At 43.2% G+C, this 115,343-nt stretch carries 109 protein-coding genes (2 of these 109 cut by a window edge); 54 read left to right on the top strand and 55 right to left on the bottom strand.

Annotated features, from left to right (window positions below; translation table 11 throughout):
• Positions 1 to 1,656: the 3' portion of an efflux RND transporter permease subunit gene (locus J0654_RS07490; protein ID WP_207027267.1), read on the top strand. 1,344 nt of this gene lie to the left of the window's left edge; 1,656 of the gene's 3,000 nt are visible here — the last part of the coding sequence; its start codon lies beyond the left edge, outside the window; it ends in the stop codon at positions 1,654 to 1,656.
• 12 nt (positions 1,657 to 1,668) lie between these two features.
• The gene (locus tag J0654_RS07485; protein ID WP_207027265.1) at positions 1,669 to 2,439 is read left to right on the top strand and encodes a patatin-like phospholipase family protein; all 771 of its coding nucleotides are present in this window, start codon (positions 1,669 to 1,671) and stop codon (positions 2,437 to 2,439) included.
• Positions 2,440 to 2,442: 3 nt separating this feature from the next.
• Here the strand turns inward: J0654_RS07485 and J0654_RS07480 are convergent, their stop codons facing one another.
• From J0654_RS07480 to J0654_RS07370, 23 genes are all read right to left on the bottom strand, one after another.
• Complete coding sequence (locus tag J0654_RS07480) at positions 2,443 to 2,835, bottom strand: DUF1003 domain-containing protein (protein ID WP_207027263.1); 393 nt, start codon at positions 2,833 to 2,835, stop codon at positions 2,443 to 2,445.
• Complete coding sequence (locus J0654_RS07475; protein WP_207027260.1) at positions 2,835 to 3,698, bottom strand: mechanosensitive ion channel family protein; 864 nt, start codon at positions 3,696 to 3,698, stop codon at positions 2,835 to 2,837. Before J0654_RS07475 ends, J0654_RS07480 begins: the two co-directional genes overlap by 1 nt.
• Positions 3,699 to 3,924: 226 nt before the next feature.
• Positions 3,925 to 5,994, bottom strand: a complete 2,070-nt coding sequence (locus tag J0654_RS07470; protein ID WP_207027258.1) for a copper-translocating P-type ATPase — start codon at positions 5,992 to 5,994, stop codon at positions 3,925 to 3,927.
• 19 nt (positions 5,995 to 6,013) lie between these two features.
• A complete protein-coding gene (locus J0654_RS07465) occupies positions 6,014 to 6,307 on the bottom strand; it encodes a phosphoribosylpyrophosphate synthetase (RefSeq protein ID WP_090294862.1) in 294 nt (97 codons plus the stop codon).
• Positions 6,308 to 6,313: 6 nt separating this feature from the next.
• On the bottom strand, positions 6,314 to 6,964 hold the full coding sequence (locus J0654_RS07460) for a hypothetical protein (RefSeq protein ID WP_207027257.1): 651 nt from the start codon (positions 6,962 to 6,964) through the stop codon (positions 6,314 to 6,316).
• Positions 6,961 to 7,854: a ribose-phosphate pyrophosphokinase gene (locus J0654_RS07455; protein ID WP_207027255.1), complete on the bottom strand. Its 894-nt coding sequence runs from the start codon at positions 7,852 to 7,854 to the stop codon at positions 6,961 to 6,963. Before J0654_RS07455 ends, J0654_RS07460 begins: the two co-directional genes overlap by 4 nt.
• 16 nt (positions 7,855 to 7,870) lie before the next feature.
• Positions 7,871 to 9,373 carry a thymidine phosphorylase family protein gene (locus J0654_RS07450; protein WP_207027253.1) on the bottom strand — a complete coding sequence of 501 codons (1,503 nt, stop codon included), beginning with the start codon at positions 9,371 to 9,373 and terminating at the stop codon, positions 7,871 to 7,873.
• A gap of 3 nt (positions 9,374 to 9,376) precedes the next feature.
• Positions 9,377 to 10,753, bottom strand: coding sequence for an MBL fold metallo-hydrolase RNA specificity domain-containing protein (locus J0654_RS07445; RefSeq protein ID WP_207027250.1), 1,377 nt, complete (start codon positions 10,751 to 10,753; stop codon positions 9,377 to 9,379).
• On the bottom strand, positions 10,740 to 11,597 hold the full coding sequence (locus J0654_RS07440; protein ID WP_207027248.1) for an ATP cone domain-containing protein: 858 nt from the start codon (positions 11,595 to 11,597) through the stop codon (positions 10,740 to 10,742). The genes J0654_RS07445 and J0654_RS07440 overlap by 14 nt, the downstream gene beginning before the upstream one ends.
• A 3-nt stretch (positions 11,598 to 11,600) precedes the next feature.
• Complete coding sequence (locus J0654_RS07435) at positions 11,601 to 12,431, bottom strand: universal stress protein (protein WP_207027246.1); 831 nt, start codon at positions 12,429 to 12,431, stop codon at positions 11,601 to 11,603.
• Positions 12,428 to 12,598 (bottom strand): hypothetical protein, encoded by a 171-nt coding sequence (locus J0654_RS07430; protein WP_207027244.1) that lies wholly within the window; start codon positions 12,596 to 12,598, stop codon positions 12,428 to 12,430. The genes J0654_RS07435 and J0654_RS07430 overlap by 4 nt, the downstream gene beginning before the upstream one ends.
• Positions 12,595 to 13,962, bottom strand: coding sequence for an NAD(P)/FAD-dependent oxidoreductase (locus J0654_RS07425; RefSeq protein ID WP_207027242.1), 1,368 nt, complete (start codon positions 13,960 to 13,962; stop codon positions 12,595 to 12,597). Before J0654_RS07425 ends, J0654_RS07430 begins: the two co-directional genes overlap by 4 nt.
• 2 nt (positions 13,963 to 13,964) lie before the next feature.
• Positions 13,965 to 14,687, bottom strand: a complete 723-nt coding sequence (locus tag J0654_RS07420; RefSeq protein WP_207027240.1) for a lycopene cyclase domain-containing protein — start codon at positions 14,685 to 14,687, stop codon at positions 13,965 to 13,967.
• Positions 14,688 to 14,705: 18 nt separating this feature from the next.
• Positions 14,706 to 14,984 (bottom strand): DUF5676 family membrane protein, encoded by a 279-nt coding sequence (locus J0654_RS07415; protein ID WP_090294883.1) that lies wholly within the window; start codon positions 14,982 to 14,984, stop codon positions 14,706 to 14,708.
• Entirely contained in the window at positions 14,981 to 15,220 is a 240-nt protein-coding gene (locus J0654_RS07410; protein ID WP_207027238.1) for an SHOCT domain-containing protein, read from the bottom strand. The genes J0654_RS07415 and J0654_RS07410 overlap by 4 nt, the downstream gene beginning before the upstream one ends.
• A gap of 66 nt (positions 15,221 to 15,286) precedes the next feature.
• A complete protein-coding gene (locus J0654_RS07405; protein ID WP_207027236.1) occupies positions 15,287 to 15,493 on the bottom strand; it encodes a hypothetical protein in 207 nt (68 codons plus the stop codon).
• A 62-nt stretch (positions 15,494 to 15,555) separates the two neighbouring features.
• Positions 15,556 to 16,008 carry a hypothetical protein gene (locus tag J0654_RS07400; RefSeq protein WP_207027234.1) on the bottom strand — a complete coding sequence of 151 codons (453 nt, stop codon included), beginning with the start codon at positions 16,006 to 16,008 and terminating at the stop codon, positions 15,556 to 15,558.
• Positions 16,009 to 16,032: 24 nt separating this feature from the next.
• Positions 16,033 to 16,350, bottom strand: a complete 318-nt coding sequence (locus J0654_RS07395) for a hypothetical protein (RefSeq protein WP_139150385.1) — start codon at positions 16,348 to 16,350, stop codon at positions 16,033 to 16,035.
• A gap of 20 nt (positions 16,351 to 16,370) precedes the next feature.
• A complete protein-coding gene (locus J0654_RS07390) occupies positions 16,371 to 17,528 on the bottom strand; it encodes a hypothetical protein (RefSeq protein ID WP_207027233.1) in 1,158 nt (385 codons plus the stop codon).
• Positions 17,525 to 17,899, bottom strand: a complete 375-nt coding sequence (locus J0654_RS07385; protein ID WP_226789941.1) for a c-type cytochrome — start codon at positions 17,897 to 17,899, stop codon at positions 17,525 to 17,527. The genes J0654_RS07390 and J0654_RS07385 overlap by 4 nt, the downstream gene beginning before the upstream one ends.
• A gap of 108 nt (positions 17,900 to 18,007) precedes the next feature.
• Positions 18,008 to 18,589, bottom strand: a complete 582-nt coding sequence (locus tag J0654_RS07380; RefSeq protein ID WP_207027231.1) for a helix-turn-helix domain-containing protein — start codon at positions 18,587 to 18,589, stop codon at positions 18,008 to 18,010.
• A 172-nt stretch (positions 18,590 to 18,761) separates the two neighbouring features.
• Entirely contained in the window at positions 18,762 to 19,181 is a 420-nt protein-coding gene (locus tag J0654_RS07375) for an HYC_CC_PP family protein (protein ID WP_207027229.1), read from the bottom strand.
• Positions 19,182 to 19,454: 273 nt separating this feature from the next.
• A complete protein-coding gene (locus J0654_RS07370) occupies positions 19,455 to 19,643 on the bottom strand; it encodes a hypothetical protein (protein ID WP_207027227.1) in 189 nt (62 codons plus the stop codon).
• 100 nt (positions 19,644 to 19,743) lie between these two features.
• Here J0654_RS07370 and J0654_RS07365 point away from each other — a divergent pair, with 100 nt between their 5' ends.
• The 15 genes from J0654_RS07365 (at position 19,744) to J0654_RS07295 (ending at position 38,478) form a co-directional block, all read left to right on the top strand.
• Positions 19,744 to 20,160, top strand: a complete 417-nt coding sequence (locus J0654_RS07365; protein ID WP_417948735.1) for an HYC_CC_PP family protein — start codon at positions 19,744 to 19,746, stop codon at positions 20,158 to 20,160.
• Between the two features lie 104 nt (positions 20,161 to 20,264).
• Positions 20,265 to 24,101 (top strand): efflux RND transporter permease subunit, encoded by a 3,837-nt coding sequence (locus J0654_RS07360; protein WP_207027223.1) that lies wholly within the window; start codon positions 20,265 to 20,267, stop codon positions 24,099 to 24,101.
• A gap of 1 nt (position 24,102) precedes the next feature.
• Positions 24,103 to 25,326, top strand: a complete 1,224-nt coding sequence (locus J0654_RS07355) for a TolC family protein (RefSeq protein WP_237685904.1) — start codon at positions 24,103 to 24,105, stop codon at positions 25,324 to 25,326.
• A 4-nt stretch (positions 25,327 to 25,330) separates the two neighbouring features.
• On the top strand, positions 25,331 to 27,172 hold the full coding sequence (locus J0654_RS07350) for an efflux RND transporter periplasmic adaptor subunit (RefSeq protein WP_207027221.1): 1,842 nt from the start codon (positions 25,331 to 25,333) through the stop codon (positions 27,170 to 27,172).
• A gap of 25 nt (positions 27,173 to 27,197) precedes the next feature.
• A complete protein-coding gene (locus J0654_RS07345; RefSeq protein WP_207028028.1) occupies positions 27,198 to 29,654 on the top strand; it encodes a multicopper oxidase domain-containing protein in 2,457 nt (818 codons plus the stop codon).
• Positions 29,655 to 30,962 (top strand): APC family permease, encoded by a 1,308-nt coding sequence (locus tag J0654_RS07340; protein ID WP_207027219.1) that lies wholly within the window; start codon positions 29,655 to 29,657, stop codon positions 30,960 to 30,962.
• 131 nt (positions 30,963 to 31,093) lie between these two features.
• Positions 31,094 to 31,723 (top strand): DUF3347 domain-containing protein, encoded by a 630-nt coding sequence (locus tag J0654_RS07335; protein ID WP_072882340.1) that lies wholly within the window; start codon positions 31,094 to 31,096, stop codon positions 31,721 to 31,723.
• Positions 31,724 to 32,182: a heme-binding domain-containing protein gene (locus J0654_RS07330; RefSeq protein WP_207027217.1), complete on the top strand. Its 459-nt coding sequence runs from the start codon at positions 31,724 to 31,726 to the stop codon at positions 32,180 to 32,182.
• 339 nt (positions 32,183 to 32,521) lie between these two features.
• Complete coding sequence (locus J0654_RS07325) at positions 32,522 to 33,019, top strand: YybH family protein (protein ID WP_207027215.1); 498 nt, start codon at positions 32,522 to 32,524, stop codon at positions 33,017 to 33,019.
• A complete protein-coding gene (locus J0654_RS07320; protein WP_036385860.1) occupies positions 33,019 to 33,720 on the top strand; it encodes a PepSY domain-containing protein in 702 nt (233 codons plus the stop codon). Before J0654_RS07325 ends, J0654_RS07320 begins: the two co-directional genes overlap by 1 nt.
• 302 nt (positions 33,721 to 34,022) lie before the next feature.
• Positions 34,023 to 34,580 (top strand): helix-turn-helix domain-containing protein, encoded by a 558-nt coding sequence (locus J0654_RS07315; RefSeq protein WP_470299793.1) that lies wholly within the window; start codon positions 34,023 to 34,025, stop codon positions 34,578 to 34,580.
• Between the two features lie 205 nt (positions 34,581 to 34,785).
• Positions 34,786 to 35,010, top strand: coding sequence for a heavy-metal-associated domain-containing protein (locus J0654_RS07310; protein WP_161594393.1), 225 nt, complete (start codon positions 34,786 to 34,788; stop codon positions 35,008 to 35,010).
• A 336-nt stretch (positions 35,011 to 35,346) separates the two neighbouring features.
• Positions 35,347 to 35,685 carry a DUF305 domain-containing protein gene (locus tag J0654_RS18275; RefSeq protein WP_234414759.1) on the top strand — a complete coding sequence of 113 codons (339 nt, stop codon included), beginning with the start codon at positions 35,347 to 35,349 and terminating at the stop codon, positions 35,683 to 35,685.
• 297 nt (positions 35,686 to 35,982) lie between these two features.
• Complete coding sequence (locus J0654_RS07300; RefSeq protein ID WP_207027214.1) at positions 35,983 to 38,241, top strand: heavy metal translocating P-type ATPase; 2,259 nt, start codon at positions 35,983 to 35,985, stop codon at positions 38,239 to 38,241.
• 27 nt (positions 38,242 to 38,268) lie between these two features.
• On the top strand, positions 38,269 to 38,478 hold the full coding sequence (locus tag J0654_RS07295; protein WP_051947607.1) for a heavy-metal-associated domain-containing protein: 210 nt from the start codon (positions 38,269 to 38,271) through the stop codon (positions 38,476 to 38,478).
• A 164-nt stretch (positions 38,479 to 38,642) separates the two neighbouring features.
• Here J0654_RS07295 and J0654_RS07290 read toward each other — a convergent pair whose 3' ends face one another.
• Positions 38,643 to 40,157, bottom strand: a complete 1,515-nt coding sequence (locus tag J0654_RS07290; RefSeq protein WP_207027212.1) for an MFS transporter — start codon at positions 40,155 to 40,157, stop codon at positions 38,643 to 38,645.
• Positions 40,158 to 40,542: 385 nt separating this feature from the next.
• Positions 40,543 to 40,683, bottom strand: a complete 141-nt coding sequence (locus J0654_RS07285) for a hypothetical protein (RefSeq protein WP_207027211.1) — start codon at positions 40,681 to 40,683, stop codon at positions 40,543 to 40,545.
• Positions 40,684 to 41,649: 966 nt separating this feature from the next.
• Between J0654_RS07285 and J0654_RS07280 the strand changes: the two genes are divergently transcribed.
• Both J0654_RS07280 and J0654_RS07275 read left to right on the top strand, forming a co-directional pair.
• Positions 41,650 to 44,808, top strand: a complete 3,159-nt coding sequence (locus tag J0654_RS07280) for a PAS domain S-box protein (protein WP_207027209.1) — start codon at positions 41,650 to 41,652, stop codon at positions 44,806 to 44,808.
• Positions 44,783 to 45,166 carry a response regulator gene (locus tag J0654_RS07275; protein ID WP_207027207.1) on the top strand — a complete coding sequence of 128 codons (384 nt, stop codon included), beginning with the start codon at positions 44,783 to 44,785 and terminating at the stop codon, positions 45,164 to 45,166. Before J0654_RS07280 ends, J0654_RS07275 begins: the two co-directional genes overlap by 26 nt.
• Before the next feature lie 432 nt (positions 45,167 to 45,598).
• Here the strand turns inward: J0654_RS07275 and J0654_RS07270 are convergent, their stop codons facing one another.
• Entirely contained in the window at positions 45,599 to 46,510 is a 912-nt protein-coding gene (locus J0654_RS07270; protein ID WP_207027205.1) for a helix-turn-helix domain-containing protein, read from the bottom strand.
• A gap of 169 nt (positions 46,511 to 46,679) precedes the next feature.
• Here J0654_RS07270 and J0654_RS07265 point away from each other — a divergent pair, with 169 nt between their 5' ends.
• From J0654_RS07265 to trxB, 15 genes are all read left to right on the top strand, one after another.
• Complete coding sequence (locus J0654_RS07265; protein WP_237685903.1) at positions 46,680 to 48,881, top strand: DUF5916 domain-containing protein; 2,202 nt, start codon at positions 46,680 to 46,682, stop codon at positions 48,879 to 48,881.
• Between the two features lie 109 nt (positions 48,882 to 48,990).
• A complete protein-coding gene (locus J0654_RS07260) occupies positions 48,991 to 49,449 on the top strand; it encodes a (2Fe-2S)-binding protein (RefSeq protein ID WP_207027203.1) in 459 nt (152 codons plus the stop codon).
• A gap of 33 nt (positions 49,450 to 49,482) precedes the next feature.
• Complete coding sequence (locus J0654_RS07255; protein WP_207027201.1) at positions 49,483 to 51,753, top strand: xanthine dehydrogenase family protein molybdopterin-binding subunit; 2,271 nt, start codon at positions 49,483 to 49,485, stop codon at positions 51,751 to 51,753.
• Between the two features lie 178 nt (positions 51,754 to 51,931).
• Entirely contained in the window at positions 51,932 to 54,949 is a 3,018-nt protein-coding gene (locus J0654_RS07250) for a WD40/YVTN/BNR-like repeat-containing protein (protein ID WP_207027199.1), read from the top strand.
• Between the two features lie 2 nt (positions 54,950 to 54,951).
• Entirely contained in the window at positions 54,952 to 55,563 is a 612-nt protein-coding gene (locus tag J0654_RS07245; protein WP_207027197.1) for an alpha-ketoglutarate-dependent dioxygenase AlkB family protein, read from the top strand.
• A 154-nt stretch (positions 55,564 to 55,717) separates the two neighbouring features.
• Positions 55,718 to 56,485 (top strand): endonuclease/exonuclease/phosphatase family protein, encoded by a 768-nt coding sequence (locus J0654_RS07240; RefSeq protein ID WP_313783539.1) that lies wholly within the window; start codon positions 55,718 to 55,720, stop codon positions 56,483 to 56,485.
• Between the two features lie 182 nt (positions 56,486 to 56,667).
• The gene (locus J0654_RS07235) at positions 56,668 to 57,123 is read left to right on the top strand and encodes a (2Fe-2S)-binding protein (RefSeq protein ID WP_207027195.1); all 456 of its coding nucleotides are present in this window, start codon (positions 56,668 to 56,670) and stop codon (positions 57,121 to 57,123) included.
• Positions 57,124 to 57,140: 17 nt separating this feature from the next.
• A complete protein-coding gene (locus J0654_RS07230; protein WP_207027194.1) occupies positions 57,141 to 59,342 on the top strand; it encodes a xanthine dehydrogenase family protein molybdopterin-binding subunit in 2,202 nt (733 codons plus the stop codon).
• A 465-nt stretch (positions 59,343 to 59,807) separates the two neighbouring features.
• Complete coding sequence (locus tag J0654_RS07225) at positions 59,808 to 61,262, top strand: arginine decarboxylase (RefSeq protein WP_207027192.1); 1,455 nt, start codon at positions 59,808 to 59,810, stop codon at positions 61,260 to 61,262.
• 20 nt (positions 61,263 to 61,282) lie between these two features.
• Positions 61,283 to 62,221, top strand: coding sequence for an agmatinase (speB, locus tag J0654_RS07220; protein WP_207027190.1), 939 nt, complete (start codon positions 61,283 to 61,285; stop codon positions 62,219 to 62,221).
• Positions 62,214 to 63,188, top strand: coding sequence for a deoxyhypusine synthase family protein (locus J0654_RS07215; protein WP_207028015.1), 975 nt, complete (start codon positions 62,214 to 62,216; stop codon positions 63,186 to 63,188). The genes speB and J0654_RS07215 overlap by 8 nt, the downstream gene beginning before the upstream one ends.
• Before the next feature lie 2 nt (positions 63,189 to 63,190).
• The gene (locus J0654_RS07210) at positions 63,191 to 63,499 is read left to right on the top strand and encodes a hypothetical protein (RefSeq protein ID WP_207027188.1); all 309 of its coding nucleotides are present in this window, start codon (positions 63,191 to 63,193) and stop codon (positions 63,497 to 63,499) included.
• Positions 63,500 to 63,521: 22 nt separating this feature from the next.
• Positions 63,522 to 64,307, top strand: coding sequence for an RMD1 family protein (locus tag J0654_RS07205; RefSeq protein ID WP_207027185.1), 786 nt, complete (start codon positions 63,522 to 63,524; stop codon positions 64,305 to 64,307).
• Between the two features lie 13 nt (positions 64,308 to 64,320).
• Entirely contained in the window at positions 64,321 to 65,694 is a 1,374-nt protein-coding gene (gene rimK / locus J0654_RS07200; RefSeq protein ID WP_207027183.1) for a 30S ribosomal protein S6--L-glutamate ligase, read from the top strand.
• A 542-nt stretch (positions 65,695 to 66,236) separates the two neighbouring features.
• The gene (gene trxB / locus J0654_RS07195; protein ID WP_207027181.1) at positions 66,237 to 67,205 is read left to right on the top strand and encodes a thioredoxin-disulfide reductase; all 969 of its coding nucleotides are present in this window, start codon (positions 66,237 to 66,239) and stop codon (positions 67,203 to 67,205) included.
• Positions 67,206 to 67,270: 65 nt separating this feature from the next.
• On the opposite strand, the gene J0654_RS07190 is transcribed toward trxB, so the two are convergent.
• The 7 genes from J0654_RS07190 to J0654_RS07160 form a co-directional block, all read right to left on the bottom strand.
• Positions 67,271 to 67,714: a hypothetical protein gene (locus tag J0654_RS07190; protein WP_207027179.1), complete on the bottom strand. Its 444-nt coding sequence runs from the start codon at positions 67,712 to 67,714 to the stop codon at positions 67,271 to 67,273.
• A gap of 188 nt (positions 67,715 to 67,902) precedes the next feature.
• A complete protein-coding gene (locus J0654_RS07185; protein ID WP_207027177.1) occupies positions 67,903 to 68,943 on the bottom strand; it encodes a pyridoxal phosphate-dependent aminotransferase family protein in 1,041 nt (346 codons plus the stop codon).
• The gene (locus tag J0654_RS07180) at positions 68,943 to 69,953 is read right to left on the bottom strand and encodes a dipeptide epimerase (protein WP_207027175.1); all 1,011 of its coding nucleotides are present in this window, start codon (positions 69,951 to 69,953) and stop codon (positions 68,943 to 68,945) included. Before J0654_RS07180 ends, J0654_RS07185 begins: the two co-directional genes overlap by 1 nt.
• 108 nt (positions 69,954 to 70,061) lie before the next feature.
• Positions 70,062 to 70,784 (bottom strand): head GIN domain-containing protein, encoded by a 723-nt coding sequence (locus J0654_RS07175; RefSeq protein WP_207027173.1) that lies wholly within the window; start codon positions 70,782 to 70,784, stop codon positions 70,062 to 70,064.
• 267 nt (positions 70,785 to 71,051) lie between these two features.
• Entirely contained in the window at positions 71,052 to 72,650 is a 1,599-nt protein-coding gene (locus J0654_RS07170) for a PspC domain-containing protein (protein WP_313783414.1), read from the bottom strand.
• A 9-nt stretch (positions 72,651 to 72,659) separates the two neighbouring features.
• Entirely contained in the window at positions 72,660 to 72,989 is a 330-nt protein-coding gene (locus J0654_RS07165) for a PadR family transcriptional regulator (RefSeq protein ID WP_014031488.1), read from the bottom strand.
• 210 nt (positions 72,990 to 73,199) lie between these two features.
• Complete coding sequence (locus J0654_RS07160) at positions 73,200 to 73,682, bottom strand: DUF4870 domain-containing protein (RefSeq protein ID WP_127141525.1); 483 nt, start codon at positions 73,680 to 73,682, stop codon at positions 73,200 to 73,202.
• A 169-nt stretch (positions 73,683 to 73,851) separates the two neighbouring features.
• On the opposite strand from J0654_RS07160, the gene J0654_RS07155 reads away from it, so the two are divergent.
• The 3 genes from J0654_RS07155 to J0654_RS07145 all read left to right on the top strand — a co-directional run bounded on the left by J0654_RS07155 (position 73,852) and on the right by J0654_RS07145 (position 76,157).
• The gene (locus J0654_RS07155; RefSeq protein WP_207027171.1) at positions 73,852 to 74,307 is read left to right on the top strand and encodes a DUF4442 domain-containing protein; all 456 of its coding nucleotides are present in this window, start codon (positions 73,852 to 73,854) and stop codon (positions 74,305 to 74,307) included.
• A 112-nt stretch (positions 74,308 to 74,419) separates the two neighbouring features.
• Positions 74,420 to 75,220 carry a TIGR00266 family protein gene (locus tag J0654_RS07150; protein WP_207027170.1) on the top strand — a complete coding sequence of 267 codons (801 nt, stop codon included), beginning with the start codon at positions 74,420 to 74,422 and terminating at the stop codon, positions 75,218 to 75,220.
• Positions 75,221 to 75,503: 283 nt separating this feature from the next.
• Positions 75,504 to 76,157 carry a DUF2461 domain-containing protein gene (locus J0654_RS07145; protein WP_207027168.1) on the top strand — a complete coding sequence of 218 codons (654 nt, stop codon included), beginning with the start codon at positions 75,504 to 75,506 and terminating at the stop codon, positions 76,155 to 76,157.
• Here J0654_RS07145 and J0654_RS07140 read toward each other — a convergent pair.
• A complete protein-coding gene (locus J0654_RS07140; protein ID WP_207027166.1) occupies positions 76,154 to 77,710 on the bottom strand; it encodes a M81 family metallopeptidase in 1,557 nt (518 codons plus the stop codon). The two genes, J0654_RS07145 and J0654_RS07140, sit on opposite strands and share 4 nt — an antisense overlap.
• 124 nt (positions 77,711 to 77,834) lie before the next feature.
• Here J0654_RS07140 and J0654_RS07135 point away from each other — a divergent pair, with 124 nt between their 5' ends.
• Positions 77,835 to 78,422 (top strand): NUDIX domain-containing protein, encoded by a 588-nt coding sequence (locus J0654_RS07135; protein WP_237685902.1) that lies wholly within the window; start codon positions 77,835 to 77,837, stop codon positions 78,420 to 78,422.
• On the opposite strand, the gene J0654_RS07130 is transcribed toward J0654_RS07135, so the two are convergent.
• Positions 78,416 to 79,606, bottom strand: a complete 1,191-nt coding sequence (locus J0654_RS07130) for a D-alanyl-D-alanine carboxypeptidase (protein WP_237685901.1) — start codon at positions 79,604 to 79,606, stop codon at positions 78,416 to 78,418. The two genes, J0654_RS07135 and J0654_RS07130, sit on opposite strands and share 7 nt — an antisense overlap.
• A 212-nt stretch (positions 79,607 to 79,818) precedes the next feature.
• Between J0654_RS07130 and J0654_RS07125 the strand changes: the two genes are divergently transcribed.
• Positions 79,819 to 80,016 (top strand): hypothetical protein, encoded by a 198-nt coding sequence (locus J0654_RS07125; protein WP_207027162.1) that lies wholly within the window; start codon positions 79,819 to 79,821, stop codon positions 80,014 to 80,016.
• 33 nt (positions 80,017 to 80,049) lie between these two features.
• Here J0654_RS07125 and J0654_RS07120 read toward each other — a convergent pair whose 3' ends face one another.
• Both J0654_RS07120 and J0654_RS07115 read right to left on the bottom strand, forming a co-directional pair.
• Complete coding sequence (locus J0654_RS07120; protein WP_207027160.1) at positions 80,050 to 80,991, bottom strand: LysR substrate-binding domain-containing protein; 942 nt, start codon at positions 80,989 to 80,991, stop codon at positions 80,050 to 80,052.
• Between the two features lie 140 nt (positions 80,992 to 81,131).
• Complete coding sequence (locus tag J0654_RS07115) at positions 81,132 to 81,551, bottom strand: DUF2141 domain-containing protein (protein ID WP_207027158.1); 420 nt, start codon at positions 81,549 to 81,551, stop codon at positions 81,132 to 81,134.
• A 212-nt stretch (positions 81,552 to 81,763) separates the two neighbouring features.
• On the opposite strand from J0654_RS07115, the gene J0654_RS07110 reads away from it, so the two are divergent.
• Positions 81,764 to 83,926 (top strand): TonB-dependent receptor, encoded by a 2,163-nt coding sequence (locus tag J0654_RS07110; RefSeq protein WP_207027156.1) that lies wholly within the window; start codon positions 81,764 to 81,766, stop codon positions 83,924 to 83,926.
• Between the two features lies 1 nt (position 83,927).
• Here the strand turns inward: J0654_RS07110 and J0654_RS07105 are convergent, their stop codons facing one another.
• Together J0654_RS07105 and J0654_RS07100 are read right to left on the bottom strand one after the other, a co-directional pair.
• The gene (locus tag J0654_RS07105; RefSeq protein ID WP_207027154.1) at positions 83,928 to 84,350 is read right to left on the bottom strand and encodes a DoxX family protein; all 423 of its coding nucleotides are present in this window, start codon (positions 84,348 to 84,350) and stop codon (positions 83,928 to 83,930) included.
• 120 nt (positions 84,351 to 84,470) lie between these two features.
• Positions 84,471 to 84,950: a GNAT family N-acetyltransferase gene (locus tag J0654_RS07100; protein WP_207027152.1), complete on the bottom strand. Its 480-nt coding sequence runs from the start codon at positions 84,948 to 84,950 to the stop codon at positions 84,471 to 84,473.
• 274 nt (positions 84,951 to 85,224) lie between these two features.
• Here J0654_RS07100 and J0654_RS07095 point away from each other — a divergent pair, with 274 nt between their 5' ends.
• Complete coding sequence (locus J0654_RS07095; protein ID WP_207027150.1) at positions 85,225 to 87,012, top strand: PorP/SprF family type IX secretion system membrane protein; 1,788 nt, start codon at positions 85,225 to 85,227, stop codon at positions 87,010 to 87,012.
• 4 nt (positions 87,013 to 87,016) lie between these two features.
• Here the strand turns inward: J0654_RS07095 and J0654_RS07090 are convergent, their stop codons facing one another.
• Both J0654_RS07090 and J0654_RS07085 read right to left on the bottom strand, forming a co-directional pair.
• On the bottom strand, positions 87,017 to 87,628 hold the full coding sequence (locus J0654_RS07090; protein ID WP_207027148.1) for an FMN-binding negative transcriptional regulator: 612 nt from the start codon (positions 87,626 to 87,628) through the stop codon (positions 87,017 to 87,019).
• 157 nt (positions 87,629 to 87,785) lie between these two features.
• Entirely contained in the window at positions 87,786 to 88,307 is a 522-nt protein-coding gene (locus tag J0654_RS07085; RefSeq protein WP_207027147.1) for a nuclear transport factor 2 family protein, read from the bottom strand.
• Between the two features lie 610 nt (positions 88,308 to 88,917).
• On the opposite strand from J0654_RS07085, the gene J0654_RS07080 reads away from it, so the two are divergent.
• The 7 genes from J0654_RS07080 (at position 88,918) to J0654_RS07050 (ending at position 93,184) form a co-directional block, all read left to right on the top strand.
• Entirely contained in the window at positions 88,918 to 89,541 is a 624-nt protein-coding gene (locus J0654_RS07080; RefSeq protein ID WP_207027145.1) for a tetratricopeptide repeat protein, read from the top strand.
• A gap of 6 nt (positions 89,542 to 89,547) precedes the next feature.
• The gene (locus tag J0654_RS07075) at positions 89,548 to 90,876 is read left to right on the top strand and encodes a 2TM domain-containing protein (RefSeq protein ID WP_207027143.1); all 1,329 of its coding nucleotides are present in this window, start codon (positions 89,548 to 89,550) and stop codon (positions 90,874 to 90,876) included.
• Between the two features lie 217 nt (positions 90,877 to 91,093).
• A complete protein-coding gene (locus J0654_RS07070) occupies positions 91,094 to 91,372 on the top strand; it encodes a 2TM domain-containing protein (protein ID WP_207027141.1) in 279 nt (92 codons plus the stop codon).
• Positions 91,373 to 91,416: 44 nt separating this feature from the next.
• On the top strand, positions 91,417 to 91,719 hold the full coding sequence (locus J0654_RS07065; RefSeq protein WP_237685900.1) for a 2TM domain-containing protein: 303 nt from the start codon (positions 91,417 to 91,419) through the stop codon (positions 91,717 to 91,719).
• Between the two features lie 2 nt (positions 91,720 to 91,721).
• A complete protein-coding gene (locus tag J0654_RS07060; RefSeq protein WP_207027137.1) occupies positions 91,722 to 92,042 on the top strand; it encodes a 2TM domain-containing protein in 321 nt (106 codons plus the stop codon).
• Complete coding sequence (locus J0654_RS07055; RefSeq protein WP_207027134.1) at positions 92,029 to 92,364, top strand: 2TM domain-containing protein; 336 nt, start codon at positions 92,029 to 92,031, stop codon at positions 92,362 to 92,364. The genes J0654_RS07060 and J0654_RS07055 overlap by 14 nt, the downstream gene beginning before the upstream one ends.
• 64 nt (positions 92,365 to 92,428) lie before the next feature.
• Complete coding sequence (locus tag J0654_RS07050; RefSeq protein WP_207027132.1) at positions 92,429 to 93,184, top strand: LytR/AlgR family response regulator transcription factor; 756 nt, start codon at positions 92,429 to 92,431, stop codon at positions 93,182 to 93,184.
• Between the two features lie 89 nt (positions 93,185 to 93,273).
• Here J0654_RS07050 and J0654_RS07045 read toward each other — a convergent pair whose 3' ends face one another.
• On the bottom strand, positions 93,274 to 94,464 hold the full coding sequence (locus tag J0654_RS07045; RefSeq protein WP_207027130.1) for an LETM1-related biofilm-associated protein: 1,191 nt from the start codon (positions 94,462 to 94,464) through the stop codon (positions 93,274 to 93,276).
• Between the two features lie 166 nt (positions 94,465 to 94,630).
• On the opposite strand from J0654_RS07045, the gene J0654_RS07040 reads away from it, so the two are divergent.
• The 3 genes from J0654_RS07040 (at position 94,631) to J0654_RS07030 (ending at position 97,431) form a co-directional block, all read left to right on the top strand.
• On the top strand, positions 94,631 to 95,323 hold the full coding sequence (locus tag J0654_RS07040; protein WP_207027128.1) for a DUF4331 family protein: 693 nt from the start codon (positions 94,631 to 94,633) through the stop codon (positions 95,321 to 95,323).
• A gap of 19 nt (positions 95,324 to 95,342) precedes the next feature.
• Positions 95,343 to 96,071, top strand: coding sequence for a DUF4331 family protein (locus tag J0654_RS07035; protein WP_207027127.1), 729 nt, complete (start codon positions 95,343 to 95,345; stop codon positions 96,069 to 96,071).
• 70 nt (positions 96,072 to 96,141) lie between these two features.
• Positions 96,142 to 97,431, top strand: coding sequence for a tetratricopeptide repeat protein (locus J0654_RS07030; protein ID WP_207027125.1), 1,290 nt, complete (start codon positions 96,142 to 96,144; stop codon positions 97,429 to 97,431).
• A gap of 90 nt (positions 97,432 to 97,521) precedes the next feature.
• Here J0654_RS07030 and J0654_RS07025 read toward each other — a convergent pair whose 3' ends face one another.
• Entirely contained in the window at positions 97,522 to 98,061 is a 540-nt protein-coding gene (locus J0654_RS07025) for a mechanosensitive ion channel family protein (protein WP_207027123.1), read from the bottom strand.
• Between the two features lie 70 nt (positions 98,062 to 98,131).
• Here J0654_RS07025 and J0654_RS07020 point away from each other — a divergent pair, with 70 nt between their 5' ends.
• A complete protein-coding gene (locus J0654_RS07020; RefSeq protein ID WP_207027121.1) occupies positions 98,132 to 99,112 on the top strand; it encodes a CorA family divalent cation transporter in 981 nt (326 codons plus the stop codon).
• A 133-nt stretch (positions 99,113 to 99,245) separates the two neighbouring features.
• Positions 99,246 to 99,893, top strand: coding sequence for an OmpW/AlkL family protein (locus tag J0654_RS07015; RefSeq protein WP_237685899.1), 648 nt, complete (start codon positions 99,246 to 99,248; stop codon positions 99,891 to 99,893).
• A 77-nt stretch (positions 99,894 to 99,970) separates the two neighbouring features.
• On the opposite strand, the gene J0654_RS07010 is transcribed toward J0654_RS07015, so the two are convergent.
• From J0654_RS07010 to J0654_RS06970, 9 genes are all read right to left on the bottom strand, one after another.
• Entirely contained in the window at positions 99,971 to 100,768 is a 798-nt protein-coding gene (locus tag J0654_RS07010; protein ID WP_207028009.1) for an anti-sigma factor, read from the bottom strand.
• A gap of 2 nt (positions 100,769 to 100,770) precedes the next feature.
• Positions 100,771 to 101,298 carry an RNA polymerase sigma factor gene (locus tag J0654_RS07005; protein WP_207027119.1) on the bottom strand — a complete coding sequence of 176 codons (528 nt, stop codon included), beginning with the start codon at positions 101,296 to 101,298 and terminating at the stop codon, positions 100,771 to 100,773.
• A 75-nt stretch (positions 101,299 to 101,373) separates the two neighbouring features.
• Complete coding sequence (locus J0654_RS07000) at positions 101,374 to 102,000, bottom strand: hypothetical protein (protein WP_207027117.1); 627 nt, start codon at positions 101,998 to 102,000, stop codon at positions 101,374 to 101,376.
• Between the two features lie 102 nt (positions 102,001 to 102,102).
• Positions 102,103 to 102,690, bottom strand: a complete 588-nt coding sequence (locus tag J0654_RS06995; RefSeq protein WP_207027116.1) for a superoxide dismutase family protein — start codon at positions 102,688 to 102,690, stop codon at positions 102,103 to 102,105.
• 78 nt (positions 102,691 to 102,768) lie between these two features.
• Entirely contained in the window at positions 102,769 to 103,461 is a 693-nt protein-coding gene (locus tag J0654_RS06990; RefSeq protein WP_207027114.1) for a DUF2490 domain-containing protein, read from the bottom strand.
• A complete protein-coding gene (locus tag J0654_RS06985) occupies positions 103,458 to 105,377 on the bottom strand; it encodes a S9 family peptidase (RefSeq protein WP_207027112.1) in 1,920 nt (639 codons plus the stop codon). Before J0654_RS06985 ends, J0654_RS06990 begins: the two co-directional genes overlap by 4 nt.
• A 6-nt stretch (positions 105,378 to 105,383) precedes the next feature.
• Positions 105,384 to 108,593 carry a WD40/YVTN/BNR-like repeat-containing protein gene (locus J0654_RS06980; protein ID WP_207027110.1) on the bottom strand — a complete coding sequence of 1,070 codons (3,210 nt, stop codon included), beginning with the start codon at positions 108,591 to 108,593 and terminating at the stop codon, positions 105,384 to 105,386.
• Positions 108,594 to 108,722: 129 nt separating this feature from the next.
• Positions 108,723 to 109,979, bottom strand: coding sequence for a metal-dependent hydrolase family protein (locus J0654_RS06975; protein WP_237685897.1), 1,257 nt, complete (start codon positions 109,977 to 109,979; stop codon positions 108,723 to 108,725).
• Between the two features lie 18 nt (positions 109,980 to 109,997).
• Positions 109,998 to 111,404, bottom strand: coding sequence for an amidohydrolase family protein (locus J0654_RS06970; RefSeq protein ID WP_207027107.1), 1,407 nt, complete (start codon positions 111,402 to 111,404; stop codon positions 109,998 to 110,000).
• Between the two features lie 99 nt (positions 111,405 to 111,503).
• On the opposite strand from J0654_RS06970, the gene J0654_RS06965 reads away from it, so the two are divergent.
• The gene (locus tag J0654_RS06965) at positions 111,504 to 112,760 is read left to right on the top strand and encodes an MFS transporter (RefSeq protein ID WP_207027100.1); all 1,257 of its coding nucleotides are present in this window, start codon (positions 111,504 to 111,506) and stop codon (positions 112,758 to 112,760) included.
• Position 112,761: 1 nt separating this feature from the next.
• Here J0654_RS06965 and J0654_RS06960 read toward each other — a convergent pair whose 3' ends face one another.
• The 3 genes in view from J0654_RS06960 to J0654_RS06950 are tightly spaced (at most 13 nt apart) and all read right to left on the bottom strand, a layout consistent with a single transcriptional unit that may run on beyond the window.
• A complete protein-coding gene (locus J0654_RS06960) occupies positions 112,762 to 113,334 on the bottom strand; it encodes a YdeI/OmpD-associated family protein (protein WP_207027098.1) in 573 nt (190 codons plus the stop codon).
• A gap of 1 nt (position 113,335) precedes the next feature.
• Complete coding sequence (locus tag J0654_RS06955) at positions 113,336 to 114,949, bottom strand: M1 family metallopeptidase (protein ID WP_207027095.1); 1,614 nt, start codon at positions 114,947 to 114,949, stop codon at positions 113,336 to 113,338.
• 13 nt (positions 114,950 to 114,962) lie between these two features.
• A protein-coding gene (locus J0654_RS06950; protein WP_207027093.1) for a M28 family metallopeptidase crosses the window boundary here: on the bottom strand, positions 114,963 to 115,343 show its final stretch. It continues 954 nt past the right edge of the window; 381 of the gene's 1,335 nt are visible here — the last part of the coding sequence; its start codon lies off the right edge, out of view — the gene reads right to left on this strand; it ends in the stop codon at positions 114,963 to 114,965.

Raw genomic sequence — 115,343 nt, 5'->3', positions numbered from 1 at the left:
TTGATGACAGGGGTGGCAGGGGCCTATTTCAAGGTGATGGCGTTTAGTATGATCATTGCGTTGGCCTGTTCCTTTTTGGTGACATGGCTTGTGGTGCCGGTGCTTTCGATGCTGTTTGCCTCGAAAAAGAAAATCACAAAAAAACTTCATACAAATACCCAATGGATCCATACGGTTCTGACCAGACCAATGATTGGGGTTCTTTTTGCCCTCGGATGTTTGGCCATCATTTGGCTGGTTCCCTCGAAATTGGCATCCGGATTTTTGCCGGAAATGGATGAAGGCAGCATTGTTTTGGACTATTACAGTCCTGCGGGGACCACTTTGGAGGAGACCGATCGGATGTTACAGGTGGTCAACCGGATTTTGGACGGGCAACCGGAAGTGGAGGCCTATTCGGCACGCTTGGGTACGCAAATGGGATTTTTTATAACCGAACAGAACCGAGGGGATTATCTAATAAAACTAAAGGATAAACGGAAAAAGACTACAACCGAGGTCTCCGATGAGATCAGGGGACGAATTGAAGCGGCGGTGCCACCGCTGACGGTAGATTTTGGTCAGGTGATCGGTGATATGTTGGGAGATCTTATGAGTTCTGTACAACCTATTGAGATTAAAGTATTCGGTGACGACATCGGAAAATTGGAGGATTTTTCCAGGCAAATCGCAACATTGGTGGAGCAGGTAAATGGTACGGCCGATGTGAGCGACGGAATCATTGTGGCGGGCCCCGAGGTGCTCATTCAGCCCAACGTTCCCATTTTGGCACAACTGGGATTGACGCCGTCCGACTTTCAAACGCAACTGGAAACCCAGATCCAAGGGGTGGTCATCAGTAGTATCATTGAAAGGGAGCAGGTAGTGAACATCCGGTTGGTATTTCCCGGCACCAACACCAATTCGGTTTCCGATATCCAACAAATGACCCTGCAATTGCCCAGTGGGGATATTGTACCCCTACAAAAGGTGGCTAAAATTGAAATAGGGAAGGGAGTGGCAGAGATCAATCGGGAAAACCAAAAATCCATGGGAGTCGTTACGGCTCGCTTGAACAACAGGGACCTGGGGTCGACCTTGACCGATATCCGAAACAATCTGTCCACGAAGATCAGCCTTCCCCCGGGGTATCATATTGAATATGGAGGGGAATACCAGCAACAACAACAGGCTTTTAAGGAATTGATGCTCATTTTGATTGCCGCGGTACTGTTGGTCTTTACCGTCATATTGTTTCTGTTCAGAAGGATCAAGATTGCTCTTGCCATCATATTCATTGCCATTTTAGGGGTTGCAGGTTGTCTGTTGAGTCTATTATTGACAGGAACACCTTTGAACGTAGGGAGTTACACTGGTATCATTATGATAGTCGGGATTATCGGGGAGAATGCCATTTTTACCTATCGACAGTACCAAGAATGTGATGTTTCGTTATCACATCTTCAAAAGATCGAATATTCCATAGCCCAACGATTGCGGCCCAAGTTAATGACAGCCACTGCGGCAATCATGGCCTTGATTCCCTTGGCCCTGGGTATTGGAGCAGGGGCCCAGTTGCACCAACCTTTGGCTATTGCCGTCATCGGAGGGTTGGTCTTCGCATTGCCATTGTTATTGGTGGTACTTCCAATAATGCTTAAATTGTTGAAAACGTAGAAACAATAAAGAATGCGATTGATTGGAATTGCTTTGTCCGGAGGTGGTGCCAGGGCAGTAGCCCACATAGGGGTCCTTCAGGCCCTTAACGAGCACGGGATATTTCTGGAACATGTTTCCGGTTCCAGTGCAGGAAGTATCATCGCGGCATTGTACTGTTTTGGATATACCCCGATGGAGATTCTTGACCTTTCACACGAAAAAGAGTTTTTAAATATCTTTAAATTGGGAATCTTCAATAAGGGAGTTACCGAGCTTACCTTTTTGAAGAAGTTTCTCGAAGCCCATATCCATGTGACTGGGCACCAGAATCCCAAGAACGGACTTCATGTCTGTGTGTCCAATATCAATTCAGGGAAGTTTGAAATTGCCTCGGAAGGTAACTTTATTATTCCCTTGATGGCCTCTTGTGCCCTTCCGCTACTATTTAAACCCATTGTTCTCAATGGAAACACCTATGTAGATGGAGGGTTGTTGAACAATTTACCCATTGAGCCCCTGATGGCCAGCTGTGATACTGTTATCGGTTCCAGTGTCTGTCCCCATGAGGAACGATATGATATCCAGGGAAGACGGAATGTTGGCTCACGTTGTTTTCAATTGGCCATTTGGAACACGGTCTATCCGCGTCTCAAGCAATGCGATTTGGCCTTGGAAATTGAGGACAGCTATCGGTTCAATATGTTTGACATCAAGGAATCCAAAACACTTTTTGAAATCGGTTACGAGTCCACCTTGAAGAAAATACCAAAGCTTATGGAAATCCTTGAAGAAAACAGGTAGGGTTTACTTTGATGATTTTTCCGAAAGCATTTTTTTCAATTCCTTGATTTCTTGCATCAAAAGCGCTATTTCCTTTTCCGCCTTGATGTTGACGTTATAGTCATTTTCAGCCCTTATCTCCGCTCTTTTGGCCTGAAGGTTTTGCCCCACCATCAACAAGGGCATCAGAAATATCTGGATCATGTTGGAAATGAACAACCAAAGTACAAAAGCGGGGTAGGGGTCGAAACGTAAATGAACGGGCGCGAACATGTTCCATCCTAGCCAAAATATGGTCCATGTTAGGATAAGAATAAAAAAACCGATGGTTCCGATCCGATCCGTGATCCATATGGCGAAACGTTCCGATGGTTTTAAATTGTTTTTATAGACGTGGTTGGTGTTCTTGATTTCCATTAGATTTCATTTTTGTCCATGGTATTGGGGAATGTAACGGTGCGTTGGGGGAATGGGATTTCGATACCTGCATCATCAAACCTTTTCTTGATATTCTGTAAAAGGTCGCATTGAAGGACAAAGGCATCCGCTGAGTTGGCCGCCCAGGCCCATACCCGTAGGTTTACGGATGAATCGTTAAGGGCCGTTACCCTGGCAATCACAGGAGGAACTTTGTTCTCCAAATCCTCCTTGTTTCTGGGATCGATATGCAGTGGGTGTTTCGCTACTTCTTCCTTCATGATATCCAAGGCTTGTTCCACATTCGAGGAATAGCCTATACCAATGTCAATCATTTTGCAACACTTGGTATCCCCCAAATGGGCGTTGATGATCAAATCGGAACTTATCACTGAATTGGGGACTATGATCCTATTGTTCTCAAAGTCACGAATCACGACTTGGCGTAAATTTATGTCTTCAACAATTCCAGTAAAACTTTCACGGATGGTAATCTTGTCATTCACACGGAAAGGTTTAAAGATGACAATCAAGATGCCGCTCATGATATTGCTCAGTGCCTGTTGGGATGCCAGACCGGCAATCAGGGAAACAACACCGGCACCTGCCAAAAGGGAATGACCGACAATTTTGAATTCAGGAATCTGTACCAAGGCACATGCAATGCCCACCACATAGATCAGTGCAGTAGAAATATGTTTGATGAAGAGAAACCCGGTCAAATCCTTGTGATGGTTCAGCAAGGATTTTTTGATAAAACGGTTTAGGAACCAGTTAAAGGCCAAAGCAATTGTAATCGTGAGAAGTATGATAATTACAATCAACGTCAATGTCCTGAATTCTGTAAAAAGCGTTTTGATCATTTTAAATTATGATGATTTGTTGATTAAAGGTAAAGTTTAAAGTTATTGGATTTATTTCTTAAGAATGAAGTTTTTAGACATAATCCATCAGTCGAGTGATGATTCGAGTGCGGATATGCAAGAGCCCCACCTTTTCCTTGAAGTGGCCTAACAGGGTTTCGGAATCACTGAAAATGGGGATGCCCTAATATGTACTAAATTGCTCTAATTGCCTATCATCCTTCGATTACCTTCCTATCTTACGTCTTAACAGCTGCGCATTGATGGCCACAATGATGGTGCTCAGGCTCATGAACACCGCACCAACGGCAGGGCCCATGACAAACCCTGAGGAATACAGTACACCGGCGGCCAACGGAATGGCGACTACATTGTAGGCCGTTGCCCAAATCAGGTTCTGGATCATTTTGTTGTAGGTGGCCTTGCCGAACAGGATGAGATTGGCAATATCCTTGGGGTTACTGTTGACCAAGATGATGTCGGCGGTTTCCGCCGCAACGTCCGTACCGGAACCAACGGCAATGCCCACATTGGCCTTTGCAAGGGCCGGGGCATCGTTCACACCGTCCCCGGTCATGGCCACGAACTCGCCCTTACGTTGGAGTTCTTCCACTATTTCCACTTTTTGGTGGGGCAACACTTCGGCATAATAGCCATCCAAACCGAGTTTTTCGCTAACGGCCCTGGCCGTTTTTTCATTGTCCCCAGTGGCCATCAATACCTTGATGTCGTTCTTCTTGAATACCTGGATGGCCTCTTGGGATTCCGATCGTATCTCATCGGCCAGTGCAATGTATCCGGCCAGTTTTTCCTCGATCAACACAAATACCACGGTTTCGGCGGCATCGCTATAGGCGTCTTTGGGAATGAGAATGTTGTTGTCCCTTAAAAAACCGGGACTGACCACTTTTACCGGTTTGTCCTCCACGGTTGCCTCGACCCCTTTTCCAGTGATCGCATGAAAGTTCAAGGGATTGGGAATGGTGACCTTTTCCTCTTGGGCCCTTTTGATGATACCCACGGCAATGGGGTGTTCCGAGCTTTGTTCCAAGGCACTTGCCAGGCGAAGGACTTCATCCTGGGAATAGTTGTCATCGACCGATTGGATTCGGGTAACGCCAAAATCACCTTTGGTCAGGGTCCCCGTTTTATCAAATAACAAGGCCGATATCTTCCGGGATTCCTCAAAGGCGGTCCTGTTGCGGATCAATAGGCCGTTTTGGGCGGATACCGCGGTGGAAATGGCCACCACCAAAGGGATGGCAAGACCCAGGGCATGGGGACAGGCAATGACCATAACGGTCACCATGCGTTCCAGGGCATAGACAAAGGGGAAACCCAGGGCCAACCATACCGCCAGGGTCCCAAAACCAATGGCCAAGGCGATATAGGTCAACCATTTGGCGGCCCTATCGGAAAGGTTCTGCATTTTGGACTTGGTCTTTTGGGCCTCTTCCACCATCGTGATTACTTTGTTGAGGTAACTATCCTTGCCCGTGTGCTCCACTTTGACCTTTAAGGTACTGTTGCCATTGACGGAACCGCCGATCACCTTGTCCTTTTCCTCTTTCTTTACAGGTTTCGATTCCCCCGTGAGCATGGATTCGTTCAGGTAACTGCTGCCTTCGACGATGGTACCGTCGGCTGGGACCTTTTCCCCCGGCTTGACCAGTATGATGTCATCTTTCAATACCGCTTCCAACGGTATGTCCTCTATGGTTTCCCCTTTGACACGGTGTGCATCGGCGGGCATCATGCTGACCAACAACTGTAAGGCTTTTGAGGCACCAAGGACACTCTTCATCTCTATCCAATGCCCGAGCAGCATGATGGCGATAAGGGTGGACAGCTCCCAGAAAAAGTCTTGGCCCTTCAGTCCGAATACGGTGGCCGTACTATAGAAATAGGCTACGGAAATGGCCATGGAGATCAAGGTCATCATTCCCGGTGCCCCCTGTTTTATTTCTGACCAAAAACCTTTCAAAAAAGGCCATCCCCCATAGAAATATACAATGGTGGAAAGCCCGAAAAGAAAGTAAGGGTTACCGGGAAGCAGGAATTCATACCCAAAAAAATCCTGGATCATGGGTGATAGGAACAAAATGGGTATGGTGAGTACTAGTGTTGTCCAAAATCGCTTTCGAAAGTCGGCGATCATCATTTTGTGGTGGTCGTGGCCCATTTGGCCATGTGCGGGGTTGTGCCCCGAATGGTCCCCGGGACCATGGTCCATTTTGGAGTGGTCGGTCTTATCGTGGTTCATCTGTGAATGGTCGTGGTGTTGGTGCTTTTCCATGATTGGTCCTTTTTTTGGGTTATCGTAATTTTTTTCTCATTTTTTCAGAAATGTTTTCGGCATAGACGCCATAGGCATCCACCAGGATGCCCCTGATGCCATCCTTGGAGGATATGGCGTACAGCACGCTGTTGTCATCGGTGCTGCTCATCCCCTCAAAACGATGGGTCTGGTCGACCTTAAAGTCCTCCGGTCGAATTTCGATTTTAAGGGAAGCGCATTCCAGGCAATGGGGCTTGAGGTTAAAATCATAGGTATAGCCCTTTGCCTGTAAATCGGATATGGCTTCTGAAAGGGTATCGTAATTTTTCATGGGCTTTCAATTATAGGTCATCGTGAAATAACTTTGGTCCTCTTCGGTAAATTTCTGAAATTTCAATAAACCGTCCTCGTTCAATTCCTCCTTGACGGTATAGTGGAGTTGTTTTATCCGTATGCCCAGGGCATAGGCCTTGATCTCGATTTTTGAATCAAGTTCATTTTGCCCGTTGTCCCAAGTCCTCCCGTAGATCCGTATCAGGCTCTTGGATCCAAAAAAGTTCAAAAGGCCCGAATCAAAGGTCAACTTCATCTCAATGTCCCTAAGGTGATCCAAGTCATACAGCCCCTTGAATCCCGTGGATGAGGCGTTGATCTCGGTCTCCTTTGAACCTGGGTCGGAAAACGGGAAGGCCATGACCATCATACTGGCCTGATCGGGCTTGCAGCTATAGAGGGTGGAGTAGGTGTCGGTCGGTTTGTTGTCCCTATCGAACATTTGTGCGACCACATTAATGGCATAATTGCCATTTTTCTCCATGATCTCGCCGACTTTGAACGTTTGTTTGTTGAGCAATGTTCCTTGGCCATCAAAATTTTCCCGTACGATGGATCGGCCTGAAATTTGGCCTATGAGCATGTCCGTCTGTCCGTTCGCGGTGAGAGCGAACATCAGGAATGGGAACAATAACAAAAAACCTTGTTTTTTCATAAGTGATGCATCATTTTTTGTACTTCACTTGCCAATATACCACTCAAATCGATGGCATTCGATGGGTGGGGGATGGTATTGCAGGTCACCACATTCCCGACCCCGGCGGCCAATAGGTCACGATAGGCATTGCCCGAGAATACCGCGTGGACCCCGATACAAACAGGTGGTTTCATGCCCGCATTTTTAAGATGGCCGACAGTCTCGATCATGGTTCGTGCCGTGGATATGATATCATCCACCAAGATCGGGGTGGCATCCCTGTAGGTATCTATTTCGGGGACCGAAACTTCCACCTCCCGATCGCCATGGCGAATCTTTTGCAATACGGTAAATGGGGCACCGGCATTCTTGGCGACCTCCGAGACCCACTGCTCACTTTCTGAATCGGGGCCGATCAATACCGGATCTTTGATATGTTCCGTTATCCACTTGGATATGTTGTCGGCAGCAGGGATGACCTTGTTGGGAATGGTATAGACCTTGCCCAAGGAGGTGATCCTGTGCAGGTGGGGATCCACCGTGACCATGCTATCGGCAAAGCCCGAAACCAACTTTCCGAAAAATGCAGCGCTCACACCTTCCCCTTCCTGAAAGATCGTATCCTGTCGCATATAGGCGAGATAGGGGGCCACCAAACAGGTACACTTTGCCCCGAGTGCCTTGGCGGTGTGGCTTAAAAAATAGAGGGGCAACAGTTTCTCATCCGGTTCGTGAAGGGTACAGACCAGGACAACACACTTGCCTTCCACCTTTGAAAGGATGCGTGTGTAGGATTCCCCGTCGGGGAATTTCCTCAAAATGGCCCTTCCCACTTCGGCATTCATTTGCTTGGCCATAAGGGCAGTGAGCTCTTCATTTCCGGGTAGACTGAACAAAATGGTTTCCATAGGTGTTGTTTAAGTTTTATAGGATGGTTATGATGTCTTCATGATCGTTTTTATAGTCCAGCGCATATCGTAGTTCACCCTCTGTTACCGCATGCAGGGTATAAAGGATTTGGCCCTTTGTTATACGGTCCCCCAATCGGACGTACAGTGAAATCCCTGCGGATTTGGCCCGGGGCGCCCCTGAAAGCTTGGCGAGCTTGGCAATTTTTCTGTTGTCAATGTGGTGTAGGACACCTGATCTTTCAGCTTTGACCTCCAAGGTATGGGGTGCCGGGACGGGGAGGGAGAAACGTCCCTGGGCTTCACAAATGGAAATGAATTTATCGTAGGCCTTTCCCGATTCCAATACTTGAAGTGCTCTTCTGTTGCCTTCCCCTGACACCACCTTTCCTGAAAGTTCCAACAGTTCGCCTGCCAATAAAACAGCACGTTCCTTAAGGTCCTGTGGGGCCATGGCCTCATTTTTCAACACACTGAGCACATCCATGGCCTCCAGGGATGGTCCTATGCCTCTTCCCACAGGTTGGGTACCGTCCGTTATCACAATCTTTACCGTGAGGCCAACGGCCCAGCCGACCGCCTCCATATCCCTCTGAAGTTTTTGGGCCATCTCCATGCTTCGAACCTTGGCAGTCTCGCCCACAGGAATGTCTATGACCACATGGGTGGAGCCTGCGGCTGCTTTTTTGGATAGGACCGAGGCGATTAGTTGCCCTTCACTATCGATATCCAAGGCCTTTTCAATTTTGATGAGCACATCGTCCGCAGGGCTCAGTTGTGCTGTCCCGCCCCACACAAAACAGCCTCCTTCCTGGTTTACGACCCGCTCTATTTCATCCGATGAAAGCGTCACGTTGGTCATGACCTCCATGGTGTCCGCGGTCCCTGCCGGGGAGGTGATGGCCCGCGAGGATGTTTTGGGCATCGTAAGGCCATATGCGGTGACCATGGCCACCACCAAGGGAGTCGTCCGGTTACCGGGAAGTCCACCGATGCAATGCTTGTCGACGATGATCCTTTGGTTCCAGTCCAGGGTTTTGCCCGAGGTGATCATGACCTTGGTCAGGTCGGTGATCTCATCCAAGTCCATACGGTCACCGGCACAGGCCGTGATGAAGGCCGACAGGTGGATGTTGGAATAGTCCCCCGCAATGATATCCGAAATGATATGCCCATAGGCCTCACGGTCGAGTTTGTTGTTGTAGATCTTTGCCCTGACATGGCCAAGGGACGCAATGGGCTCCAAATGGGAGACGTGCAACAGGTCGTTTTCGGAAACGTCCAGTTTCTGGGCCGCAGCATCGGACAGACCGATCTCACCGGGTAAGAGCATGTTCGAACTTACCACGTTCAGGCTTGCCACAATGGAACGGGGTGCCTTGGAGACCCTTATCCGGACAAGGGCTTCGAATCCTTCCGATTTACAGACATGGCAATCATACCGCATGTACACCACATTTTCATTTTGGGTGTATATGCCAAGGTGCTTGTATGTTAAGGTGTTTGAATTGGGTTCCATGGTCTATGCGATTTCTTCGATTTGATATAATTGTGGGATCTCGGCCTCCCAACCATAGGTTTCCTTGATGCCCCTTTGTAGGGCGATGGCACCATCCTTTTCCCCATGGACGATGAATATCCGTTCCGGTGCATTGGCCATGCTGTCCATCCAGCCCAGGAGTTCCTCATGGTCCGCATGTGCCGATAGGCCTTCGACCTCGAAGACCTGCATGTTGAAAGGCACCCATTTTCCATATACTTTTAGTTCTTTTTCACCTTCCAACAGCTTTCTGCCCCGGGTACCCTCGGCCTGATACCCTACAAAAAGCAAGGTATTGTTCGGGTTTGGGGCCTGGGTCTCCAAATAGTTGAGCATTCTCCCCCCGGTTAGCATCCCGCTTCCCGCGATGACGATTTTGGGGCTATAATCCATACGCAGCTCCATGGTTTCACGATAGCTGCTTACCACGTTGAAGTGGGAACACATCTCATCACATTCATGGTCTTCCAACTTGTGCCAATCCCTTGTACGATGGAAAAGCTCCAATACATCGGTACCCATCGGACTGTCCATGATCATTTGGACCTTGGGGATTTTGCCCTCCTTCAGCAACCTCCAAAAAATGAGCATCATGAGCTGGGCCCGTTCTACCGAGAAGCTGGGGATAAAAAGACTACCGCCCCTGGCTATGGTGTCCTGGACCAATTTTTCGATCAAGGGGAGGGCTTCCGCCTCATCGGGATGGAACCTTCCACCATAGGTCGATTCAATGAAAAGCACATCGGCCTTTCTCGGTTTTAGGGGTGGGTAAAGCAATAGGTCCTTGGTTCTTCCAATATCCCCTGAAAAAACAAAGCGCTTTCCGCGTATGTCCAAGTCGATATGTGTGGCTCCCAGGATGTGTCCGTTGTATTGGAACCGGACCCTGATGTCATCGAATAGGGTAATCCATTGGGATTGGGGAACCCCCTTGAAATGCGGAAGGGTCTTTTCCACATCCTTTAGGTCGTAGAGAGGTTGGGCAGGACGGTGTTTCGAATAGCCCTCCTTATTCGCACGTTCGGCTTCCTGCTCTTGTATTTTGGCAGTGTCGTTTAAAATGATCTTTGTGATGTCCAAGGTGGGATATGTTCCATAAATGGACCCATTGAATCCCTGTTTCACCAATCGGGGAAGATATCCCGTATGGTCCATATGGCCATGGGTGAGCAATACCACATCGATTTCTGAAACCGTTACGGATGGATATTCCCAGTTTTTAAGGCGCAGTTCCTTCAGTCCCTGGAACAGTCCGCAATCCACCAGTATTTTTCTGTCTCCTGTATCCAAAAGATATTTTGAGCCGGTGACCGTACCGGAAGCCCCCAAAAAATGAATGTTTGTTTTATTTAAGTCCATGACTATGGGTTTTACATAATTCCCTTGAATCGTTCAAGATGTTTTTTTGCCGGGATCTGGAGATTCCAATGTCATCCAACAACATTGGGTTTTCGTGGATGTCCTTGCAAAGGACGATGCCCTTATCCAGTAATTTTGTTTTTTCCCCTTTGGTAAGGGTCGTCAAGGCGGTCAAGGGATGAAGACCCGCCCTGTCTATTCTATCCTTGAGTCCGTTTCCGTTCGGATGGTCCCAACTGCACAGGAGCAATCCAACACAGTTCCCATATTGGATGGCGTCGGTGGTCAACCGGGTATTGGTGTACACCCCACCTTTATGGAGTTTGGCACCATGTCCCTTTTGGCGGACCCATTGCTTTTCCACATCCAGAAAGCGGGAATGGATATACAAAGGGGTCTTGACATTGCAAAACCGGCCTTGGTCACTGTGGTATTTGCATTCGATCATATAATGTACATTTTCCTTTTGGGCTATGACATCCACTTCGTGCTGTACGCAATTGCCCGCTACTATGACACCTACCTGGGTGGAGAATCCTTCGCGCCCCATGAGTTCACCGACCAATTTCTCGAAGGGAAAACCGGAGGGGCCCAATTCCATCAATGCTTTTTTGAGCTTGTATCTGGAGGCACTCACACGGGACTTTTTCCGAAGCATTGTAAAGGCCAGCTGATATACTTTTTTTGTGGTCATGCCATCCTGGATCTGGTGCTCGACTTGCTCCACAATTTGTTGTATGAGTACATCGCTTGCGTGGGCACGTTGTAAGGAATGGATCAGTTTTTTACGATCGAACGGGACTACATCGCCCGAATGTTTGATAAGGTTAACGGATTTGGCCATGGCTTAGAGGTGTAAGGTCATTACGGGCAAGGACGCATGGTTGGTGACGCCCTCGGCAATACTGGTTCGGAACAGGCTTAAAAACCCTGTTTTGCCATGGGTGACCATGGCGATCAGATCGATGGGATGCTGTGCAACAAAGGTATTGATCCCCGTTTCGACGGAAGGTTCATTATAGACCGCCAGCGCATAGTTTTCCAATCCCGGGAATTTCTTCAGCAAATTTTCAATGGGGGACAGGCCCAATCGGATACTGTTGTGGTCGGTTTCGGTATTGATGCGCAAGAGGTGTATCCGAGCATTGCATTTTTTGGCAATGGAGATGACCTTCTCGAAGGCTTGGCTGCAATCTTCCTCAAAGTCCGAAACGAACACGATGTTCTTAAAGGGAAAGTGTACCTTTTCGTCCTTTACAACGATAACGGGGACATGGGCCTTTCGTACAATTTGTTCCACATTGCTTCCCGTCAATTCGCGGACGACTCCTTTGGTACCGCTGCTCCCGGTAATGATGAAGTCATGGTGAAAATGTCCCGAATGCTCCAGGATATCTGCTTGTCCGGCATCAAACTGAAGAAAGGTCCGGCACTTCAGTCCCTTCCGTTCGGCCGTTTTTTCCAACTCCCGTAAGGCGGCTTTGGCCTTGCCGATTTGTTTAAGGGTCTCCGGATAGCGCTTTTCCTTTTCCTTATCCAGCTTTATCCAATCCACGGGTGTTTTCATAAGGTGCAAAAAATGGATCTCGGATTGGTATGCCTTGGCCATTTCCAAGGCCAATTGTGCTGCTTTTTCACAGTTTTTGGAAAAGTCGGTGGGTACTAGAATATTGTTCATGGCTCATAGGGTTTTATGTGTTCTGCAATTGTGATCGTGTCGTCCAGATATATCCATTGGACATAGCTCAAAAATTGGACGCTGTCCCTGAAGGGTCCATGGAAGGCCTTTCTTTCAAAAATCAGCCTCCCTTTGATCACATCATAGGATATTGGTTTCCGCTTCATTGGACTTTTTCTTTATGGTTCCCGAAGTTTCCCGTTCTGGATTTTTTAGGTGGGCCTTGGTCTCGAGGGCTAAAATTCCTTATGATCAAACGGTTGCCCTTTTCATAGGTGAAATAACTTGCGGCCCAGTTCAAACCGACCAGGATTCTATTTCTAAAACCACTGATGGACATAAGGTGAACGATGGACCACAATAGCCAGGCGGGATACCCGCCAAACCTGAATTTGCCCAAATCGGCGACGGCCTTGCGCTTGCCCACTGTGGCCAATGATCCCTTGTCTTTGTAGGAAAAGGGTTTTGTTGGTTTTCCATGAAGGGTGGCCCAAAGGGACCGCCCAAGGTACCTGCCTTGTTGGATGGCTACCTGCGCCACTTGGGGATGCCCTTTGGGGGTCGTTTCCCCGATCAAGGCGGCTATGTCCCCAATGGCAAAAATATTCCCATACCCCTCAACATGTAAATGGGGATCGGTCTTGAGACGGTTGCCCTTTACCACTTTATCAGGGGCAATGCCTTTGGGGAACTGCCCCTGCACCCCTGCGGTCCATATGAGGTTTTTTGCCTTGATCTCCTTTCCACTTTTTGTGGTGACCACACTACCGTCATACCCACTTACCGATTCGTTGAACAGTACGTTTACCCCAAGTTCCCTTAAATAGGCCAGTGTCTTGGTGGAGGCCTTGTCCGACATGGTGCCCAATAGTTCGTCAAGGGCTTCCACTAAGTAGATTTCCATGGTGGAGGATGGGTACTCCGGATAGTCCTTGGGCAGGATGTACCTACGAAATTCAGCCAGGGCCCCTGCCATTTCAACCCCGGCCGGACCGCCGCCCACGATGACAAAATTGGTGAGGGCATCGCGTTCCTCCCCATCACAGGTAATGGCGGCCTGCTCCAGATTTTGAAGCATCAAATGCCGGATGTTGAGGGCATCACGTATGCCCTTCATGCCCAAACTGTTCCTAGCAACGCTTTCCATACCAAAAAAGTTGGTCGTTGTCCCAGTGGCCAAAACCAGGTAATCATAGGAAACGGCCCCCTTGTCGGTCACAACCGTATTGGACACAGGTTGGATTTCTGATACTTCCGCCAATCGGAACACTAGGTTTTTGAAGCCATTGAACTGCTTTCTGAATGGGAAAACAATGCTGTCCGGTTCCAGGGCGCTCGTTGCCACTTGGTACAATAGAGGCTGAAACGCATGAAAGTTGTTTTTGTCCAATAGGACCACTTGAACCTTCTTGTTTTTCAATTCCTTTGCCAAGGCCAGTCCCGCAAAACCACCGCCAATGACCACTATCCGGGGCATGCCCGGCTCTGGTAGACAGATTATCTTTGATGTGTCGCAATTTGTTGTGTCCATGTTCAATCAGGGTTTGGGTCAATGGATAGGGTTTCGGATTTCACGGGTTTTCTCCAGAATAGGTGTTCGTACAACCCGGACCAGTACATTCCAAAAGTGAAAGCGAACCATAGCTCTTCCATGGGAATGCCGAAAACAAGGATACCGGTAAGATTGTCCAGGTTCCAGTACAGATCGACGTATTGGGGGTAGAAGGGAAGTATGCTCCCGAAATACAAAAAATACAACAAGGTGAACAGGAAGCCGCCCACCCAGACCTTTCCCTTTAGATCGGGCCTGCAATAAAGGGTGGCCAACCCACCCGCAAGCAGGGCCAAAACACCACAATAAATGGGATTAAGTGTTGTGAACAACGCCAAGGGGACAAAGACCAATGCGGGCACAAAAAGAAGATATAGGTGCAGATTATGCCTTTTATGATGGCGCTCGATCAAAGGGATTTTGGAAAGGACCCTTCCAAATATCAAATTGTAGAGCACGGTGCCTATCCCACCTATCGCAAAGGAAAACAGCAAGCTTTCCAGGTCAAAACCCGTTTTTTCGGCCAATTGGAACAAAGAGGGGGGAAGCCAATATTCCGGCACGAACAGGGGCTCGGTCAATCCAAAGGGCATGGTGATAAGACTCATCTTGAGCATTTCTTCCCTATACCCTTTTTTCAACACAAAAAGGAGTGCCCAGAGTGCCAGGATGATAAGGGACCATATGAACCAAACGTACTGCATGATCTTCGAAACGTAAGGCTATTTTCGATGTTTGATCTGGGCATTGTAAAGCCCACCTATGCACGCCCCGATGAGCCAACCTATGATGAAGGTCTGTACAAGCCCCAAAAAAGCCTCGGACAGGGGCACATCCATTCGTATGATGCTGGTGGTGTCCAATCCGTGCAGTAGACTGTTGAAAAAGGATATCGTACCCTCTTTGCCGGCCGTTGCCATTACGATCATACAGCCCAAATAGATTATGGCCCCAGTAAGACCAAAGGCAAAGCCTAATTTTTTTACATTAAATCGATTCATGGTTTTTCTGTTTTAGATTCATTGTCAGTTTGAAGAACCTTTTTTGATTCCTCAAATTCCTCCTTGGAAATTTCGCCTTTCGCAAATCTTTTTTTTAAAATTTCCAGTGGGCTATCCTCTTGGTGCCTTTGATAGGGAATGTCCGATGGGATAAAGAATATCCAAGCCAAAAAGATGATCCAGATAATCCACCATATAAGGTGCATACCTCCAAAATGTCCGTCGTAATAATGCATGATACTTGATTTAAGGTTGTATTAAAATATTTCGTTCCTTGGTGTCCATGGGTGCTATTGTTCCGATCAACCCTGTTCGTTTTCCCTGTCATGGGTGTGGCTATTTCCACCATGTCCATGCGAACCGTGCGGTATGAACAGGTGGATGGCGAACATGACCAGGATGAAAATGAAAAGGGAAGCGCCATCGCCCATCCCGATTGAAGGCGCCAAAAAAATGAACAACAGTGGTAGTCCACATCCCAGGACCATCCATATCCAGTGATTTTTCATGAGATATCCGTTTTAGTTGTCAAGAATTCAAAGTGTTCGGCATGGCCGATCGAACCCATGGTCTAATGGTTCATCCCCATTCCTTTGTCCCCCATCATTTTCATGCCGGATTGCATGCATTCCTCGCTCATCATCCCTTTGTCATGCATCATTTGCATCATTTCGCCCATCATCTCGCCATCCTTCATCATTCCGTTCATCATGGAAAGCATCATTTGTCTGTTGCCCATCATTTGGTTCATCATGGTGCTGTCGCCCATCATCATTTGCATGCCTTGTCCCTTCATCATGTTGCCCATCATTTTTTTGTTTCCCTGCATCATTTGCATGGCATGGTCACTCCCTTGCATCTGTTCCATGAATTCCATCAAATAATCATGGTTTTGTACCAGATCTTTAAGGATCTCGCTTCTGGTTTCTTCGTTTTGAAGCAAGGTTTGTACATCGGTTGATTGTTTGCAACCGTTCAAGGACATAAGCCCGATTACTGAAAAAATAATTACTAAAGTTCTCATTGTATATGAATTAAAGATTAATCGTCAATTGGCTGATTTCAGAAAGGTTTCGATTTTGGTGATCTCCTCTTCCGTCAGGTTGGCCCGAACCCGCATGTGCAGGCTTATGGTTTCCCAATCGGTATCGTTGTAATCCGCGGGTGAAGGGGCGATATGACATCGGTTGCACACCTCGCCCCAGAGCTGCGCCCCGGATTTTTCAATTTTGAAATCCACTTCACTCCCCGCCACCTCGGTCGCGGTATCCGTCGCAATGGGTTTTTTATTGGAGGAGCAGGCGACCATGATCGATGCCATGACGGACAGGATTATTGCTGCTTTAAAATTCGTTGTTGTTTTCATTTCACTTTCTTTTTTTGATTTTAAAATCCAATGGCCCAATGCACAAACAATCCATTGGTTCGGGTCGTGCCATCACTGTCATGACCACCTTCCATCTTGGTGGTTTGATAGCTGAGTTTGACCACGGAACGCCAACTCAGCCAATAGTTCAAACCAAAAGCGTACTGCGTTGACTTCTCTTCCCACTCCGCTCCTTCAGGGGCGTTGAAATCGGAATATCGACCCACAAATTCGAGTTGCTTTATAAAGTCGCTTCCCGACATGATGGGGCGATAGCTCAATTGTGTATAAAAGGAGCTGCTTTGGTTGTCAAAGGAGTAAGGTTCGGAAATCCCATCTTCGATTTCATAGTAGGTGGCGGTATCCACATTGGAACTGTTGTACTGGGCCTTGATGTCCACAACCCCTTGTAAGGGGGTGATCGATTTTACATAGGAAAGATCCAGCGCCCAAAGAAAGGCACCCACATCCTTGTAATCGGAGTCCTCTGCGCCGGTACTGTTGGTGGTATAGGCGGAAATCCCCCATTCCATGGATGAATCCGAGAGCGGGAGTAGGCCGATCCTGCCACCCAAGGCCTTGGCCAGGTTCACATCTTCATAATAACCGAAATCCAGCATACCCGCTTCTTCAGGCTCCTCACTTCCATCCTTGATGCGCGGACCGTTGGTCACATAAACCGCATAGTTCATTTTGGGACCGCCCAGATCGAATGCCCCCCTGAGTTCGACGCCGATATCGGAGGCCGGTGCAATTCCGTCGTGACCAAATCCAAGGGGTCTGCTTGGAAGTCGGTTGATCCATGCAGGGTGCAAACGCTCCATAAAGGTTCCGAAGGGAAGCAGGAATTTACCGGCCCTTACGGTCATATGCTTGTTGAGTACATACATCACATCGGCATATTCCAGTCCCGTTTTCAATTCATTTCCTTCAAGCTCAAACTCCAGTTCGGCCTCGAACATGAGCTTGTCGGAATGCTTGTAGAGGAATATAGGGGCGAAAGTGGCCCCTAAAAAGGTGGATTCTTGTTCACCACCGGTATCCAAATATTCAAATCCGGTGTGTCCGTAACCACGCAGCATGAACTGCGTCTTACTGGGTTCAAAGGTGTTGTAGGTCTGGGCCAAAGCCGAAGATCCCAACCCTAAGATAATTAGGGTCATTAGTAGTTTTTTCATTTTTTCAAGGTTCTGATATAGTTGATCAATTCCCATCTCTTGTTTTCGGGAAGTGCGGTTTCATAGGAAGCCATAGGGGGCTTACCGTTGGTCAATTTCCAGAATAGGGCACCGTCCGATTGGGACTGTACCTTGGCACTGGTCAAGTCGGTGGGTTTAGGGGTCAATCCGGCTCCGCCCATGCCGTCTCCCTTACCCTTGGCCCCGTGGCAGATCACACAGAGCATTCTGAAGGTCCGTTTGCCGCTTTCTGTCGCCGTGGCATCATTTTTTAAGGGATTGTTCAAATTGTCCGCACTGGCCGGTGCTTCCCATTGGGTCTGTGCTCTGGTCGCCTGTAGGGCCAAAAGGGTCATTAGGAATGTTAGCATTATGGGTATTGATTTTTTTTGTGTAAGTTTCATTTTATTATTTGTTAGGTTGTTGCGTTAAAACTACTGTTTGACCTGACAGGCCATCTTCATAATATTCCTGGATATTTATATTATTTCGTCAAGAAAATCCCTTTGCCACATTTGTCCGTTTTTGTAATCCGTCATGCTCATCCCCATAATTTCCTTGAACTGTGCGGACAAATGGTTGACGCTGCTGTAATCGAGCATATAGGCGATATCGGAAAATGTATATTGTCCCAGTTGGATGAGCTCCTTTACTTTTTCGAGCTTGAGCTTGATAAAATACTTTTCGATAGTGATGTTTTCATTTCTGGAAAAAATCTTGCTCAGTACCTTGTAATCCCGATGTAGTAAATTGGCCAGGTAATCCGAAGTGTTCCCTTTATTTTCGACAGGGATGTCCGCAACCAACGAAATCAAGCCAATCTTGATTTTCTCAACGATCATTTCCTCTTCGCTTTTGGCTATTTCAAAGCCGTTGGAATGTAGGACGTCCACGACTTTTTGGTCAACTTCGGAAATCCCTATTTCCGGGGCATTTACCGTAAGTTTCCCCAGTTCAAGGGATAGAACCTCAATGCCCAGGTCATACAATTCTTGCTTTATGACCTTTAGGCATCGCCTACAGACCATATGCTTTATCCAGTATTCCCTTTTGGAATCCATGGTACCTGAATTATTGTTAACTGTAAATCTCTCAACAGGTAAAACCCTGTTCGGCCATCAATCTGTATAAGCTGTCGTGGGACTTGGATACAACAAGAAAGGGCCATCTAGGTGCAAAGGCCATTGCTAAGAACGGATCATGGCATTACCGATCCGCTAGGGTAAGTAAAGATCAAATTAAGAAAGTCTCATGAAGGACAAGGAGATCCTGTTCGATCCACGGGGGATCGTAGTCTTTAAAAGGGATTACGTTTTCCTGTAGCCCTTCGAAACGATCGATATGGTAAAAAATAAAGGCGTGTAGAAATACAAGTGTATCGAAATCAAGGTCAAAGGAATCCATCATCAGGTCATCCTTGCCAATATTGGCATAGGTATCGGTGCTGCAGCAATCCTTTTGTTCCAAAGAGCACTTCCTTGAGGTGTTTTTGGGATTTTGAAGCTTTTGGTCGCAGGGTTTTGCCTTGCCGGTCACGGAAAAACTGACCAACTTGTTACAGCAAAAATGGGCACTCGATGCAAAGGAAGTGGTGCTGATCAATACCGAACAGGCCAGAAACAGGGACAATATTTTCGATGCGGTTTGCTTCACTTCCTAAAGTTACTAAATTTTGTTTAACTCGCTAAAAATCAAACTGTAATAAATTATGCAGTTATCTATATGATTACTGTTTGTGTGTGATTTCAGCAGGATTTGGTTCCAAATGTAAGGTATGGGATTCGGAAAAAACATGACAAATATCAGGTTTACCAAAAGTACTGGCATTGGGCCACCACAAGGATCACAATACTATACTGGTATACAATATGTGGGGAAAGGAATGACCGTAAGCTGTCCAACGATCGGATTCGGTATCGGGCGACTTTAGGTCCATAAGGGTTTATTTAAAGGCAATGGTTCCAAATTTGATTGGGTTGAAAATACAATGCTATTGGTCAGGGTTCCATCCGTTGCCAGTAAGGAGGGCCTTCGAACCACGATGTGCTTTATACCGTCCCGGACCAGATACGATGGTCGTATAAATGATTGATGGTCAAAAGTATGGGGTGCCATGGTCGGTACTTTGAAAAGCAGGGGCTTTATGCGGAATCCTTGTATAAATTGTGTTAAATTTAATGAGGTTGTTAAAATTTTTGTAGTTTTGTAACCGCTTATGAGAATATTTTGGTTCAAAATATTATCTTGTTTTATGGCACTCAACGTGCTGGCATCCACCTTTTCCTTTGCGGTGGCACAACACTATTGTGGGGAAGATCTTGTTGATTTTTCCTTCTTCGGTAAAGCGGAATCCTGTGGAATGGATGTGCAGCAGCCATCGGATTCACACCAGCACAAGCTGCAGAAAAAACAGTGTTGCGATGACGAAACGCTTTCCGTACAAGGAAATGGGGATCTATTGCTTTCCGTTGAAAATTTAAGTGTTGGGGAGCATCAGTTCCTGGTTGCCTTCACCTACAGTTACATCAATCTTTTTGAGGGATTACAGGAAAATATAGTTTCTGTCGTACATTACCCTCCGCCCCTTTTGGTCAAGGATATTCAGATTCTTGATCAAACTTTCCTTATTTAAGAGCATATCGATGACGTTTGGCCGTGCTATGGTTTTTGGCATGGCCCTAGGTATTTATTGCCTTTGGAACATTTTCACTATTTCCAACACAATAAACTCATGATATGCTTAATAAAATCATAAAATACTTTTTAGAAAACAAACTGGTGACCGTTCTCGTTTTAATAACGTTGGTTACCTGGGGGATTGTCACTTCCCCCTTCAATTGGAATACGGGCTTTCTCCCAAAAGACCCGGTGCCCGTGGATGCCATTCCCGATATTGGGGAAAACCAGCAAATTGTTTTCACGCAATGGCCCGGGCGATCGCCACAAGATATCGAGGATCAGATTTCTTATCCAATGACGACCTATTTACTGGGAATTCCAGGGGTGAAAACGATCCGTAGTTCATCCATCTTTGGATTTTCCAGTATCTATATCATTTTTAATGATGATGTGGAATTTTATTGGTCGCGCTCCCGGATCCTTGAAAAATTGAATTCACTTCCCGCAGGGCTGTTGCCCGATGGGGTAACCCCGACTTTGGGTCCTGACGCCACGGCATTGGGACAGGTATATTGGTATACCCTGGAAGGAAGGGACAAGGATGGCAACCCTACGGGAGGATGGGATCTGCACGAGATACGGACTGCCCAGGATTTTTATGTGAAATACGGGTTGAATGCCGTGGACGGGGTGTCCGAAGTGGCTTCGATCGGTGGTTTCGTCCAAGAATATCAAGTGGATGTAAATCCAGATGCCCTGAAAGCCTATAATATTCCTTTATACAAGGTCATGGAGGCCGTACGGAAGTCGAACAGGGATGTGGGCGCCAAGACCATTGAAGTCAATCAAGCAGAATATTTGGTCAGGGGCTTGGGATATGTCAAAAATACGGAAGACATAGAAAAGGCCGTGGTTGCCGTCTTTGACAATGTCCCGGTTCGGGTCAAGGATATTGGGGTGGTCAGCTTGGGACCGGCCACACGAAGGGGCGTGCTCGATAAAGGGGGCGCCGAAGTGGTAGGTGGCGTCGTGGTCGCCCGTTATGGTTCCAATCCCTTGGCGGTCATCAATAATGTGAAGGACAAGATCAAGGAAATCGCACCCGGCTTGCCCAAAAAGACCTTGGCCAATGGTGTGGAAAGCCAATTGACCGTGGTCCCGTTTTATGACCGGACACAGCTCATCCACGAGACCATAGGTACTTTGGAAAATGCCCTGTCCCACGAAATACTGATCAGCATCATCGTTGTACTGGTACTTGTGCTCAACCTGAGAGCCTCTGTGATCATATCCAGTCTATTGCCTGTCGGGGTGCTAATGACCTTTATTGTCATGCAATATGCCGGGGTAGATGCCAATGTGGTGGCCCTTTCCGGGATAGCAATTGCCATAGGGGTGATGGTGGACGTGGGGATCGTGTTCGTCGAGAACATTATCCGTCATTTGGAAATGCCCGAGAACCATGGTGCCAAGGGCAAGGAACTCATTCAGGTAATATATAAGGCCACCGTGGAAGTGGCCTCGGCAATTACGACCGCATTGGCGACCACCGTCGTGAGCTTTGTGCCTGTCTTTGCCATGCAATCGGCAGAAGGGAAGCTATTTAGGCCCTTGGCCTTTACCAAGACCTTTGCCCTGTTGAGCGCCTTTGTGCTGGGAATCGTTGTGCTTCCGGCATTGGCCCATTTTGTAATGGGGGTGGATTATGACAAGAAACGGGTGCGACGGTTTTGGTCCATTCTATTGATATCCACCGGGCTTATCTTTGCATTCTATGCCCAGATGTGGTTGCCATTGGTCATTTCACTCATTGGGTTGAACAATTTGATGGAACCCAAATGGCCGGAGCACTATAAATCGTTTCCCAACTATATCAATTTGGGACTGACCGTTTTTATCGCTTCCTTCTTCCTGACCGAGGAATGGATGCCCTTGGGACCCCAAAACGGTATTGTGGTCAACTACTTTTTTGTGTTGTTCCTAGTGGGCATTATCCTGGCCGCTTTGATGGGAATCGTACATTTCTATACCCCGGTCCTAAAGTGGTGTCTGGAAAACAAGGGAAAGTTCATGCTCATCCCATTCGTGACCCTGTTTTTTGGGGTATTGGTTTGGCTGGGGTTCGATAGCACCTTTGGAATCGTGGCCAAAGGTTTTGAATCGGTAGGTTGGAAAAGTGTCCGACAGACCTCGGGATGGCAGGCAGCTTCCAAGAGATTCCCGGGAATAGGATCTGAGTTTATGCCATCGCTCAATGAAGGATCGTTCCTGTTGATGCCGACATCGATGCCGCATTCTGGGGTGGAATACAACAAAAGGGTGGTTGGACAGTTGGATATGCTCTTGGGAAGCATACCCGAAGTGGACTTGGTTGTCGGTAAACTCGGTCGCGTTGAATCCGCACTGGATCCTGCACCCATCTCCATGTATGAGAACATCATCAACTATAAATCTGAATTCATTGTGAATGAAGAGGGGCATAGGATCCGTTTTAAAGTGGATCGGAAAGATAGGTTCATTACCCAGGATAAGGACACTTTGACCAATGAGGAGGCCTTACGGCAAGGGATTGCCGAGAAGGACCTGATCGTGGATGAGGACGGTGAGTTTTACCGAAACTGGCGACCCCATATCAAATCGCCCAATGATATCTGGGACGAGATCGTAAAGGTCACCAAAATCCCGGGTATAACCTCTGCTCCCAAATTACAGCCCATAGAAACCCGGTTGGTGATGTTGCAGACCGGAATGCGCGCTCCCATGGGGATCAAGGTTTTTGGTCCCGATCTGAAGACCATCGAGGATTTTGGGATGCAATTGGAAGGTATCTTGAAGGAAGTGCCCTCGGTCAAGGCAGAAGCCGTATTCGCCGATAGAATAGTGGGCAAACCTTATTTGCACCTCAATATCAACAGGGACGGGATATCCCGATATGGTTTGAACATTGAAGATGTGCAGCAAAGCATTGAAACAGCGATCGGTGGGATGAAAATCACCTCCACCGTTGAGGGTAGGGAACGTTTTCCCGTGCGGGTGCGCTACCCGAGGGAATTAAGGGACGACCCGGAATCGTTGAAGAAAATTTTGATTCCCACACCGGTAGGGGCGCAAATTCCCTTATCCCAAGTGGTGGATTTTGAATATGTCCGCGGGCCTCAGGCCATCAAGAGCGAAAACACCTTTTTGGTAGGCTATGTGCTTTTTGATAAACGGGACGGTTTTGCGGAAGTCGATGTGGTGAACGATGCCCAGGAAGCCATCCAGAAAAAAATCAATGCAGGTGAATTAACGGTCCCCGCCGGAATAAGCTATAAGTTTTCAGGGAGTTATGAGAACCAAATCCGGGCAGTGAAAAGACTGTCCATTGTCATACCGATCAGTTTGATCGTTATTTTCTTGCTGCTGTTTTTTCAGTTCAAGACGGTCATCGCTTCCTCCATCCATTTTTCCGGGGTTTTTGTTGCTTTTGCGGGAGGTTTCATAATGCTCTGGCTCTATGGTCAGGATTGGTTCATGAATTTTGCCATTTCAGGGGTCAACATGCGAGATCTGTTCCAAATGCACACGATCAATTTAAGCGTTGCGGTTTGGGTTGGTTTTATCGCACTTTTCGGTATTGCCACAGATGATGGTGTCATCATGGGTACGTACATCCACCAGGTTTTTGAGGAAAAGAACCCTCAAACCGTACCGGATGTAAGAGCGGCGGTTTTGGAGGCAGGGAAAAAGAGGGTCCGTCCCGCCATGATGACGGCCGCCGTGGCCATCATCGCCCTTTTGCCCGTGCTGACCTCGACCGGAAAAGGGGCCGACATTATGATTCCCATGGCCATCCCGACTTTTGGGGGAATGGCCATTCAGATCATGACCATGTTCGTGGTCCCGGTACTCCAAGCCTATTGGAGGGAAACAGTCATTATAAATCGCAACAAAGCATTGAAAAAAATACAGTAAAATGAAAAATGTATTGACCATCATATTTGTCTTGACAAGTATCCTTTCCAACGGCCAGACCTTGGAGGATTACTTTAAGGTAGCGGCTGAGAACAATCCAGGGTTGCTTTCACAGTACAAAGATTTTGAGGCGGCGTTACAAAAAGTACCGCAGGTGAAGGCTTTACCAGATCCAAACCTGTCCTTTGGGTACTTCATCTCCCCGGTCGAAACCCGGGTAGGGCCCCAAAAGGCAAGGTTTTCACTGACTCAGATGTTTCCTTGGTTTGGAACCTTAAAGGCCCAAGGTGATGCCACTGCACTTATGGCAGAGGCCAAGTACCAGTCTTTTTTGGATGCCAGGAACAAACTTTATTACGAGGTTTCAGCAGCTTATTTCCCATTGTACGAACTTAAGGAGTGGGTACGGATCGAAGAGGACAACATCGCCATCCTGGAATCCTACAGGACGGTTTCCAATACGAAATTTAAAAACGGCCTGGGATCATTGGTCGATGTCTTAAGGGTGGACGTGCTTTTAAAGGAAGCCCGGACGAATCTGGGTATCCTTAAACATAAGGAAATCCCCCTTCTGGCGTCCTTCAATAAATTATTGGACCGTAAGGAAGATGAACAAATAAACATCCCTGAGACCTTTGGGGCCAATGTACTGCCCATTGATTACACAAAAGATTCCTTGGTGGTGGACCATCCGCTCTTGAATTCCCTGGAATTAAAGGTCAAGGCAGCAGAGGCCTCTGAAAGGGCAGCCCTTAAACAAGGCTTGCCAAAAGTCGGGATCGGACTGGACTATGTAATGGTCGATGAGCGAACGGACATGGTGGTTCCCGATAACGGCAAGGATGTATTGATGCCCATGCTTACCTTGAGCCTGCCCCTATTCAGGGGTAAGTACAGGGCAGCCGAAAAGGAGGCCCAATTGATGCAGGAAAGTTATGCACTGCAAAAAAAGGAAGTCACCAATACATTGAAGACCAATTATGAAATGGCCGTTTTTGACATAAGGCAGCAGACGGATTTGATTTCCCTCTTTGATGAGCAGATCATGGAATCGGAACAAGCACTCAATCTGTTGTTCACAGCCTATGGGAATTCCGGGAAGGACTTCGAGGAGGTGTTGCGAATGCAGCAACAGTTGTTGAAGTATACTAAATTGAAAATAAGCGCATTGACGCAGTATGAAATAGCGTTGGCCAAGTTTAACTATATCACGGCAAAAAAATAATAAGATGAAATCAGAAACACAAAAAATAGTAAAAATAGCCTTGTCCACCCTGGTTCTTGGACTTTTGCTGGGTTGGCTATTGTTCGGAGGCTCGAAGGGCAATGCCACGGAGGAACACCAACATGCTTCGGAAGTATCGGAAGAAACCACTTGGACCTGCTCGATGCATCCGCAGATCAGACAGCCGGAACCGGGAGATTGTCCCATTTGTGGGATGGACTTGATCCCTTTGGAAAGTGATAACGGTTCGGAACTGGACCCTATGGCCGTAAACATGTCGAAAACGGCCATGCAGCTTGCCAATGTCTCTACGGAAATCGTGGGCAAGACCGCCCCGGTCAAATTGATCGATCTTAATGGCAAGGTGGAAGCGGATGAACGATCGATCTATTCCCAATCTTCCCATATTCCCGGGAGGGTGGAACGGCTAATGGTCAATTTTACAGGGGAGTACATCAAGCAGGGGCAGATCATCGCCTATATTTATTCCCCTGACCTGGTCACTGCACAAGAGGAACTTTTTGAAGCAAGAAAGGTGGCGGACACCCAACCGCAGTTTTTTAATGCCGCCAAGGAAAAATTAAAAAACTGGAAGCTTTCCGACAACCAAATCGCACAGATACTTCAATCCGGGACCGTTAAGGAGGAATTGCCGATACATGCCGATGTTTCAGGCTACGTTACCGAAAAAATGGTAAACCTTGGCGACTATGTCAACAAGGGCAAGGCATTATATCAAATTGCCAACCTGAACAGCGTTTGGGTATTGTTCGATATTTATGAGTCCGACATGCCCTGGGTAAGGAAAGGCGACGAAGTGGTCTTTACCATACCCTCCCTCCCGGGCGAAAATTTCAAAGGCAGGATTTCCTATATCGACCCGGTAATCAATCCCATGACTAGGGTTGCCAAGGCCAGAATCGAGATCGGGAACGCCGGTTTAAGGTTAAAGCCGGAAATGTTCGCTTCCGGAACCGTGAAAGCAAAACAGCCCATTGCATCAGAAGCGATAACCATTCCTAAGTCGGCAGTGATGTGGACCGGGGAACGTTCTGTGGTATACATCAAGAATACCACATCCAATGGGGTGAATTTTGTGTTGCGCGATGTCACCTTGGGACCATCGTTGGGAAATGGGTTCATTGTGAAGGAGGGGCTGCAGGAAGGGGATGAGATCGCGGTAAATGGGACCTTTAGTATCGACGCGGCGGCCCAATTGGCCGGGAAACCGAGCATGATGAATCCTGAAGGTGGGCCCGCCATGACGGGACATAACCACGGAGGAATGAAGATGGGGGATGACAAGGGTACAGGCGGTAGCGATCATTCGGATATGGATATGGGCGATGTCAAACAGGAAAGTAAAACGGACCATTCCGACATGGACCAGCGAATGACGGCGACAGCGACTTTTAAAAACCAATTGAAACAGGTGTTGAGCGCCTACTTGGAGTTAAAGGATGCCCTTGTCAATGATAATGGTACCAAGGCAAATGCCGCTGCAAAAAAAGTATTGTCGGCCTTGGAACATGTGGATATGAAACAATTGACGGACAAGAAGGCGCACGGCCATTGGATGACGATATCGAAGGAAATCTCCAGTTCGGCGAATTCCATTTCAAAGATATCGGATGTCAAGGTGCAACGCAACCATTTTAAACAGCTGTCCGCCCATTTATCCAATGGTATCAAGCTTTTTGGGGTGGATCAAAAGATATACGAACAGTTTTGCCCGATGGCCGATAACAACAAAGGTGCCTATTGGTTGAGTACGACCAAAGAGATCAAAAACCCCTATTTCGGAGAGGCTATGTTGACCTGCGGTGAAATCACCGATGAAATGTAATTGAACAAATGTAAATGAATGAATGATGAAAATATTGAAATCTAAAATCTTGTTTTTTGTCCTAACTGCCTTGACGACCCATGTTTTTGGGCAAGTGGGGACAAATGGTGAGGACAGAAAAGAGGAAGGTAGACCCGTTCGGGAATACAATCTTGTACTGGAACAGAACAAATTGACCCTCGGTGGGGTCACTGCCGATGCAATGACCATCAATGGGAGTATTCCGGGACCGGTCTTGGAATTCAACGAGGGTGACCTCGCCCTGATCAACGTGACCAATAAGATGGATGTGGAAACCTCCGTACACTGGCATGGATTGATCTTGCCCAATTTTTATGACGGGGTTCCCTATTTGACCACACCGCCCATAGAACCTGGCACAACTTTCCAATATCGGATTCCGATCAACCAATCAGGTACCTATTGGTACCATTCCCACACCATGCTACAAGAGCAAAAGGGGGTGTATGGCTCGATATTGATCCATCCCAAGGAAAAGACGTTGGACTACGATAAGGATTTGGTCGTGGTGCTTTCCGATTGGACGAACGAAAAGGCCATGAACGTGCTCCGAAACCTTAAACGGGGAAACGAGTGGTACCAGGTCAAAAAAGGGACCGCGGTGCCCTTGAGCAGGGTCATTAAGGAAGGTGCACTAGGTGCACAGCTCAAATTTTGGCGAGATCGTATGGAGGGAGCGGATATTGCGGATATCTACTACCCCGCATTTTTGACCAATGGGAAAACATTGGCCGAATACCCTGATTTCAAACCAGGGGAAAAAGTGCGGCTCCGGTTCGTCAATGCCTCTGCCTCCACCTATTATTGGATGGATTTCGGTGGCGGTAACCCCATGGTGGTTTCCGGGGATGGTGTCGATGTGGAGCCTGTTTCCAAAAGTCGTTTTCTTTTTGGCATTGCCGAGACCTATGATGTCATCGTGACCGTTCCTGAAGGCACTTTGGAGGTAACCGCCACGGCACAGGACGGCTCCGGGCATACCTCGTTGCATTTAGGGCAGGGAACGCTTTTTCCCGCAACGACCATCGATAGGCCCGACAAAGTGGCGATGATGAAACAAATGGCCCAAATGGACATGAAAATGGGAGCTCCGGCAATGGCCGGCAACAAGAAGAAAAATACACCCGAATATTTGATGCAAAAGTATGGGATGCAGATGGACATGAAGGATGGCAGCATGGATATGGGTATGCACAATGGGATGTCGATGGATAAGACCGAAATGAGCGGTCAAAAGGATAAACCCATTGCGAAGATGGATGATAAAAGGCCTATGAATGCGAATGAAGATCATAGGCACATGGAGATGGATAAAAAGATGGGGGATATGGCAGGAATGGAAAAGGATTCAACGTCAATGAAATCCACCGGACATAAGGATAAGATGGAAGACCCTATGGTTCAGACTATGCCAATGATGCAGAAAGACACTTCAGCTTTTGATTACGATACCCGTAAAACGTATTTCAACTATGATTTCTTAAAAGCAAAGGAAAGTACTACCTATAATGCCGATCTGCCCGTCAATGACATTCTGTTGAACCTGACGGGAAATATGCAACGGTATATCTGGAGTATGAACGGTGTGCCACTTTCAGAAACCGATAAGATCAAGATCAAAGGTGGGGAAGTAACCCGGATCACCCTCAACAACCTGACCATGATGCACCATCCGATGCACCTCCATGGGCATTATTTCAGGGTCATCAATGAGAATGGTGAAAAGTCACCCTTGAAACATACGGTCAATGTGCCGCCCATGCAGAAAGTGGTCATCGAATTTTATAATGAAGAGTACGGGGATTGGTTTTTCCACTGTCATATCCTCTATCACATGATGGGGGGCATGGCCAGGGTTTTCAGTTATGATACCCCAAGGGATGTGAGGATGAAGGATTTTCCTGTTCAAAAGTTGGTAGATGAAACTGACCATTATTATGCTTGGGGTGCTGCCAGATTGGGTTCCAATTTTAATGAACTCTTCCTTGTTTCAAGTAATATCAGGAATGAATTTGGGGTACGGGCAGAATTTGACTACGACCAAAATGCCGAGGTGGAATTCAATTATAACAGATATCTCAATGACTGGGTACGGGTCTATGCAGGGGTGAACACGGAAACCTCCATCCCTGATTCCTATGACCGCTTCAATACAGTGGGACTGATAGGGGTCAAGTATTTTACCCCATACCGCTTTAATATGGATGTGAGTATGGACCACCAGCTGCGTCCAAGAATAAGGTTGGATAGGGAACTATTGCTTTTTCCAAGGATTTTCCTCGAGGGGGAATATGAATTTCGGGCCGATTTTGGATGGGTCAACGATTTGGGGAATTCATCCTATGAAAGTGAGACCCAATGGCTGGTAGGGGCCTCCTATATCCTTTCACGTAATTTTTCAATCCAGGCCAACTACAACAACCGATATGGTTGGGGCGGAGGCCTGCTAGCCCGTTTTTAAATGGCAGAATACAAAAAAAATAGCCTGAGTCTGACCAATACCGTTGCTTTGGGAACTGGTGTGATGATCGGTGCGGGAATTTTTGCGCTCTTGGGTCAGGTTGCCGAACTCTCCGGCCAATGGTTTCCCTTTGCTTTTTTAATCGGGGCAGTCATCTCAGGTTTCAGTTCCTATACCTATGTCAAAATGTCCAACACCTACCCCTCTGCCGGGGGCATTGGCATGTACCTCAAAAAGGTATACGGTAAAACGGCCTGGACCGCTACCGGTGCACTGCTGATGGCTCTTTCCATGGTCATCAATGAGAGTTTGGTGGCCCGGACGTTCGGGACCTACGTATTGGAGCTTTTTGATGTGGAGTCGAAAGGATTCTGGCCCCCTGTCCTTGGGGTAATGTTGTTGATCACAGCCTTTATTGTCAATGTGATGGGAAACAAAGCGATCGGGAGGTCGTCCTTGGTCATGGCCATACTAAAAATCGGCGGGATAGCGGTTTTTGCCATTGGTGGCCTTTGGGCAGCTGGATTTACCTTTGATCAGGTCGTTCCTTCCCAGTCCTTGACCGAGCATTCCCTGGTGGATTATTTGGGGGCATTGGCACTGTCGATATTGGCCTATAAGGGTTTTACCACCATTACCAATAGCGGGGATGAGATCGTCGATCCCAAACGTAACGTGGGACGGGCCATTGTCATTTCTTTGGTGATATGTACCCTGGTCTATCTCATGGTGGCATTTGCGGTCTCTTCCAATCTTTCCATCCAGGAAATCATTGCGGCCAAGGACTATTCACTGGCCGAGGCATCCAGACCCGCTTTTGGAAAATATGGGGTCTGGTTCACCGTTGGTCTGGCGATCATATCCACCGTTTCCGGGGTCGTTGCCAGCATTTTTGCCGTTTCCCGGATGACCACCATGCTCACTGAAAAGGAATTGATACCACATCGACATTTTGGGATGCCCGGGGACATACAGAAACATATGTTGGTGTATACCGTGGTGATTGCCATAGGGCTCACCGTGTTGTTCGATCTGAGCCGGATCGCTGCATTGGGGGCCATCTTTTATTTGATCATGGATATCGGGATCCATTGGGGGGTCCTAAACAATCTACGAAAGGAAATCGGTGCAAATCCCATTATCCTCATTACGGCCCTTGTGCTGGATGCACTGGTGTTGGGCGCCTTTATTTGGTCAAAGGCCGGTAGTGATCTTTTGGTGGTCATTGTTGCCCTGGTATTGATGGTGCTTATTTTTTTCGGGGAACGATTGTTTTTGGGGGAAAAGCGTACGGTCGAGGAAGAATAAGGGCAGAGTGCCTGCGTGGGAGAAATGGAAAATTAGATGAAAAAATTAAAATAGTAACAATAATGGGGGATAATACAAATATGCCGACCCCGGGCAATCAAAATGAAGAATTAATCATAAAATCAATTACAATGAAAAGAACAACAGTTACATTAAGTACAATTGCCATTGCGCTTTTGACCGTTACCGTGATTTCCTGTAAGGACGGTAAGAAGGAAACAAATGACAAGGAAGGAGCCCATATGGAGATGGGAACGGAAGAGGGCCATCACCATGAGAGCTCTGCGGGGGAAATGGACCACGGGACCATGGACCATGATATGGGTTCGTCCGATGCACAGGGCACATCCGTGATCGATAGCTACCTCCAACTTAAGGATGCCCTGGTGGCGGACAATAAGGATGAAGCGGCCAAATCGGGCCAAGCCTTGGCCAGTGCCTTGGGCAGCTTTGATATCAGCGGATACGATGAACAGCAACAGAAGGAGCTGTCCGATATCATTGAAGTGGCCAAGGAACATGGGGAGCACATCGCCAAAAGTGATATCGGTCACCAACGGGAACACTTTGAGGGACTGGGCAAGGATATGGTCGATTTTATTGCCATAACCGGGACTTCCAAAACCTTGTACCAACAATTCTGCCCCATGTACAACAACAACCAAGGAGGAACGTGGCTCAGCGCAAGCAGCGAAATCCAGAATCCATTTTTTGGAAGTAAGATGTTGACCTGTGGTAAGGTGCAAAAGGAAATCAATTAAATGAAAGTACTGAAAATCATAGTATTGGTAGTGCTGTTGGGATTTGTGGGCATCCAGTTTGTGCCCACAGATCTCAACTTGAGCGATGTGGTTCCCGATACGGACTTCATGTCGGTGAACCAGGTTGCCAAGGATATCGAACACGATTTGCGGGTATCTTGCTATGATTGCCACAGTAACAACACCCAATACCCGTGGTACAATAAGGTCCAACCCATCGCCTGGTTTTTGGAAGAACACATCAAAGAGGGAAAGGAAGAACTCAATTTTAATGAATGGGGCGACTATTCGGATCGAAGAAAAAGGAGCAAACTAAAGTCCATCGCAAGTCAGATCGAAGACGATAAGATGCCCCTATCTTCCTATACCCTGATCCATAAGGATGCAAAATTATCGGTGGAAGAGAAAGAACGGATATTGACCTTGGTAAATGATCTAATGGAAGAATTGGATAATTGAAAATGACATGGAAATTACCCTAAAACCGGGACAAACGATATTGCTATTGTTGTTGGTCATGTCCGGTTACTATGAATGAGGAAATAAAGTCCTGAAAGGGAGGGGAACACCCAAAGTTGATTGGTTGGTGAGTTAGTTAGTTAATCGTTCCCTTCCCTTGTCAGGCACTAATGGAAAAAAAGATGAAAGACTGTTGTCGTGACAATGGACCTGTGCAGCCGAAAAAGGCCATTTTAAAAAAATGGTTGGCCTATATCCTGTATGGGATCGTCATTTCGATTGTCCTGGGAGCCTTTATCATACAATATATACTAACCTAAACAATGTTAAAACAAACTAATGAAACGTATTACTTTACGGATTTTTCTAATGGCCGTATTTCTCACAGGGACAAGCTTTGGCCAAACAAACCCTAACAAGGAAAACCTAGACCAGGACAGGGCCGCTGTGCTCAGGATATTGGAAAGCTATAAAGAAGCACTGCAAAATTTGACCACGGAAGGTACCTTGGAGCTTTTTGCGGAAGATTCCGAAGTTTTTGAATCCGGGGGCGTGGAAGGCACCTATCAACATTATCTCGACCATCATATAGGTCCAGAACTTGGACATTTCAATAGTTTTAGGTTCTCGGATTATACCATTGAAGTGAAGGTGGAGCTACCCTTTGCCTTTACTACGGAAAGCTATGTCTATACCATTGGCCTAAAATCGGAAAATGGAGGTGAGGGCAAAACGATCAGCAGAAAAGGGGTTGCCACCACCATCCTTAAAAAAACGGATGGGGAATGGAAAATTGTAAAGATGCATAACTCCTCACGGAACAACGGGAAGAACTAATGGTCGGAAGAAAAACATCGATGAAGGTCAGAAAGATACATAGATATCTTGGCCTATTTATTGGGATCCAGTTCCTAATGTGGACCATCAGTGGACTATATTTTAGTTGGACGGACATTGACGAGATCCATGGAGATCAATTCATCAAGGAGCATCCGGACCAGTCAGAATTTGGGAATTTAATTGCTCCCAATGGACACGGGAACGTTAAAATCAAATCTTTGGAAATGAGAAATATAGGGGGAAGTCCCTATTATTGGATCAATGGTGGGGTTTTGATGGATGCACAAACGGGGGAGATCAAAAAGGGTATCGATGAACAACAGGCCTTGGCCGTTGCTTCACAGTATATGTTGCCCGAACTTAAGGTCAAAAGTGTTGAAAGACTCACCCAAACAGGTGGGCAGCACGAGTATCGTGGACGTCCATTACCAGCCTATGTGATCACCTATGAAACGGATGAAAACCTTAAAGCGTATGTCTCAGAGACCGATGGGTCGTTTCAACGTGTAAGGCATCGGTCCTGGAGATGGTTCGATTTTTTGTGGATGACCCATACCATGGACTATGAGGGACGGGACGATTTTAACACCATGGTTTTACGGATTTTTTCCCTGATGGGATTGATTACCGTTTTGAGCGGATTCTTGTTGTGGTATGTCAGCTCGCCAACGATCAGAAAATTATGGAAAAGGCGATAGTTCAAACACATTGACATATTATTTGGCAAAGGACTCCTGTTAGGAGCAAATAGTTGGCTATTGTGCCAGTTGAACCATTTTTGGAAAAATGAGCGAACTTAGGAGGCAAAGACGAAAGAAAAAAAGGGGTCTGGCGAAAAAGAAAAGGGACCCGGCCAAGAATAGAAAGGAAAAAAGAATGAAAATCCTTGGCATATTGGCCTTGATATTGATCGTTATATTGGCAGTGGTCGTCATTTTTTTGAAGGCCCTGTGGAAATTCACTGCATGATATGGAAGTTGGGTCCAGTAAATCGAAAGATGTGTTGTACATCAAAAACATGGTCTGTCCGAGATGCATCATGGCCGTCAAAGGTATTTTGGACGATGAGGGCATTCCCTATATGAATGTGTCGTTGGGTGAAATAACACTTAGCGGAAAAATAACGGATGAAAAACGGGAAGGTCTCAACAAAAGACTTGGGAAAATCGGATTTACGATTGTCAATGATCGTAAAGGTCAGTTGATCGAACAGATCAAAAACCTAGTGATTGAGGCGATACACTACACCGGACCCATGGAAAAGGTCAAATGGCCCGAATACCTTTCCGATGGATTGCATCTTGACTATAAGTATCTTAGTTCACTGTTTTCCGCGGTGGAAAGCATTACCTTGGAGCAATATATCATCAACCAAAAGATTGAAAAGATCAAAGAGTTTCTTGTTTATGACGAATTGGGCTTAAAGGAAATAGCGTTTCAATTGGACTATAGCAGCGTTGCCTATTTAAGCAACCAATTTAAAAAAGTAACTGGAATGACACCTACACAATTTAAGAAAAGTGCCATTCAAAATAGAATATCGCTTGATGATATTTAACCTCTACCATTAAGGGCGCAATACCTTCCCAAGGAACCAGCCTCCTAAACGCTAATTTAAAAAACACCTTTCTTCGCAAATGGGTCAAGGTTTGTTTTTTTTCAAACAACGCCCTTATACAGAAAGTGTTACTTTTCCCATACGTGTTGGAACCAACATTGTTGATTCTAGGTGTAAAATTGTTAAAATAAAAAATGATCACAACATGAAAAGAAGATACCAAATAGAAGGAATGACTTGTGATGGCTGTAGGGGGCACGTTGAAGAAGCTCTTTTCAATGTGGCCGGTGTAGCCGATGTAGCGGTCGATCTAAAAAACGCAGAAGCTACAGTGGAGTCGCAATTTGAGGTCCCCCTTGAAAAGCTACAAAAGGCATTGGAAAATAAGGGGGGTCAATATAAAATACAAGCGATGAACAAAGCCAATTGAACCGATATACGATAACTGGGACAGGTAAATTGTCAGGCCTACAATTGGAATGGAACAATACAATACTCGAAAGTCAAGGAATAATCACAATAACCAGATAAAATTTGCACAATGGAAGATAGTCAAAGAAAATCCAATAATTATTTAAAGTTTTTTGCGATGATTGGTACTTCAATGGTCGCCATGTTTTTTTTAATGTACACCCACTCATATCAAATCATTGATCACTTTTGGTATAGTGAGACTAGATTTTTCATGACTTTGATCATGGGGGGGTCGATGATCATTATTATGCTACTATATATGCTACAGATGTATAAAGACCGACGCAAGAACATGTCAATATTAGCCTTGGGTGTTTTGTTGATTGCAGGTGGGATATGGCTGGTCAGGAGTCAGGTTACCGTTTCAGGAGTCGACTACATGGAAGGAATGATACCCCATCATTCCATTGCTATTTTGACCAGTGAACGTTCTCAAATAAAAGATGTCAGGGTACGGGAGCTTGCCAATGAAATTATCAAGGCACAACGCAGGGAGATAATGGAAATGCAGTGGTTGATAAACGACATCAAGGAAAATGGAATAGTGGAAACTGAAGCAGGAAAAGAAAAGCGGCCTATTCCTAAATTCGAGGGATCGCTTAGCGAAGAAACAAAGAATCTGGCCGAATGAAAGGCGATTACTTACAACCAATGTTCTTGTTTTGCCCCAAGTTCACTACAATGGTTTGTCCTATCGAATATATTCTAAACTGATCGGGGCAAATTTTCCAAAAAAGATTGACGTGGGCGAACCTGATCTCATAGATGTTGCCGAATTCTAAAAACCACTCACCAATTAAGGTTAAGTACTTGACAAGGAAAGATAAAAGTTGATTTTTCGGAAAATTCTACAACTCTTTCAGTAAATAACGTAACAGTCCATTTTAGGTCTATTCTGAAATTTGTACCATACAAATCGGAGTAGAAAATGGATGCAATCGATATTATTGAGGACACCGAAAGGAAAGCGAAGACGGTGTCAAAAAAATCTTTCCCGGTCACTGGAATGACCTGTGCTGCCTGTGCATCCAGCGTGGAATCCATGCTGGGCCATACCGAAGGGGTCTACAATGCCAGTGTCAACTTTGCCAACAGTACGGTCCTTGTGGAGTATGACAGTGCTATGGACCTAAGCGATCTTCAAAATGCGGTACGTCAAATCGGTTATGATATAATTGTGGATGCCGAGGATCCTACCGAAGTACAGGAAGAGCTTTCGAAAAAGCATTATGTATCCATAAAAAAGCGAACCCTTTGGTCCGCTATTTTGACACTTCCCATTTTCCTTCTGGGGATGTTTTTTATGGATTGGGTCCTGGGTAGGTGGATTTCGTTGGTACTTGCCGTTCCTATCCTGTTCTGGTTTGGCCGAAGCTTTTTCATAAATGCCCTCAAGCAGGCCAGATTCGGTAAGGCCAATATGGATACCTTGGTCGCACTCAGTACGGGCATTGCCTTTTTGTTCAGTGCATTCAATACCTTTTTTCCTGAATTTTGGCTCAGTAAAGGCATGGAACCCCATGTATATTATGAGGCGGCCACAGTGATCATCACCTTTATTTCATTGGGGAAATTATTGGAAGAAAAGGCGAAATCAAATACATCCTCCGCCATAAAGAAATTGATAGGGTTGCAGCCCAAGACCTTAAAGGTGATAGCAGATGGGGAGGAAAGGGAAATCCCTATTTCTTCGGTCAAGGTAGGTCAAACGATATTGGTCAGACCGGGAGAGAAAATCCCTGTGGATGGAACGGTGTCCAAAGGAAGTTCCTATGTTGATGAAAGTATGATCACAGGCGAACCCGTCCCTGTAGAAAAGACAAAGGATGAAAAAGTTTTTGCCGGTACCGTAAACCAAAAAGGAAGCTTTCAGTTTGTAGCTGACCGGGTGGGAGGGGAGACCCTTTTGTCCCAGATCATCAAGATGGTGCAGGAAGCACAGGGGAGCAAAGCGCCCGTACAAAAATTGGTGGACAGGATTGCCGGTATTTTTGTTCCCGTGGTAATGACGATTTCACTGGTGACATTTATCACTTGGATGTTCCTGGGAGGTGAGGACGCTTTTACCCATGCACTGTTGACCGCAGTTGCCGTATTGGTAATAGCTTGTCCCTGTGCGCTGGGTTTGGCAACCCCCACAGCCATCATGGTGGGAATAGGCAAGGGGGCCGAACACAATATTCTCATCAAAGATGCGGAAAGCCTGGAGTTGGGTTACAAAGTGAATGCCATTGTCCTGGATAAAACGGGTACCATAACTGAAGGAAAGCCTGTGGTGACCGATATGGTCTTTGCGGACCATGTGACCGATCACAGGGCCCTGGAGCAAATTTTATATGCCATGGAAGGACAGTCCGAACATCCCTTGGCTGAAGCCGTGGTCTCCTTTTTAAAAAATAGAAAGGTAAATCCGGTCGAAATTTTGAACTTCAATAGTATTACAGGAAAAGGTGTGCGCGCTGAGGCATTGGATGGAACCCAATACCTTGTGGGCAATCATAAGTTGATGGTCGAAAAAGGAATCGCCATGGATGACAACCTGGGGCACATGGTCGAAGGGTTAGAGCAGGAAGCCAAAACGGTCATATACTTTGGCGGTGGAGGCAAGGTGAAGGCGATTTTGGCCATTATGGATAGTATAAAGGAATCCTCAAAGGAAGCCATACGGGAAATGCAGGGGAATGGTATGGAAGTTTACATGATGACCGGTGATAACAAGATGACCGCCGAAGCCGTATCACAACAGGTGGGTATCAAAAGCTATGAAGCCGAAGTGCTCCCATCAGAGAAAGCTGATTTTGTGAAAAGGCTTCAAGAAAGTGGAAAGGTGGTCGCCATGGTGGGCGATGGTATCAATGATTCGCAGGCACTTGCCCAAGCAGATGTCAGTATCGCGATGGGCAAAGGGTCCGACATTGCCATGGATGTCGCGAAAATGACCTTGATCACCTCTGATTTAAATGCCATTCCCAAAGCGTTGAAGCTCTCCCATAAGACCGTTGTGGGTATAAGACAAAATCTTTTTTGGGCCTTTATATACAATATCATTGGAATTCCTATAGCTGCAGGGCTGCTGTATCCGATCAATGGATTTTTGTTGGACCCGATGATAGCTGGTGCCGCTATGGCCTTTAGCAGTGTATCGGTCGTATTGAACAGTTTGAGGCTTAAAACAATTAAACTTTAATAATTCTCTAATTTAAAATTGATGAACATGAGTACATTACAATTCAAATCAAATATTAAGTGCAGTGGGTGTGCCAATACCGTAAAACCATTTTTGGATAAGGTGGATGGCGTGACCGATTGGTCTGTAGACTTTGCTTCCCAAGACAAATTGTTGACCGTACAGACCACAAGTGCCACCGAAGAGGAAATCACTTCTGCCGTTGAATCGGCTGGATATCATTTGACCAAGAAATAAAAGGAACGTCCAGAGGAGTATATAAAATGGTTCGAATAGGATTGGGGATTGCCTTGGTCCTATTCGGATTGGATATGTTTTTTGAATGGAGTCCAACGGACCTTAAATATCTGGTGAAAACCGCAACTATAGTTTTACGCATCCCTAATGGCAAGTTGAACATTTTAATCCGCGCCTTTCAACCAACCATTGGTGCCTCCACATAACCAAATTGCATTTAACCCGAATTCTTTCAATAATTTTGCCCCGTCTGCCGAACGCCCACCACCTTTTTCACATGTGGTAATGTATTGAAGGCTCTTGTCAAGTTGGAAGATTTTGTCCTTTAATTCCTGGAGTGAAATGTTCACGGCATTTGGAATGTGTGCATAATCATATTCTTCTTTGCTTCTCACATCTATGATTTGAATTTTTTTATTCGCTTGAAGGGCTTGTCTTACTTTGTTGGCTTCAATACATTCCTTTACGTTCTTTATTTGCTCGGGCATACGGAATTTAATGATCAATGAAGAAACAATCGTCAACCCGCCAATCAAAAAAATGGCATATTCAACTCCGAACAAGTCTGCTGTGATACCTGAAATCACTGCTCCAAAAGCGTAACCCAAATCTCTCCAAAGACGAAATGAGCCTATACTTTCCGCTCGCTGTCTTGGACTTGTCACTTGGGCAATTGTCGAAAGGAAAGTAGGATAAACCAAAGCGGTTCCCAAACCCAAAATCACTGAAATGGATGTCAAAACATAAAAATCACTGCTCATTGGGATGAACAAAATCGCCAAGCCTTGCAAAAGCATTCCCCAAAACAGCATTGACTTTTTCGAGTAATGATCGGACATTTTACCTGTAAACAGCTGCCCGATACCCCAAACAGTAGGGTAGATTGCCGTAAGTATCCCAATATTTTCATTGTCATAATTCATCGATAACAGAACCATTGGTAAAAGACCCCAAATCATCCCGTCATTTAAATTATTGATAAGACCCGCTTGTGTGACCGAACTCAAAGTCTTGTTCTTGAAAGTGGTCTCCAAAAAAATATTATCCAACTGAACTGTATTGTCCATCACACTTTCCTTGTGCACAAATACCCGTGTATCTTTAACCCAAAAAATGGTAAGTAGAAAGCCTGTGACAGCAATGAAGATTCCCATATAAAACGGATAGGGGGTAATGCCATAGGTATTGGCGATATATCCTGTCAAAAATGCAACGAGACCTACAGCAAAATAGCCGGCAAATTCGTTTAGTCCCATTGCAAAACCACGATCTTTTTCACCAACAAGGTCAATTTTCATAACAACGGTACTGCTCCATGTCAAACCTTGGCTGATACCCAATAACACATTGGCAAATACAACAAGCCCCCAACTGGATGCATAAATCAGGATAAATGGAATGGGAATGGCAAGTAGCCAACCTATAAGAAGGAGTTTTTTGCGACCAAATTTATTGGCAAGTCGTCCAGTATAATAGTTCGCGAAAGCTTTGGTAATACCAAATGCAGTTATAAATGAAAGTATGGCTGTTTTTGATGCAACACCAAATTCCAATTGGGCAAATTGAGGAAAGATGGAACGTTCCATTCCGATCATTCCCCCCACGAAAGCATTTACGATAACCAATAGGGTGAATTGTTTCCAATTCTCTGTCAATCCGAGTTTTATATTATCTGCCATTCTTCATTCTTGATTTATAAACTGCTCCGGTCTTATGTATGTAGTCATTTTAAGGTTACTTCACCCACTAGGGACCAATTGGTTGGAAGTACACGATATTGGAGTGAACTTGGCATAAAGTTAAGCGATAGTTTTGTTATCTTCAAAGCTGGTCTTTATTGAACTTTTTTTCATCTTCAGGGCTTTCTGTTACCTTACTTTTTTTGCAAACTAAATTACTTCTTCAAAAGTTGCATATCCGCAATGTTTTTTGTTTTAAAGTGGCTACTCTTGGTAACGGTCAATTTTGGGTTGTGGGGTATTCACCTCACTACACTGAGGTAGAACCACAGTCCATTCCCGGGGAAGCAGCTGATATCCTCTAGCATGTAGCTGGCATAGGCCATCACATAGTTTTACCTGCTGTGCCACCCAATATACAATCGAACAATTCCAGTTCCTTCAGTTCCCCGGTGTCCCTGTCAACTATGGTGAGCTTCTTGCTCGTGAAATCGATGAAATACTTTTCGTCGACCGTGTGTTCCATCTGCCTTACTGTAGCGGCCTTCTTACACCATTGGGCACACCAATACTTGAATTGTTGGAACTAAGATACCTGAAATGGCATTCCTGCCACAGTGTTATAGGTGAGGCTTGATTTCCGGTCTTACCGCTATTTGATCTAACCTAGGGTATTGCGCTTTAACATCCGATATAGTTTTCATTTGTCTATCTGGTTGTTCACAATGGTACTTTTTGGCATAAAACGACTTTTGGAACGTTACGGAGAGGTCAAATCAAAACTAGTGCCCTAATATGGGTTAACAATGCTCACCGTGGCCCGGGAAAGGCGCTATACTATGTCCGGCGTTTCCAGAAAAGATGGGAGAATGCCATATGCATTCGGGATTGTATCATAGATGTTACGGGTGTAGATCATGACTGTTCAAAAAGTACAATTCCAGGTTCATCTGGGTTTCGGATAATACGTGTGTTTCGTAATTTCGGAAAACATCGAATTTGCAATTATCTCCTCTTTAAATCAATATGAATACGTATCAAAAGTTCTTTAATAAACGAAATTGAAAAATGGTATGGCTTTGAGCCATCCGAGTCACGGCAAAACCAAGTGACTACATGGGGTATTCTTTCATGTGGTAAAAAAAAATAATGGTAGATGCCGTAACTGGAGATAAACGTTGATTCGACGCTTTATGGATAGTATTGGATATGTCTTAAGGTAAGATTACTATTTGGATCTATAAATATTTATATCCCTTCAATGCGAAATTTCTATTGTTAATTTTGTATTAAATTTATAGTTTTGGAACTACCAATATAGCATGTTAAATTAAGGTAATATTGGATTTTGAAGTTACTAGGTATTGATTCTAGTCCATTATCCAATTTTCTGATCAATATGATTCTTAGAAGGTTTATTTATTATCAGTGACGGTCAAGGATCTTGAACCGTTTTAGTTATCCCAAATTTTATTCACCAACCTCAAAAGGAATGTCCCCCATCCTAGAAGTTTCCAGTTTTTCGGAAGATTACATTTTTGATTTGTGCCCGCACCCAATGTGGGTTTACGATATAGAGACACTACGTTTTCTAAAGGTAAATGATGCCGCTGTCCGCCAGTATGGCTTTTCAAGGGGCCGTTTTCTAAATATGACCCTTAAGGCTATTCGACCAAAAGAGGATGTCCCCAAATTGAAAATGGCCGTACAAAATACCCAAAAACGGGATGGTTCCTATAAGGAAGGTTATTATCGTCACAAAAAAAAAGATGGGACGGTTTTTCCAGTATTCCTGAAGGGCAATTTGATCCAATACAAGGGTAAGATGGCGGAGCTTATCGTGGCCATCGATATTTCCGACACTGTTCAATACGAAAAAAAATTGCTCTCCCAAACCAGACTTTTTCAAGCTATTTCGGATATGAACAACAATTTGATCCGTCATTCGGATTGGTTGAAAGCGTTGGATGTTTGTTTTACATTGTTGTTGGAAACCCTGAAAATCCATCGCATATATTTTTTTCAGAGCGATCCAACTCAGGATAGGATCACTTTGATGAAAGCTAAGACAGGTTCTGATATGGAAACTGACCCGGATAGCAGGGAATTTCCCCAATTGCCTTTTCCGGTATTACAATACCTGATGGAACGAGTCCGGAAAGGAAGGGTTTTTGCAATTAAGAAGTCGGAGGTGATCGATCCAGGTCTTTTGGATTCAATGGATTCGGAAAACATAAAGTCCTTATTGGCATTACCTATTTTAGTGTCTGGTACTTTCCGTGGGTTTATTGGTTTGGAAGACCAAAAGTTGGAAAGGATCTGGACAAAGGAAGAAGTGCAATTGTTGAATACACTTACAACAAATCTAAACCATTTGATCAATCAATCGGAGGTGTTGGACAAAGTGAAGAACAGCGAAAGTAGGTTCAAAAGTCTGGTACTGAACGGGACCGATCTGATCTCTATCTTGGATTCGGAGGGGACTTGCAGGTATCTTTCCCCGTCCCATGAAAACCAAATGGGATATTCGCCCCATGATTTATTGGATACTTGTTTTTTTGACCATTTGTTTCCTGAAGATGTACCAAGGTTGAGGAAAGCCGTTAAAATAGTGCAAGACACCAAACAAATAGCGGTGGACCCCTTCCGATTTAGGCATTCCAATGGGAACTGGAGGTGGGTCGAATCCATTTTGAGCAACCATTTGGCCGAGCCCAGTATCCAAGGAATTGTCATGAATTCCAAAGATGTTACCGATCGGGTAATGGCCAAATCGAAAAAAGAGGTTTCATTGGACCTCCTAAAAGCTTTTGGGAAAAAGGGAAGCCTACGGGGCGGCCTTGACCATATGCTGGATAAATTGTCCGGAATATGCGATATGGAAGCAGCTGAGGTGTGGTTGAAATCGAAGGACGGAACGAAATTTAACTTACTGGGGCAAGCCAGCAAGGGTAAGAGCGGTGAGCTTTTTTTGAATCACCCCATGCCCGTTGATTATTTTTCAACGGAGAAGGGAGTGCAGGGTAAAATCGACCGGACGAATACATTGATGATATGGGATGATTTTGACAAGAAGTCCGAATTTATTCGATCAAGTTTTGCCAAAAAAGTTGGGCTCAGAACCTGTATAGGTCTGCCCATACTTTCAGGTCAGGAATCCATCGGATGTCTTCTGCTGTTCTCAAAAAAGCCAAAAGTTGAATTGGATGATGCCTTATATTTTTTGGATGGAGTTGGTCAGCAATTAGGGGGGATGATCAAACAAAGAATGATCCAAAGAGAATATTTGGAATTTTTCGAACTTTCACCCGACCCCTTCTGCATCATTGGCTTTGATGGAAGAATAAAACAGGCCAATAAAGCCTTCTCTATGGCAATAGGCAAAAATCAATCCCAAATCATTGGAGGGCAATTTGAAGCATTTATGCATGAATCCGACCGGGACAAATTGGATCAAATGTTGCCAAACCGTTGTGGTCTGGAAAGGGTCGAGGGTATTGAAATACGAATGTTGGCCAAAAATGATATGAATAAATGGCTCATATGGTCAAGTACCGTTAATACAGATCAAGAGCTCGTAATGGCTGTCGCCAAGGATATTACGAGCCAAAAGAACCTAGAACGTACTTTAAGGGTGACCAATGATAGGCTTATCAGGGCCCATCGGATAGCAAAAATAGGATATTGGTATAGGGATTTCCGTTCTAACCTAGGAGAATGGAGTCCTGAAACATATCGGATTTATGGTTATACGCCTGATAATTTCATCCCGACCATGGAAAATATCACCAAGGCCTTTCATCCCGAGGATAGATACCTTATCGAGGAAAACCCCAACAACCATTTGGAACCAGGTGTCATTACAAAATTTGAACATAGGATCATCACTGGCAACGGGAACGTAAAATGGGTGCATCAGGAAATCCAAATGATTGCCGATGAATCCACAGGTGAACCACTGTATATTGAGGGAACGATCCGGGATATTACCCAAGAGAAGGAATATGAGTTGCAGTTAAAGATAAGTAGGGAACGATTTCTATTGGCTATGTCGGCCAGTAAACAGGTCATATGGGAACTTGACCACCGTTCCAATACCTTTTTATATTGCCAAGTTTCGGACCGTGTTGAAGAACAAATATCCAAACAGTCCTTTGAAATAGACAATGATTGGTTCAAAAGAATCCATCCAAAAGACAGGCAACATGTCTGGAATACCCTTGAGAATCATTTGTTCGAATCTGAAAAAGACGACTGGTCGATTGAATATCGGACCATATCCGAAAATGGTTCCATGGCATATGTTCTGGATAGTTTTTATGTCCAGAGGGATTGCCATCATAAACCAGTTAAAACCATTGGATCGGTAACGGACATTACGGAGGCAAGGGAACAATTGGAAAAAATAAAGGGACAAAACAAAATGCTCACGGAAATTGCCTGGCTACAGTCACATGCCGTTCGTTTGCCCTTGACCAGGATTATGTCCCTTTTGATCCATCAAAAAGCTTATGGGGAGGAAGTTTTCTCAACAAAGGATTTTCTGGCAATTATTTCCAGTTCCGTTGACGAAATAGATAAAGAATTACATAAAGTTATAGAGATAACCAACCAAAATTTTCAGAATGAACAAGGAAATACTACTGATTGATGACGATGCCATCACCAATTTTTTAAATCAAAACTTGATCGAACAGAAAATAAAGGGCATTCCCATTACCATATTCTATAACGGTTTGGAAGGTCTGAAATATATCAAGAACAATCCGGATAAACACTTTATTATTTTTTTGGACATCAATATGCCCGTGATGAATGGTTGGGAGTTTCTTGAGGAGATAGATTCCTTAATGCTTGAAACAAGCATGGAGATTCATGTTTTGACGTCTTCCATATACCCAGGGGATAGGGAAAGAGCCAATGCGTTGCCAAACGTTTCGTCGTTTATAGAAAAACCATTGGATGAATCTGCTATGGAGTCATTTATTTTGGGAAAATTCAAAGAATAATGTTATGCTTAAAGATAGTATGAGTAAGATTAATCATTATGTAAATTTAGTTGAGTAAGAGTAGTGTTTGTTCCAAAGCTGTCCCGGAACGTCCCAAAGGGTTGGCAAGTGAATAGATACTCATCTTGTTTGTGATGAGATTTTGAACTCACAAAAATTCCTTTGTCTATTTTGATTTAAAATTAAATAAAACAAGATGGTGTGGTTTGATTTTAAATATCGATATTTACGTTGTGAAAATCATTATTTCACACGAAGATGTCCTATGGGATGTCCTATTTTGGGAAAATCGACATAATATTCTGGATATTAATGGGTTAGCGCCTCTTCAAGAGGTCAGTCATCCCGACAAACCGGCAAAACAAAGTTTTGCCGGTTTTTTTATCCTTAATGCAACGGAATTACGAGTGTAATTGAAGGTAATGCATGAATTTAATTCAGCATTTTAAACTCATTTGGGGAATATCCTACTTTGCTTTTGAACAATCTTGAAAAGTGCTGAGGATATTTAAAACCAAGCTCGTAGGCAATTTCGCTAACGGATTTATTAGGGTCAAAAACTTTTTCTTTGGCCACATCAATCAGTTTGTTCTGAATGTATTCCTGGGCCGAGTAGCCAGTTTCTTTTTTGACCAAATCCCCAAAATAATTGGAAGATAGATGAAGCTGTTCAGCAAAATAGGCCACAGAAGGCAAACCAGAGACTTTAGGCTTGTCTGAATTTAGATAATCGGTCAATAAGGATTCGAAACTCTGTAGCGCACCATGGTTCACATTTTCACGGGTGAGGAACTGTCGGTCATAAAATCGCAAACAATAATCCAATAGAAGTTCAATATTGGAAACAATCAGCTTTTTACTGTGTTTATCAAGGTTTTGTTCCAACTCAAACTGAATTTTATCCAAAAGGCTTAGCATTATATGACGCTCTTTAGTGGACAAATGCAGGGCCTCTTTTACAGAATAGGAAAAGAAAGAGTACCCGTGTATTTTCTTGGCCAGCTCTGTCCCGAGCAGTAAATCTGGATGAAATAGCAAAACATATCCTTTTGGGATATAGTTTGGGTCGTTGGTGGTCAATTCCACGGTTTGTCCAGGTCCTACAAAAACCATAGTTCCCTCATCGTAGTCATAGGGTTTGCCCCCATACTTTATTTTACATCCTTTACTTTCTTTTAAAAAGACTGCATAGCAGCCAAAATGGAGTGCATCAAAACCACTGTTGGAATAATTTCTTTCAGAAATTTTTGAATAGTCCATAATACCCACCATAGGGTGTAGTATCTCATATTTTCGTAGATTAAAATAATCCGATACGTTGTCAATGTTAAGAATATTCTTCATTGCTCTTTAATTATCCCATAAATATAAGAAGTTGATTGTCAGTAAATCAAAACAAGTATAGGTAATCTGTAATAATGGTAGGAACATCCGTAACTTGGGTACATGGGATGGCGGTTCGACCCGTTATTTTTGTAGTGTATAATTAGCTAAACAATCAAAGTAAAGTAGGATGAAAAAAAATATGAAATGGGTACTTATTATTTTTGTTGTTGTTTTTTGGGGTAAAATCTGGGGGCAAGATTCCCCTAAAACTGTTACGGCAAAATACATCGATCAAGAAATTACTTTGGATGGGGTACTGGATGAACCTATATGGCAAACAACGGAGATAGCTGGGGATTTCCAACAATTTTTTCCGTCGGATCAGGTTGCGGCTGAGTATCCCACGGAAATTCGTATCCTCTATTCCGATACCCATTTATATGTTGGTATCTATGCGGAAAAACCACCTGGGGATTATGTAGTATCAACCTTAAGAAGGGATTTTGGAGCACTTTCCAATGACAATATTTCATTATTGTTCGATACGTTCAGTGATGGTACTACGGCCTATTTTTTTGGGGTGACCCCTTATGGCGTACTTCGCGAAGGGTTGGTTTCCGATGGAGGGAATGACTTTAACAATACCTGGGATATTAAATGGCAAGCAGAAGCCACCCGTTTTGATGACCACTTTGTTATAGAGATTGCCATACCCTTTACCTCATTGAAATTTGTTGAGGGATCCACAAGCTGGCGTTTTCGTCCTTACCGATGGAATAATCAGGCAAATCAACAGGATACTTGGGTAAAAGTGCCCCAAAATCAAAACTTATCCAGTTTGGCGGATATGGGGGAACTGCACTTTGAAAAACCTTTGGGCCGTTCAAGGACCCCGTTTGCCATAATTCCCTATATAAATGCACTGGCGGAAAAAGACTATGCAGTCGATGATGCCAAAACAAAGTTTAAAACAGGGGGCGATGCCAAAATAGCCATTGGCAATGGGATGAATCTGGATTTGACTTTAAACCCTGATTTTTCAAACGTGGAAGTGGATGATATTTTTACCAATCTGACTCGATTTGAAGTCCGCTTACCCGAAAAGAGACAGTTTTTTATTGATAATAGCGACCTTTTCGAAAATTTCGGCAATACGTTTAATGAAGCTAGACCGTTTTTTTCACGAAGAATAGGATTGGCCCGCGACACATTGGGCAACCTTATCCAAAATGACATTATAGCAGGTGCCCGACTGAGCGGAAAATTGGATAATAATTGGCGTTTAGGTTTTTTGAACATTCAAACTGCTAAAGACGCAATCAACGAAATACCTTCCAACAACAATATGATGGTGACCTTGCAAAGAAAAATAGGCAAACGCTCGAATATTGGAGCTTTTTGGGTCAACCGACAGGCTATGGGAAATGATTCTTTTCTTGAGCCTGGTGAAGAGTTTAATAGGGTTTTTGGAGTAGATTACAATTTGGCCTCTGCCGATAATATTTGGAACGGGCGGTTCTACCTCCACAAATCATTTCAGCCCAACGACCGTGTGGGAAATTTTTCTTCTCAAGCTACGGTAACCTATAATCCCCGCCATTGGGACATAACACAGGACCTGGTATACATTGACGAAGACTTTACGGCTGATCTTGGTTTTGTGCCACGTACCGACAGATTGAAGTGGGGCACTGGGATCAACTATATAATTTATGACAATTCAAAGGTGTTCAACACGCATTCTCCCGGTTTTTTGGGCATTACTTATTGGAGGCCAAGTCTAGATTACAAAAAAACCGACCATATGTATCGTTTTGGTTGGGAAACGTTCTTTAGAAATCAAGCAAGGGTAGAGGCAAGGTTCTCTAATAACTATATCTATTTGTTAGATCCTTTTGATCCTACAAGAACACCTGGAGCTGAACCCTTGCCGGGAGATACTGGGTATTATTTTAACCAGTTCAATCTTAGTTACCAATCCAACGCGACAAATGTATTTACGTATAATGCAGAAACAACTTTGGGACGGTTTTTCAATGGTGATATTACAGGTGTAAGGGGAGAGCTTGGTATACGTATACAGCCAAAGGCACAATTCAGTTTGGGTTTTGATTATAACAATATCAGGTTACCGGGACCTTATGCCGAGGCGGAAATATTTTTCACGACTTTTCGGGCGGAAATCTCCTTTAGCAAAAAGCTTTTTTGGTCAACCTTGGCGCAGTATAGTGATCGCCAAGAAAACCTTGGTATAAATTCCAGGTTGCAATGGCGATTTGCTCAGCTTTCTGATTTATTCCTTGTATATAACGATAATTATTTCACTGGGGATTTTGGTCCCCGTTTTAGATCAATTAACCTAAAACTGACGTACTGGTTGAATTTATAGTGTCCAGTATGATAAACTATTGATATTTAACATATTAAATGGAATTCTATTTATCATTTACTTGAATTGAATAGGGTTTTGTTTGTAATTTAGGACAAACACTTAAATAATGGCAAAATATACACTCAATATCAACGGCGAAAACCATGAGGTGGAAGCGGACCCATCAACTCCCATGCTTTGGGTGCTTCGCGACCATTTGAACCTTGTAGGAACAAAATATGGATGCGGTATCGCACAATGTGGTGCATGTACCATCCATTTGGAAGGTACTGCCACCCGCGCCTGTATGCTTACGGTGGCTTCTGTGGGAAATCAACAGATCACAACCATTGAAGGTTTGTCCGAAGAGGGCGATCACCCGGTACAAAAGGCTTGGTTGGAAGTGGATGTGCCCCAATGCGGCTATTGTCAGGCGGGCCAGATTATGACCGCCGCAGCTTTGCTGGACAAAAACCCGAACCCGACCGACAATGAAATTGAGATGGCCATGAACGGCAATATCTGCCGTTGCGGAACCTACACCCGCATCAAAAAAGCTGTGAAATTGGCTGCCAGTTCCAAATAAGAACTGATTTAATCATCTAAAAACTACCACAACATGTCACAACAAAAAAATATCAATACACTTGGACGTAGGGCCTTTTTGCGTAACTCCAGTTTGGCAGGAGGCGGACTGATCTTGGGCTTTAGCTGGCTGAATTCCTGTAAACCCAAACAGGTTACGGAAGCAGCGGTCATGGAAATGCCCGAGGAGTGGTTCGAAATCAATGCGTATTTGAAAATCGGGGAAAATGGGGTTGCCACCATTTACTGTCCAAATCCTGAATTTGGACAAGGGGTGATGACTTCCATGCCCATGTTGGTGGCAGAAGAACTGGATATTGCTTGGGAAAAGGTAATGGTAGAGATGGCACCCTATGATGCAGATATCTATGGCCGACAATTTACAGGGGGTAGTCAAGGGATACGTACAAGATGGGAAGGACTCAGAACAGTGGGCGCTTCGGCCAAGCAAATGCTTAAAGAAGCCGCTGCGACACAATGGGGAGTGCCAGTGTCGGAAATATCGACTGCTGATGGGGTATTGACCCATGATCCCACAGGTAACACATTGGGATACGGAGAAGTGGCTGCTGCAGCTATGGACGTTGCCGTACCTGAAGAAGTTACGTTGAAATCGCCTAAAGAGTTTAAGATAATCAGCAATTCCAAAAAGAATGTTGAAGGCAAAAAAATTGTGACCGGTAAACCCATGTTTGGAGTGGATTATCAATATGAAGGTGCTTTGGTGGCCATGGCAGCCCATCCACCGGCATTCGGATTAAAATTGAAGTCTTTTGATGCCACGCAGGCCAAATCCATGCCCGGCATTGTCGATGTTTTCCAAATAAAGACTTACGCCGAAGATTACCAACGAAACTTTTTCGATACCAATGCCTTCACGGAATTGGTCGTAGTGGTGGGGAAATCCACATGGGAGGTAATGAACGCCAAAAAGAAATTGGATGTGCAATGGGAGCCTTTTTCCGATTATGAATACACAGTAGATAGGTTTGGCAATAAATCTCAGGTAAAAGTTCCCGGTGGTCTCGAAAGTACAGATGCACATCATGCCAAAATGGAAGAAATGGCTGCAAAACCGGGGCAAGTGGTCCGTAAAGATGGAGACCCTGAAAGTGCATTTAAAAACGCTGCAAAAGTTATTGAAAGAAGTTATACCTGCCCATTTTTGGCACATAACTGCATGGAGCCCATGAATTTCTTTGCCCATGTTACCGATGATGGCGCAAAATTGGCTGGACCCTTGCAAGCACCCCTGTTAATTGAGGGAGCCATTGCAGCAAGTCTGGGCCTTCCTCCGGAAAAGGTGGATATTGAAATGACCCGAATGGGAGGCGGTTTTGGAAGAAGGGCCTATTCTCACTACGCCATAGAGGCAGGGCTCATTTCCAAAAAGGTAAAAGCTCCGGTAAAATTGGTCTATTCTCGTGAAGACGACATGACCTTTGGTATTTACAGACCATCTTACCAGGCCACCTACAGAGCTGCTTTGGACGAAAACAATAATTTGGTTGCCTTCCACGTGAAGGCCGGCGGAATACCGGAAACACCCATTTTTGCTGATAGATTTCCGGCAGGGGCGGTAGACAATTATATGGCTGAGCAATGGGAGCATAACTCCAATATCACCATAGGTGCTTTCCGTGCACCAAGGTCAAATTTTATGGCCGGTGTGGAACAAGCCTTCTTGGATGAGGTTGCCGAATTGGCCGGGAAGGACCCGATCTCTTTCAGATTGGAGCTTCTGGATAAGGCAATGACCAATCCGGTAGGGGAGAACAATGATTATGAAGCGGATAGATTGGCCGGTGTATTGGAATTGGTCAGGGATAAATCCGATTGGGGCACCGAAAAACAAGGTGTATTCCGTGGCGTAGCGGCATACTTCTGTCATAATACGTACGCGGCACATGTTATTGATGTGGTCAAGGGCAATGATGGAAACCCTCGAGTGGAAAATGCAGTGTGTGCCATGGATTGTGGTATTGTGGTCAACCCCGATGCCGCTGCGAATATGTGCGAAGGCGGTATTGTGGACGGTGTTGGCAATGCGATGTATGGGGGACTTACTTTTAGAGATGGGGCAACCCAACAGGATAATTTTGACAAGTACCGTATCATTAGGCATAGCGAGGCACCTAAAAACATTGAGGTGCATTTTGTGCAGAATGAAATTGATCCTACAGGTTTAGGAGAGCCACCTTTTCCACCGGTAATGGGAGCTTTGGCCAATGCCTTGTACAAAGCAGAGGGAAGACGATTGTACAATCAGCCCTTTATTGCTGATAAGCCACCCATTGTTGGCTAATTGATGATATACTGCTTCAATTGACCTTGATGTGTGTGAAAATTTGTTTTTTGGTCTTTATGAATTTTGTAATTAATACTGGTTTTAATAAAAAAGCCCGTAATTCTCAATAGTTACCATTTCAGATTGGCTAGGTATTTAGTAGATTTGGGAATAAACCAAACTATCTAGCTGACTCATGACCTCAAAACAACGCTCATTTTATTTTCTTTTTACGTTTTTATTGACTTGTGCAACCTTTGCCCAAGATTTTGAAGCCTTGCAATTCCGTACCATTGGACCCGCTCGAGGAGGTAGGGTAACCACCGTCACAGGAACGGCAATGCTTCCCGGTACTTTTTATTTTGGTGCTACAGGTGCCGGTGTTTGGAAAACCGAGGACTACGGAACCAGTTGGCACAATGTTTCCGATGGATTTTTTAAAACCCCATCTATTGGGGCTATCGAAGTTGCCGCCAATGATCCCAATATCATTTATGTAGGTACAGGTTCCGATGGAATTCGTAGTAACATCATTCAAGGGAAAGGCATGTATAAATCCATTGATGCTGGAAAAACATGGGAGCATATCGGATTGGAAAATGCAGGTCAGATCGGTGCCGTTGAAATAGACCCTACGAACAGCAATATTGTTTGGGTGGCAGCTATTGGTAACGCTTTTAAACCCAATAAAGAACGCGGCATATTTAAAACAACCGATGGCGGTAAAACTTGGGAAAAGGTGTTATATGTTTCCGAAGAAACTGGTTTTGCCGATTTGGAACTTCTTCCTGGTAATCCCAATGTTGTGTACGCTGCAGCGTGGAAAGCACGCCGTACGCCTTGGACCATCGATTCCGGCGGAAAGAACAGCGAAGGAGGTATTTATAAATCCGTTAACGGTGGAAAAGACTGGGAAAAATTGGAAAAAGGTCTTCCAGAAGGATTGATCGGAAAGATTGATTTGGCCGTATCACCCATCGACTCCAAAATACTTTATGCCGTTATTGAAGCTCCAGGTGAGGATAGAGGACTATATAAATCCGTTGATCAAGGTAAATCCTTTACACATGTTTCAGACGATGTAAGATTGGTTAACCGCCCTTTCTACTATACCAATATTGAATTGGACCCTACCAACCCGGATATTGTTTATTCCAATGCCAATCCTTTGATAAAATCCACGGATGGAGGAAAAACATGGACAAGGATGAGTGTTCCCCATGGTGACAATCACGATATCTGGCTCAATCCAGACAATCCCGATTTGTTGATCCAAAGTAACGATGGCGGCGCCAATGTATCCCACAATGGTGGAAAAACATGGTCTACCCAATACAACCAACCTACAGCTGAAATTTATCAAGTAGCAGTGGATGACCAATACCCATATTGGGTTTATGGAGCGCAGCAAGACAACACTACCTTGGCCATTCCAAGTATGGCCCCAAAGGCAACATCTCCAGCGAACGGAAGTGTAATGATGGCTGTTGGAGGTTGTGAAACCGGTCCCGTAATTCCAATGCCCGGCAATCACTATATCGTTTATAACAACTGTAAGGGCCGCTTTAGCGTGTACAGCAAAAAAACAGGGCAAAGTCGTGAGTATTCCATTGGCGCATCCAATATTTATGGGCACAATCCAAAGGATTTAAAATATAGGTTCCAGCGTGTAGCCCCTATCCATGTTTCTCCATTCGACCCTGAAGTGGTGTACATGGGTTCCCAGTTCTTGCACAAAACCAGTAATGGTGGAAAAACATGGGAAATTATTTCTCCGGACTTAACGGAAAATGACCCCGATAAACAGGTTATTTCAGGAAAACCGATCACAAGGGATATTACTGGTGAAGAATATTACAGTACGCTTTATTCCATCCGTGAATCCAAAATAAGCAAAGGTGTTATTTGGACGGGATCCAACGATGGTGTTATTTCCATCACAAGAGATGGTGGCGCAACCTGGAACAATGTTACACCAAAGAAATTGCCGAAAGGCGGCAGGGTAGAGTCTGTGGAGCCATCCCAGCACAACCCGGCAAAGGCTTACATTGCGGTAGATCGTCATTTGTTGGGGGATACCACACCCTATCTTTACAAAACGGATGATTATGGCAAAAGCTGGGAACTGATCAGTACCGAATCCAATGGGATACCATCCGACCATACCACTAGGGTGTTACGGGAAGATCCAGTACGAGAAGGATTGTTGTATGCAGGTACCGAGTATGGAATGTTCGTGTCCTTTGATGATGGCGGAACTTGGAAAAAGTTTCAACAAAACCTACCGGTGACCCCTATAACGGATATCACCTTGTTCCGAGGCGATTTGGTGTTGAGTACCATGGGACGTGGGTTCTGGATTTTGGACAATGTTACCAGCCTTCAAGATGAGAACATTACGCAATTGGGAGATACTCCCGTATTATTCAAGCCGGATGATACATACAGGTATCAAACTCCAAGGGGGGGAGGCGATTTCCCAGCGTACCCATCAACCAGTGTAATTATCGATTATTACCTGCCATCCGATAGCAAAGATGGTGTGAGCCTTCAAATTATGGATGCTCAAGGAAAAGAAGTGGCGACCATTGTGAGCGACTCTACAAAACTGAAATCCACTACTGAAAAAGTTGAGGACATGAGCCTTAGTATGACTTTTGTTTATATGGATGAAAAGTTGGAAACAAAAAAGGGATTGAACCGTTTCAACTGGAACTTGGAACAAAAAGGTGCTTGGGCAAAGAACAAAAGAAGACGCTACAGAAACGGACCCATGGTATTGCCTGGCACGTACACCGCAAAACTAACGGTCGGTGATCAATCCTTCGAGAAATCTTTTGAAGTCCTTATGGATCCAAAACTCGAAGAAGATGGGGTTTCTTTGTCCGATATGAAAGAACAGCAGGAACTTCAGTTTAAAGTAATTGATTTATTGTCCGAGGCAAGGATGCTTCAGGATAAAGTAGAGGATAAAATCAAAGAGCTTGAAAAATCAAAGGTTGGGGAAGCCAAAATCAAGCATTACAAAGACATTTTAAAGCAGCTCAAGAATGATGAAGGCGCCTATCCGGAAGTGGTGATGGTGTCACAGATTTCGTATCTATACTATATTTTAAGTAGTGCGGATAAGGTTCCGGGCCAAGAGGAAAAGGACCAGTATCAAGCGTTGTTGAACCAGTTTAACCAGCTTAAGGAAAAAGCTTCTGGTATTTAGATTTGGATTTATTTGTCAATGAAATAAACCCAGGTCAAAACTTACTGCCCAAGGATGGCATTGTAAATTATTTTGGTCCTATGGTGAATCAGAATCAAGCTGATTTTTACTTTGGACAACTACAAAAGACCATTCCTTGGGAGCACGATGTGATCCATATGTTCGGCAAGCGAATCGTGACCAAACGAAAAGTGGCTTGGTATGGGGACAGTCCCTTTGAATATACCTATTCCCAAAGCACTAAAAAGGCATTGTTCTGGACACCTGAGCTCATGGAGCTCAAAAAGCTTGTCGAAAAACTTACGGAGGAGACCTATAATTCCTGTTTGCTCAATTTGTATCATTCGGGAGAAGAAGGTATGGGTTGGCATAGCGATGATGAAAAAGAATTGAAACGGAATGGTGCCATAGCTTCTGTGAGTTTTGGGGCTGAGCGAAAATTTGTTTTTAAACACAAAACCACCAAAAAAAAAGTGGAGTTACAATTGGGCCATGGTAGTTTATTGGTCATGAAAGGTGCAACCCAAGAGCACTGGTCGCACCGTTTACCACCAACTAAAAAAGTTGGAACATCAAGAGTGAACCTTACGTTCAGAACCATTGAAACAAACTGAATTTGAAAACCGTAAACAATTGGTAATTCAATTTTGTGCGTTTTCAAGGAAATGGTCTCTATATTGTAACTTGTTCAGTTACTTTAAGTCAATGAAAAACCTATTCCTTACACTTTTCGCCATCGGGTCCATGCTGCATTCTTATTGACAGACCATTGACGTTATCTCTTATAATATCCGATATGATAATCCAGATGACGCGCCAAATAACTGGGACAATAGAAAGGATTTCTTGATTTCCCAACTTAATTTTTATCATCCCGATGTGTTCGGAATTCAAGAAGGGTTGATTCATCAAGTGAAGGAAATTGATAACGGATTGGAAGACTACGCTTATTTTGGAGTGGGGCGAGACCATGGTGATGAAAGAGGAGAGCATACAGCCATTTTCTACAATAAACAAAGGGTGAAACTTTTGAAAGAATCTACGTTTTGGTTATCCACCACACCGGAAAAACCATCTAAGGGGTGGGATGCCGCTCTTCCACGGACTTGTACTTATGGAATCTTTGAAAACAAAAGTGATGGCGAAAAATTCATGGTCTTCAACACCCATTTCGATCATGTTGGGGTAAAAGCACGTGAAGAAAGTTCCAAGCTCATCCTTGAAAAAATAAACGAATTGAACACTGAAAACTATCCAGTGGTGGTAACGGGCGATTTTAATCTGGAAAGTGATAGTCCGGGCGTACAGGCAATGTTAACTAAAATGGCGGACACCCATATTGCTGCAGGTAAAAATGCCTTTGGTCCAAAAGGAACGTTTAATGGCTTTGAATTCAATAAACCTGTGGAACGAAGAATCGATTATATTTTTGTTTCCGATGACTTTGAAGTTTTGAAAAGTGCAATTTTGAGTGATTCCAAAGATACCCGTTACCCATCGGACCATTTGCCTGTTTTTGCTCGGTTGAAATATTGATGGAAGTAAAACAACCATGGTCGTTACTCTCATTTTTTAGCTGAGGCAGCTACTTGTTATTTGTATTGATTTTAAGTAACTCGAAAAAACCTAAAAACAATGTTAATTTTATGAAGATGTTGGGGGGAACTACTCGAATTGTTAACAGAAATTTTTAACTTCAAAGGGAATTAATCAACATTATGGCAACTTTTACACTTAACATCAACGGAACAAAACAAGAGGTCGATGTAGATCCATCTACACCGGTCCTCTGGGTTTTACGAGATCACTTAAATTTAGTCGGAACAAAATATGGCTGTGGAATCGCACAATGCGGAGCTTGCACCATTCATTTGAACGGAACAGCGACAAGAGCTTGTATGCTTACCGTTTCATCCGTAGGGAACTCTGAAATCACAACAATAGAAGGATTATCCGAAGAAGGTGACCACCCAGTCCAAAAAGCTTGGCTGGAAGTCGATGTCCCTCAATGTGGGTACTGTCAAGCAGGTCAAATTATGACCGCTTCCGCACTTTTGGAGAAAAATCCAAATCCAACGGACGAAGAAATCGAAATGGCCATGAATGGCAATATCTGCCGTTGTGGAACGTACACAAGAATCAAAAAAGCCGTGAAACTAGCGGCTAAATCATAATCCATAAAACTAGTATCATGACACTTGTAAAGACAAAAATAGGACGACGCGCCTTTATTAGGAATACAGGACTGGCTAGTGGTGGGCTTGTAATTGGGTTTAGCTGGTTAGCTTCTTGTAAAATGACTCCTGAGCAGGTAAAAAGCTTGCCAGATGAGTGGTTTGAACTTAACGGATATCTAAAAGTTGGGGACAATGGTATGGTTACGATCATGTCACCGAACCCTGAAATTGGTCAAAATGTAAAAACCTCCATGCCCATGATCGTAGCGGAAGAGCTGGATACGGCATGGAAAGATGTAATAGTGGAACAAGCACCACTGAACACTGATATTTTTACACGCCAACTGGCCGGTGGTAGCCAATCCATTCGACAAGGATGGGAAAGTTTGCGTATGGCGGGAGCCACTGCAAGACATATGTTGAAAGAAGCCGCCGCTCAAGCTTGGGGCGTTTCTGCAGATGAAATTACCACCAAAGATGGGGTGTTGACCCACGAAGCAAGTGGAAATTCAGCTGGCTATGGAGAAATGGCCTCTGCCGCTACCAGCATTGAAGTGCCCGACGAGGTGCAGTTGAAAGACAATGGAAACTTTTCCATTATTGGTACGGACAAGAAAAATGTGGATGGTAAAAAAATAGTTACCGGTAAACCACTTTTTGGATTGGATGTATATAAAGAAGGAATGTTGACAGCCATGATCGTACACCCGCCAGCATTTGGAATGAAATTCAAAAGCATGAATGCCGAATCGGTAAAATCAATGCCTGGAATAAAAGATGTTTTCCATTTTGAAGCATATCCTGAAGATACAGAAAAAAGATGGTCCGATGGAGGTGCCATTCCAGAATTGGTGGCGATTGTTGGCGACAGTACATGGGAGTGTATGCAGGCCAAAAAAGCGTTGGATGTAGAATGGGAAGAGGTGTCCAAATTGGAAAGTACCTCATACCACGACCAAGCCCTTGCATCACTTTTGGAAAAACCACAAGAAGAGCCAGCAAGAAAAGATGGGGATGTGGACGCAGCTTTTGCAAAAGCGGCCAAAATCGTTGAAAGTACCTATTCAGCACCTTATTTGGCCCACAATACTATGGAGCCCATGAACTTTTTTGCGCATGTCACGCCCGAAAAAGCTGAGTTGCTCGGTCCAATACAAACCCCGGAGTTTTTAGAGCAAACCTTGGTGTCCAGATTAGGAATGCCTGCGGAAAAAATAGATGTGATGATGACCCGTATGGGAGGTGGTTTTGGCCGTCGACTCTACGGAACTTTTGCTGTAGAAGCAGCTGCGATTTCCCAAAAAATGAATGCCCCCGTTAAGTTGGTGTATTCAAGGGAGGACGATATGACACAAGGTACCTACCGCCCATCTTATAAAGTAAAATATAAAGCAGGTTTGGACGAAAACGGAAACCTGATTGCATGGCATGTGCGTGGAGCAGGTACCAATGATGATTTAATTTTTGAAAACCGCTTCCCGGCTGGAGCAGTGGACAACTATTTGGCAGAAAAGCATAGCTTGGAAACCAATGTGACTACTGGAGCTTGGAGAGCGCCTCGTTCCAATTTTATCGCTGGTGCCGAACAGGCTTTTATGGATGAGGTGGCAGAAGCTGCCGGTAAAGATCCATTGGAATTCCGATTGGCACTCTTTGATAGGGCCATAAATAATCCTGTGGGTGACCCAGAAAGAAACGATTACGATGCAGAGCGTTACGCAGGAGTGCTGAAATTGGTAAAGGAAAAATCCAATTGGGGCTCCGAAACAGGCAAAGCCCGTGGCGTAGCAGCCTATTACTGCCATAATTCCTATGTAGCTCAGGTTCTTGAGTTGGAGGATGGTGGCGACATGCCAAGAGTTGATAAAATAACTTGCGCTGTGGACTGCGGTATCGTGATCAATCCATTGGCCGCCAAAAACCAGATAGAAGGTGGTATGATCGATGGTATTGGCCACTCGACCTATAGTGCCCTCACCTTTGAAGATGGAAGGCCGGAGCAATCCAATTTTGATACCTACCGTCTCATGCGTCACTCCGAAGCGCCCAAAAATATAGAGGTACACTTCGTGGATAATGGTATAGATCCAACGGGTCTGGGAGAGCCTTCTTTGCCACCCGCAATTGGAGCCTTATCCAATGCGCTGTACAAAGCAACTGGAAGACGTTATTACAAACAACCTTTCATTAATGATAAACCGCCATTGGTTGGTTAAATCATAATCTATTTAAAAATTAGAATTAACAACTGGTCAGTAGATGCTTTTTACTGGCCAGTTTTTATTTGTGTCTTTCACTAATTTTAATTTTTCACAATAAGTATCTGAAAAACAATATTTTAAACTAAATAAAAATTTTTATAAAAAAAGTTGCAGTATTGGTTTTTTATTTATGTTTGCCCCATAAATGAGTCCAACTAATTTGGACGCATTGCCTACAAGCTTTGAAAACTTTTTTCATGTTCGGGCTTTTGGGGATAAGAAAGTCTACCCAAAAAGCCGTCTTAAGATTAAGACACCGAATATACGGGCTGACTTTCGAAGAACTACACCATTTTAACCGTGATTTTTCACGGACTCCTTACTTTGTACCGTATACCGTATTCGAATTTCGTATCTGAGAACCATCAGTTCTACAGGCCTCTTTTTAGCTATCTATAATTATAACATTACGAAATTTAAATGAAAACGAAATACATCGATTTAATCGAGCAGACTTATGATTTTCCCCAAGAGGAATTTGAATTAAAGAACAATACGCTTCAATTCCACGGGATAGACCTTAACGATTTGGTGCAACGCTATGGTACACCCTTAAAGTTTACCTATTTGCCCAAAATATCGGACAACATACAAAGAGCGAAAGGTTGGTTCAACTCAGCTATTAAAAAACACAAATATGCTGGGAAGTACCACTATTGCTACTGCACCAAAAGCTCTCATTTTGAGCATGTACTGAACGAGGCGTTGAAAAACGATATCCACATCGAAACTTCTTCTGCTTTTGATATCAATATTGTGGAGCATTTAAAGAAGGCGGGTAAAATAACAAAGGACACCTATGTGATCTGTAATGGCTTTAAGCGAGATCAATACATTCAAAACATTGCCAGACTGATCAATGAGGGTCATCGCAACTGTATCCCCATTATAGATAATTATGAGGAAATCAACTTGTTAGGCGAAGCCATTGAAGGTAAGTTCCAGATTGGAATCCGAATAGCCTCTGAAGAAGAGCCCAAATTTGAGTTTTATACCTCTAGATTGGGTATCGGGTACAAAAACATTGTTCCGTTCTACAACCAGTCCATAAAACCGAACACTCAAGTACAGTTGAAGATGCTTCATTTCTTCATTAATACGGGAATTAGGGATACGGCCTACTACTGGAACGAGCTTTTGAAGTGTTTAAAAGTATACATCGCCCTAAAAAAAGTATGCCCAACCTTGGACAGTCTTAACATTGGTGGTGGTTTTCCCATCAAAAACTCACTGGCCTTTGAATATGATTATGAGTACATGGTGGACGAAATTATCCATCAAATAGGTCAGGCATGTGAGGAAGCTGGGGTAGAGGTGCCCAATATCTTCACGGAGTTCGGAAGCTTCACAGTGGGTGAAAGCGGAGGAAACATCTACGAAGTACTTTATCAAAAACAACAGAACGATCGTGAAAAGTGGAACATGATCAACTCATCTTTCATAACCACAATGCCAGATTCTTGGGCCATTAGCAAGCGGTTCATCATGTTGGCCATCAACCGTTGGAACGATGAGTACGAACGTGTGCTTTTGGGTGGTCTAACATGCGATAGCGACGATTATTACAATTCGGAGCAGCATATGAACGCCATTTATTTGCCCAAATATAAAAAGGATAAACCCCTGTACATTGGGTTCTTTAATACGGGTGCTTACCAAGAAACCATTGGTGGATTCGGTGGATTACAGCATTGTTTGATTCCCAACCCCCAACATATCCTTATTGATAAGGATGAGGAAGGGAACCTGAACACTCGAGTGTTTGCAGAGCAGCAAACAGCAGGAGAGTTTCTCTCCATACTTGGTTACGGTAACAAAAAATCTGCCGATGTTATGGTAGAAGCCGATGATTTACCAGTACCTAGCAATAATTGAAAAAGGAAGTAGTAAAAAAAATGAAAACAGAAAGAACATATGCCGGTATTCCAAAGGAATACGGCTCGCCCGAAAAGGCAAAAGTAGTATTGTTACCAGTTCCTTATGATGGTACCAGTACCTGGGGGAAAGGAGCGGACAAAGGTCCGGAAGCCTTTTTGGAAGCCTCTGAAAACATGGAGGTATACGATATCGAAACCGATAGCGAAGTTTACAAGCAGGGAGTTTATCTGGCCGATACCCTAGATGGTTTTGAAACACCCGATGCCATGGTAGAAGCGGTACACAGGACAGTGAAAGAGTATATTAACCGCAACAAACTTGTGACCATGGTAGGTGGGGAGCATTCCATTTCCATAGGAGCAATCAGAGCCTTTAACGAATGTTTTGAAGATCTCACCGTACTTCAGATTGATGCACATGCCGATTTGCGCAAAGAATACGAAGGCACAAAATATAACCACGCCTGTGCATTGTACGAAGCCAACGAGACAACCAATTTGGTACAAGTGGGTATTAGAAGCATGGATTACAGCGAAACATTGGTGATGGACAAGGATCAAGTGTTTTTTGCCCACGAGATGATTTCCGATGATTTTTGGATGGATTCCGCCCTGGATTTGATGACGGACAACGTTTACATCACTTTTGACCTGGATGCTTTTGACCCCTCTATCTTGCCATCAACGGGAACACCGGAGCCAGGGGGACTTCTTTGGTACGAAACCCTTGATTTTTTGCGCAGGGTTTTCAGGGAAAAGAATGTGGTCGGGTTTGATATTGTGGAGCTATGTCCGAACGATATCGACAGGTCCTCCGATTTCTTGGCAGCAAAGCTTTACTATAAAATGTTGAGCTATAAATTTTCGAACAATCACGAATTTATGGATGAAGGTTTTGACGGTGATGTCGACGACTTTAAAAGATCCAAAAACAACTTAGATGATTACGATGAGTAACAAAGGAGAAATATCACAATTCATACAAAAATACTTTTTGCACTTTAACTCCGCAGCTCTTGTGGATGCCGCCAAAGGTTATGAGGATCAACTGAACAAAGGTTCCAAAATGTTGGTTTCCTTGGCTGGAGCGATGAGCACGGCCGAGCTTGGAAAAATTTTCGCTGAAATCATCCGTACCGATAAGGTCCATATTGTGTCCTGCACGGGAGCCAACTTGGAAGAGGATTTAATGAATTTGGTGGCGCACTCACACTATAAGCGTGTACCTAACTACAGGGATTTGACCCCACAAGAAGAATGGGACCTGTTGGAAAATGGCCTCAACCGTGTTACAGATACCTGTATTCCAGAAGAGGAAGCTTTTAGGAGGTTGCAAAAGCACATTTACGACATTTGGAAAGAAGCAGACGAGAAAGGAGAACGCTATTTTCCGCATGAGTTTATGTACAAATTGTTGCTCTCAGGGGTGTTGGAGCAGTACTACGAAATAGATATCAAGGATTCGTGGATGTACGCTGCTGCAAAGAAAAACTTGCCTATTGTGGTTCCTGGTTGGGAAGATAGCACCATGGGAAATATTTTTGCCAGCTACGTGATCAAAGGCGAATTAAAGGCCAGCACGGTAAAATCTGGTATTGAGTATATGACCTTTTTGGCCGATTGGTATGCTAAAAACTCTGAAAATGGCATCGGATTCTTCCAGATCGGAGGAGGTATTGCCGGGGATTTCCCTATCTGCGTAGTACCCATGTTGTATCAGGATTTGGAGCAGACCGACACCCCGTTTTGGAGCTACTTCTGTCAAATCAGCGATTCCACCACAAGTTATGGTTCTTATTCGGGAGCAGTTCCCAATGAGAAAATAACTTGGGGCAAACTGGATATCGATACACCAAAATTCATTGTAGAATCAGATGCTACCATCGTAGCGCCTTTGATTTTCGCTTACTTATTAGACATGTAACCATGAGAAAGGGACAAACAACAGTTTTAAAAAGAGTGATCGTTGATTACAAAAAGTTGGATAATACCATGCTTAACCTTCTTGTGGAGAAGTTTCCAGATGGTTACGACGATGATGATATCGTAACCTACAGGAATGCCAGTAACGAAGTCGTGGAGTGTGTTGAGGTCAGGACCGAAGACACTGCTTATTTGGTTAAAGTGAGCAAGCGTTTGGTCATGGCCATGGAAGATTTTGACGACTCGGATACCGACGACAGCGAAGACTCAGATTTGGACACCGAGGAATTGGAAGGTTCCGAGGAAGAATAGATCAACCACCTAACCTATACTAATGGAATCAAAGGCAATGGCTCTTCACTTGGCAAAAAGTATTGATATACCTGCCTGTCGGAGAGCTTTGAACATGGAATTGATTTATGGCGATAGGGATGAACTTTTTTATTCCGATGCATCACGTTACCTTTATATCTTCAGATATGGTGTTGTATCCTTTTTTGGATACAGTGAGGCGGAGATATCGCAACTTTTGAAGGAAATCAAGCCATTTTGTGAAGAATGGAGGCAGTCCGATATTACCGAGACCATGGAAATGGAGTTGGTTTCCGATCACGAGAAGTCTATTATCGATCAGGACAAGGTAATACTGTCTAAATCCAATGTGGAAGGTATAAGACTGGCGTTGTTGCACTTATCGCAATCCGTGGCCTTGGATCATTTTGCAGGGCTATCGGAACAGGCAATGAAAGAGACCCGTCGGCACACTACCTATCTGGAGTTAAATGGAAGGTTGGACATAGGAGGGAAGAAGTTGAAAAAACACATTGCAAAAGTGTTGAACATTAACAACCAGATCTCTGAAAACCTCTATATTTTTGATTCTCACGAAGTAGTGTGGGAAGATTTGGAACTCGACCGATTGGATAAAGGTCTAAAACAGATTTTTGATCTAAAGGAACGATATCGAAATATAAAGGAACAGGGCATTGTGATCAAGGAAAACCTAAGTCTGTTCATGAATATTATGGACCATAGGGAAAGCAGTAGACTCGAATGGATCATTATTATTTTGATTTTGGTCGAGGTTGTGGACTTGTTCATTATGCGATTAATCAATTAAATAGATATAAGTTTTGAGCGATTTTAAAATATTGGGTAGCGAAGAATGGTGCCAATTTGATGATTTGAGAATTCCGGCCATCAAGGCCAGGGTGGATTCTGGAGCAAAAACATCATCTATTCAAGCCAGTAAGATTAAAATTTTTACAAAAGGATTGGAAGAGTGGGTACGTTTTGAGGTCAACCCCGTTCAAGACAATAGAAGTATATCGATTTTATGTCAGGCCAAATTGGTCGATGTACGACATGTAAAGAGTTCACAAGGTATTTCGGAAGAACGTCCAGTAATCAGGGCCAATGTGAACATTTCGGGCAATATATTCGAAATAGAACTGACTCTTGCGAACAGGGATACCATGGAGTATCGCATGTTGTTGGGCCGTGAGGCAATCAATGGCAGGTATTTGGTGGACCCTTCGCAAAGTTTTGTGCAAGGCGGCGATATTACAGATGAAGAATTACAGGAGAAGTATGAACCTTTTACCACTGAGAAAAAGGGTCTTAGAATAGGTCTTTTGGCGAGTAACCCCAACCTTTACAGTAACAAGAGAATCATTGAGGCTGGTGAAATGCGCGGACATAAGGTAGTGTTCCTTAATGTGGAGCACGTTTACATGAAACTCGACGCCGCTACGCCTGAAATCAGGTATCGTGGGGGAAATATGTTGGACAAGTTCGATGCCGTGATTCCAAGAATTAAGCCTGCGGTTACTTTTTATGGATGCGCGCTGTTGCGCCAGTTCGATACCTTGGGTGTGTATTGCTTAAACTCCGCCGATTCCATAGGTAGATCAAGGGACAAGCTTTTTGCCTCTCAATTGTTCTCCAAAAACGATATTCACATACCCACAACAGGATTTGCCAAATCCCCAATGGATACCAAGGACCTTATCCGTATGGTAAGCGGTGCCCCATTGATCATTAAGTTGCTCGAGAGCACCCAGGGAAAAGGGGTGGTTTTGGCCGAGACCAATAAAGCTGCCGAGAGTGTGATCAACGCCTTTAAAAGTGTACAGACCAACATTTTGGTGCAAGAGTTCATTAAGGAGGCCAATGGTCACGATATCCGCTGTTTTGTGGTAAATGGTAAAGTAGTGGCCTCCATGCAAAGAACTGCCCAAAAAGGAGAGTTCAGGGCAAACATTCACCAAGGTGGAGCTGCAGCAAAGGTCAAGATAACCCCAGAAGAGCGAAAATTGGCCATCAAATCTGCCAAGGTTTTCAATTTGGATGTAGCCGGGGTCGATTTGATTCGTTCCAATAAGGGACCATTGTTGTTGGAGGTAAACTCTTCACCAGGACTTCAAGGTATTGAGAATACCACTGGAAAAGATATCGCCAATGTAATGATCGAGACAATCGAGAAAAAATTGAAATACAAGCAATAATCTTGAAGGTGTAATTCAACTGTTTGAGATTCATTCGATTGTCTATTTTTAGAAATATTTTCCTACAGAGGACCCCAAAATCACGAATATAAATTAAAAATGGGCATCCGTTAACGGATAATGCCCATTTGTTAATTGAACCCTTTCCGTGTCAAGAGACCGTGTTATGTTTGTCTCAGTTAACGAAAAGCAATACAGCTTAGTTAAAACCTTAAATAGGATTGGGGTGATTATAGGGTACTTTGTGTTCTTTACCTAATATCTTATTATTACAAGGTTTACGTTGCTCCAAGGGGTTTTTGAGGTTGAGCCCCTTGGTTGTAACGGTTTTCAAGAATCAAATTTGTTCCCATAAATTTGACCTACTTTTCTGAAAAGAGCCGTTTTTACGGCTCTTTTTTATTTGAGACCCCTTCAAAAACTGGCCGAAGGTCAAGTCATTCACAATTGTTCACATCTTTTAAGAAAACCAGAAAAGTCTAGGGTGTAAGTTTTTGGACAAAAAACCTACTTTTGTAATGTAACATTTCAGGAGAAGATTTATGTCAGAACAAGTGGAAAGAATCAAAACATTGATTATAGGATCAGGGCCAGCAGGGTATACTGCGGCAATTTATGCCTCAAGGGCAGATTTAAAACCGGTTTTGTATACAGGGATGGAACCTGGTGGTCAGTTGACCACAACCACCGAAGTGGATAACTTTCCAGGGTATCCAGAAGGTATTGATGGGCCAGCAATGATGATGCAGTTGCAACAGCAAGCAGAAAGGTTTGGCACACAAGTACGAATCGGTATGGTGACCGCGGTTGAATTAAGTGACGAAGTAGGTGGCATACACAAAATTACTGTAGACGATTCAACACAATTGGAAGCGGAAACCGTGATTATTTCGACAGGGGCTTCGGCCAAGTATTTGAATATACCAAGTGAACAGCGTTTAAGAGGTGGTGGAGTATCTGCCTGTGCTGTTTGTGATGGATTTTTCTACAAAGGTCAAGATGTGGCCATTGTTGGGGCAGGGGATACCGCTGCTGAGGAGGCATCCTATTTGGCGAATATCTGTACCAAGGTGACCATGTTGGTGCGTAAAGATTATATGCGTGCTTCCAAAGCCATGCAACATAGGGTAAACAGTATCGATAATATCGAAATCAGATACAACACCGAAGTTGATGAGGTGCTAGGTGATCAAGTAGTGGAAGGTGTACGTGTTGTGAACAACGAAACTGGTGAAAAAGAAGAAATCCCAGTAACAGGGTTGTTCATAGCCATTGGGCACAAACCCAATACAGATGTCTTTAAAGGACAATTGGACATGGATGAAACAGGTTATATTATTACCCAACCAAAATCCACTAAAACAAACAAACCTGGTGTTTTTGCCAGCGGAGATGCACAGGATAAAATATACAGACAAGCGGTTACTGCTGCTGGAACCGGTTGTATGGCCGCTTTGGATGCAGAACGCTATTTAGCCTCAGTGGAGAGCAAGGAGATGTTGGCATCATAGAAAAAAATTGATATAATATCATAAAAAAAGGCGCTGTATTCAGCGCCTTTTTTTGTGATTGTTAATCAATCAATCCGCTTGTAATTCTCTGAAAATGTTCTGTTCCCGTCTTCGTCAACCGTAATTTGACTGAACGAATCCTCGTTTAGGATCAGCTCAAAAGTAAAATTGCGCATAGTGTCCAAAGCTTTCATCATATCATCATCACCATATTCTATGACTTCCACTAACGAATTGTCCGTTACTTTGTAAGAGCCATAACCAAATCTACCGTGGGGATCATCTGGTACATATCGGGTCCACATAATTTTTTCTTTGGAATACATTTTAACCTGTCTGTAGCCATCCGATTTTTTAATGGTGTCTATTATATTTTCTCCATCATAATTGTAAAAGCTTTCTAGTTCCCACGTTCCTTCAATTGTTGGATTGTTTGGTTCGTGATTCTTAAAGCTCCCTACGATTAAGAAAACAAAGATGAGTGTGAAAAGTAAAACTGATTTTTTCATAATGCTCTACTTTTAATATTGTTATAATAATTAAAAGGTATGAATAAAATTTAACAATATTAAATTTATAGCTTCCAAAATTATCCCTATTTCATTTTTGATATTAAATTTTTAAAATATCCATAATGGTTTTTTACTTGAAGGACAAAGGTGATGATGTGGTGTATAAATACTTGATGGAACCTGTTTTAAACAAGCTTGTTTATACAGGAAATTAATTTTTGGACATCTTCTGTTTTATGGTAGGCGCTCAAAACAATACGGCTTACCATTGGACCTTTTTCATCAGGATAATTGAAATTGGTGAAAACAAACCCATGTTTTCTCAAGGCGGAAGCTAATGTATCATTTTGAAACTCAAAGGTGGGGTGACCATCCATATTATTGAAAAATGATGGTTTTTCCAGTTGGGACTTGAAGAGATGATAGTTGTTTTTCAATATTTCCAATCGTTCGGAATATATATCGCTTGCTTCTAGAAGCGTTCCCATGAATGCAGGTGAAGCAGGGCTTGCCCCGCCGTAAAACGGTGTGGTTTCCAACATTTGGATATCCTCTTTGTTCCCAAAAACAGCTCCTGCTTGTACGCCCAATGCCTTGCCAAGAGAACAGCAGACCAACAATTTGGCAGGTTCCAGGTCCTTGAGCATGCTGTAACAACCACTCCCATTGGCACCTACAACGCCAATGCCATGTGAGTCATCTCCGATCAGGACAATCTTGTCCAATGGAAGTTCGCGGAGTCCATCAAAGTCTGGGAATTGTTGGCCGGAAAAGTCGATGGTATCAAATAGCACGACAGGCATTCGATTTTTATCCAATTCCGCCGATACACATTGATACAATTCTTCCAAACTCGATGTAATCTTTACACCGTTGATCAAAAGTGCTATATGGGCATGTGGTGCTGCAATAATGGGATGACCTTTTTCCAATAAATGGTGCACCACCAACTGGGCGGCCAAGTAACCGCTGGACATGGTCAAACAGTCTTCACTGCCTACCCAATGGGCCAAATGCCTTTCTGTTTCTCCATAAATCTCCAGCGCAACATTGGATTTACGGGAGGCACCGTATTGCATTCCGTACTTGGCCACGTTTTTTAGGTACAAATCTTTGAAAGGGCCATAATTTTGCACTCCCAAATAGGAGGTTCCCCCAAAATACAAATGGGTTGTGCCATCAATTAAAATCTCTCTATCGGGTATGCTTTGGATTGGGTAGGCCATTAGAGCAATTCTATTCCGCTACCGGGCAATTTTGGGAATATGACTTTGCCATTTTCCAAAATCTCGACTCCCTTAGCAATATCCCCTTTTAAAAGCATGGCTCCGTCCATATCCACATAATCCAACTGGGGCAACAATTGTGCAATGGCAGAGATGCCCACGGTGGACTCTGTCATACAACCTACCATAAGCTGTAATCCCAACTCCCGTCCTTTTTTTATCATGCGTCGGGCAGGGGTAAGTCCCCCGCACTTGGTCAGTTTAATATTAATGCCGTGAAAATAAGGCCCACATTGTTCCACATCGCTTTCTACGATGCAACTTTCGTCTGCAATGACAGGAAGAACGGATTGTGCCTTCACTAAGGACATCCCTTCCCAGTCATCAGCTTTGAGAGGTTGCTCCAGGAATTCCACTCCCAATTCTTTCAATAGCGGAGCATTTTTTATGGTTTCCTCTGCGGTCCATGCCGTGTTGGCATCAATCCTAAAAATACTATCGGTGTGCTTGCGCAATTCCCGAACAATGGCGACATCATCTGGAGTCCCCAACTTAATTTTATAGAGAGGCCAAGGCTTCTCCTGAAGCTTTGCGACCATTTTTTCGATGGTATCTATACCTATGGTATAGTTGGTCATTGGATATTTTTCGGTGGTTGTGCCCCAAAGCTCGTATAGCGGTTTACCCTTAAGTTTGCCATAGAGGTCGTTTGCGGCCAGGTCCAAGGCACAAAGGGTGAATTTGTGGAGGTCAAGTGACGCTAAAAACTCATAAAAGTTTTCAGGAGAGTCAAAATCATAATTTTCAATTTGATCTCTGACGGCTTCTATTTCGGCCATCATCCCTTCCAAGGTGATTTTATAGTAGGGGTTCGAGGTAGCTTCACCATAACCGGTTTTTCCATTCAAAGAGAGACAGACGATCATGGTGTCCTGCTCATCCCGGGATTCTCTGGAAATGGTAAAGGTGTGGGCTAATTGAAGCGTGTATTTTTTGAGCGCTATCTGCATAGTTAGTTAGGTATTGTGTCTTGCTAAGATAGGGCTTCGGATAAACATAATAAAGACAAAAGCCCACTGAAAAATCAGTAGGCCTTTGCATATTTAAAGGGAATTGGATTAATACTTGCGCACGCTCCCAGAAACGGATTTTTTGGTTTCAACGCTGGCATCGCCAGTGTACTTGATATCCGCTCCGCTACTGGCGTCTGCGACCAAAGATTCCGAAACATTCACCGAGATATCGGCTCCGCTGCTGGCATCCGCATTACATCTTTTTACCATAAGGTCCTGGGCCTTAATGTCGGAACCGCTACTGGCATCTGCAAAAAGTGCATCGGCCTGTCCTGATACCTTGATATCGGCACCGCTACTGGCATCGGCGGAAACTTCGCCCGCCACAACCTCTACATGTAGGTCAGCACCACTACTGGCGTCCAGTTCAATGTTTTCGGCCTTAACCACGTTTTGTGCAATAAGGTCGGCACCACTGGAGCTTTCCAAAGCTGTGATCTCCGGTAAGGTCACGTAAACGTTTTTGGTAGCTCTTCCAATATTTTCAATGGCGTGTATTTTAAGTCTACCATTCTTAACATCCGTTCCAATAAGATCAATAATGTTTTCGTCGGCTTCAACGGTAATGTTAAAGTCAGAGCCTTGGGTTACGAATACATCTATTCCTTCTGAAGCGGATACGATGTCAAAATCCTCATTTACATCGCGGCTTTCTTCCACGACTTCGCCGTTACCGGTTTTTCCGTTACCGAAGTTCATATTCATCATGCATGAGGATGCAAAGAGAGATAGGAGTGCGGTGATTGCTAATCTTGCTAGTGTTGTCATGATTGTTGTTTTATTATTGATTGATTTTTGAAAAATGATTTGTTGACTACTAAAGTAATTTTAGTGTAAATGTCTGTTTTTATATATGTGTTTTAAATAATGATCTACTGAATTGACGAATTAGGGGGCTCAATTGTTACTTTTTTCTTTGGCTTTAACTTTTACCCCATCTTCGTTGATTTTCATTTCAAAAGAGTCCTGGTCGTCTTTGATGTCGATGTCGATACCATCTTCATTGATGATGATCTTACCATTGCCATCGGATTCCTAATCATCGTCTTCAGGGCAATCCAAACATTTCAATTCTCCGTCGTCCTTCATCAACCAGTACTGACCTGCCATACCGCTTCGGTAAAAACCTTGATCATTGTCGATTCCCCTGCCAATGTATCTGGTCGTGGAATCATCAAAATATACCGTCATGGATTCTGGTACATAAATGGTTATGGTCACCTCCTGGTTTCTGGCTTTGTTCGCTATTTCCGTGGTCAAATATTTGTCCAGTACAATTTCATTGCCATCAATGGTGTAAGCATATTCAATGTTCCTAGCGCGGTCACGAGCTGCCGGTGTTGAACTTCCATCCGCATCTTTTCTAATGTTGATGCTGATGGAGTCCGTATCCGACTTTCTTACTTTAATATCGACTTCATCAGACATTAAAATACGGTTGTCGTTTTCGTCATAACCAAAGGTCATCCGACCAAAACGAATGTCGTCCCGGTTGTAATCCATTTCGCCATCCTTCATTGTAATAACCAAAGTGTCCGAAGGTATTTCCATTGTTAATTCTGTTCTATCGTTAACGCTTCCGGTATAAGAGAATTCCGCTGCCTGGCGTATACCAAATACGATCAACAGTCCTACGGAAATCAACCAAAGGCCCAACAAGGAGAATTTGGCAATGTTTCCAATGGATTTTAAGTTGTTCACCAAAATCTTCAACCCCAAATAGAGTAGGAAGAAGAACGGAATCCCCACAGCGAAGAACAACAAGATGGATACCACCCATACAGGCGCGCCCGAAGTGTTCACAATCTCATAAAAATCTATACCCGGCACATGTACCGCATCGAACATACCCACGGTAAATAGACCGAAAAACAGTCCTACCAAGGTAGATGCACCGATGATGATCAACAGAATGCCTATGAACTTACCGAATACCTTGAAAAGGAACAGGATAATGTCCCCAATGGTATCAAAAAAGGTCTTGGAGCCGCTTTTGACCTTGTCGCCCACTTTTTCGTAGTCAACATTTTTTACTTTGTCCGCAACATCATCAAACCCCTCTTTAACTTTGCGTTCTATATTGCTGATGTTGACGGGCTCCCCCCGCATATCCAATTTTTGGGAGGTGGTGGCGGCCTCGGGAACCAAGATCCAAAGTAGGATGTAGGCAATAAAGCCAAAACCACTGGTAAATACGGCCAACAATATAAATATGAGCCTTATCCAAAGGGCATCAATGCCCAAATAATGTTCCAAACCGGCACAGACACCACCAATGTATTTGTGGTCGATGTCCCTATACAGTTTTTTTGCCCTGTTCGTAGAAGATTCGGCATAGCTCTTTTTGGGTTCGTCCTCAAAAATATCCTCGTCCACCATGTAATCTTCGGGTTGCCCCATTACTTCGATTACTTGATCAACTTCTTTGTGGGTGATTACCTGTCTCTCGTTCTCCATTTTCTCCAAGAAGAGTTCGGCAATCCTTGCCTCGATATCGGCAATGATCTCGTCGCTTCCCTTGGTACCTGCAAACGACCGTCTAATGGACTCCAGGTACCGTCTCAGCTTGTTATACGCGTCATCGTCTATGTGGAAGAGCGTATTTGCTAGATTTATATTTACTGTCTTGTTCATTTTTTGATTCTATTTTGTGTTGGTTACCAGATTGACTGCATTTCTTAATTCGTCCCAGGTGCCATTGAGTTCGTTTAAAAACAACTGGCCCGTTTCTGTAAGAGCATAATATTTTCGGGGCGGTCCCGATGTGGATTCTTCCCAACGGTAGTTGAGCAATCCAGCATTTTTAAGCCTTGTGAGCAAAGGGTATATGGTACCTTCCACTACTAACATCTTTGCGTCCTTTAAGGCTCCCAGAATTTCTGAGGCATACTTGTCGTCATCCTTTAGGATGGACAGGATGCAATACTCTAGAACCCCCTTGCGCATCTGTGCTTTTGTGTTTTCTATGTTCATAATTTCATGGTTCTATTAAATTAACTGTTCGTTTTTGTTCTTCCAAACTTTGTTTGGTGACGCTTCCACTCCATTCCCCTGAATTGGGCAGGGGAGTGGAAACGGTTCTTTGATTGATGATTGTTTGATGTTTTTCGTTTTTTGATTGATGGTTAAACTCCTTTTTCTTGATTGATGATGAATATTGCGGAGGTGATTAAACTCCTATAGTTATTTGATGAATTTTATAGTGAACGGGTATTTGAAATATTCCCCCTCATTGGTTCTAATGGTGGCCAAAATGGTAAAAACTATGTTTACAACGGCCAGAGCCACCTGCAAAAATCCTGATATGCCTACAGGCCATATAAGTCTTCCTAACCTAAAATCGTCGCTATCGATGTGAATGTTTAGGTTGTTGAGGTCGCTCAACCCGTGGAACCCGAAAAAGTTCCAATCGAACAAGTCTGGCCAAAATCCAATAAAGAATGGAATGGTGACCAAACCTGCCACGATGGAATAAAGCAACATACTAATTTGAAAATTCAGAGCCTGTTTACCGTTGTAATCGACAAACGCATGCTCTTTTTTGTTAGCTGTCCATAGAATCAATGGAAGTATAAAGTTTCCAAAAGGAATAAAGTACTTCGAGAACATGGACGCGTGGATGATCGCGGATAAATTTCGTTCGTGTTTGGTGATTGTAGTTGCCATTGTATGATTGATGTTTTTTGATTGTAAAGGGGTTAACCTATTAGCTTACGATGCAAATATATATCCAAAAGATGGTACTATGCAAAACAAAGTACTATAATTTAACATAAAATTAACAATATCAGATAACATCTTTTTACCTATTTTTAGGCAGACTTAAATAAAGTATATGGCACTTACACCCAGTAAAATCAATATGTTCACTTTTATGAAACTCCCTTCGGCATGGTGGTGCGGAGTGCGGCTCAAGTATATTGACGATAAAAAAGCAATAACCACGGTAAAGCATAAATGGATGAATCAAAATCCATTCAATTCTATGTTTTGGGCCGTTCAAGGGATGGCTGCCGAGCTAAGTACGGGAGCATTGGTTATGAACGAAATACAAAAAAGCGGTAAAAAAGTGTCCATGCTCGTAGCGAACAACAAAGCCACTTTTACCAAAAAGGCTACGGGGAGGATCAACTTTACCTGTGAAGACGGCGAACTGATTGCCGATGCGATAAAAAAGACCGTGGAAACGGGAGAGGGACAAACTTGCTGGATGAAAGCCGTCGGGGTCAACCAAGATGGGGTAGAGGTGTCCACCTTTCATTTTGAGTGGACCGTGAAGGTGAAGGGGTGATTCGGGTTAAAGACGAATGCTAAAAGTTTAGGAGAAATGGGTTTTCCCTAAACTGTAACAAAACCAGCTTTCCATCAACATATAAATAGAAATCAAAAAACAATAATAAAACATGAACGCACACGAAATAGACTACCACATTTATGGCGAAGAAATGCAATATGTGGAAATAGAATTGGACCCTCAAGAAGCTGTTGTTGCCGAAGCGGGCACTTTTATGATGATGGACCAGGATATTAAAATGGACACCATCTTCGGAGACGGTTCCAACCAAGATACCAGCGTACTGGGCAAGGTATTCTCCGCAGGTAAACGATTGCTCACAGGTGAGAGCCTTTTTATGACCGCTTTCCTGAACGTAGGCCAAGGTAAAAAGCAGGTAAGTTTTGCTTCGCCATATCCCGGTAAAATTGTGCCTATTGACCTTTCCGAAAAAGGAGGGAAGTTCATCTGCCAAAAAGATGCATTCCTGTGTGCTGCCAAAGGTGTTTCCGTTGGTATTGAATTCTCCAAACGTTTGGGGCGCGGGTTTTTTGGAGGAGAAGGTTTTATAATGCAAAAACTGGAAGGTGATGGAATGGCCTTTGTGCACGCCGGTGGAACCATGGCCAAAAAAACGTTGGCACCTGGCGAGACCCTACGAGTGGATACCGGTTGTATTGTTGGCTTTTCCCATACCGTGGACTACGATATTGAATTCATCGGGGGTATCCGAAACTCCGTATTCGGTGGTGAGGGACTCTTTTTTGCTACGCTACGCGGTCCTGGAACCGTTTATATTCAATCGTTGCCATTTAGTAGGTTGGCCAGTCGTGTTTGGGCGGCTGCACCTAGAGGTGGCGGAAAAGATAAAGGTGAAGGCAGTATCTTGGGTGGTATCGGTGATCTTTTGGATGGGGATAACCGGTTCTAGAAGGTAATATTGGAGGTCAGATTTAAGAAGTTTATGGTCCAAGTGATTTTGATATCATTTCGGGCGCATTCGAGAAATCTTATATCAAGAAGCCAGGAGTAAGGAATTAGGAGTTTGTAGTCAGGAGTCAGTTGTTTTGCGTATCAACGTCATTCTGAACAAAGGGAAGAATCTTTTTTGTCTTGCTGAACTGTACCAAATGTCATTCTGAACAAAGTGAAGAATCTCATCCGATATCTGAAGTCTGAAGTTTAAGTCTGAAAAATTCACTTCTTTTGTGGATATGAATTTCAACGACCTGTTCCATTTTCTGGAAGAACTTCAACAAAACAATAACAAGGAATGGATGGATGCCAATCGCAAATGGTACAAATCCCTCCGCAATGATTTTATCGGATGGCTGGATGATCTGGATATGACCATGGCCCAGCTCCATGATGATTATTACCCAACTCCTGGTAAAAAGGGCATCAACCGAATCAATAATAATTTGATGTTCCACCCGAATAAGCCCATTTATAAAGATCACTTTGGTGCTGGATTGGACAAAGCACCCAATTCTGCAGATTTTTATATTGAAATCGGTCTAAAACATTGTTTGTTGGCCGGTGGTCGCTGGCGACCCGATTCCAAAACCCTTCGTAGTATCCGCGATGCCATTGATTATAATGGGGAGGAATTGCAGGCTATTCTTGATAAACCATCTTTCAAAAAAATGTTCGGTGGCCTGTATGAAGACGAAAAACTGGTGTCATCACCCAAAGGATTTTCCAACGACCATCCTCATATAGAATTGCTTCGCAACAAAACCTTTGCTGTGGAGTACGGGTTAACAAAGAAGGATGTGCTTAGCAATGATTTCAAGGAAAAAATCGTTGAAGTTTACAAGGAAATGCTTCCCTTTCGTCAATATTTGAACCAAGCAGTCACCGTTTAATCCAGCTCATCCGAAGCCTTGATCAAACGCGCCGAAAGGTCTGGTCGTTCCATATCTTCATCATAAGGGAACATGGGCCTTATAATCCTTTTGTGTCCCAAACGCTCCAGGTCTTGGTCCACTCCTCCAGGTGTTAACGCCATGATCCAATCTCCGCGCATGTTGTACAGTTCAGGGACCAAATAACCAATTTTTACCACAATGATGTCGGTTTCACTCGGGATAAGCCCCAAGTTGGTAAAATCGGATTTCCTGTGGTACGGCTTCCTTTTTTTCGTAACGATAACATGGGCATTGTCCACTTTTACCACGACCTCGGTCTCCGCATGTATATCACCCTGTTTAATAGCGGTCACTTCTCCTGTTAACATAAGAGGTGGAGCATACCTATCGTCTATTTCGGCACCAACAGGTGCACTTACTTTTCCACCCACACCGACTTTTATGGCTTCTTCTACCAATTTCGGTCCGGGAATGGATGCATAAATCAACGATTTTCCATCGGCTGCGTGGAATTCCTCTCGTTTTAAAAGTTCCGTCAAGGTCCAGGTAACATCGCCAGCACCGCCTGCGGTGGGGTTGTCCCCCATATCACTTAATATAAAAGGTTTTTTATTGCTCGCAAGGGCAAGTTCCAATGCTTCTTCATATGATTTTGTGGGGGCCACGAACTCAAATTCTTTGCGGACATCCCAAAAACTATTGGCCAGTTTTTCTGCTCCTTCGGTTACCTGCTGTTCGTCGTCGCCCGTTACCATGACAACAGCATGGTTTCGCGGTTCATCGGCCCACGCGTAGCCTATCCATATGGCTGCATCGATAACACCTTCTTTTTGCTCCACTTCGGGCACTTTGGCATACAGACTTTTTCCAGGCTCTACTCGGGTACTTGTTTTTTCTCCGGGCAGTAAAATGGGCACTGGAACCCAGGCTTTATATTTTGGCTTACCTTTTCCGTTTTCCAATCTAGTAACCAGGTTTTTCACGGCCCGTTTGCGCGATTCCGTGGCATCCTCGTGTGGGGCCATACGATAGCAAGTGATCAAATCGGAGTGTTGTGCCAATCGTTTGGAAACATTCCCGTGCAAGTCCATGGAAGTGGAGATCAGTACATTGGTTCCCACCACTGCACGGATTCTTTTGATCAGGTCCCCTTCCGGGTCGTCCAATCCAACCACACTCATAGCGCCATGAATATCAAAAAATAATCCATCGTAAGGCATATTTTCTTCCAACATCGTCAATGTTTTGCCCACCAATGACTCATAGGCTTCACGGGTTACGGTGCCACCGGGCAATGATTTTCCCACTAAAGTGGGAACCCACTCGGCCCGTTGTCTCAAGGAAGAATCTGCCTCCATAAACGGGTAACGGTTAAATATGGAATCCCCGATTTTGGGATGAAAGGCTTCTTCATGGGTAAGGGCGGGCGAAAATGTACTGGATTCAATTCCCAGCCCTGCAATGGCTATTCGAGGCAGTTTTTTTTCAGTGTTGTTCTTACAGCCTATCAGGATAACAAAAAGGAATAGATAAAGTATGGGGTTGCGCATGGTATACGGTTTGGTTGGTTCCATTAAAGTATAAATATCGACATTATTGTGATGGTGTCAAAAGAAGAGCATAATTCAGAATGATAAATGGATAAGGCCTATATTTAGAAAAAACTTATTCATTTTGGCCAACGACAGAATCAGGAACATGCAACGGGAACTACTATCGAACAACTGGTATTCCCTTGAAAAAATCACTTTTGAATATTTACGGGACGATGGCGTTTGGGAAAAGCAAATTCGTGAGTCTTATGACCGCGGCAATGGAGCAGCCATTCTTTTATATAATATTGAAAAGGGAAAGGTGGTACTAACGAAGCAGTTTCGAATGCCTACCTATGTGAATGGCAATGTAGATGGAATGATGATCGAGGTTTGTGCGGGTCTTTTGGAAAAGGGCAATGCAGAGGAGACCATTAAAATGGAGGTAGAGGAGGAGACAGGCTATAAAATTGATAGGGTTAAAAAGGTTTTTGAATCCTATATGTCACCAGGTTCGGTTACGGAAATACTCCACTTTTTTATCGGGGCTTATGAAGACGGCATGAAGATCGGCGAAGGTGGCGGTGCTGAAGACGAAACGGAGAACATCGAGGTATTGGAGCTGGATTTTAAAAAAGCCATTGCTATGATGGAATCCGGTGAAATCAAAGATGCAAAAACCATCATGTTGCTGCAATATGCCCAAGTTCAAGGGATTTTTGATCAGTAGTTTTCGTATAGTTTTTTTAAGGTAGTGTAGATGGTTTCCCTGATTTTTATGGAGGGCACCCTAAAATGGTTGTTCATAAAACTAAAGATGAGTAGTTTGCCCGATTTCGTTTTTACATACCCACTTACATTGTAGTTGTTTCCAACGGATCCCGATTTGGCAAAAAGAAAAGCCTCTGTGGTCGGGTCTTCCCATTGTTCAACGGTGCTATCGGGTCCCCACATCGGAAAAATGGCGAATAGTCGTTCTTCTGAAATTTCCCGGTGCAATTTCTGAAGAATCTGTACAAAGGACCTCGGTGTGAACAAATTGTATCTGGAAAGCCCCGAACCATCCACCCAACGAGGTTGGTGTTCCAAATCTTTTAAGTGGTTTTCCAACATATAGTCAATGACTTTTTTGGTGCTCAGTGTGTCGGAAATCGTACCGGAGGCAGCTAATAATAGTTGTTCGGCCAAAAAGTTATCGCTTTCAAAAAGCATCCGTTTGTAAATGGAGTCCGTCTCAATGCCGTATAAAGTTTGCTTTTCGCCTTCGGGGAAATGCGAGGTCAAGAAAATCTTATTTCCCGTGGCTGTTTCCAATAATCGCTTGGTTAAACTATCGCTGGTCACATAAGGAACCTCCAAAGTATCTTGTTCCATTGGGGCAATGTAAAATTTATTGTGGAACTCTTCTCGTTTTATGACGGTATCCTTAACGGTAATTTGATTTTTAAAATGTTCAGGGGAAACCTTCAAACTGTCGTTGTTGGAAATGGTGACCACATTGCCGTAAAGTGGTAGGGTGGATTTTTCTGGAGAGAAATAAGCGTCATAATCTTCCCATGCCCAACCGGGTCCATATCGCTGTTCGCTATGGTTTTTGGTATAAAGTGCTATGGTTTCTTGATTTCGCATCCAATGTATTGCTGTACTGTCCTTAAAATAAGGATGCAACCAAGATGGGTCACCTGTTCCTTCCACAAATAATGTATCGTTGGCCACTATGTAGTTTAAGGTGGGTATGTTTTTGGGGAGTAATTTTAGACCCGTATAGAAAGTTACAATCTTGGTATTGCTGGCCGGGGTAAAATATTTATCGCCATTACGGTCATAAATTTCTTTTTGGGTATTGGCATCTGTTATTACCAGGCCATGAAATGAGTTTCCAAGGTGATCATTGTTCAATTGGGAGTTGACCATTTTTTTGGTGGAATTACACCCAATCAAAAGAAATGAAATCAGTAATAAATTAAAAATCAATAGGTTATATAGATTCCTGTTTAATGGGTACATATGTGCAGTTCATCGATTTTAACAACAAGTTGTTCAATTTTTAACTGGAAATTGAGCTATGCAAACGGCTTTTTTAGTAATTTTAAAGACGACCTATTATCCAATTTAATCAAATTAATATGCCTAGAGCTATGTTAGATTACACCAAAACAATCCTTCAAAAGGTGAGTTTTGATGTTAAACTCTTCGCTAGGGAACTCAAGAAAGCTATTTCGAGATTATTACCCAGTGAAGTGAACGAACTTAGAATCTGGTTGCAATTTTTTATTGTGGACAAACCAGAATTACAACCAACATTATTACTATTAAAAGCCTAAAACACTACCGAGAGCCGCTGAAAAGCGGCTCTTTTAATTTTTGGCCAAGGGACTGATGATTTTCACATCTTGAAAAGCAATGGCTCCACGCACGATACTTGAGATAACTTCTCTCAAAGCATCCGTTATTTGTATTTTCAGTTCACTTTTATGATAAATCAAACTTATTTCCCTAGCTGGTACAGGGTTTTTAAAAGTTTTGAGGTTTTCTTTTTTGTCTTCTTCCAAATGAAGGGTGTTCAAATATGGCAGTAAGGTCATGCCCATTCCTTCGTCAGCTAAACTCACTAAGGTCTCAAAACTTCCGCTTTCTATTTTAAATTGCTCTCCAAGCCTACTTTTGGAAGCTTTGCATAAGTTGATTACCCCTTCACGAAAACAGTGACCATCTTGCAAAAGCAGGATATCGTTTACATCCAAATGTTCTGTGGTTAATTCAACCTCGGACGCCAAACGATGATTTTTAGGAACATAGCCTATAAAAGGCTCATAATATAAAGGGCGCTCTTTGATAAACTCGATTTCCAATGGAGTGGCCGCTATACCGGCATCTAAATGCCCGTCCAAAATATTTTTGATCATGGTTTGCGTGGATTGCTCCTTAATGATCAAGTTTACTTTTGGGTACTTTTTAATGAATGCATTTAAGAACATCGGGAGCAATGTAGGCATTACGGTAGGTATTATGCCAAGGGTATAATCGCCTCCAATGTATCCTTTGTCTTGATCAACAATATCTTTTATGCGTTCCGCTTCGGCGACAATGTTCTTTGCCTGCGCCACAATTTTTTCTCCAACCTCTGTAATGGATATGGGCTTTTTACTGCGATCAAAAATCAGTACGTCCAACTCATCTTCCAGCTTTTGCACCTGCATACTTAGGGTAGGTTGGGTAACAAAGCTCTTTTCCGCGGCCAGGGTAAAGTTCTTATGCTCGGCAACGGCTAGCACATATTGAAGTTGGGTAATCGTCATTCAAGTATAAGTTTATGGTATAAAAGTATAAAAAACTATCAGGCTAGTCTATAGAAAAAAAGGAATCCTGAAAATATAAGCTGCCATAAAAACAAAAAGCCTGCACACGGCAGGCTTTCTTTTGATTGATGCTTTTTTTGCTAGAATCGGATGTTCATTTCCAAATCCTCATCACCCACGGTAAACTTCGCACTATTAAATGTAGGTGGACCCATAGCCATATCGTTACCGGACATTCCGTAATTTTCTAGAGGCATTCCATTGGCCTGATAGTCCATACGGTTGTTTTCATTGGCATCGTGCATCGCCATAATGGCATAATTGCCAGGAGATACATTGGTAAATGTCAAGGTTACTTTTCCACCTTTAATGGAACTTTGAAGGTTTTGTAGGCCCTGTCCTTTCATAAAGGTATCTTCGGTATGAAGGCCTGCCAATACTTTACCTTCATTGCTGGTTATGTTGTCAATGGTGATCGTAATGTCGATTCCTGTTTTCTCTTGTGCCATGGCGATGATACTCACAAAGAAGAAACTTAATGCTAGTGTTACAGTTTTCATAATGCTTGTTTTTGATGTTTTGTACGCTTCAAAATTCAGGAAGTAGTTGATCCTGTGAAATTTCAACCTACCGAAATGTTGATTTTTTGGAGTGAACTGCAAATTGGATATTGCAATTCAATTCAGTTGTGAAAAACTACAACTGGGTATTTCGTTTTGGTTTGGCTTTGTGCTTAAGAGGACATTTGTGGCATCAATCAAAACGAACGGTCATGAAAATCCTCATCAATCTAATTACCTTATTATTATGCACGGGAGCTCTTTTTTCCCAACAGTCCATAACAGGAAAAGTTACCGATGCCAAAAACAAGCCGATCGAAGGAGCCAACATTTATCTGGAAGGTACTTACGATGGGGCATCTTCGGATGCTAATGGAAACTTTAGTTTCGAGACTACCGAAGAAGGACTTCAAACGCTTATAGTTTCCATGTTATCCTTTGAGCCCCACCACGAGGCCGGCGACATTGGCTATTTCAACGATCTGCACATTACATTGATGGAGTCCGTAAATTCGTTGTCGGGCGTTACCTTGACGGCAGGTACTTTTGAGGCCGGGGATAATTCCAAGGTGTCGGTACTGAAACCGCTCGATATTGTTACCACGGCTGGGGCTGCTGGCGATTTTGTGGCCGCTTTGCAGACCTTGCCCGGCACCACAACGGTAAATGAGGACGGCCGTTTGTTCGTTAGGGGAGGTACCGCAGGGGAAACGCAGGTTTTTATAGATGGGCTACGCGTTTTTCAACCCTTCAATGCGACACCGAACAATACACCTACCCGTGGTAGGTTTTCGCCCTTTCTTTTTAAGGGGATTTCCTTTAGCACTGGTGGTTATTCGGCCGAATATGGCCAAGCCCTCTCCAGTGTGCTATTGCTGAACACCACGGATGTACCTTTACAAGAGAAAACGGATGTTTCCATAATGAGTGTTGGAGGTGGTGTTGGTCATACAAAAATTTGGGGCGATCAATCGTTGAGCATCAACACGAATTATTTGAACCTTGCCCCATATGAAGCACTGATTCCATCTACCCAAGGAGTCCGTTGGAACAGCCCATACGAGTCCATTTCTGGTGAAGCGGTTTTTAGGAGCCGAGGAGAAAAGAGCATGTTCAAATTGTACACAGGGTTCAACCAAACCAATTTGGATATTGAACAGGAGGACATCAAATTTGAAGATTATGTACGTTTCCGGCTCAAGAACAATAACCTATACTTTAATTCGTCCTATAAATACTATTTCGCCAACGACTGGAGCTTGACCTCAGGAGCATCCATAGCTTGGGATTCCAATGATATTGGAATTGAGCAGGACAGGGTGGATATCGGGGAAATATCAACGCACCTTAAGGTGAAGGCCCGTAAAAATTTCAGTAATCGTTATGATTTGAGTTTTGGGACGGAATACTTTCACACCAATTTTGATGAAACCTTTACCGATACGGATGTGAATGCTTTTAAAAGCGGGTATTCGGATGGCCTGTGGGCGGCCTTTGCGGAATCCGATATCTTTTTGAGCAATAAATTTGCAATGAAACTTGGCGTTCGGGCCACGCATAGCAGTTTGTTGGATGGTTTTGAAGTGTCGCCTCGAGTGTCCTTGGCCTACAAACCAGGTGATGAAGGGCAGTTTTCTTTGGCTTATGGCGATTTTTACCAAAGGCCGCTCTCCGATGTGGTGAAGTTTGAGCAAGACTTGGAGATGGAGAAAGCATCCCACTATATTCTTAACTATCAATATATCAACAATGGAAAAACCTTTAGAACCGAGTTGTATTACAAGGACTATGACCGTTTGATCAAATTTGATACGGATGTGCCACAGTTCAATTCAATGTACACGAACTCGGGAGGAGGCTATGCCAAGGGCATCGATGTTTTTTGGAGGGATAGCAAGAGCATTGATCATTTGGATTATTGGTTCTCTTATTCTTTTCTGGACACCGAACGGGACTACCGAAACTTTCCTGAAAAGGCAACCCCAAACTTTGCGCCAAGGCATAACATTTCATTGGTCACCAAATACTGGGTGGATAAGCTGCGCTCCCAGATCGGACTGTCGTATTCTTATGGATCGGGGAGGCCATATCATAACCCGAACAACCCCGGGTTTATGGAAGAGCGAACCAAATCGTACAATAATTTGAGTTTTAATTGGGCCTACTTGATCGATCAACAAAAGATTTTATACTTCTCCATAAGCAATTTATTGAGCATCAATAACATCAGTAATTATCAATACGCCGATGCCCCGGATGTGAACGGATTCTATGATCGAAGAGCGATTACGCCACCTGCGGATAGCTTTTTCTTTGTTGGGTTCTTTTGGACCATTAGTACCGATGGCAAAAGCAATCAATTGGATAACCTTTAGGTTACTGTTGCATTTTTAGATAGTAGTCCACAGAATGTTTTCCAGATCCATATACAATAAAGAACAGTGTGGCCAGTAGCACAATAATGGATAACATAAGATTGTTGGTGTTCATTTCGCCAAGAAAATTGGTCAGGATCGCACCGAAGATTATCGGTGTTTGGGCAATGGCCGCCCATCGGGTGAGCAGCCCCACAACAATGAGTATACCTCCCACAAAATGGGCGGGAATCAAATAGTGAAGAAAAATCATGCCGCCGGGAACCTCTTCGAACGGTTCGGCCAATTGCTCCATTTCTTCATAGTTGGTCATAAATTCAATGCCTTTTACAAAAAGAACAACGCCAAGCAATACGCGGATCAGGTCCAAAATAAGATAAGTATGGGCATTGGCCCATTTGTTGAGGTTTTTGATTAGACCCATGGCGATAAAGTTTAAAGGTTTTGTATATAAGATACTCATTTATAGGCATATATAAAAGAGAACCATTACAAAAGCCTATAAAAACCGTAGGAATGGTGTAATATCATGTACAAATGAACTTTAGGGGGTGTTCAAATTCAATTCCATTTGTATATCACTGCGGGCGTAAGGCGAAGCAATATTGCTCATTTCGCTGAATCCCAGTTTTTTATATAAAGCTATCGCGGGTGCTAACTTTCGGTTGCTCTCCAAAAAGATTTTCTTGGCACCCATCCGTTTAGCCTGGTTAATAATATGTAGTCCCAATAGTTTTCCAATACCCTTGCCCTGGGCTTTTGGAGAAACTCCCATTTTGGAGAGTTCAAAATCATACCCATCATATTTACAGGGTATCAATGCACAGACTCCTACAGGAACATCATCACATAAGGCAACAGCGATATAACCGCCTTTATCCAAAATATATTCTTTTGGGTTTTGGAGTATAATGCGGTCCATTTCCTCAATTTTAAAATACTTGATGATCCATTCCTCATTCAGGCTCCTAAAGGCATCTTTGTAGGCTTCCGAATAGGGAACAATTCTGTAGGATGGATTCATTTTGAGAAAAGTTTTGGAGATTTCCCCCCAAAAATAAATCGAAATACACAACAATTGGTAAACTGAAATCCAATTTTTAAGTAGTAAAAGCAATCTATCTTTCAATTTCGACTGCCATTCAACGAAAAAATTATCTGTTGGACGATAAAATAATTAGATTTACATTAAGTTTAGTGGTAAAATTCTTACAAGTCCCAAATCTTGCGAATGAAAAACTTAAACAAATATCAACCTGTCCCAATCAGGAATATTAACCTACAAATCCCAATCGGCTATGGAGATAAAACTACCCCTGTGTTTTCAAACTACATTTCCGTCCCAATTTGAGCGTTACTTTTTTGCGCTATTGATCATTTTTTTTCTAGGTCTTCCCTCACAAGCCCAAGAAGAAAATAATCCCTATGTGAGTTACGACGTCCCATTTCAAAACCTGCTAAAGTTCAACAGGTTTTTGATCAACCCCACCTTTTCTTCCATAAGGGAGGACAAATCTTATATAAACTTCTTTCATCGAAGTCAAAGTGCCGATTTCGAGAACAACCGCCAAAACTATTTTTTGAGCTACAGTGGTAGAATAAATGATAGAGTTGGGCTTGGTTTTAGTTTATATAATCAAAGTGAGGGGGTAATTTCCAATTTAGGGGTTATGGCCAATTACTCCCACGGCATACAGTTGGGAGAGGAAAGTAGCCTGACATTTGGGGTCAATATTCCCTATTATGTAAGTAGTTACGACCCGAGTAGAGCGGTTACCCAAGAAGAAGATCCTTTTTTGAGAGAGGCTGAGGAAAGCTCCGTAATTTCGTTCCAACCTGGCCTTAACCTAAGTATTGGCAAGTTCGATTTTGGTGCTTTTGCCCAAAATTTGGTCGATTACAATATAAAGTCAGGGAACTCTTTGACCAATTTGAATGAAAAAACCTTCTCTGGCCATATACAGTACGTGTATGAGTTCGAGAACGGAAAGGGCATATTTGAGGATAGCCGATTAATGCCTTTGGCGAGAGCCCGCTTTAAGGGCAGTGAGGACCCGGTTTTCGGAGGAGGTATAATCCTTGACCTTCCCAAGTTGGGGTGGATTCAGGGAGGATATGATCAGTTTTACGGAGCATCTGCCGGAACAGGTTTTAATCTAAATCAAAGACTGTCTTTTGGGTATAACTTTGAGAAAAGCCTGAGCAACAGCATTGCCAATCTCGGTGTGACCCACGAAATTTCCATTGCCTATTCCTTTGTACCCAATCTATCCAAAAACACTTTCGTTTCCAACGATGATGAAGAGAAAAAGAAGATTGAGAACTCTGCCGTAGCCGATGCAGATAATAAAACCGAACAAACGGAGCAGAGCGGTAAGTTGGATGTAAAAACTACCTTGCGCCCATCCAACAACGAAGACAGGGCATATTGGGAGGAGCGTGTGGCTGAACTTCAGGAAAAACAGGAAGATAGTTACGCGGTAATAGATGATTTGCTCTATAAGGTGGATTCCATGAAACAAAGTAGGGAAGCCGATATGGAGAAGCGCTTTGAGATGGTGATGAGGCTGGTAAAAAGACATAATGGAGACCAGATTCCAGATATCGAAAGGAAAGCCCAAAAATTGTACCTAGCGGACAGTAAGGATCTGGACTCCCTTTACAATTCAATTGAAGCTTCGACTGTTACCGCCGTGGCGGAAAACACCCCAACCGTTTCCAACAAAGTTGAGAAGAAGAAAGAGGGTAAATTTCATGGTGGAGCATTCAAGCCCATTGAGAAATATATCAATCTGGAAGGTGTAGGGCAAGGACATTACATTGTGGCCAATGTTTTTAAGAATGAGACATACCTTAAAAACTTTATGAAAGAATTAAAAAGAAAGGGATTGCAGGCCCAATATTTTAAAAATCCGGACAACGGACTCAATTATGTTTATTTGGCCAAGTACCAAGAGAACGAGGCTGCCTATGCTGCTTACAAATCTCAATTGAAGGGGAAATATCAGGATGAAATTTGGATCATGCATGTGGAAAACCCCAGATACTCCAATTGGGCCGATACAATGTTCCAGGATATTGAATAGAGAATCAAGATTCAGTTTCTTTCATATGCTCGGCAATGCCCTGACTCCCTGGATCGGACCTTTCTTCGAGTTCCGATATTATTTTGTGATGGTCATCTGCTCGGGTCTGGGAAAGCTTGTAGGTAGCTTGTATGTCGGATATTAAAACCTTAAAGCCAACAACTCCTTTTACCTGCCTCAAGGTTTTAGGGGATAAGTTGTTCAGGGAAATCGGCTTTTTGGAGTCCTTCTCGTATTTTTCTACCAACCGGTGCATGGATGCCATGGTTTCTTCCTCCGTCAATACTTTTAAGGTTCCATAAACATGAACGGCAATGTAGTTCCAAGTGGGCACTTCTTCATCTTTGTACCACGATGAAGATACATAGGCATGCGGACCATTGAAAATGCAAAGTACTTGGGCCTCGTCGTTAAAATATTTCCATTGCGGATTGGCCTTGGCAATGTGGCCCATTAAAATATCATTTCCCTCATCATCTGTTTCCAGTTCAAGCGGAATATGGGTTCCCCAAGGTTTATTGTCAACAATATTGATTAAAATGCCAAAGCTGTTTTGCTGTAAAAAGTTCTTGACTTCAGCAATATCTTGGTTGTTATAATGTGATGGAATGTACATATTGATGGAAGCGTTGCCCTTGGGAATATAAAAAGGTTAAAGATAATAAATCTGATATCATGCGACTCCGGTGGGTTGCCGGTAAAATAGTTTAAACCTTAAAAAAGGCCCTGAATTGGGCCTATTTTAGTTATTAAAGCTGTTATGTTGGACATAATTACTTCATTGGTTCCATTTCTTCCTCGGCCTTTTTGGCTTCCATTTCAATTTTCTGCAGCTCCATCATAACTTCTGATGGGTCCCAATAACCATATTCCCTTACAATTTTGCCATCCACAAATCGATAGGTCAAATGAACGGGGATATCTATTTCCTTGTTGTTGGCGGCTAAGGTTCCTTTCCAATCCAACCAACAATTTACCCATGTTTCACCATCATCGGTGACGACCATTTCATATTCTGAGTTCTCGTTTTGAAAGCTCCTGGACGAATAATTTGCATCAGTTTGTTTATGATAATCCATGGCTTCGCTGGCAGACATTGGATTTTTACTGACATTGTAAAACGTTTTTGAGGTATCTGCATACATGCTTGTATCGAATGTTTTATTGTTGTAGTTCGATATCAATTGTTTTACTATATCAATTTCTGGTGAGTCCTGCGTATATCGAATAGGACCTTGTTGGCAAGCACTGAATGCAAGTACTGCCAATGCGCTTAGGAAAAGGATTTTTTTCATTGTTTTTGTGTTATGGTTAATTATTTATAGTGAAAAGCTCGATTCATGTATGGCCAAAATTGAGATTTAGGTACACCTAACGTCAGGGTTTTTAGCACCTTGATCAATGATTACAATTGTTGACTTAAAATAATTATAGGGTAATTGGGGGAATACAACTTGCTTTTTCCTATCGTCAAAACACAAATTTCAGAAACAAGTAAAGGTCTTATTTAACTGGGAAACTATTGTTGGAATGTAAAGGAAAATTTACTTTGCAAGACCAACTATTAAATATAATAAAAATCTGTAAATGAGTACCTTAAAACGAATTCTATTTGTAAAAGAAGTGTAAATCAGAATGATTTTCCTACAGAAACACTTCTTGTCTTTCCATTATTGTAATAGTAAGACCGCGGTTTATGGGGTTTACTTGCGCCGTTTATTAAATATTCAACTTCAAAAAGAAGAAATTTTAAAACTTGAATCTAGGTTATTTTGTTCTCTTTTGAAGGGATTCCCGATACAAACTACAACCCAGCACCAATTTTTTACAGTTCGGTAATCCTTCTTTCAAAATTGACTGTCATCAATTCATCTTTGTGATATCAATAATCATAAAACAACAGTCATGAAAAAACTGATTTTAGTATTTGTACTCTTGGGAACAGTACTTATGAATGCACAGGAACGTTATGTGAAGGGAATGGAAAAGGCTTTTGAGCTATGGCAAGGCCAAAAGACAATGGAGGCATCCCATATGTTTGAGCGTATAGCTACGGCAGAGCCCGATAAATGGCTACCGTACTATTATGTTTCGCAGATCAACACCGTCGTATCATTTGGAGAAAAGGACGAGGGCAAACTGAGGGAACAACTGGAAAAAGCCAGGGAATTTTTGGATGTCGCTAAGGCCATTTCACCGAACAACCCGGAACTTTTAATTCAAGAAGCACTCATTAACACCGCTTGGATTGCTTTTGACGGGGCAACCTATGGTATGACCCTTTCTCCAAAGAATGCACAATTGTACCAAAAAGCCATGGAGTTGTCACCCAACAACCCAAGGGTAATTCTATCTAAAGCGGAGTGGGATATGGGGTCTGCCCGGTACTTTGGTAAGGATACCGCTCCATATTGCCAAGATGTGGAAAGGGCGTTGGAACTTTTTGCTACCTTTAAATCCGAAACACCATTTTATCCGACTTGGGGCGAAGAGAGAGCAAAAGAGATATTGGAAAGCTGTGGTAACTAAGAAATGATGAAACTCCTGATAAGAGAAGTTTTTAGGGCATTGCTGATAGGGGTGGCTATTTTTATAGTGTCCCTAATTATCTACTTTGTTAACGGTTGGGAATTCACTTTTCAGGAACTGTCCAAGGATTTTTGGGAAACCCTTGTGTTTTCCACGATAATCTACCTCTGTAATGCCGCTTCTTTTATTATGCTCATGCGGAAATACGACAAAGAGCTGTTTACCCGCAAATACATTGGTTATGGTATCATTGGAAATATCGTGGCATCCATTATCGGAATCTTTTTGGCACGGTTTGTCTTAAAGGTATGGATATATCAAGTAAGCTTTGGTACTTTTATTTCGGATGAAACCCCACGGGATTATTACTCCTCCTTTTTTATTGCCATGATAGTGGCCCTGTTGTTCTATGCGGCGTACTACTACAAGTTTTACAAGGAAAAGCAGGTTAAGGAGCAAAAAATAATTGCAGGTTCGGCTTCGGCCCGGTTCGATGCCTTAAAAAACCAATTGGACCCTCATTTTTTGTTCAACAGTCTTAATGTTTTGACGAGTTTGATCGATGAAGACCCACATCAAGCTCAAAATTTTACCACCTCGTTATCCAAAGTATATAGATATGTGCTAGAGCAGAAAAACAAGGACCTGGTTACTGTAGATGAGGAATTGAAGTTTGCCCGAACTTACGTGAGACTTCTTAAAATGCGTTTTGAAGATAGTATCATTTTCGATATTCCCGATCATTGTTCCCAGCCCGAAGCTAAAATAGTGCCCCTGTCGCTGCAGCTTTTATTGGAAAATGCGGTAAAGCACAATGTGGTCACATCTTCCCGACCATTGCACATTAGAGTTTTCGAAAAGAACGATATGTTGGTGGTGAGCAATAACCTACAGGAAAAACAAGTGGTGAAAAAGAGTAGTGGGGTAGGGCTGCAGAATATAAAACAGCGGTATAATATTTTAACCGACCGCGAAATGGTAATTGAAAAAACGGAAAAAGATTTTAGTGTTTTAATACCTATGCTTACCCAAAAATACACGGTTCTGGAGACTCAGGAGAGTTACATTGAGGAGAAACGCTACGCGAATGCCAAGGAGCGGGTCAAAAACATTAAGGACTTCTACGGCAATCTTATGGCCTATTGCATTGTCATCCCTTTTTTATGGTGGCTCAATTTCCGCACAACGGACTTTTTATGGGCATTTTTTCCAACCATAGGCTGGGGATTTGGCCTAACCGCACATGGTATGGCTGCTTTTGGTTATAATCCATTATGGGGCAAACGTTGGGAGGAACGTAAGATCAGGGAGCTCATGGATAAGGACGATTTCTAGAACCAAATTTCCTCCCTTTACCCATCACCCATCACCCTTAACCCATCACCCATCACCCTTAACCCTTAACCCTTAACCCTTAACCCTTAACCCTTAACCCTTAACCCTCCACTCACAATTCATCCTAAAAAAATTACAGTTCGGGAATTCGTTTTTCAATTTGCCTATAAGTATGGAGATATTTGACCTATAATCAATTATAAAAAACGAACAGATCATGGAAAACTTAGAAGAACAACGTTATATAAGAGCTAAGGAAAGAGTTGGGCATATTAAATCTTTTTATTGTAACCTAACGGCTTATTGTGTAGTGATTCCATTGCTTGCGTACCTCAATTTTAGAACCACCGATTTTCTTTGGGTATTTTTTCCGGCCATCGGGTGGGGCCTTGGACTGTTAGGACATTGGATGACAGCTTACGGGCAGAACCCTATTTTTGGAAAGGAGTGGGAAGAACGTAAGGTTCAGGAACTTATGAATGATAAAGAATTTTAATAATGAGTACTTTTAACTATAACATCACATCAAACAACAATACCATGGAATCTTCAGATAAAGAGAGTAAATACATACGGGCCAAGGAGCATGTGGAGGAACTCAAAAAATTTTATGGGAACCTAACTTCCTATGTCCTGGTAATTTCAGGATTGGCCCTTATCAACTATTTTACCAACCATTTTGTGTATGCTTGGTTCTTGTGGGCTGCTTTTGGTTGGGGTATCGGAATTATTTTCCATGCGGTCAAAACATTTGACCTAAACCCGTTTTTCGGAAAGAATTGGGAAAAACGCAAAATCGAGGAGATTATGCGGGATGACGAACAGAACAATAAATGGAAATAATCATGAAAAACTTTAATAAAGAAAAGTACGACAGGGCTAAAAAAAGAGTGGACGAACTCAAGGGCTTTTATATTCATTTGACCATTTATTTGGTGATAAACACCTTTATTTTGATCAATATTTATCTTAATACGGATAGTTTTTGGCAATGGGAACATTTTATCACATTGATGGCCTGGGGCATTGGATTGTTGTTCCATGCTTCAAAAACCTTTGGATTCAACCCGCTGTTGGGCAAGGACTGGGAAGAGCGCCAGATTCAAAAGTATATTGACGAGGATAAAGAGGAAATGAACAAGTTCAAAAAGGATGGAGACAAATAGAAACCTGCTGAGGAGAAATGCTGAAAAGCGAGTTAAAGAACTCAAAGGATATTATAGTCACATCATAATTTTTGTAATCGTAAACGGTATGCTTTACCTCTTAAAAACGGGAGTTTTGAACTCCTTGTTGCCAGAAGCATTTCCAAAGGAACCTTATTATTACGACTGGATCAATGCCAATATTTTGATTTGGGGTGTGATTTTGTTGGTGCATACCTTGATCTTATTTAGGCATAAATTCACTTTCTTTAAAAAATGGGAGGAGCGCCAAATTCAAAAATACATGGATGAGGATAGAGGTAAGGTGGATAAATATAAATAGATACCAAAAAAAATAACCGACTTTTTACCTTTAAGCACTAAACCAAAACACAAACCAAACCCATATGAATGTCCTGATCATTGAAGACGAAAAACCAGCAGCAAGACGGTTGTCCAGATTGCTTGTGGAATTGGAAATTGAAGTTTCCACCATGCTTCATTCGGTTGAAGAATCCATAGTCTGGTTCAAAGAAAATCAGCACCCCGATTTAATCTTTTTGGACATCCAATTATCGGATGGTCTTTCCTTTGAAATTTTTGATGAGGTCGATGTAAAAAGCGCCATCATTTTCACCACTGCTTATGACGAATATGCACTGCAAGCTTTTAAGCTGAATAGCATAGATTATTTACTAAAACCCATTGAAGAAGAAGAGCTGGAAAGTGCAGTAAAAAAGTATCGGAATTTTAAGCCTGAAAACCGAAAAATCCCCATTGATTTTAACGACATAAAAAAGCTTCTGGTAAACCCTTTGGAACGGGATTACAAAAAACGATTTACAGCTAGGGTAGGGCAACATTTAAAAATTATAAATGCGGACGAGGTAGAATGTTTTTATAGTGAAAACAAAGGAACCTATGCTGCAACTTCCGATGGTAGAAATTATTTGTTGGACACCACTTTGGAACAGTTGGAAGAGGAATTGGAGCCTCAGACATTTTTTAGGGTAAGCCGAAAGTTCTACGTGAACATCAACCATATAGGAGATATCATTTCATACACGAATTCAAGGCTTCAAATTAAACTGAACCGTTTTAACGAGCACGAAGTCATTGTAAGTAGGGAACGTGTCAGGGACTTTAAGCTATGGTTAGAGTAATCAGTTTTAAAAAACTGAATTCCATATTTTTAGGTAAATTAAAAAACCTACTATAAGTTTTATTTATAGTGAGTTTTTTGATCCAAAAACTAATTTTCTTCCACCCGATTGTCATCAAAAGCCGAGGGTAGTAGTTTAGGTATCAATTTAATAAAAATTGGAAGAAGGATAGCTCCGCCGGGCAACATAAAAATTGCCAAAGAAGGAATACTTTTAAAAATATCCAACAACTGATTCTGAACTTTTTTCTTTTCTTCGGCACTTAAATCCTTAACGGTTGACTTGGATAAAAGCGCAACTAATTCTCTACTTTCTGTAAGTTCTCTTTTCAACCTTTTACTATTTCTGAGAATAAGTTTACTAACATTTTTTGACATGCCATCGTAGAACTGCACAGCTAAATTTTTGTTGCTTAAATAGGCTATTTTATGCTTATTTTTTTCGAAGAAATTTTCTACGAATTCGAGTTCCGATCTCACCTCCTTTTTTGTCTTCCCGAGGTCGTTTCCCAAACCAAAAATATAGTCGGTTTCTGTGTAGTCCAAAGTCTTATCTTCCCATATGGTCAAGCACGCCATATCCAAAAAATAATCCTTCTCGTTTTCAGTAAAATTTTGGGTCAATAAATCGGAATAATTGCCATCAAATTTTGCCTCATCCAGATTTACATAGGTTAACGAAGATCCCAACAATTGAATCAATTTTGCATCCGATTCATGGGTCTCTTTGGAGTTCAGTGCGTGGTATACAATATTAATGGTTACATACTCCAAAAGTTGGGCATGTTCCATGACATTTTTTTTACCTCTCAGGTATATTATAAATATGAGTATGTCAACATAAAGCAGCGAATTGGTTAAGCTATTTCCAAGAGCTTTACTGAAAGTGTTATCGCTTAAATAAATTCTGGAATCTATAAGTTTCTCCAACTGAGATTCCGTTTTCGAACCAGTCAATATTTTATTCAAAAAGGAAATCCGACTGACATCCAAAGATTGGTAATACTCAAAAACCTTATTGACAAATGCATCAAAATCCGTCTTTCCAACTTCAAAGGTATAGGTGAAATATAGGGCAGTAAGAAGGTTGATCTTGGCAATTTCATCCTCACTAAGCGTATGCTCAACGGGTATAAACGATGGTATGTTCAAGTGAACACCATAAATAAAGCCATTTGCTTTGAGTTGCCTGTACAAGCTATTAAAGTCCTCAAAGTTTGAAGACTCTTGATCTACAAGGTGACCAAACTTGTTGATCCAACCGGAGGCAGAAGGGTTCATTTAAATGTATTAGATGCCAAAGTAAAACAATTTCTCCGACTTTGTTTTTGTGCCGAGTGAATCACTTGAATAAAATGTTGTTAAGACAATTTTAACATTTTAAAACCAAACCACCCCCTAAAAGGTTCCGTAGGTAGGGGTGAACGAAACTTAAAAAACAAGTAACATGAAAAAAACAACGAATTATCTATTAGGACTTGGAGCCTTGGTAATTGCAACCACCGTATTGGTCTCTGCAGACCATATAGATGCGCCCTCGTCGGCAGGAACTACTGCGGACATTGCCGATTTTTATGCTTTTGAACCCAGTGAGGGGTCAGACAACACCGTATTTGTGGTGGATCTTCAATCCGATGTTTTGCCAGATTTGGCGTATGGAACCTTTGACGAGGACGTACTTACCGAAATCAATATTGATTTGGATGGTGATTTGGTAGAGGATCAAGTAATCCAAGCTATTGCGAGAGATGGTAGGATGTACTTTTTTGGACCGATGACGCCTTCGCAAACAGGCTTGAGTAGCGAAGTATATACAGATGCTGCTTTGGGCGATGTGGAGATTTCCGGCGCTACCGCAATTGTGGAAACAACGTCGGATGGCGTATCCCTATTTGCTGGACCACGACAAGACCCGTTCTTTTTCGATTTTTTCCAGTTCAATGCTGTGATTTCCCCTGAGTTGGATTCTGCACCAAAAGGGTTTTTGCCCCCAGAGGAGGCTGCGGACACCTTTGATGGTGCCAATACCCTTTCCATTGTAGTGGAAATTCCAAATAGCATGTTGGGGACGCCTACTGCCACTAATGCCCTTGGTCTATCAGTTTATAAGACTTGGGTGACAACAAACAGAAAACAATAAGAAACTTAAAAACGATATTATGAAACTAAGACAATCAATATATATAACAGCTCTAGTGTTAAGCTTTGGCCTAGTAGTTAGCTGTAGCGATGATGACAACGGAACCTACATGGACGATGATATGATGATGGATGACGACATGATGGACGATGATATGATGGGGGTTGATTTTACTGGGACATATGCCCAGGTAGACCACCTAGGTCGTCCGGGAATCAATACCACCTTAAGTTATGATATGGAAGGTGAAGCCAGTATTAAAGATGCGCACAATACTACGATTCCTTCGGAAATGAGCGCAGCGTTTCAAATGGGGTTCCAGGCTAGATTGGAGCAATACCACGATGTATATGCTCTAAAACTGGGATTGAATCCGGAAGATGTTGACTACGAAAACAATATTCTAGGATTGGATGCCGCAACCCTGACAACGGTTTTGGCCGCGGATGTTTTGGAAGTTGCCCCAGATCTGCCCACTACATACTTTGATCCTGGAACCGACCTTGATAATGATGGTAACGTGCTGGTTCCGGATGGTGACGAAGTGGCCCTTACCGGAAGGCACCCTAATGATGATATTATAGATGTTTCCCTAATTCTATTTTTCGGGGGAATGGAAGGCGACAGGTTTAGTGGTCAGGACCTGGATGATGATGGAATGGCCGATTTGCCACGACTGACATCTGATGGTGTTGGGCTTACGGCCAATATTTCGACTGCATTTCCCTATTTGGGAGCACCCGAGTAATTAATTGCTATGAAAGGGACGGGGGAGGGAAATCTTCCTTCCCCTTTTTTTAATCTAATACAACAACAAGATGAAAACAACAATACAATATATCTTTTTACCAATAGCCCTATTGTTTTTGGCATCGTGTCAGCAAAAGGGAAATGAATTTAAAACAGATAAAGAGGATTACGATCGTTTTCTCGCATCAGCACCAGTAAAACCGACTTCAAAATATTTTAACCTTTGGAATGGCAAAATCAAATCCGATAGTACCCAATTGCTCAGCTTGGGGAATGTTGCCAGTGAGTACGCCCGTTTTTTTAAGGCGACAGGTGATATCCAATATTTAAAGGATGCTGAACAATCCCTGAAAAAGGCAGTGGAAATCGCTGCGGTGGGAAAATCCGGATACCTGAGGGCATTGGCCAGAAATTACATTTCGCAACATAGGTTTAAAGAAGCTTTGGTCTTAGCAAAAGAGGCAAGAGCTTTGGGAAGTGGAGAAAAAGAAACCCAGAGTTTACTTTTTGACCTTCATATGGAACTGGGAAATTACGATTTGGCAAATCAATACTTGGACAGTATCCAGAATATGTCCGACTTTGGTTATTTGATTCGTGTTGCAAAATGGAACGACCATAAAGGGGACTTGGACACCGCTATCCAATTTATGGAAAAGGCCATGGCTAAGGCCGAATCCTCCAAAAATAAAAACCTGTTGTTATGGTCCTATACCAACCTAGCTGATTTTTATGGTCATGCTGGGCGTATTGAAGACTCTTATAAATTATACCTGAGAGCACTGCAAATAGACCCTCAAAATGCATACGCCAAAAAGGGGATTGCATGGATCGTGTACTCTTATGAGAGAAATGGCGAAGAAGCTCTCCGGATTTTGGACGCTATCATGCAAAAGAACAAGTCACCCGAATATTACCTGTTAAAAGCTGAAGTGGCTTCCTTTATAAATAATGATATACTACGTGTACAAGCGTTGGATGATTATTACAAAGTTGTTGCTAGCAACAAAAATTACGGAGACATGTACAATGCTTACAATGTGGATTTTCTGTTAAGTATGGAAGTTGAGCAAAAGGCCTTCGAGTTGGCACAGGAGGAGGTTCTAAATAGACCTACCCCAGAATCTTATGGCCTGTTTGCCTACAGTTTGCTTCATTTGGGTGAGAAACAAAAAGCGATGCAGGTTATAGAAGAACATGTGGTGAATGCCACTTATGAGCCTGCCATTCTTCAGCAAGCTGCCGAAATTTACAAGGCCAATGGAAAAAAGGACAGGGTCAGCGAATTAAAGAATGAACTATTGTCGGCTACTTACGAGCTTGGTCCCATTAAAGAGGCTCAAATAGCAGGTCTTTAGTTTCCCCCTCAAAAGTAAGGTTGATGATCCGGCTGGTCTCAGCTTGGTTGTTGTTTTTAGGTACGCCATGGTTTTACGCCATGGCGTTTTTTATTCTTTGGAGATATCTTGATCGGTGTCTGCTTTTTCCTCCTGCAAAATTTCAATTCCTTTTTGGATTACCAAATTGGTCGGTATGGTTATCCGCTTGCCGTCGTCTGTGCGCATGAAAAGATAAAACCCACTAATATCCTCTACTTTTCCGGTCCAATCAAAATCCTTGTCCATTACCCGTATTCTATCGCCCAAACGCAATGGGTGATTGAAAAACAGGATCACACTTGCCGTTAAATTGGAAAGGATGGACCATTGGGCTACAAACCCAACGCCCAAAATGGCCAAAATCGAAGAAATAAAAACCGAAAAATCCTTGAAATCAACGCCCCATATCAAAGAAATGCCGATAAATGCCAGTAGATAAAACAACACATTGCTCAAGTAAAAAATAACCTTTCTGCTGTTCATATCAATGGCGCTTGTTTTTCCGAAACGCCGAATAGCTCTTCTGCTCAGAGAATTCAGGGCAATAATAAAAGCCAAAAGTACAATGGTGGACAAAATCTCGTATCTAAAGGACATGGGGTCAATCATAACGCTTCTTAGTAAATTTGGATTAACTTATAGTTCTAAACTACGAATAAACCCTTTCATATTTTAAACCATGAAAACAGATTTTGAAGAAAATTCATGGGTGATCAACTATTCACCGGACAATTACTACAACAGAAAGTTCTCTTTGCAGGAAGATATGCAACTCTCCAAGGGAGACAAGTCCATTACTTGGGTAAACACCTATGGTTTGGATTATATGGAAGAGTTTAGGCAAATGGTGAACGGTAATGACCTTGACGACTTTTTGTTGCGCCTCCTCTTGAATCAAAAAATGGGAAACAAGGTCATTGTGTTGGAAGACCAGTTGTTCATCGCTGCCCGTATACTAAAAACCGAGCACCACAGTATGGAGTCGGAACAAATGTATTTTGTGGTTTCCAAAGATTTTAATTGGTGCATACAAGAAAAGTGGGGCGACCATTTTGATTGGATTCGCCAACGCATATTTGAAAATAAAGGTATTATTAGAAAAAAGCGTGCGGACTATCTGCTCTTTTTTATTCTGGAAACTTTGATTACCAATTACAAAGAGAAATACGAGGATACCGTAGTAATGGAAAATGCCCTGGATGCCATTGTAAAACGTGAACCCACACCAGAATTCATGTTCGAAGTGGAGCAGAAAAAAGCTTTGATCCAAGATTTTAAAAAAGCATCACATGGACTCAGGGATATTATTATAAAACTGGAAAGGGTAGAGGTAAAAGGGTTTCAGACCAAATACTTTAGCGAGCTCCGGGAGCAAATCAATGGTTTGATCGCGGATATTGACTCCGACATAATGGAATTGGAAAGCCAGATCAATCTGTTCTTTAGTGTACAGGGCCATCGCTTGAACGAAGTAATGAAGACCCTCACCATTTTCTCGGTGGTTTTTATTCCGCTCACATTTATGGCGGGCATTTATGGAATGAACTTCGAAAACATGCCCGAATTAAAATCGCATTACGGTTATTTTATACTGTTGGGCGTAATGCTCTTTGTAACCATCATCTCCATTATTATTTTTAAACGAAAAAAATGGTTCTAAAATTCTGATTTTATTGCCCTTATGATTGAATCATTCCAGGTGTGATTTTCCTGGGTTTTATCCAATGATAAACATCATATTCTTGAAAAAGGTCGCTCGGTAGATTTGTCTCATCAATTTTAAATAACATATGATGAGAAAAAGAATACTAGTAGCAGTATTGGCTGTAATGGGATTGACCAACTTGGCAATGGCCCAAGATGCTCCAGCTCACAACGATGGCAAATGGCAATTTAGATTGAGGGGAATTGTGATTTCTCCTGATGAGAGTGCCGATATCGAAGCCATAGGAGGGGATGTGGACATTTCAACCGCTGTTGTTCCAGAATTCGACATTACCTACTTTTTTGATGATAATTGGTCCTTGGAACTTATTTTGGGTACCGCCAAGCACGATGTTGAAGCTGTGGGTACCGATGTAGGTGATATTGATTTGGGCAGTGTATGGTTGTTACCGCCAACGCTTACGGCCCAGTATCATTTTACCGGGGGCGATTTTGTTCCATACCTCGGAGCCGGTCCAAACTTAACCCTATTCTACGGTGTTGATGAAGGTCCTGTAGCGGATGATGTTGAATATGACACTGCTGTTGGTTTTGCACTTCAGGGAGGTTTCGATTTTATGTTGAATGATAAATGGTTCTTGAACTTTGATGTGAAAAAATTATTCTTGAACACTACGGCCACAGTTGATGCAACAACCGCATTGGGGGCCACTGTGGATGCCGATGTAGACATCAACCCTTGGATCTTTGGGTTCGGCGTAGGTCTTAAACTTTAATATTCGATTGTTTTTTTAGGTAATCTAAGTGTTGAAGGCAGTTTGGTTTATCCAGCTGCCTTCTTTTTTGTCCTAATTTAGGCACCCACTGCACCCAAGGTGTACAATTGCTCCAATGTTGGTGTCTCACTACCACCTTCGGGCTCTAAAGTAATTCCGAATGCTTCCGATTCGTTGGCGTTTTCCAAGGTGAAGAGCTTGGTGTCTTGCGAAGCAAAATCATCCAACAAACCAATGCTGGTCGGAGTAAGCGGATCTAATTTTAAGGACCAAACTTGATACGTAAAACCATCGGGTGGTTCTGGCAGTCCTTTGGCATCAATAATTACTTTTTGCTCTTCTTTGTTCCAATAGGCTTTGGCATAGGATTCAGGGGACACGGTTTGTCCGCCAAGGGCGATGACCGTTACATCCTTATCCCTGATGTCCTCCAACAAACTCTCCGTAGTGGTTACTTCTTCCTGCGTTTCGGATAGTATGTCTTCCAAGCTTTGCTTTTCCTGATTGGTCAGCTCGATCTCGGATTTAAGTTTTGCATTTTCATTGTACATCCAGAACAACCCAACAGCCAGTAAAATGGATGCGGCCCAACCTAAATAATTGCCCCAGGTTGTCCTCTTGGTTTTGGAACCTTCGGGAGTAAATGGGATAACATCATCTATTTCGGCCTTTATTTTTGCAAAACCATCTTGCGGCATTTTGGGTGAAGCAGCTTTTGTAAGCTCAAGAACGGCTTTTTCGATTTCTTCAATTTCTTTCCTAATTTCCGGATACTGTATGGCATAATGTTGCACCTCAAGATTTTCTTCAGGAGATAGCGCTCCAGCAACGTAGAGTTCCAATTTTCCAGACGCTATGTATTCTTTCACATCTATGCTCATGCCATATTTTTTCTAATGTTGGAAATACAGCTTCTAATTCTTGTTTTTATGGTGCCAATGGGCGTATCCAGCTCCTTGGCAGCTTCTTTTTGGGTATAACCCTTAAAGTAAAGCATGTCAATTAGCAAAATACACTTTTCCTTGAGTCCTTTTAATAAGGATTGAAGTCCAATGGTGTCCATTTTGCTGTTTAAATCTTCGCCACTTTCAAAAATACTTACGAGAGAATCTACAGGAAGGTTCTTTTTTTGGTTTTTATGGGTTTTGGAGCGCACTTCATCGATAGCAGCATTCCTCGCAATGTTTAATATCCAAGTAAAAAAACGACCTTTCGAGGGGTCGTATTGGTCGGATTTCTCCCAAATTTTCACAAAAACATCCTGACAGATTTCTTCGGAGCGCTCCGAATCCTTGAGAATTACATTAATTGCCCCACAAATATTATCAGCGTACATATTGTACAAGCTTTCAAAAGCGACCGTATCCTTTTGCTGAAATTGTTGTATGAGGTTGTCCAGATGCATTGAAGTTGCTAAAATATATAAAAAAAGAGCTGCTCAAGGCTGCTCTTTTAATAAATCTTCGTTGGGAAAGTAATCTTATTCCTGTTCCAATAATACAGATCCTGTAATGGCAACGTCTTCCCACGTTTTGCTCACACCATCTGAACCTGTGTGCAAAATTTTACAAGCTTCGTTCAAAGAGGCTAAAGCATCCAGGGCATCCCATTGTTTTAAGTCCATTACTCCAGAGAAGTTCACATGGTTGTCTTCAGTGATTTCATATTCCATGGGAAGTTCGGTGGTTACGCCGTTCATACTTAATTGTACGGCACAACTTTTATCATCTTTAAGAGCAAAGGTTCCGGTAATGGATTGGGTCTCTGCCATTTTTTTAAAGAAAAACTCAATGATTTTCGGATCTCTTGTTCCTGTAGGGTCATTGGTGAAAAGGCTGCTCACCGGAATCGAAAACTTGAGACCGTTTAAGGTTTCCATTGGAGTTTCACCTGCAGTGTACGTTAGCTCAATATCCTGAAAAGTCCCCCCAACCGGAACTTTATCCGTGGTTTTATATGCAGTAAACCGAACATCGGTGGAGTCTTCTACAATACTATAGGTTGCAGTAGTGGTTTCCTCTGTTTTTTTCTCTTCCTTTTTTGTTTGCTTACAGCTAAAGGCGGCTACCAACATTAGTCCCAATGCGGCAATTTGAATATTTTTCATTTCGGATATTTTTAATTTAGGACTAAGTTAGGCATTATTCAAAGTGCTGTCAATAAAAAAAGCTGCCCATGGGACAGCTTTTTGTTTTTGATGTTTTAAATATTATTGAATGATGCCTGTACAAGCAATTCTTGTACCAGCGGCACCAGAAGGTTGTGATGTGTAATCGTCTGTTCCTTGATGCACGATTACAGCTTTTCCTAAAATATCTTTTTTCTCGTCGCCGCAGCCAATGCACCATTCATCCGTAGAAAATTCTACAGTGGCACTCCCATCTGCGTCTGCTGTGAAATTACCGATATCCCCTTTGTGATAACCATCTTCGGAGCCCCATTTTCCGTGAGGTTCATGGGTCGGGTTCCAGTGTCCTCCTGTTGATTTTCCATCGGGAGAGGAGCAATCGGCCTTTTCGTGCAGGTGAATGGCATGCTCACCTTCATCGAGTCCTAAAAAGGTTGCTCTCATGATTACTTCGCCACCGTCTTGGGTGAACATAACTTCACCACTTACATTACTGTCGCTTTTGGGCTCCATTTCAAAAGTAATGACTTCGGGGTCAATTTTTTCTGCAACTTGTTCAACCGTTTCTTCAACCTCCTCAGTTGTTTCTTCGGCTTCCTTTTTTGCTTGTTTACAGCTAAAAGCTGTTATAAATAGTAGCGCCAACGCTGTTATTTGTACTTTTTTCATTAAAAATGATTTTTTTTAAGATTAGCTCATAAGTTAGGGATTATATGTGCCCAAGTCAAGCTATTTTCCACTGTATTTCTAGGGCTTCTTTATGTTGAAGAGCTTTCTTAAATCTGGGTTGTAAAAAACCGCAAATTGTAAACGGTCGTAAACTGCATTGGCAAACTGATTTCTCAGGTATCCCAATTGGACACTGCTGTTTTCTGTAATATTCACGCCTACAGCCCCGTATAGTCTATTCTGTCCAAATAGATCATCTTGTAAATTGATGAACAATTCATCGTAAAAATTCAAAAAGAAAGTGTTGGTGAGTGGCAAGGTCATCTGAATACGATAACGTGCCCTGTGCTGTGTCTCGGTGGTTCTGCCAAAATCCAAGAACCGCTGCTCCAACCGGTACCTGTGCTCAAACAAGAATTCCCAAACTTTATTCTTTAGAATAAACTGTTCAAAGATCCGATGTTCTTTGGAATTGATTTCACCTTCGAATTCATAAAATGTATTGTCCGTATCAATGAATGCATAGCCTCCAGTGGCTATGGCATTGGGATTAATATGATAATTGAGCCCTGTTCGCAACAACATTTGGTTAAAATTGCTTGTAGTCTCGTAAAATCGGAATTGGGCTTCGGTGTGTACACTTAACCGTTCTGAAACCTTGTTCATGCCAAAATACATGAACCAAGCTCCCGTTTCATCCTCTCCGGGTTGTTGTGCATTTACGGTCAATAATCCAAATAAAACAAATAAGCCTGCTAATCTTTTAATCATTTACTATCCTCTTTAATTGGAGTACTTTTTTCTTCTTTTAGGTACTCGTCCAAAAATTCTAAAATTTTGCTGTATGCTGTAATTTGATTCTCTTTTTTCACAAAACCATGTCCTTCATCCTCAAAAAGAACATACTCCACAGGAACCCCGTTTTTGCGCACCCCGGCAACGATTTCATCGGATTCTGCCTGTAACACCCTAGGGTCTTGCGAGCCCTGGAGCACAATTAGTGGCTTGGTGACCTTATCCGTATGGAAAAGCGGGGAAATCTGCTTTAACCGAACAGAATCTGCACTGTAAGGGTCTCCCAGCTCTTTGTACAGAGCATCTTTAAAGGATTCCCACCATGGCGGAATACTTTTAAGTGTTCTTATCCAATTGGTTACCCCAAAGAGGTTAACTCCCACATCAAACTCTTCTGGTGTGTAGGTCAAAGCGGCCATGGTCATGTAGCCTCCGTAAGACCCTCCGATAATCCCGATTTTCTCACCATCGATTTCGGGTTTTTGGGCCAACCAATTTTTTCCTTCCACACAATCTTTAAGGTCTTTGTCCCCATGGTTCAAATCGTCCATTTGGTAAAAGGTTTTACCATATCCGCTGCTTCCTCGGTTGTTCACCGCTAAAACCGCATAGCCATGGTTCACCAAATATTGGATGAACGAGCTAAAATTTTGGCGTGACTGTCCACCTGGACCCCCGTGTACCCATACCAAAGCGGGTACTGGATTCTCCTCGGTTGCTTGATGAGGTTTGTAGTAAATGGCAGGGATTTCCAATCCATCAAAGGATTTATACCGGATTACTTCGGCCTTAACCAAATCCTGTCCTTGGATTTCGGGATTCAGTACATCGGTCAGCTTTTTTTGCTCCTTGGTTTCCAAATTATAGACATGAAGATTCGATGGCGTTTGTGAACCACCCGCGTAAAAACGCATCATGGTTTCATCGTCGGAAAAGCTAACACTGGTAATATCCATGTTTTCCACTGTGGGCAGATCAATATTTTCTCCTGTGGCCACCTCCATCACTTCGATGGTGTTTTTGGCATCCTCGTTTATGTAGGTCACTTGGTAGGTGCCATTCTGTGTAAAATAACTTCCTGAAATATCCCAGTCGCGTACTAGGGACTTTTCGTAAGATTCATCGGCAATTGTGTATTTCATCAAATAAGAAAACTCGCTACCATCATCTGTGGTGTAATACAATGCCGAACCATCCGGGGCAAAATCCTGGGGCGCGTTCCCACTTTGGCTTTTATTTATTTTCATTAATTCATCCGACTCCAAATTGTACAAGAACAGATCACTATCGTTCGTGTTGATGGATTTGCTCAATGCGACATATTTTTCGCCGGGAGAAACAACACCGACATCGTACCCATCATCGTTTTGATAAACCAGTTCGGGCTCCATTGTTTTCAAATCCATTTTGTACAGGTCCATAAACCTGCTATCTCGCTTATTGGAACCATAAAAGAATGCGGATTTGTCCTCGGACCATTGGTAAAACAGGGAGCGTGCCCCCTCTTCGGGAGTCAGATCCTTATGATTACCATCGGTATCCCTAACAAAAATGTGATAGATTTCATCGCCGTTGTTGTCCATACGAAACAGCATTCGTTCATCATTTGGAAAATAGGAAATAGCGAACACCGAAGAACTGTCGGATTGTGTTACAGGCATCATTTCGCCCCCAGAAGTGGGTATGGTGTACATATTATAAATGCCCGAACGGTTACTGGATACCAGCAATTTGGATTTATCGGGAGAAAAGCTACCTCCTGCGATGGATTCGTTGTCCATCATTTGGGAGATGGTATAGGTCTTCATCGTATCGGCTACGGAAGGTTCCTTTTTCTCTTCTTTACAGGTCCAGATACTGGTGATCAGGGCAATGGCCAATAATTTTTTCATTGTTCGCTATTTAAGTTCAAAACTTTCGGTCTCCTTAAAAGGAGAAAGGTCCAATGATTCAATGGAGGTTCTGTACGATTTCCATTCATCATTAAAGAAGGCATTGGTTTTGACCAATGCACTCTTTAGTTCTTCTTCCGCAAACTGGATCATTCTTCTTTCGGTCGCGGTGATTCCGGATTGTCTCGTGTTTACATAGTAGGAAGCATTGCCCAATCGGGACATTACGTTAGGTTCTGGATCATCGGTAATACCCTGTCTTTTGTCCTCTTTGCCCAAGTACAATGCTACAACGGAATCGATCTGTTTTACAATTTCTTCCGATGCTTTAATCTGCTCTTTAAACTTGTCCTTGTCCAATTCCTTGAGCTCTTTTTTGAATTTATCCGCCAAATTCTTGCTTTCCACCAATTGTTTTACCGCATCCGCAGCTGTTTGGGTATAGCCTTCCAGTTTTTTACCAGTTTCGTAGACTTCGTTGATGGAGGCTAGGTCAACATCCAATCTAGGGTCCGTTTTTACGGTTACCATGGTCGAATCGGATATATTGCCATAAATGGCCTTTACTTTGTAAGTTCCAGGCTTTACCTCGATACCACCACGCTCTCTGTCCCGTTTTCTGATGGTTCTCGAAGGTCTATCGGGACCTTTTTCATCCAAGTTCCAATAAATTCTGTGGAAACCGGCCTTTTCGGGAGTTTTATATTTTAATGTTCTGATGAGCCTATCGCCATCATAAAACTCAAAAAAGATGGAATCCTTGGTTTTTTCCTTCGAACTTTCCCCCTCGGCTTTGTCTTCCTCTTCGTTTTCCTCTTTTTTCTCCTCCTTGTTCTTCTTTTTGCTTCCTTCTTTGAGGTAGTAGGTGATCATGGCGCCAGATTCCCTGTTTTCGCCACTGAAAATGGCATCGCCTCCAAACCTACTTCCGGTTGGTTGCTGATAGGCCGCTAAATAGGCATCGGGGCTTTTGAACAGGCCGATTTCTTTCTGTAAAATGGAGGTATTGCCCGCCAATTTTCTCAATGGACGGATATCATCCAAAACCCATGCGGCTCTACCAAAAGTTCCGATTACCAAATCCTGTTCCCTTGGATGAATTGCCAAATCTTTAGTGGAAACCGTTGGGAAATCCTTGTTCCATTTCTTCCAATTGTTGCCGGCATCCAATGAAAGGTAAAGGCCATCGTCCGTACCCAAGAACATCAGGTTGGGATTTTCTGGGTCTTCAATGATAGATAGCGCATAGCTTTCCACATCGTTTTCATCTACGATACGGGTCCAAGTTTTACCGTAATCCTTGGTACGGTATGCGTATGGTGTGTAGTTGAACCTTCTATAATCGTTGGCGATCAAAAGAGCTTCACCTTTATTGTTGTACGAAGCTTTAATCTGCGGAATCCAACTTCCAGCAGGTAATCCTTTGATGTTTTTAGTGACCTCAATCCAGGTTTCACCACCATTTTGCGTATAGTGAACACGACCGTCATCGGTTCCGATCCAAAGCATATCCTCTTCAACAGGCGAGGGTTCGATCACAATAATAGTGCAATGGTTTTCTGCCCCTGTGGCATCCATAGTAAGTCCACCACTTTCACTCTGCTTTTGTTTTTCCTTGTCGTTGGTGGTCAGGTCTGGGGAAATTACTTCCCATGTCAATCCTTTATCGGTGGATTTATGTACAAACTGACTTCCAAAATATACCGTGCTGTTATCAAATGGGTCTTGACCAATGGCCGCGTTCCAGTTAAATCGAAGTTTAGTGTCCGCATCTGGCGGAGTAGGGCGTACAATATAGCCGTTGCCTGTTTTCCAATCGTAACGGCTTACATATCCCTGTTGGCTCATGGCGTATCCATATTGGCTATCATCCTTGTCGGGAACCACATCGAACCCGTCCCCAAAGGCGATTTCTTGCCAATAACTGTTACGGATTCCCTGTGCTTTCCAAACATAGGCGGGTCCTCTCCACGAGCCATTGTCCTGCATACCCCCATACACATTGTACGGATACTCATTGTCCGTACTGATGTGATAGAACTGTGCCACAGGCAAATTCCCTATAAAACGCCATGTTTTACCTCCGTTTTTGGTGATGTTGAGACCGCCATCGTTACCGTCCAACATAAATTGTCCGTTTTCTGGATGGATCCACCATGCATGATGGTCGGGGTGGATACCATTGTCCACACCATAAGCAGGCATCAATTGGGTAAAGTTTTTACCACCATCTTCAGACACGTTGATGTATGTGAAAACTGAATACACTCGATTCTCGTTTTGCGGGTCCACATAAATTTCTGAATAGTAAAATGGACGATTTCCAATATCGTTTTTGTCGTTGATTTTCTCCCATTTAAAACCTCCGTCGGTAGATTTGTACAACGCATTTTTCTTAGCTTCTACCAACGCATAGATGATATTGGGTTTGTTACGGGCTATGGCAACACCGATTCTACCCAGATTTCCTTCGGGAAGACCATCTTCTGCGGTAACTTTTTTCCAAGTTTTACCACCATCGTGTGTGATGTGCAGCCCACTACCTTCGCCACCTGAGTTAAAGAACCAGGGTTCTCTTTTGTGTTCCCACATGGCAGCAATCAGTTTGTTCGGGTTTTTAGGGTCCATTACCAGATCGGCAACTCCTGTTCTATTGTTTACGAACAATACTTTTTCCCAAGTCTCACCTCCATCGGTGGTTTTAAAGACACCTCGTTCGGGGTGCTCGCCCCATGGAGATCCAATGGCACCTACATACACTACATCGGGGTCTGTTGGGTCGATAACGACCCTATGGATGTGCCTTGTTTTTTCCAATCCCATGGATTTCCAGGTTTTACCCCCGTCCAAGGATTTGTATATACCATATCCGCCATTTAGGCTGTTTCTTGGGTTGCCTTCTCCTGTTCCCACCCAAATTACTGATGGATTGGATTGTTGAATGGCCACTGCTCCAATAGAAGCGGTTACCTCCTTATCAAAAACGGGTTCCCATTTTATACCGCCGGAAGTAGATTTCCATAACCCGCCCGAAGCCGTTCCAACGAACATCACATCAGGGTCGGAATGGACCACATCAATAGAAGTGACACGACCGCTCATTCCAGCAGGACCAATGTTTCTTGGTTTCATGTCACGGAACAGTTCTACATTAAAATCTTGTGCCGTAATACTGGCCGTAATCAGTAATACAAGGTAGAGGATTGATTTTTTCATGAGTTGGTTTTATTTTTTGAGTTTAGCTTTGACCTAAGAAAGGCATACTTGGTATGGTCAGTTTTTGGTCGCCTAAAGATACCAAAAACCCCCGCCTCATTTCTTAATAGGATGTTAATGGAATGTCGCTTAGTTGTCCTTGTATACGACTCCATCTTTCATCACATATCTGACGTACTTCATTTGAGAAATGTTTTCTACAGGATTTCCTTGAACAGCTATGATATCTGCCAAGTATCCTTTTTGAATCATTCCCAATTCATCAAAATGAAGAATTTTTGCGTTCAATGAGGTTGCAGACCGCAAGGCTTTGATGGGTTTCATACCATAGGCCACCATCAGTTCCAGTTCCCGATAATTTTCTCCATGCGTAAATACACCGACATCGCCACCGAAAACAATGTTAACTCCCGATTGCAGTGCCATTTGAAAGGATTTCTTTTTTTTTGCCACTCGTTCAGGGTCGGGCTCGGTACCTTTTTTCCAACCTTTGTACTGCTCAATAGCATCTCCTGCAGCTAGAGTGGGGCATAGGGCGACTCCATTTTCTTTCATTAACCCAAATATTTCTGCCGTACCACCATCACCATGTTCAATGGTTTCCACACCGCCCATAATTGCGCGCCGCATTCCTGCCGGGGTACTGGCATGGGCCACTACATAACGTCCCGCAGTGGTGGCTGCCTCGACCATTGCAGTGATTTCTTCCTGTAAAAAAGTGGGTTGAGAAGGCTCTCCTTTGCCCCAGCGGTAATCGGCATAAATTTTTATGAGGTTGGCCCCTTGGCCCAATTGCGTTCTTACCTCTTTGATGGCATTGTCCCTACCGCTTACAGGTACTGCACCCAATGGGACCTTGACACCGTCATGAAATCCTTTTGGGCCATATGCCCCGGTTGCTACGATGGCTGGACCTGCCATTAAGGTACGCGGGCCCGGAATTATGCCGTCATCAATGGTTTTTTTAAGATATACATCGGTATAACCCGCTCCCTCCGAACCTAAATCGCGCATGGACGTAACACCTGCCATCAACGACTTTTTAGCGTGTACCGCACCTCTGATAGCCCTCTCGGCAGGCGATTCTACCAGAACTTGGTCGTTCCATTCTGTTTCGTTGTACGGGTGTAACAACAAATGGGAGTGACCTTCAATGATACCAGGCATCAGTGTCATGCCCTTTAATTCTTTTTTGGTGTAGGAACCAGCGTTTTTCAGTCCATTTAAAGGACCTGCGTAGGTAATTCGGTTTTCATCTACGGATACCACCCAACCTTTATGCAGTTCAGTGCCATCGAAAACCTGTTCGGGCAGCAAAAGGGTCTGTGAACTCAAACTGTTCAGAAATAAGGTCAGGATCAGGACTAAAATGTATTTTGGTTGCATACTGATATTGTTTGGGAGTTAATCCATTACGGAGTTGTTCAGTAATTCTTGTAATTCACTTTTAGAAAACACTTGGCTTCCTTTGACCACGGCATAAATTTTCTCGGTATTTTCGATATTTTCCAACGGGTTGGCATCCAAAATGACCAAATCGGATATTTTCCCTTTGGAAATTTTGCCATAGTCTTCGGTTTGGTCCAAGAATCTTGCTCCGTTTACGCTAGAAGTTCGCAGCGCATCAAGTGGAGAAATGCCATTGTCTACCATGGCCTTTAATTCCTTGTGCAAAGAAATACCGGGATAGGTGTAGGAGTTGAACGCTCCACTGTCCGACCCTGCCAACAATTGAACACCTGCCGAGTTAAGGGATTTGGCCAATCCACCAAAAAATGTATCCAATTGCTTCCTGTTTTCCCTGGCCTCTTCGGATGCGTTCAACGCTGATCGTATCCTGCCTTGATAGGTTTGGATGATACCGCTGCCCATATATTGAAGGTACTTATCGTTGCTATGGTCTACCTCGTCCAAATAACTTAAAGTATGTCCAATATGAAGTGTGGGAACCACAAATACATCATTTTCCTTTAACGAATTAAAGGTGGTTTGTGCAGTCGTGTCCGAATACCCTTTCATAAGAGCGGGCATGGCACCCCAAAATCCAATTTCACCTTGGTTCAACTTCTCGGTGATTTCAATCTCATTGCTGGCACATCCTTTCATGATATAGTAAAGGTGCTCAATGCCATCCATTCCCACATTTATGGTCTCGTCCAAGGTGACGGTAAACGGCATATGTCCTGATACTGTAAATCCTCTTTTCTTGGCTTCTTCGATTGATCTTAGATAGTTGTCGCGTGAAATTCTACTGTCATAAATTTTAACAAAATCCACATTTAAGGATTCCAAAGAATCCAACGCATGTACCACATCTGCTTCGGTCTCTACTTCCAAAGAGCCTGCCCAGCTCCCATTGGGTCCATCAATTTTTGGACCTGCGGTAAAAATAGTGGGGCCCACCAACTCTTCCGAGGCAATTTGATTTTTCCAGTCCATAACAGCATGGGTGAGGTCACCCCCTGCATCACGTACCGTAGTAATACCGTTGGCAATAAAAAGCTTTAAAAAGTTTTTGTTGTTATTGATCAAAGTATCACCGCCACGTAAATGGATATGGTTGTCCCAAAATCCAGGCAGCACATATTTTCCAGAGGCATCAATAGTGGCATCAGCCTTAAAGTCGTTTGAATCAGCAGACGCTACGGATTCAATTCTTCCATTGGAAATAAATAGATTTTGCTTTTCGATTTTTCCGGTTTCCAAGTGGATGACTTGTGCGTTGGTGATTGCCAAATCATATTGCTTTGTTGCCTCCTTTTTACAACTAACGATAATGAGCAGAAGGGAGAAAAAGAGTGGTCGGGTCATTTGAGGTTGAATTTTGATCCTTAAAGATACCTGATTTTTTATTGACCGGGCTTCTGGGTTTTTCCAATTTTTTTAGTGATTTTTATCCAAACACAAGATTTGAAAGAAGCTAAGCCAAGTTGGTTCTATTTATTATTATTGATTTTATCGGGTGAGGCGATCTTTATCCTTCCCTTTGTATTACCGCGTGTTTTTAGGCCCACCGTACTGGATGTTTTAGAGTTGGACAATGTACAGCTGGGGCTCTGTTTTTCCATTTACGGTTTGGTGGCCATGGTTTCTTATGTGTTGGGAGGTCCCCTGGCCGATAAGTACCAGCCCCGAAAACTGATTGCCGTCGCTTTGTGGATGACTGCATTGGGCGGGTTTTTGTTTGCGCAATACCCCGCGTTATGGGTGCTTCAGATAATTTATGGTTGGTGGGGCTTTACCACCATTTTTCTGTTTTGGGCTCCCATGATAAAGGCCACTAGAATTTGGGGTGGGACCGATTCACAGGGAAAAGCTTTTGGATTTCTTGATGGTGGTCGGGGACTTACAGGAGCCCTGTTCAGTTTGTTGGGCGTGGTGGTGTTTTCCTTCTTTTTATCCGAATCCCCGGATGTAGCCAACCTTAATGACCGCAAGGAGGCGTTTACCTATGTAATCTATTCTGCTTCCATTATCATTATTTTGGTTGGTTTTTTGGTCTGGTTTTTTATGAGAATGGACGAGAACAGTGAAAAAGTGATTCTTGATCGCATTTCCTGGAAGGATATCAAACAAGTATTGAAATTACCTTCAGTTTGGTTGCTGATGGTCATTATCCTTTGTGGCTATGTAGGTTATAAAATTACGGACATCATTTCACAATATGCCGAGGAGGTCATGTTGTACAATCAAGTAGACTCGGCCAAGGTGGGAACCTTATTGCAATTCCTGCGACCCGCTGCGGGCATTTTGTTCGGGTTGATTGCCGATCGTTTAAAGATTACCTGGCTCTTGGTGGTTAGCTTTGCTTTGGCCCTAGTAGGGGGATTGCTCTTTGCCAGTGGGATAATTGCACCGACAACAACACTTTTGTTTTTTATATCGGTTGTTGTTATCGCGGCAGGAGTTTATGGTATTCGAGCGCTTTATTTTGGGGTTATGCACGTAGGTAAAATACCCTTGACCTTGACAGGTACCGCAGTTGGATTAATTTCTTTGATAGGCTACACGCCCGATGTATTCGCTGGCCCAGCCTATGGTATGCTTTTGGATGCTCACCCGGGCGAAGAAATCGGGCATCAAAATGTGTTTTGGATGTTGAGTGTCTTCGCTTTAATTGGTGGTATTGCAGCATTGATTTACCATAGAAAATATGGTAAGCAGTGACTTATTGGCCTCTGTATTTAATATTTTTTTCTGAAAGAGATACGATTTCCTTGATTCTTCTTTTCCGGGTCTCTTCCCTTTTGGCTTGTTTGAGCCAATAGAGATAGCTCTTTCTTTGACTGCTAGTGAAACTTTTAAAGTTTTTATGGGCTGTTTGGTGATTGTTAAAGGCTTTTTGCAAATCTTCTGGTACCACACCGTTTTCCACATCGTCCAATATGGTCCAAGAACCATTTTTCTTGGCAACTTCAATGACTTCCAGACCACTTTGGTGCATCAAACCATTAGCTTTTAATTCTTTTATGTGATTCTTGTTGACTTTGCTCCAGGTGCTTTTGGGTTTTCTTGGACAAAAGTATTGTTTGCGCTTTCCATCACCGAGACTTTTAACGGTGCTGTCTATCCATCCATAACAAAGGGCAACTTTTACGGCCTCCTCCCATCGCATACTTTCCTTATGATGCTCGACTTTGTAAAAAATCAAGTGGACACCAGTATATGTTTCATGGTTTTCATGAAGCCACTCGCGCCACTCATCATCATTCTTAAAATAATGCTCGGGATGCTTTTTCAAATTAAATTTTTTGTGTCTCTATGTAGAAATTTTTATCAAAATCAACTTGGGTTCCCCCTAATTCCTCGGTTTTCCATGTAGTATTCGGGAACAGCCATTTTTCCGAACCATCCACAGTTATTTTAATGGGCATATCAAAATCTTCCACAATGTTCACATACCTATAACTCATGGTTTCTCCATCAATTTTATATTCCAATGTAGGAATCATTGTAGTACGTAAGTATTGATCAAAGAAAGCCGATAGATCTTTCCCGGATTTTTCACTCAAATAATTTTCAATTTGTTCGGAAGTAACGGTTTGGTGATAAAAATCTTTATTGATGCCTCTTAATATTTGGCGCCATTTTTCATCATCTTCCACTAATTGACGTAAGGTGTGGAGTATGTTCGCGCCCTTGTAGTACATATCTCCAGAGCCGCTTTTGTTAACTCCGTACGGACCAATAATAGGACGGTCGTTCTGAATATTGGAACGTGTTCCAATTACATATTCAGCGGATGCCTTTTTTCCAAAGTGATAGTCGAGGTACAGATTTTCGGAGTAGGCCGTAAATCCTTCGTGTACCCACATATCGGCAATATCTTTATAGGTAATATTATTGGCAAACCATTCGTGTCCCGCTTCGTGGATAATAATAAAATCGAATTGTAGTCCCCAACCCGTGCCCGATAGATCACGACCCAAGTAACCATTTTCGAACTTGTTACCGTAAGTAACGGAACTTTGGTGCTCCATGCCCAAATAAGGCACTTCCACCAATTTAAAGCCATCCTCATAAAAAGGGTAGGGCCCGAACCAATGTTCAAAGGCCCTCATCATCATTGGAGTTTGTGCAAATTGTTTTTTGGCCTTCTCCAAATTTTCGGGCAGTACGTAGTAATCCAATTGAAGTGGGCCGTTTTCACCTTGGTAGGTCTCTCCAAAATGGGTGTAATCCCCAATATTTACGTTTACCCCATAATTGTTGATAGGGTTTTTGACCACCCAATTATAAGTTTTAAAATCCCCTTTCTCTTCTACACTTTCCAATTGCCCGTTGGAGACATCCATCAGGTCTTTTGGAACGGTAGCACTGATACGCATGCTGTCCACCTCGTCGTACATGTGGTCTTTGTTCGGCCACCATACACTTGCTCCGAGTCCTTGGCAGGAAGTAGCCACAAAAGGATTGCCATTTGTATCTTCTTTCCATGAAAAACCTCCATCCCACGGAGCTCTAACGGCTTCTCTCGGATATCCTGAATATGTAATTTTCAGTTCGTTGTATGCTCCAGGGACCTGTCTCTTTTTTAATTTGATGAAATGGGCATTTCCTTCCGAGGAAAACCTTAGTTTTTTACCGTCTTGTTCAACAGATACAATTTGCATGGGTTTCTGAAGGTCAATTTGAAGCGTTTTTGCTTCTTTCAGCACCTTGTACCTGACCACATTGTACCCAGAGATAAACTTTTTGGAAGGCTCGATCTTAATATTCAGGTCATAGTGGTTCAAATCCCACCACACCCGTTCTGGAGTAATGCTTCCCCGCAGAGAGTCTTGTCTTGTGAATTCTTGTGCATTAATCGCCCAGGCTCGAAGTAAAAGAGCAATGATCAGGAGACTATGTTTCATTTATGACTGTTTATTACCTGAAAACTTTGTTTGGAAAAACTACGGGACTTTCGTGTCCGTCTTTGCCAACGGCCGCTACACCAAAGAAGTAGTTATCGATTACAATACCTTCCAAGGTATGCTCACTAACATCGCCGACATACTTGTAATTGTCCCAAGTAGGGGAGGTGGTATCCCTCCAATATATTTTGTAGCCAACGGCACCATCTACTTTACTCCAGCGCAATTTGGCACTAGGTTCCACAATACCTCCGATTTCAACAGTTTCAGGAGCGGGCGGTGCCCAAGCAATGGATGCTAGATTAATGGCGTTTACCGCAGTGAGCTTTTTCGCATATTCAAAATTTACATGTTCCAAGACATCACCGTAGGCGATACCATCTTCTGTTCGGAT

It is taken from the genome of Flagellimonas profundi (assembly GCF_017313275.1).
In the GTDB taxonomy this organism is placed as follows: Bacteria; Bacteroidota; Bacteroidia; order Flavobacteriales; family Flavobacteriaceae; genus Flagellimonas; species Flagellimonas profundi.
The sequence above is the reverse complement of the archived record's forward strand: the minus strand, read 5'-3'. Positions and strand labels throughout refer to the sequence as shown.

Bases quoted from the DNA above. Each gene is read 5' to 3' on its own strand.
- J0654_RS06955 (WP_207027095.1), bottom strand. From the start codon at position 114,949: ATGAAACATAGTCTCCTGATCATTGCTCTTTTACTTCGAGCCTGGGCG.
- J0654_RS07140 (WP_207027166.1), bottom strand. From the start codon at position 77,710: ATGCGCAACCCCATACTTTATCTATTCCTTTTTGTTATCCTGATAGGC.
- J0654_RS07410 (WP_207027238.1), bottom strand. From the start codon at position 15,220: ATGCATTATTACGACGGACATTTTGGAGGTATGCACCTTATATGGTGG.
- J0654_RS07360 (WP_207027223.1), top strand. From the start codon at position 20,265: ATGCTTAATAAAATCATAAAATACTTTTTAGAAAACAAACTGGTGACC.
- J0654_RS07275 (WP_207027207.1), top strand. From the start codon at position 44,783: ATGAACAAGGAAATACTACTGATTGATGACGATGCCATCACCAATTTT.
- J0654_RS07285 (WP_207027211.1), bottom strand. From the start codon at position 40,683: ATGGAACACACGGTCGACGAAAAGTATTTCATCGATTTCACGAGCAAG.
- J0654_RS06980 (WP_207027110.1), bottom strand. From the start codon at position 108,593: ATGAAAAAATCAATCCTCTACCTTGTATTACTGATTACGGCCAGTATT.
- J0654_RS07230 (WP_207027194.1), top strand. From the start codon at position 57,141: ATGACACTTGTAAAGACAAAAATAGGACGACGCGCCTTTATTAGGAAT.
- J0654_RS07340 (WP_207027219.1), top strand. From the start codon at position 29,655: ATGGCAGAATACAAAAAAAATAGCCTGAGTCTGACCAATACCGTTGCT.
- J0654_RS07015 (WP_237685899.1), top strand. From the start codon at position 99,246: ATGAGAAAAAGAATACTAGTAGCAGTATTGGCTGTAATGGGATTGACC.
- J0654_RS07480 (WP_207027263.1), bottom strand. From the start codon at position 2,835: ATGGAAATCAAGAACACCAACCACGTCTATAAAAACAATTTAAAACCA.
- J0654_RS07175 (WP_207027173.1), bottom strand. From the start codon at position 70,784: ATGACAACACTAGCAAGATTAGCAATCACCGCACTCCTATCTCTCTTT.
- J0654_RS07270 (WP_207027205.1), bottom strand. From the start codon at position 46,510: ATGAAGAATATTCTTAACATTGACAACGTATCGGATTATTTTAATCTA.
- J0654_RS07350 (WP_207027221.1), top strand. From the start codon at position 25,331: ATGAAATCAGAAACACAAAAAATAGTAAAAATAGCCTTGTCCACCCTG.
- J0654_RS07260 (WP_207027203.1), top strand. From the start codon at position 48,991: ATGGCAAAATATACACTCAATATCAACGGCGAAAACCATGAGGTGGAA.
- J0654_RS07380 (WP_207027231.1), bottom strand. From the start codon at position 18,589: ATGGATTCCAAAAGGGAATACTGGATAAAGCATATGGTCTGTAGGCGA.
- J0654_RS07405 (WP_207027236.1), bottom strand. From the start codon at position 15,493: ATGAAAAATCACTGGATATGGATGGTCCTGGGATGTGGACTACCACTG.
- J0654_RS07300 (WP_207027214.1), top strand. From the start codon at position 35,983: ATGGATGCAATCGATATTATTGAGGACACCGAAAGGAAAGCGAAGACG.
- J0654_RS07335 (WP_072882340.1), top strand. From the start codon at position 31,094: ATGAAAAGAACAACAGTTACATTAAGTACAATTGCCATTGCGCTTTTG.
- J0654_RS07460 (WP_207027257.1), bottom strand. From the start codon at position 6,964: ATGAAAAAACAAGGTTTTTTGTTATTGTTCCCATTCCTGATGTTCGCT.
- J0654_RS07280 (WP_207027209.1), top strand. From the start codon at position 41,650: ATGTCCCCCATCCTAGAAGTTTCCAGTTTTTCGGAAGATTACATTTTT.
- J0654_RS07005 (WP_207027119.1), bottom strand. From the start codon at position 101,298: ATGCATCTGGACAACCTCATACAACAATTTCAGCAAAAGGATACGGTC.
- J0654_RS07450 (WP_207027253.1), bottom strand. From the start codon at position 9,373: ATGGAACCCAATTCAAACACCTTAACATACAAGCACCTTGGCATATAC.
- J0654_RS07385 (WP_226789941.1), bottom strand. From the start codon at position 17,899: ATGCTAACATTCCTAATGACCCTTTTGGCCCTACAGGCGACCAGAGCA.
- J0654_RS07295 (WP_051947607.1), top strand. From the start codon at position 38,269: ATGAGTACATTACAATTCAAATCAAATATTAAGTGCAGTGGGTGTGCC.
- J0654_RS07330 (WP_207027217.1), top strand. From the start codon at position 31,724: ATGAAAGTACTGAAAATCATAGTATTGGTAGTGCTGTTGGGATTTGTG.
- J0654_RS06975 (WP_237685897.1), bottom strand. From the start codon at position 109,979: ATGCAACCAAAATACATTTTAGTCCTGATCCTGACCTTATTTCTGAAC.
- J0654_RS07095 (WP_207027150.1), top strand. From the start codon at position 85,225: ATGGAGATAAAACTACCCCTGTGTTTTCAAACTACATTTCCGTCCCAA.
- J0654_RS07020 (WP_207027121.1), top strand. From the start codon at position 98,132: ATGAAAACAGATTTTGAAGAAAATTCATGGGTGATCAACTATTCACCG.
- J0654_RS07130 (WP_237685901.1), bottom strand. From the start codon at position 79,606: ATGGTCAACTCCCAATTGAACAATGATCACCTTGGAAACTCATTTCAT.
- J0654_RS07395 (WP_139150385.1), bottom strand. From the start codon at position 16,350: ATGAAAACAACAACGAATTTTAAAGCAGCAATAATCCTGTCCGTCATG.
- J0654_RS07030 (WP_207027125.1), top strand. From the start codon at position 96,142: ATGAAAACAACAATACAATATATCTTTTTACCAATAGCCCTATTGTTT.
- J0654_RS07055 (WP_207027134.1), top strand. From the start codon at position 92,029: ATGGAGACAAATAGAAACCTGCTGAGGAGAAATGCTGAAAAGCGAGTT.
- J0654_RS06995 (WP_207027116.1), bottom strand. From the start codon at position 102,690: ATGAAAAAAGTACAAATAACAGCGTTGGCGCTACTATTTATAACAGCT.
- J0654_RS07415 (WP_090294883.1), bottom strand. From the start codon at position 14,984: ATGAATCGATTTAATGTAAAAAAATTAGGCTTTGCCTTTGGTCTTACT.
- J0654_RS07470 (WP_207027258.1), bottom strand. From the start codon at position 5,994: ATGGAAAAGCACCAACACCACGACCATTCACAGATGAACCACGATAAG.
- J0654_RS07000 (WP_207027117.1), bottom strand. From the start codon at position 102,000: ATGAAAAATATTCAAATTGCCGCATTGGGACTAATGTTGGTAGCCGCC.
- J0654_RS07345 (WP_207028028.1), top strand. From the start codon at position 27,198: ATGAAAATATTGAAATCTAAAATCTTGTTTTTTGTCCTAACTGCCTTG.
- J0654_RS07205 (WP_207027185.1), top strand. From the start codon at position 63,522: ATGGAATCAAAGGCAATGGCTCTTCACTTGGCAAAAAGTATTGATATA.
- J0654_RS07145 (WP_207027168.1), top strand. From the start codon at position 75,504: ATGAATTTCAACGACCTGTTCCATTTTCTGGAAGAACTTCAACAAAAC.
- J0654_RS07050 (WP_207027132.1), top strand. From the start codon at position 92,429: ATGAATGTCCTGATCATTGAAGACGAAAAACCAGCAGCAAGACGGTTG.
- J0654_RS07365 (WP_417948735.1), top strand. From the start codon at position 19,744: ATGAGAATATTTTGGTTCAAAATATTATCTTGTTTTATGGCACTCAAC.
- J0654_RS07425 (WP_207027242.1), bottom strand. From the start codon at position 13,962: ATGGACACAACAAATTGCGACACATCAAAGATAATCTGTCTACCAGAG.
- J0654_RS06990 (WP_207027114.1), bottom strand. From the start codon at position 103,461: ATGATTAAAAGATTAGCAGGCTTATTTGTTTTATTTGGATTATTGACC.
- J0654_RS06970 (WP_207027107.1), bottom strand. From the start codon at position 111,404: ATGACCCGACCACTCTTTTTCTCCCTTCTGCTCATTATCGTTAGTTGT.
- J0654_RS07155 (WP_207027171.1), top strand. From the start codon at position 73,852: ATGGCACTTACACCCAGTAAAATCAATATGTTCACTTTTATGAAACTC.
- J0654_RS07115 (WP_207027158.1), bottom strand. From the start codon at position 81,551: ATGAAAACTGTAACACTAGCATTAAGTTTCTTCTTTGTGAGTATCATC.
- J0654_RS07165 (WP_014031488.1), bottom strand. From the start codon at position 72,989: ATGAACATAGAAAACACAAAAGCACAGATGCGCAAGGGGGTTCTAGAG.
- J0654_RS07060 (WP_207027137.1), top strand. From the start codon at position 91,722: ATGAAAAACTTTAATAAAGAAAAGTACGACAGGGCTAAAAAAAGAGTG.
- J0654_RS07045 (WP_207027130.1), bottom strand. From the start codon at position 94,464: ATGAACCCTTCTGCCTCCGGTTGGATCAACAAGTTTGGTCACCTTGTA.
- J0654_RS18275 (WP_234414759.1), top strand. From the start codon at position 35,347: ATGTCAATATTAGCCTTGGGTGTTTTGTTGATTGCAGGTGGGATATGG.
- J0654_RS07400 (WP_207027234.1), bottom strand. From the start codon at position 16,008: ATGAGAACTTTAGTAATTATTTTTTCAGTAATCGGGCTTATGTCCTTG.
- J0654_RS07120 (WP_207027160.1), bottom strand. From the start codon at position 80,991: ATGACGATTACCCAACTTCAATATGTGCTAGCCGTTGCCGAGCATAAG.
- J0654_RS07255 (WP_207027201.1), top strand. From the start codon at position 49,483: ATGTCACAACAAAAAAATATCAATACACTTGGACGTAGGGCCTTTTTG.
- J0654_RS07325 (WP_207027215.1), top strand. From the start codon at position 32,522: ATGAAACGTATTACTTTACGGATTTTTCTAATGGCCGTATTTCTCACA.
- J0654_RS07160 (WP_127141525.1), bottom strand. From the start codon at position 73,682: ATGGCAACTACAATCACCAAACACGAACGAAATTTATCCGCGATCATC.
- J0654_RS07065 (WP_237685900.1), top strand. From the start codon at position 91,417: ATGGAATCTTCAGATAAAGAGAGTAAATACATACGGGCCAAGGAGCAT.
- J0654_RS07185 (WP_207027177.1), bottom strand. From the start codon at position 68,943: ATGGCCTACCCAATCCAAAGCATACCCGATAGAGAGATTTTAATTGAT.
- J0654_RS07100 (WP_207027152.1), bottom strand. From the start codon at position 84,950: ATGAATCCATCCTACAGAATTGTTCCCTATTCGGAAGCCTACAAAGAT.
- J0654_RS07445 (WP_207027250.1), bottom strand. From the start codon at position 10,753: ATGGACTTAAATAAAACAAACATTCATTTTTTGGGGGCTTCCGGTACG.
- J0654_RS07110 (WP_207027156.1), top strand. From the start codon at position 81,764: ATGAAAATCCTCATCAATCTAATTACCTTATTATTATGCACGGGAGCT.
- J0654_RS07215 (WP_207028015.1), top strand. From the start codon at position 62,214: ATGAGTAACAAAGGAGAAATATCACAATTCATACAAAAATACTTTTTG.
- J0654_RS07465 (WP_090294862.1), bottom strand. From the start codon at position 6,307: ATGAAAAATTACGATACCCTTTCAGAAGCCATATCCGATTTACAGGCA.
- J0654_RS07150 (WP_207027170.1), top strand. From the start codon at position 74,420: ATGAACGCACACGAAATAGACTACCACATTTATGGCGAAGAAATGCAA.
- J0654_RS07370 (WP_207027227.1), bottom strand. From the start codon at position 19,643: ATGGCACCCCATACTTTTGACCATCAATCATTTATACGACCATCGTAT.
- J0654_RS07430 (WP_207027244.1), bottom strand. From the start codon at position 12,598: ATGAAGCGGAAACCAATATCCTATGATGTGATCAAAGGGAGGCTGATT.
- J0654_RS07075 (WP_207027143.1), top strand. From the start codon at position 89,548: ATGAAACTCCTGATAAGAGAAGTTTTTAGGGCATTGCTGATAGGGGTG.
- J0654_RS07085 (WP_207027147.1), bottom strand. From the start codon at position 88,307: ATGAAAAAAATCCTTTTCCTAAGCGCATTGGCAGTACTTGCATTCAGT.
- J0654_RS07125 (WP_207027162.1), top strand. From the start codon at position 79,819: ATGCCTAGAGCTATGTTAGATTACACCAAAACAATCCTTCAAAAGGTG.
- J0654_RS07485 (WP_207027265.1), top strand. From the start codon at position 1,669: ATGCGATTGATTGGAATTGCTTTGTCCGGAGGTGGTGCCAGGGCAGTA.
- speB (WP_207027190.1), top strand. From the start codon at position 61,283: ATGAAAACAGAAAGAACATATGCCGGTATTCCAAAGGAATACGGCTCG.
- J0654_RS07455 (WP_207027255.1), bottom strand. From the start codon at position 7,854: ATGGAAACCATTTTGTTCAGTCTACCCGGAAATGAAGAGCTCACTGCC.
- J0654_RS07225 (WP_207027192.1), top strand. From the start codon at position 59,808: ATGAAAACGAAATACATCGATTTAATCGAGCAGACTTATGATTTTCCC.
- J0654_RS07190 (WP_207027179.1), bottom strand. From the start codon at position 67,714: ATGAAAAAATCAGTTTTACTTTTCACACTCATCTTTGTTTTCTTAATC.
- J0654_RS07265 (WP_237685903.1), top strand. From the start codon at position 46,680: ATGAAAAAAAATATGAAATGGGTACTTATTATTTTTGTTGTTGTTTTT.
- J0654_RS07040 (WP_207027128.1), top strand. From the start codon at position 94,631: ATGAAAAAAACAACGAATTATCTATTAGGACTTGGAGCCTTGGTAATT.
- J0654_RS07390 (WP_207027233.1), bottom strand. From the start codon at position 17,528: ATGAAAAAACTACTAATGACCCTAATTATCTTAGGGTTGGGATCTTCG.
- J0654_RS07290 (WP_207027212.1), bottom strand. From the start codon at position 40,157: ATGGCAGATAATATAAAACTCGGATTGACAGAGAATTGGAAACAATTC.
- J0654_RS07475 (WP_207027260.1), bottom strand. From the start codon at position 3,698: ATGATCAAAACGCTTTTTACAGAATTCAGGACATTGACGTTGATTGTA.
- J0654_RS07355 (WP_237685904.1), top strand. From the start codon at position 24,103: ATGAAAAATGTATTGACCATCATATTTGTCTTGACAAGTATCCTTTCC.
- J0654_RS07090 (WP_207027148.1), bottom strand. From the start codon at position 87,628: ATGTACATTCCATCACATTATAACAACCAAGATATTGCTGAAGTCAAG.
- J0654_RS07320 (WP_036385860.1), top strand. From the start codon at position 33,019: ATGGTCGGAAGAAAAACATCGATGAAGGTCAGAAAGATACATAGATAT.
- J0654_RS07180 (WP_207027175.1), bottom strand. From the start codon at position 69,953: ATGCAGATAGCGCTCAAAAAATACACGCTTCAATTAGCCCACACCTTT.
- J0654_RS07070 (WP_207027141.1), top strand. From the start codon at position 91,094: ATGGAAAACTTAGAAGAACAACGTTATATAAGAGCTAAGGAAAGAGTT.
- J0654_RS07025 (WP_207027123.1), bottom strand. From the start codon at position 98,061: ATGATTGACCCCATGTCCTTTAGATACGAGATTTTGTCCACCATTGTA.
- J0654_RS07210 (WP_207027188.1), top strand. From the start codon at position 63,191: ATGAGAAAGGGACAAACAACAGTTTTAAAAAGAGTGATCGTTGATTAC.
- J0654_RS07250 (WP_207027199.1), top strand. From the start codon at position 51,932: ATGACCTCAAAACAACGCTCATTTTATTTTCTTTTTACGTTTTTATTG.
- J0654_RS06985 (WP_207027112.1), bottom strand. From the start codon at position 105,377: ATGAAAAAATTATTGGCCATTGCCCTGATCACCAGTATCTGGACCTGT.
- J0654_RS07435 (WP_207027246.1), bottom strand. From the start codon at position 12,431: ATGAACAATATTCTAGTACCCACCGACTTTTCCAAAAACTGTGAAAAA.
- J0654_RS07080 (WP_207027145.1), top strand. From the start codon at position 88,918: ATGAAAAAACTGATTTTAGTATTTGTACTCTTGGGAACAGTACTTATG.
- J0654_RS07105 (WP_207027154.1), bottom strand. From the start codon at position 84,350: ATGGGTCTAATCAAAAACCTCAACAAATGGGCCAATGCCCATACTTAT.
- J0654_RS07440 (WP_207027248.1), bottom strand. From the start codon at position 11,597: ATGGCCAAATCCGTTAACCTTATCAAACATTCGGGCGATGTAGTCCCG.
- J0654_RS07310 (WP_161594393.1), top strand. From the start codon at position 34,786: ATGAAAAGAAGATACCAAATAGAAGGAATGACTTGTGATGGCTGTAGG.
- J0654_RS07170 (WP_313783414.1), bottom strand. From the start codon at position 72,650: ATGAACAAGACAGTAAATATAAATCTAGCAAATACGCTCTTCCACATA.
- J0654_RS07235 (WP_207027195.1), top strand. From the start codon at position 56,668: ATGGCAACTTTTACACTTAACATCAACGGAACAAAACAAGAGGTCGAT.
- J0654_RS07035 (WP_207027127.1), top strand. From the start codon at position 95,343: ATGAAACTAAGACAATCAATATATATAACAGCTCTAGTGTTAAGCTTT.
- J0654_RS07420 (WP_207027240.1), bottom strand. From the start codon at position 14,687: ATGCAGTACGTTTGGTTCATATGGTCCCTTATCATCCTGGCACTCTGG.
- trxB (WP_207027181.1), top strand. From the start codon at position 66,237: ATGTCAGAACAAGTGGAAAGAATCAAAACATTGATTATAGGATCAGGG.